The 115,343-nt window shown below is 72.3% G+C and carries 87 protein-coding genes, 5 tRNA genes and 2 pseudogenes (1 of these 94 only partly in view); 49 read left to right on the top strand and 45 right to left on the bottom strand.

From position 1 onward, the window contains the following. Both JT723_RS04410 and JT723_RS04405 read left to right on the top strand, forming a co-directional pair. Positions 1–1,275 carry an MFS transporter gene (locus JT723_RS04410; RefSeq protein ID WP_205043032.1) on the top strand — a complete coding sequence of 425 codons (1,275 nt, stop codon included), beginning with the start codon at positions 1–3 and terminating at the stop codon, positions 1,273–1,275. An 84-nt stretch (positions 1,276–1,359) separates the two neighbouring features. Beyond that, on the top strand, positions 1,360–1,563 hold the full coding sequence (locus tag JT723_RS04405) for a DUF4177 domain-containing protein (RefSeq protein WP_205043031.1): 204 nt from the start codon (positions 1,360–1,362) through the stop codon (positions 1,561–1,563). Between the two features lie 61 nt (positions 1,564–1,624). Here JT723_RS04405 and JT723_RS04400 read toward each other — a convergent pair whose 3' ends face one another. Further along, entirely contained in the window at positions 1,625–3,085 is a 1,461-nt protein-coding gene (locus JT723_RS04400; protein WP_240165042.1) for an MFS transporter, read from the bottom strand. Between the two features lie 191 nt (positions 3,086–3,276). Here JT723_RS04400 and JT723_RS04395 point away from each other — a divergent pair, with 191 nt between their 5' ends. The 4 genes from JT723_RS04395 (at position 3,277) to purM (ending at position 8,233) form a co-directional block, all read left to right on the top strand. Next, positions 3,277–4,290, top strand: a complete 1,014-nt coding sequence (locus JT723_RS04395; protein WP_307794015.1) for a sigma-70 family RNA polymerase sigma factor — start codon at positions 3,277–3,279, stop codon at positions 4,288–4,290. A gap of 79 nt (positions 4,291–4,369) precedes the next feature. Next, entirely contained in the window at positions 4,370–5,179 is an 810-nt protein-coding gene (locus tag JT723_RS04390) for a maleylpyruvate isomerase family mycothiol-dependent enzyme (protein WP_205043029.1), read from the top strand. A 424-nt stretch (positions 5,180–5,603) separates the two neighbouring features. Next, complete coding sequence (purF, locus tag JT723_RS04385; RefSeq protein ID WP_205043028.1) at positions 5,604–7,121, top strand: amidophosphoribosyltransferase; 1,518 nt, start codon at positions 5,604–5,606, stop codon at positions 7,119–7,121. Between the two features lie 35 nt (positions 7,122–7,156). Continuing rightward, positions 7,157–8,233: a phosphoribosylformylglycinamidine cyclo-ligase gene (purM, locus tag JT723_RS04380; protein WP_205043027.1), complete on the top strand. Its 1,077-nt coding sequence runs from the start codon at positions 7,157–7,159 to the stop codon at positions 8,231–8,233. A 132-nt stretch (positions 8,234–8,365) separates the two neighbouring features. Here purM and JT723_RS04375 read toward each other — a convergent pair whose 3' ends face one another. Continuing rightward, positions 8,366–8,635 (bottom strand): DUF3073 domain-containing protein, encoded by a 270-nt coding sequence (locus JT723_RS04375; RefSeq protein WP_205043026.1) that lies wholly within the window; start codon positions 8,633–8,635, stop codon positions 8,366–8,368. Positions 8,636–8,891: 256 nt separating this feature from the next. Next, a complete protein-coding gene (locus JT723_RS04370) occupies positions 8,892–10,010 on the bottom strand; it encodes a Leu/Phe/Val dehydrogenase (RefSeq protein ID WP_205043025.1) in 1,119 nt (372 codons plus the stop codon). A gap of 172 nt (positions 10,011–10,182) precedes the next feature. Between JT723_RS04370 and JT723_RS04365 the strand changes: the two genes are divergently transcribed. Together JT723_RS04365 and bldC are read left to right on the top strand one after the other, a co-directional pair. Then, entirely contained in the window at positions 10,183–11,031 is an 849-nt protein-coding gene (locus tag JT723_RS04365; RefSeq protein WP_205043024.1) for a DUF8083 family protein, read from the top strand. Positions 11,032–11,449: 418 nt separating this feature from the next. After that, complete coding sequence (bldC, locus tag JT723_RS04360) at positions 11,450–11,656, top strand: developmental transcriptional regulator BldC (protein WP_003949541.1); 207 nt, start codon at positions 11,450–11,452, stop codon at positions 11,654–11,656. A gap of 752 nt (positions 11,657–12,408) precedes the next feature. Here the strand turns inward: bldC and JT723_RS04355 are convergent. The 4 genes from JT723_RS04355 to JT723_RS04340 all read right to left on the bottom strand — a co-directional run bounded on the left by JT723_RS04355 (position 12,409) and on the right by JT723_RS04340 (position 16,823). Then, positions 12,409–12,483: transfer RNA gene (locus JT723_RS04355), tRNA-Asp, on the bottom strand. A gap of 58 nt (positions 12,484–12,541) precedes the next feature. Next, complete coding sequence (hrpA, locus tag JT723_RS04350) at positions 12,542–16,534, bottom strand: ATP-dependent RNA helicase HrpA (protein ID WP_205043023.1); 3,993 nt, start codon at positions 16,532–16,534, stop codon at positions 12,542–12,544. 136 nt (positions 16,535–16,670) lie between these two features. After that, positions 16,671–16,744: transfer RNA gene (locus JT723_RS04345), tRNA-Phe, on the bottom strand. 4 nt (positions 16,745–16,748) lie between these two features. Then, positions 16,749–16,823, bottom strand: a tRNA-Asp gene (locus tag JT723_RS04340). Positions 16,824–17,053: 230 nt separating this feature from the next. On the opposite strand from JT723_RS04340, the gene JT723_RS04335 reads away from it, so the two are divergent. Then, positions 17,054–17,563: a hypothetical protein gene (locus tag JT723_RS04335; RefSeq protein ID WP_205043022.1), complete on the top strand. Its 510-nt coding sequence runs from the start codon at positions 17,054–17,056 to the stop codon at positions 17,561–17,563. A 22-nt stretch (positions 17,564–17,585) separates the two neighbouring features. Here the strand turns inward: JT723_RS04335 and JT723_RS04330 are convergent, their stop codons facing one another. The 4 genes from JT723_RS04330 to JT723_RS36060 form a co-directional block, all read right to left on the bottom strand. Beyond that, a complete protein-coding gene (locus JT723_RS04330) occupies positions 17,586–18,452 on the bottom strand; it encodes an LLM class flavin-dependent oxidoreductase (RefSeq protein ID WP_205043021.1) in 867 nt (288 codons plus the stop codon). Between the two features lie 39 nt (positions 18,453–18,491). Further along, positions 18,492–18,863, bottom strand: a complete 372-nt coding sequence (locus tag JT723_RS04325) for a cupin domain-containing protein (RefSeq protein ID WP_205043020.1) — start codon at positions 18,861–18,863, stop codon at positions 18,492–18,494. 283 nt (positions 18,864–19,146) lie between these two features. Continuing rightward, entirely contained in the window at positions 19,147–20,028 is an 882-nt protein-coding gene (locus JT723_RS04320) for a YwqG family protein (RefSeq protein ID WP_205043019.1), read from the bottom strand. A gap of 111 nt (positions 20,029–20,139) precedes the next feature. Next, positions 20,140–21,792 carry a penicillin-binding transpeptidase domain-containing protein gene (locus JT723_RS36060; RefSeq protein ID WP_205043018.1) on the bottom strand — a complete coding sequence of 551 codons (1,653 nt, stop codon included), beginning with the start codon at positions 21,790–21,792 and terminating at the stop codon, positions 20,140–20,142. 189 nt (positions 21,793–21,981) lie between these two features. On the opposite strand from JT723_RS36060, the gene JT723_RS04310 reads away from it, so the two are divergent. Beyond that, positions 21,982–25,893 carry an nSTAND1 domain-containing NTPase gene (locus JT723_RS04310; RefSeq protein WP_240165040.1) on the top strand — a complete coding sequence of 1,304 codons (3,912 nt, stop codon included), beginning with the start codon at positions 21,982–21,984 and terminating at the stop codon, positions 25,891–25,893. A 58-nt stretch (positions 25,894–25,951) separates the two neighbouring features. Here JT723_RS04310 and JT723_RS04305 read toward each other — a convergent pair whose 3' ends face one another. The 6 genes from JT723_RS04305 to JT723_RS04280 all read right to left on the bottom strand — a co-directional run bounded on the left by JT723_RS04305 (position 25,952) and on the right by JT723_RS04280 (position 34,870). Beyond that, positions 25,952–27,961 (bottom strand): beta-galactosidase, encoded by a 2,010-nt coding sequence (locus tag JT723_RS04305; protein ID WP_205043017.1) that lies wholly within the window; start codon positions 27,959–27,961, stop codon positions 25,952–25,954. Beyond that, positions 27,958–29,997 carry a glycoside hydrolase family 31 protein gene (locus JT723_RS04300; protein ID WP_205043016.1) on the bottom strand — a complete coding sequence of 680 codons (2,040 nt, stop codon included), beginning with the start codon at positions 29,995–29,997 and terminating at the stop codon, positions 27,958–27,960. The genes JT723_RS04305 and JT723_RS04300 overlap by 4 nt, the downstream gene beginning before the upstream one ends. Positions 29,998–30,060: 63 nt before the next feature. After that, positions 30,061–31,071: a LacI family DNA-binding transcriptional regulator gene (locus JT723_RS04295; protein ID WP_205043015.1), complete on the bottom strand. Its 1,011-nt coding sequence runs from the start codon at positions 31,069–31,071 to the stop codon at positions 30,061–30,063. Positions 31,072–31,170: 99 nt separating this feature from the next. Continuing rightward, complete coding sequence (locus JT723_RS04290) at positions 31,171–32,121, bottom strand: carbohydrate ABC transporter permease (RefSeq protein ID WP_205043014.1); 951 nt, start codon at positions 32,119–32,121, stop codon at positions 31,171–31,173. Further along, positions 32,118–33,140 (bottom strand): ABC transporter permease, encoded by a 1,023-nt coding sequence (locus JT723_RS04285; protein ID WP_205043013.1) that lies wholly within the window; start codon positions 33,138–33,140, stop codon positions 32,118–32,120. The genes JT723_RS04290 and JT723_RS04285 overlap by 4 nt, the downstream gene beginning before the upstream one ends. A 32-nt stretch (positions 33,141–33,172) precedes the next feature. Continuing rightward, positions 33,173–34,870 carry an ABC transporter substrate-binding protein gene (locus tag JT723_RS04280; RefSeq protein WP_205043012.1) on the bottom strand — a complete coding sequence of 566 codons (1,698 nt, stop codon included), beginning with the start codon at positions 34,868–34,870 and terminating at the stop codon, positions 33,173–33,175. A 474-nt stretch (positions 34,871–35,344) separates the two neighbouring features. Between JT723_RS04280 and JT723_RS04275 the strand changes: the two genes are divergently transcribed. After that, on the top strand, positions 35,345–38,347 hold the full coding sequence (locus JT723_RS04275; protein WP_251513057.1) for a glycoside hydrolase family 3 protein: 3,003 nt from the start codon (positions 35,345–35,347) through the stop codon (positions 38,345–38,347). A 362-nt stretch (positions 38,348–38,709) separates the two neighbouring features. Here the strand turns inward: JT723_RS04275 and JT723_RS04270 are convergent, their stop codons facing one another. From JT723_RS04270 to JT723_RS04260, 3 genes are all read right to left on the bottom strand, one after another. Then, a complete protein-coding gene (locus tag JT723_RS04270) occupies positions 38,710–41,007 on the bottom strand; it encodes a glycosyl hydrolase family 95 catalytic domain-containing protein (RefSeq protein WP_240165102.1) in 2,298 nt (765 codons plus the stop codon). Between the two features lie 84 nt (positions 41,008–41,091). Beyond that, positions 41,092–42,834, bottom strand: coding sequence for a TIGR03767 family metallophosphoesterase (locus tag JT723_RS04265; RefSeq protein WP_205043010.1), 1,743 nt, complete (start codon positions 42,832–42,834; stop codon positions 41,092–41,094). A 152-nt stretch (positions 42,835–42,986) separates the two neighbouring features. Next, positions 42,987–44,273: a COG1470 family protein gene (locus JT723_RS04260; protein WP_205043009.1), complete on the bottom strand. Its 1,287-nt coding sequence runs from the start codon at positions 44,271–44,273 to the stop codon at positions 42,987–42,989. Between the two features lie 193 nt (positions 44,274–44,466). On the opposite strand from JT723_RS04260, the gene JT723_RS04255 reads away from it, so the two are divergent. From JT723_RS04255 to JT723_RS04170, 18 genes are all read left to right on the top strand, one after another. Then, positions 44,467–45,123, top strand: coding sequence for a helix-turn-helix transcriptional regulator (locus JT723_RS04255; protein WP_205043008.1), 657 nt, complete (start codon positions 44,467–44,469; stop codon positions 45,121–45,123). A gap of 430 nt (positions 45,124–45,553) precedes the next feature. Continuing rightward, complete coding sequence (locus JT723_RS36055) at positions 45,554–49,192, top strand: NEW3 domain-containing protein (protein ID WP_205043007.1); 3,639 nt, start codon at positions 45,554–45,556, stop codon at positions 49,190–49,192. Continuing rightward, positions 49,189–49,827, top strand: coding sequence for a Pvc16 family protein (locus JT723_RS04245; RefSeq protein ID WP_205043006.1), 639 nt, complete (start codon positions 49,189–49,191; stop codon positions 49,825–49,827). Before JT723_RS36055 ends, JT723_RS04245 begins: the two co-directional genes overlap by 4 nt. Positions 49,828–49,904: 77 nt before the next feature. Further along, positions 49,905–51,959, top strand: coding sequence for an AAA family ATPase (locus JT723_RS04240; protein ID WP_205043255.1), 2,055 nt, complete (start codon positions 49,905–49,907; stop codon positions 51,957–51,959). 477 nt (positions 51,960–52,436) lie between these two features. Then, on the top strand, positions 52,437–53,045 hold the full coding sequence (locus JT723_RS04235) for an eCIS core domain-containing protein (protein ID WP_205043005.1): 609 nt from the start codon (positions 52,437–52,439) through the stop codon (positions 53,043–53,045). Positions 53,046–53,362: 317 nt separating this feature from the next. Continuing rightward, complete coding sequence (locus tag JT723_RS04230; protein WP_205043004.1) at positions 53,363–54,937, top strand: phage tail sheath family protein; 1,575 nt, start codon at positions 53,363–53,365, stop codon at positions 54,935–54,937. 35 nt (positions 54,938–54,972) lie between these two features. After that, a complete protein-coding gene (locus tag JT723_RS04225; RefSeq protein ID WP_205043003.1) occupies positions 54,973–55,416 on the top strand; it encodes a phage tail protein in 444 nt (147 codons plus the stop codon). A gap of 7 nt (positions 55,417–55,423) precedes the next feature. Beyond that, positions 55,424–55,900 (top strand): hypothetical protein, encoded by a 477-nt coding sequence (locus JT723_RS04220; protein ID WP_205043002.1) that lies wholly within the window; start codon positions 55,424–55,426, stop codon positions 55,898–55,900. Then, positions 55,897–56,052, top strand: coding sequence for a DUF6760 family protein (locus JT723_RS04215; protein WP_205043001.1), 156 nt, complete (start codon positions 55,897–55,899; stop codon positions 56,050–56,052). The genes JT723_RS04220 and JT723_RS04215 overlap by 4 nt, the downstream gene beginning before the upstream one ends. 1,803 nt (positions 56,053–57,855) lie before the next feature. Next, a complete protein-coding gene (locus tag JT723_RS04210) occupies positions 57,856–59,085 on the top strand; it encodes a hypothetical protein (RefSeq protein WP_205043000.1) in 1,230 nt (409 codons plus the stop codon). A 55-nt stretch (positions 59,086–59,140) separates the two neighbouring features. Next, positions 59,141–59,581 carry a phage tail protein gene (locus JT723_RS04205; protein WP_205042999.1) on the top strand — a complete coding sequence of 147 codons (441 nt, stop codon included), beginning with the start codon at positions 59,141–59,143 and terminating at the stop codon, positions 59,579–59,581. A 64-nt stretch (positions 59,582–59,645) separates the two neighbouring features. Continuing rightward, complete coding sequence (locus JT723_RS04200) at positions 59,646–60,410, top strand: CIS tube protein (RefSeq protein WP_205042998.1); 765 nt, start codon at positions 59,646–59,648, stop codon at positions 60,408–60,410. Positions 60,411–60,464: 54 nt separating this feature from the next. Beyond that, positions 60,465–62,342: a VgrG-related protein gene (locus JT723_RS04195; RefSeq protein WP_205042997.1), complete on the top strand. Its 1,878-nt coding sequence runs from the start codon at positions 60,465–60,467 to the stop codon at positions 62,340–62,342. 16 nt (positions 62,343–62,358) lie between these two features. Next, the gene (locus JT723_RS04190; protein WP_205042996.1) at positions 62,359–62,640 is read left to right on the top strand and encodes a PAAR domain-containing protein; all 282 of its coding nucleotides are present in this window, start codon (positions 62,359–62,361) and stop codon (positions 62,638–62,640) included. Between the two features lie 7 nt (positions 62,641–62,647). Further along, positions 62,648–63,097, top strand: a complete 450-nt coding sequence (locus JT723_RS04185; RefSeq protein ID WP_205042995.1) for a GPW/gp25 family protein — start codon at positions 62,648–62,650, stop codon at positions 63,095–63,097. Continuing rightward, positions 63,097–65,064 (top strand): putative baseplate assembly protein, encoded by a 1,968-nt coding sequence (locus tag JT723_RS04180; protein ID WP_205042994.1) that lies wholly within the window; start codon positions 63,097–63,099, stop codon positions 65,062–65,064. The genes JT723_RS04185 and JT723_RS04180 overlap by 1 nt, the downstream gene beginning before the upstream one ends. Next, the gene (locus tag JT723_RS04175) at positions 65,061–65,603 is read left to right on the top strand and encodes a phage tail protein (protein WP_205042993.1); all 543 of its coding nucleotides are present in this window, start codon (positions 65,061–65,063) and stop codon (positions 65,601–65,603) included. The genes JT723_RS04180 and JT723_RS04175 overlap by 4 nt, the downstream gene beginning before the upstream one ends. A gap of 119 nt (positions 65,604–65,722) precedes the next feature. Next, positions 65,723–66,751, top strand: coding sequence for an NADase-type glycan-binding domain-containing protein (locus JT723_RS04170; protein WP_205042992.1), 1,029 nt, complete (start codon positions 65,723–65,725; stop codon positions 66,749–66,751). A 407-nt stretch (positions 66,752–67,158) separates the two neighbouring features. On the opposite strand, the gene JT723_RS04165 is transcribed toward JT723_RS04170, so the two are convergent. Next, a complete protein-coding gene (locus JT723_RS04165; protein WP_205042991.1) occupies positions 67,159–68,931 on the bottom strand; it encodes an AfsR/SARP family transcriptional regulator in 1,773 nt (590 codons plus the stop codon). A 266-nt stretch (positions 68,932–69,197) separates the two neighbouring features. On the opposite strand from JT723_RS04165, the gene JT723_RS04160 reads away from it, so the two are divergent. Continuing rightward, positions 69,198–70,034 (top strand): SAM-dependent methyltransferase, encoded by an 837-nt coding sequence (locus JT723_RS04160; protein ID WP_205042990.1) that lies wholly within the window; start codon positions 69,198–69,200, stop codon positions 70,032–70,034. Positions 70,035–70,080: 46 nt separating this feature from the next. Here JT723_RS04160 and JT723_RS04155 read toward each other — a convergent pair whose 3' ends face one another. From JT723_RS04155 to JT723_RS04135, 5 genes are all read right to left on the bottom strand, one after another. Further along, positions 70,081–70,326 (bottom strand): hypothetical protein, encoded by a 246-nt coding sequence (locus tag JT723_RS04155; protein WP_205042989.1) that lies wholly within the window; start codon positions 70,324–70,326, stop codon positions 70,081–70,083. Beyond that, the gene (locus JT723_RS04150; protein WP_205042988.1) at positions 70,323–71,066 is read right to left on the bottom strand and encodes a COG4280 domain-containing protein; all 744 of its coding nucleotides are present in this window, start codon (positions 71,064–71,066) and stop codon (positions 70,323–70,325) included. The genes JT723_RS04155 and JT723_RS04150 overlap by 4 nt, the downstream gene beginning before the upstream one ends. A 103-nt stretch (positions 71,067–71,169) precedes the next feature. Then, the gene (locus JT723_RS04145; protein ID WP_205042987.1) at positions 71,170–71,679 is read right to left on the bottom strand and encodes an SRPBCC domain-containing protein; all 510 of its coding nucleotides are present in this window, start codon (positions 71,677–71,679) and stop codon (positions 71,170–71,172) included. Further along, the gene (locus JT723_RS04140) at positions 71,676–72,002 is read right to left on the bottom strand and encodes an ArsR/SmtB family transcription factor (protein ID WP_205042986.1); all 327 of its coding nucleotides are present in this window, start codon (positions 72,000–72,002) and stop codon (positions 71,676–71,678) included. Before JT723_RS04140 ends, JT723_RS04145 begins: the two co-directional genes overlap by 4 nt. Positions 72,003–72,512: 510 nt before the next feature. After that, a complete protein-coding gene (locus JT723_RS04135) occupies positions 72,513–75,692 on the bottom strand; it encodes an AfsR/SARP family transcriptional regulator (RefSeq protein WP_251513056.1) in 3,180 nt (1,059 codons plus the stop codon). A 235-nt stretch (positions 75,693–75,927) separates the two neighbouring features. On the opposite strand from JT723_RS04135, the gene JT723_RS04130 reads away from it, so the two are divergent. After that, complete coding sequence (locus JT723_RS04130; protein ID WP_240165039.1) at positions 75,928–78,174, top strand: tetratricopeptide repeat protein; 2,247 nt, start codon at positions 75,928–75,930, stop codon at positions 78,172–78,174. A 468-nt stretch (positions 78,175–78,642) separates the two neighbouring features. Here the strand turns inward: JT723_RS04130 and JT723_RS04125 are convergent, their stop codons facing one another. The 5 genes from JT723_RS04125 to JT723_RS04105 form a co-directional block, all read right to left on the bottom strand. Beyond that, on the bottom strand, positions 78,643–79,794 hold the full coding sequence (locus JT723_RS04125; protein ID WP_251513054.1) for a hypothetical protein: 1,152 nt from the start codon (positions 79,792–79,794) through the stop codon (positions 78,643–78,645). Between the two features lie 219 nt (positions 79,795–80,013). Further along, a complete protein-coding gene (locus JT723_RS04120; protein WP_205042985.1) occupies positions 80,014–80,514 on the bottom strand; it encodes a hypothetical protein in 501 nt (166 codons plus the stop codon). Further along, a complete protein-coding gene (locus JT723_RS04115; RefSeq protein WP_205042984.1) occupies positions 80,498–80,989 on the bottom strand; it encodes an RNA polymerase sigma factor in 492 nt (163 codons plus the stop codon). Before JT723_RS04115 ends, JT723_RS04120 begins: the two co-directional genes overlap by 17 nt. 121 nt (positions 80,990–81,110) lie before the next feature. Beyond that, positions 81,111–81,749 (bottom strand): class F sortase, encoded by a 639-nt coding sequence (locus JT723_RS04110; RefSeq protein WP_205042983.1) that lies wholly within the window; start codon positions 81,747–81,749, stop codon positions 81,111–81,113. Beyond that, entirely contained in the window at positions 81,746–82,084 is a 339-nt protein-coding gene (locus tag JT723_RS04105) for a Tat pathway signal sequence domain protein (RefSeq protein ID WP_205042982.1), read from the bottom strand. Before JT723_RS04105 ends, JT723_RS04110 begins: the two co-directional genes overlap by 4 nt. 782 nt (positions 82,085–82,866) lie before the next feature. Between JT723_RS04105 and JT723_RS04100 the strand changes: the two genes are divergently transcribed. The 3 genes from JT723_RS04100 (at position 82,867) to JT723_RS04090 (ending at position 86,436) form a co-directional block, all read left to right on the top strand. Continuing rightward, positions 82,867–84,315, top strand: coding sequence for an endo-1,4-beta-xylanase (locus JT723_RS04100; protein WP_307863863.1), 1,449 nt, complete (start codon positions 82,867–82,869; stop codon positions 84,313–84,315). A 159-nt stretch (positions 84,316–84,474) separates the two neighbouring features. Beyond that, on the top strand, positions 84,475–84,981 hold the full coding sequence (locus tag JT723_RS04095; protein ID WP_205042981.1) for a hypothetical protein: 507 nt from the start codon (positions 84,475–84,477) through the stop codon (positions 84,979–84,981). Between the two features lie 285 nt (positions 84,982–85,266). Next, positions 85,267–86,436: a ScyD/ScyE family protein gene (locus JT723_RS04090; RefSeq protein WP_205042980.1), complete on the top strand. Its 1,170-nt coding sequence runs from the start codon at positions 85,267–85,269 to the stop codon at positions 86,434–86,436. Positions 86,437–86,523: 87 nt separating this feature from the next. Here the strand turns inward: JT723_RS04090 and JT723_RS04085 are convergent. Continuing rightward, positions 86,524–86,599, bottom strand: a tRNA-Glu gene (locus JT723_RS04085). 198 nt (positions 86,600–86,797) lie between these two features. Between JT723_RS04085 and JT723_RS04080 the strand changes: the two genes are divergently transcribed. The 6 genes from JT723_RS04080 to JT723_RS04055 all read left to right on the top strand — a co-directional run bounded on the left by JT723_RS04080 (position 86,798) and on the right by JT723_RS04055 (position 94,589). Then, positions 86,798–87,148 (top strand): metallopeptidase family protein, encoded by a 351-nt coding sequence (locus tag JT723_RS04080; protein WP_205042979.1) that lies wholly within the window; start codon positions 86,798–86,800, stop codon positions 87,146–87,148. Positions 87,149–87,292: 144 nt separating this feature from the next. Beyond that, entirely contained in the window at positions 87,293–87,817 is a 525-nt protein-coding gene (locus JT723_RS04075) for a hypothetical protein (RefSeq protein WP_205042978.1), read from the top strand. 242 nt (positions 87,818–88,059) lie between these two features. Beyond that, positions 88,060–90,087 (top strand): DEAD/DEAH box helicase, encoded by a 2,028-nt coding sequence (locus JT723_RS04070; protein ID WP_205042977.1) that lies wholly within the window; start codon positions 88,060–88,062, stop codon positions 90,085–90,087. Between the two features lie 311 nt (positions 90,088–90,398). Next, positions 90,399–93,527, top strand: coding sequence for an FG-GAP repeat domain-containing protein (locus JT723_RS04065; protein ID WP_205042976.1), 3,129 nt, complete (start codon positions 90,399–90,401; stop codon positions 93,525–93,527). A gap of 84 nt (positions 93,528–93,611) precedes the next feature. Then, positions 93,612–93,684: transfer RNA gene (locus JT723_RS04060), tRNA-Lys, on the top strand. 251 nt (positions 93,685–93,935) lie between these two features. Continuing rightward, entirely contained in the window at positions 93,936–94,589 is a 654-nt protein-coding gene (locus JT723_RS04055; protein ID WP_205042975.1) for a hypothetical protein, read from the top strand. Positions 94,590–94,694: 105 nt separating this feature from the next. Here the strand turns inward: JT723_RS04055 and JT723_RS04050 are convergent, their stop codons facing one another. Together JT723_RS04050 and JT723_RS04045 are read right to left on the bottom strand one after the other, a co-directional pair. Beyond that, positions 94,695–96,239, bottom strand: coding sequence for a site-specific integrase (locus JT723_RS04050; protein ID WP_205042974.1), 1,545 nt, complete (start codon positions 96,237–96,239; stop codon positions 94,695–94,697). Between the two features lie 139 nt (positions 96,240–96,378). Beyond that, positions 96,379–96,744 (bottom strand): annotated as a pseudogene (locus JT723_RS04045) (helix-turn-helix domain-containing protein); the annotation flags it as partial. Positions 96,745–96,838: 94 nt separating this feature from the next. Between JT723_RS04045 and JT723_RS04040 the strand changes: the two are divergent. Then, complete coding sequence (locus tag JT723_RS04040; protein WP_205042972.1) at positions 96,839–97,072, top strand: hypothetical protein; 234 nt, start codon at positions 96,839–96,841, stop codon at positions 97,070–97,072. Positions 97,073–97,300: 228 nt separating this feature from the next. Next, positions 97,301–98,785: a DUF3631 domain-containing protein gene (locus JT723_RS04035; RefSeq protein WP_372441219.1), complete on the top strand. Its 1,485-nt coding sequence runs from the start codon at positions 97,301–97,303 to the stop codon at positions 98,783–98,785. A 400-nt stretch (positions 98,786–99,185) separates the two neighbouring features. On the opposite strand, the gene JT723_RS04030 is transcribed toward JT723_RS04035, so the two are convergent. From JT723_RS04030 to JT723_RS04015, 4 genes are all read right to left on the bottom strand, one after another. Next, positions 99,186–99,989: a phosphotransferase family protein gene (locus tag JT723_RS04030; protein ID WP_240165094.1), complete on the bottom strand. Its 804-nt coding sequence runs from the start codon at positions 99,987–99,989 to the stop codon at positions 99,186–99,188. Positions 99,990–100,083: 94 nt separating this feature from the next. Further along, entirely contained in the window at positions 100,084–100,296 is a 213-nt protein-coding gene (locus tag JT723_RS04025; protein ID WP_205042970.1) for a hypothetical protein, read from the bottom strand. Then, positions 100,293–101,435, bottom strand: a complete 1,143-nt coding sequence (locus JT723_RS04020; RefSeq protein ID WP_251513052.1) for a radical SAM protein — start codon at positions 101,433–101,435, stop codon at positions 100,293–100,295. The genes JT723_RS04025 and JT723_RS04020 overlap by 4 nt, the downstream gene beginning before the upstream one ends. Positions 101,436–101,461: 26 nt before the next feature. Next, on the bottom strand, positions 101,462–102,313 hold the full coding sequence (locus tag JT723_RS04015; protein WP_205042968.1) for an ATP-binding protein: 852 nt from the start codon (positions 102,311–102,313) through the stop codon (positions 101,462–101,464). A 240-nt stretch (positions 102,314–102,553) separates the two neighbouring features. On the opposite strand from JT723_RS04015, the gene JT723_RS04010 reads away from it, so the two are divergent. From JT723_RS04010 to JT723_RS04000, 3 genes are all read left to right on the top strand, one after another. Continuing rightward, positions 102,554–103,822, top strand: a complete 1,269-nt coding sequence (locus JT723_RS04010) for an NsdA family TPR-like regulatory protein (RefSeq protein ID WP_251513050.1) — start codon at positions 102,554–102,556, stop codon at positions 103,820–103,822. Beyond that, positions 103,819–104,331, top strand: a complete 513-nt coding sequence (locus JT723_RS04005) for an NUDIX domain-containing protein (protein ID WP_205042967.1) — start codon at positions 103,819–103,821, stop codon at positions 104,329–104,331. Before JT723_RS04010 ends, JT723_RS04005 begins: the two co-directional genes overlap by 4 nt. 224 nt (positions 104,332–104,555) lie before the next feature. Beyond that, positions 104,556–106,475 (top strand): ATP-dependent nuclease, encoded by a 1,920-nt coding sequence (locus tag JT723_RS04000; RefSeq protein ID WP_205042966.1) that lies wholly within the window; start codon positions 104,556–104,558, stop codon positions 106,473–106,475. Positions 106,476–107,069: 594 nt separating this feature from the next. Here JT723_RS04000 and JT723_RS03995 read toward each other — a convergent pair. Together JT723_RS03995 and JT723_RS34835 are read right to left on the bottom strand one after the other, a co-directional pair. Further along, entirely contained in the window at positions 107,070–107,633 is a 564-nt protein-coding gene (locus JT723_RS03995; protein ID WP_240165038.1) for a hypothetical protein, read from the bottom strand. A gap of 199 nt (positions 107,634–107,832) precedes the next feature. Further along, positions 107,833–108,060 (bottom strand): hypothetical protein, encoded by a 228-nt coding sequence (locus JT723_RS34835; protein WP_251513049.1) that lies wholly within the window; start codon positions 108,058–108,060, stop codon positions 107,833–107,835. A 634-nt stretch (positions 108,061–108,694) separates the two neighbouring features. Here JT723_RS34835 and JT723_RS03985 point away from each other — a divergent pair. From JT723_RS03985 to JT723_RS03975, 3 genes and pseudogenes are all read left to right on the top strand, one after another. Further along, positions 108,695–109,186 (top strand): allene oxide cyclase barrel-like domain-containing protein, encoded by a 492-nt coding sequence (locus tag JT723_RS03985; RefSeq protein ID WP_205042964.1) that lies wholly within the window; start codon positions 108,695–108,697, stop codon positions 109,184–109,186. A gap of 417 nt (positions 109,187–109,603) precedes the next feature. Further along, positions 109,604–111,193 (top strand): hypothetical protein, encoded by a 1,590-nt coding sequence (locus JT723_RS03980; RefSeq protein ID WP_205042963.1) that lies wholly within the window; start codon positions 109,604–109,606, stop codon positions 111,191–111,193. Between the two features lie 99 nt (positions 111,194–111,292). Next, a pseudogene (locus JT723_RS03975) lies at positions 111,293–111,493 on the top strand (transposase); the annotation flags it as partial. Here JT723_RS03975 and JT723_RS03970 read toward each other — a convergent pair. The 5 genes from JT723_RS03970 to JT723_RS03950 form a co-directional block, all read right to left on the bottom strand. Then, complete coding sequence (locus JT723_RS03970; RefSeq protein WP_205042962.1) at positions 111,484–111,861, bottom strand: hypothetical protein; 378 nt, start codon at positions 111,859–111,861, stop codon at positions 111,484–111,486. The pseudogene JT723_RS03975 and the gene JT723_RS03970 overlap by 10 nt on opposite strands. Positions 111,862–111,955: 94 nt before the next feature. Next, entirely contained in the window at positions 111,956–112,270 is a 315-nt protein-coding gene (locus tag JT723_RS03965; RefSeq protein WP_205042961.1) for a MazG-like family protein, read from the bottom strand. A 157-nt stretch (positions 112,271–112,427) separates the two neighbouring features. Further along, positions 112,428–112,721 carry a DUF1330 domain-containing protein gene (locus JT723_RS03960; protein WP_205042960.1) on the bottom strand — a complete coding sequence of 98 codons (294 nt, stop codon included), beginning with the start codon at positions 112,719–112,721 and terminating at the stop codon, positions 112,428–112,430. A gap of 191 nt (positions 112,722–112,912) precedes the next feature. After that, positions 112,913–113,416 carry a class I SAM-dependent methyltransferase gene (locus JT723_RS03955; protein WP_205042959.1) on the bottom strand — a complete coding sequence of 168 codons (504 nt, stop codon included), beginning with the start codon at positions 113,414–113,416 and terminating at the stop codon, positions 112,913–112,915. 471 nt (positions 113,417–113,887) lie between these two features. Continuing rightward, on the bottom strand, positions 113,888–115,153 hold the full coding sequence (locus tag JT723_RS03950) for a helix-turn-helix domain-containing protein (RefSeq protein WP_205042958.1): 1,266 nt from the start codon (positions 115,151–115,153) through the stop codon (positions 113,888–113,890). A 186-nt stretch (positions 115,154–115,339) separates the two neighbouring features. On the opposite strand from JT723_RS03950, the gene JT723_RS03945 reads away from it, so the two are divergent. Beyond that, on the top strand, positions 115,340–115,343 hold the beginning of the coding sequence (locus JT723_RS03945) for a glycine-rich domain-containing protein (RefSeq protein ID WP_307794001.1). The gene runs 461 nt beyond the window's last position; the window shows 4 of its 465 coding nt (coding positions 1–4); its start codon is at positions 115,340–115,342; its stop codon lies beyond the right edge, outside the window.

Genomic DNA, 115,343 nt, shown 5'->3' with positions numbered 1-115,343 from the left:
ATGGGCACCACGAGACAACCACCGCACCGCCGACGGGACTTCCTGCTGCTGTGGGGCGGGCAGACGGTCAGCGAGATCGGTTCGCAGATTTCCGTGCTGGCGCTGCCGCTGGTCGCGGTCGTCGTGCTGCACGCGAGCGCCTTCCAGGTGGGGCTGCTGTCCGCGGCGGGCACCAGTGCGTACCTGCTGGTGGCGCTGCCCGCGGGGGCGGTCGTGGACCGGGTGGCCAAGCGGCGGCTGATGATCGGCTGCAACCTGGGGCTGCTGGCCGTCGTCGGCTCGGTGCCCGCCGCGCACGCGGCCGGGGTGCTGACCCTCGGGCAGCTCTACGGTGTCGCGCTCGCCTCCGGTGTGCTGTCGGTGTTCTTCTCGGTCGCCTACCAGAGCTATCTGCCCGCGCTGCTGGAGCGCGAGCAGCTGATGGACGGCAACGGCAAGCTCGCCGCCTCGCAGTCCGCCGCCCAGATCGCAGGACCCGGCGCGGGCGCCGGGCTGGTCTCGCTGGTGGGCGCCGCGGCGGCGGTGACCGCTGACGCGCTGTCCTTCGCGGTGTCCGCGCTGTCGCTCGCCGCGATACGCGCCAGGGAGCCGGAAAAGGCCGAGGCCGCGGCACGGCCCACGCTGCGGGCGCAGATCGGCGCGGGCCTGAACCATGTGCTGCGCGACCCGATCCTGCGCAATGCGGTCGCGTTCAACGGCACCGCCAACTTCTTCGTGATCATGGTCGAGACGCTCGGCCCGGTCTTCCTGATCCGCAGCCTCGACCTGCGTCCCGGCCTGGTCGGGCTGCTGCTGGCGCTGGGCGCGGCCGGCGGGGTCGCGGGCGGGGTGGCGGCGGCACCGCTGGCCCGGCGGGTGGGCTCGGCCCGGATCAGCTGGGTCGCGATGACGGTGCTGTCGCTGCCCGGGCTGCTGATCCCGCTGGCCGGGCGCGGCTGGGCGGTGCTGCTCTTCGGCGCCGGCTGGATCTCCTGGACCTTCGCCTCCACCGTGACCGGCATCTCGCTGACCAGCTACCGCCAGGCCACCTGCCCGCCGGAACTGCTGGGCCGGGTCAGCGCCGCCGCCCGCTGGATCACCTGGGGCACTCTTCCGCTGGGCGGCCTGGCCGGCGGGGCGCTCGCCGCCGCGCTCGGGGTGCGGGCGACGCTGTGGATCGCGGTGGCGGGCGGCTGCTGCGCCGGCCTGTGGCTGCTGTTCTCGCCGCTGCGGCGGATGCGCGACATCCCGCTGGGCCGCCTTTCGGGACCGCTGCCGGCCGCCGGGGCGGCCTGAGCCCGGGAGGGGAGGGGCCTGACGGCGTACGGCCGTTCGTGGTTGGCTGTGCCGACCGCAACCGATCGATGCGAGGACCAGAACATGTACGAGTACAAGGTCGTCTCCTTCCGCGAGTCCCTGATCGGCGACGCGCTCGACGGGGACAAGCTGGAGAAGACCCTCAACAAGCACGCCGCCGACGGCTGGGCGCTGAAGTCCATCACCGCCGCCGACGTGAAGGGCCGCATAGGCCCCGGCGCCGTCGAGGGCCTCCTCCTCACCTTCGAGCGCCCCCGCCAGGGCTGATCCCCGCCAGGGCCGACCGCCCGGCCGCGGCTCGTCCGGCCGCGGCCCGTCGGCCCGCGGCTCACCTGCCCGCGGCGGCGGCCACCTTGCGTACGGTCCGGGCCAGCGACAGGCCGCCGACGGCGCCGACCGCCGACAGCGCCGCCATCCACTCCGCCGTCGTGGCGATGGCATGGCCCGAAGGACGGGACTGCGCCAGCGAGAGGAAGACGGTGCCGAAGGCGGCCACGCCGACGACCTGGCCCAGCTGCATCGTGGTCGTGAGCAGCCCGCTGGCGTCCGGCGCCTCCGCGGGCCGCACCCCGACCAGGGCCAGCGCCAGCAGCGGGCTGAGCGACAGCCCGGTGCCCGCCCCGCACACGACCAGGCCCGCCCACAGCAGCGGGCCGGTCTGCGTACCGCCGTGCAGGCCCGCGGCCACGGCGAGGTAGCCGGCCGCGCACAGCACCAGGCCCGCGGCCGGCAGCAGCGCGTGGGTGCGGGCCGGCAGCGAGCGCCAGAAGAAGCCGACCAGGCCGAAGACCGCCGCCATCGGTACGAAGGCGAGCCCGGCGCGCAGCGCGCTGTCGCCCAGGCCCGACTGCAGGTGCAGCGCGAAGGTGAACAGGAAGCCGCCGTAGGCGATCTGCATGCAGGTCAGGGTGCCGATGCCGGCCGCCATCCCGGGGGCGCGCAGCACGCTGAGCTTCAGCAGCGGATCGCCGCCGCGGGCCGCGGCCCGCCGCTCGACGGCGTAGAAGACCGCGGCGAGCACCAGGCCCGCGGCGATGCAGGCGTAGGTCCAGGCGGGCCAGCCGGTCTCGTGGCCCAGCACCAGCGGCAGCACCACCAGGAAGACCGCGGGTATCGCGACAGCCAGCCCCGTGACGTCCAGCCGCCGGCTGGCACGCGGCTCGTCGGCGGGGACCAGGCGGGGGACCAGCGCCACGAGCAGGGCGCCGAGCGGCACGTTGACCAGGAAGACCGGCCGCCAGGCGGCGTCGAGCAGGTCCGCGTCGACCAGGACGCCGCCCAGGACCAGTCCGGCGACCGCGCCGACCGACAGGACGGCGCCGTAGGCGGACAGCGCCTTGGCGCGGGCGGGGCCGGTGAAGCGCATCTGGATCACGCTGATGATCTGCGGCGCCATCACGGCCGCCCCCGCGCCCTGCACGAGCCGCGCGGCGACCAGGGTCCCGGTGTCCGGGGCGAGCCCGCACAGCAGCGAGGTGAGGGTGAAGACGCAGGCGCCGAGCAGGTACATGCGGCGCCGCCCGTAGAGGTCGCCGAGCCGGGCGCCGGTGATCAGCAGCATCGCGTACGCGACGGTGTAGCCGCCGACGACCATCTGCAGCGAGGCGCCCGAGGCGTGCAGGTCGGCGCCGATGGTGGGCATCGCCACATTGACGATGGTGACGTCGAGCAGGCCCATGAACTGCCCGAGCAGCAGCACGGACAGCATCAGCCACGGCCGCCGCACCTCCTGCGGGGGCGCCGCCGCGGGGCTGCCCGCGGTGCGCGCGGTGAGGTCGGGACCGGCCATGTCGCTCTCCTTCCGTACGAACGGGTGTGTCTCGTCGCCCGGTACCGATACGGCCGACCCGCCGATCTCATCGGCGGCGGGCGGGGCCGCCACCGATGAGATCGGGGTGCCGCGCGGGTCTACACCCGGCGAGGGCGCAGCTGCGCCCCGCACCCCGGACACGCACCCGAACCCGGACCCGGCAGGGAGGAGTGGCCTTGGACGGCGCGCGGAGCGAGGAGAGCGCAGAGGCGGAGTTCGCCCGGCTCACCGGTCCCCACCGGCGCGAGCTGCACGCGTACTGCTACCGGATGCTCGGCTCGGTCCACGACGCCGAGGACCTGGTGCAGGAGACGCTGCTGCGCGCCTGGCGCGGCTACGGCCGCTTCGAGGGCCGCTCCTCGCTGCGCACCTGGCTCTACCGCATCGCCACCAACGCCTGCCTGCGGGCGCTGGAGAACCGCGACCGCCGCCCGCTGCCCGCCGGGCTCGGCGACCCCGTCGAAGACCCGCAGGCGCCGGTGGCCGCGGCGGCGCCCGAGGTGCCGTGGCTCGACCCCTTCCCGGACGCGCCGGGGGAGGCCGCCGACCCCGGGGCGATCGTGGCGTCCAGGGCCGGGATGCGGCTCGCGCTGATCGCGGCGCTGCAGTACCTGCCGGCCCGACAGCGGGCCGCGCTGATCCTGCGGGACGTGCTGGAGTGGCCGGGGCCGCAGGCCGCCGAGATGCTCGGGGTGTCGCTGCCCGCGGTCAACAGCCTGCTGCAGCGGGCGCGTACGCAGCTGCGCCAGGCCGCGCCCGCGGAGGACGACCTGGCCGAGCCCACCGACCCGGACATGCGCGCCCTGCTGGACCGCTACGCCGCCGCCTTCCAGAACGCGGACGTCGGCGCGCTGACCCGGCTGCTCACCGAGGACGCGGTCTACGAGATGCCGCCGATCCCGACGTGGTTCGCCGGGCGGGCCGCGGTCGCCGTCTTCGCCGCGTCCCGGGCGCCCGCGGACCCGGCGGACCTGCGGCTGGTCCCCACGTCCGCCAACGGGCAGCCGGCGCTCGCCACCTACCGGCGCGGCCCCGACGGCCGCCACCACCCTCACTCGGTGCAGGTCCTCACGCTCGCGGGACCGCTGGTCTCCCGCGTGACCGCTTTCCAGGACCCGGCGCTCTTCCCGGTGTTCGGCCTGCCCGCAGTGCCGCCTGCCGTGCCGCCCGCCGTTCCGCACTGACTGCACTGACCGCACTGACCGCACTGACCGCGCACGCCGCAGACCCGGCGTTGTCACAGGCAGCGGTTACGCTGCCGGTATGCCGCCTGCCAGCCGCCGCCGTGCGCGCAGTTACGACCCCGACCGGACGTGGGACGCGCTGGTCGCGCAGGCCGGGCGGGTGCGGGACGCGGTGCGCGGGCTGGACGCGCAGGAGTTCGCGCTGCCGTCCGGGCTGCCCGGCTGGGACGTGACGCTGCTGGTCGCGCACATCGTGCGGCAGGTGGACGTCCTCGGGCTGCTGCTGGCCGAACCGGAGCCGCTGCCCGGGGGGCGGCTGACCGGCCTGGACGCCTGGACGCAGGAGACCGGCCCGATCGCCGCCCGGCTGGACGGGTCGACGCGTGAGGCGGCAGCCGCGATGGCGGGCGGCCCGGTCGCCGCGGTCGAGGCGGCGGTCGACGGGCTCGCGGGCCTGCGGGCCGAGGCGCTGCGGCCCGGCAGGCTGCTCCCCGAGCCCTTCGGCGGGATGCGCGCCCTGGACTTCACGGTGACCCGGCTGGTGGAGCTGGTCGTGCACAGCGACGACCTGGCCAGGGCGACGGGCCGTGACGTGCCGCTGGAGCGCCAGGCGTTGGCGGCGGCGGTGCGGGTGCTGGCCGACGGGCTCGCCGCGAAGGCGCCGGGCAATGCGGTGGAGGTGCGGGTGCCGCCCTTCGCCGCGGTGCAGTGCGTCGAGGGGCCGCGGCACACCCGCGGCACGCCGCCGAACGTCGTGGAGACCGACCCGGTCACCTGGCTGCGGCTGGCCACCGGCCGCACCGGCTGGCCCGAGGCGCTGGAGTCGGCGGCGGTGGCCGCCAGCGGTGAGCGCGCGGACCTCTCGCCGTACCTCCCGGTCATGCGCTGAGCCATGGGCGGAGCCGCACCGGGTCATCCGATATGTCCGGACAAATACCCCGTCGATCTTGGCGTAATTACGCCGGTAATCGCATTCGGTATATGCCGCCCTGTCGGCCGCTCCTAGAATTTCCACAACGGGGACGGACGGGAATGCCGAATTCCGGTCACGGGACCCGTTCGGAAACACGCCCGCCGGAACCCCCGTACCGGCGGGCGTTTCCGTGTTCGGGCGGTCGCCGGGCGCGCGGCGACCCTATGATGCGGGTCGCGAGCGCCGCCGGCCGGACGCCAACCCCCTTACCGGCCGGCTCGCACCTTCCTTGGGGGGCACGTCACACCCCCGTGCCCCCCAAGGCGCTACGCGCATAGAAGTGCTGATCGCGTACGTCCCCCGTTCGGACGACGGGCGAACCTGCCCTAGACTCGGAGACGTGCCTCGTGGTGACGGACGACTCAGCCACGACCTGCTCCCCGGCGAGAAGGGCCCCCAGGACGCGTGTGGCGTCTTCGGTGTCTGGGCCCCCGGCGAAGAGGTCGCCAAACTCACCTATTTCGGGCTGTACGCCCTGCAGCACCGCGGACAGGAGTCCGCGGGAATCGCAGTGAGCAACGGCTCCCAGATCCTGGTCTTCAAGGACATGGGCCTGGTCTCCCAGGTCTTCGACGAGACCTCGCTCGGCTCGCTGACCGGCCACATCGCCGTCGGCCACGCCCGCTACTCGACCACCGGCGCCTCGGTGTGGGAGAACGCGCAGCCCACCTTCCGGGCCACCGCCCATGGCTCCATCGCCCTCGGCCACAACGGCAACCTGGTCAACACCGCCGAGCTGGCCGAACTGGTCGCCGACCTGCCGCAGACCCCCGGGCGTACCAACCGGGTCGCGGCGACCAACGACACCGACCTCATCACCGCGCTGCTCGCCGGGCAGACCGCCGACGACGGCACCCCGCTGTCGGTCGAGCAGGCCGCACACCAAGTGCTGCCGAAGATCAAGGGCGCTTTCAGCCTCGTCTACATGGACGAGCACACCCTGTACGCGGCCCGCGACCCGCAGGGCATCCGCCCGCTGGTGCTGGGCCGCCTGGAGCGCGGCTGGGTCGTCGCCTCGGAGAGCGCGGCGCTGGACATCTGCGGCGCCAGCTTCGTACGGGAGATCGAGCCCGGCGAGCTGGTCGCGATCGACGAACAGGGCCTGCGCACCTCCCGCTTCGCCGAGGCCCGCCCCAAGGGCTGCGTCTTCGAGTACGTCTACCTCGCCAGGCCCGACACCGACATCGCGGGCCGCAACGTCTACCTGTCCCGGGTCGAGATGGGCCGCAGGCTGGCCAGGGAGGCGCCCGTCGAGGCCGACCTGGTCATACCGACGCCGGAGTCGGGCACCCCGGCCGCCGTCGGATACGCCGAGGAGAGCGGCATCCCGTACGGCTCGGGCCTGGTCAAGAACAGCTACGTCGGCCGGACCTTCATCCAGCCCTCGCAGACCATCAGACAGCTCGGCATCCGGCTCAAGCTCAACCCGCTCAAGGAAGTCATCCGCGGCAAGCGGCTGGTCGTGGTGGACGACTCGATCGTCCGCGGCAACACCCAGCGCGCCCTGGTGCGGATGCTGCGCGAGGCCGGCGCCGCCGAGGTGCACGTGCGGATCTCCTCGCCACCGGTGAAGTGGCCGTGCTTCTTCGGCATCGACTTCGCCACCCGCGCCGAGCTGATCGCCAACGGCATGTCGGTCGAGGAGATCGGCACCTCGCTGGGCGCCGACTCGCTCGCGTACATCTCGATCGACGCCATGGTCGAGGCGACCACCATCGCCAAGCCCAACCTGTGCCGCGCCTGCTTCGACGGCGAGTACCCCATGGACCTGCCCGACCCCGAGCTGCTCGGCAAGCAGCTGCTCGAAGTCGAGCTGGCCGGCGGCGCGGACGCCGCCGACGCCCTGCGCAGGCCGTGACCTCCGCCCTGCCACCCGACACGAAAGTGCCAGCAATGCCTGAGACAACCGGAGCGACCGGTGCCAGCTACGCCGCCGCGGGCGTCGACATCGAGGCCGGCGACCGTGCCGTCACGCTGATGAAGGAGTGGGTGCGCAAGGCCACCCGCCCCGAGGTCGTCGGCGGCATCGGCGGCTTCGCGGGCCTCTTCGACGCCTCCGCGCTGAAGCGCTACGAGCGCCCGCTGCTCGCCTCCGCGACCGACGGCGTCGGCACCAAGGTGGACATCGCCCGCCGCATGGGCGTCTACGACACGATCGGGCACGACCTGGTCGGCATGGTCGTGGACGACCTGGTGGTGTGCGGGGCCGAGCCGCTGTTCATGACCGACTACATCTGCGTCGGCAAGGTCCACCCCGAGCGGGTCGCCGCCATCGTCAAGGGCATCGCCGAGGGCTGCGTACTGGCCGGCTGCGCCCTGGTCGGCGGCGAGACCGCCGAGCACCCCGGGCTGCTGGGCGCCGACGAGTTCGACGTCGCGGGCGCCGGCACCGGAGTGGTCGAGGCGGACCGCCTGCTGGGCGCCGACCGTATCCGCAACGGTGACGCGGTGATCGCCATCGAGTCCTCCGGGCTTCACTCGAACGGGTACAGCCTGGTGCGGCACGTGCTCTTCGACCGGGCCGGCTGGGAGCTGGAGCGGCAGGTTCCCGAGCTGGGCAGGACGCTCGGCGAGGAGCTGCTGGAACCGACCAGGATCTACTCGCTGGACTGCCTTGCGCTGACCCGCACCGCCGAGGTGCACGCCTTCTCGCACATCACCGGCGGGGGCCTGGCCAACAACCTGGCCCGGGTCATCCCCGACGGGCTGCGGGCCACCGTCGAGCGGTCGACCTGGACCCCCGCCCCGATCTTCGGCCTGGTCGGCGCCGCGGGACAGGTGGAGCGCGCCGAGCTGGAGAAGACGCTGAACATGGGCGTCGGCATGATCGCCGTGGTGCCGCAGCAGTCGGTCGACGTCGGGCTTGGAACCCTGGCCGACCGGGGCGCCGAGGCGTGGGTCGCCGGGGAGATCACGGCACGCGAAAGCGGCGCAGCCGCCGTGGAGCTGGTCGGTGACTACGCGGGCTGACCCGGTGGCCGGGGTGCCGGTGGCCGGATTCGTACGCTCACCCGGTGGCACGGGGGCCGCCGGGGCACGACGAAACCCGGTCCGGGGCTGGTCGCCCCCGGCCGGGTCAGCGTGTGCGGTCTCTTCGCTGCGTCAAGCGCGACGGCGCTGCGACGAGGGCGAGGAGTCGGACGACTGGTCGTCCTCGTCTTCGTCGTCGTCGTTGTACAGATCCGCGTACTGAGCGTACGGGTCGTCGTCGTCCAACTCGTCGTCATCGTCCTCGACAGGCTCCGGATTAACCGGCCTCGACGGCGATGCGCCCAGCTCGTCGGCCAGACGTGAGAGATCCGTGCCGCCGCTGTTGTACTTCAGCTGGCGGGCGACCTTCGTCTGCTTGGCCTTGGCCCGGCCGCGCCCCATGGCTCGACCCCCTTAACGGCGGGGCTCATGGCCCCGAGTCTTGACACGCGTTCATGATGCGGAGCGGTCTCTCCGGAGAGAGACCGGTCCGTAGGGCCTCAACGGTACCTGCTTCCGACGCCGCACGGTACGTCGCCCGCACGACGCGCGTCGGATCAGGGGCCGTTCACGACCCTGTCCTGCCTGGTCAGGCCCGATTTTACCTTCTTCTAGCGCGAACTTGCTATCGGGCCGTGCGTTCGGTCACGTGCGTCACTCAAGGACGCAGCCATTCCGCCGCAGGAGTGCGTTCGGCCATCCGGTGCTCGGCGAGCCGGTCGGCGGCGACCGCGGGCGGCACCCCGTCGGCCTTCGCCCGGTCGAAAATGGCCAGGGTCGTGTCGTAGATCTTCGTCGCCTTGGCCTTGGCCCGGTCGAAATCGAAACCGTGCAGTTCGTCCGCGACCTGGATCACACCGCCCGCGTTCACCACGTAGTCGGGCGCGTACAGGATGCCGCGGTCGGCCAGGTCCTTCTCCACGCCGGGGTGCGCCAGCTGGTTGTTGGCGGCGCCGCACACCACGGTCGCGGTCAGCGCCGCCACCGTCGGGTCGTCCAGGGCGTGGCCCAGGGCGCAGGGCGCGTACACGTCGAGGGGGGTGCGGACCAGCACCTCGGCGTCGCCGACCGCGCCGACCTGCGGGTGCCGCGCGATGATCGCGTCCACCGCGTCGGCCCGCACGTCGGTGACCACGACCTCGGCGCCGTCGTCGACCAGGTGCTGCACCAGGTGCTTGCCGACCTTGCCGACGCCGGCGATGCCGACCCGGCGGCCGCGCAGCGACGGCTCGCCCCACTGGACGCGGGCGGCGGCGCGCATGCCCTGGAAGACACCGAACGCGGTGAGCACCGAGGAGTCGCCCGCGCCGCCGTTCTCCGGCGAGCGGCCGGTGGTCCACCGGTTCTCGCGGGCGACGACGTCCATGTCCGAGACGTACGTGCCGACGTCGCACGCGGTGACGTAGCGGCCGCCGAGCGAGGCGACGAAGCGCCCGTAGGCGAGCAGCAGCTGCTCGGTCTTGTCGGTGTCCGGGTCGCCGATGATCACGGCCTTGCCGCCGCCGTGGTCGAGCCCGGCGAGGGCGTTCTTGTACGACATGCCGCGGGCGAGGTTGAGCGCGTCCTCGACGGCCTCGTCGTCCGAGGCGTAAGGGAAGAAGCGGGTGCCGCCGAGTGCGGCGCCCAGCGCGGTGGAGTGGAGCGCGATGACGGCCTTGAGGCCTGACGCGCGGTCCTGGCAGAGAACGACCTGCTCGTGTCCGCCCTGCTCCGATCGGAACAGCTTGGCGACGACACTCTCGGTCTGTCGTACGTCGGTCACGGTGGTGACTCCCATAGTCCAGTGTGCCCAGTGCTTTCGGGTTGTCGCGCCCCCCGTGCGGGTGGCGGAGGGGTTGATGGCCACAGCGTAGGCCCTGCGGGACCGGGCGGGTGGCCGGGATCACGTCCGGGCGGTGCGGGCGCGTGGGACGATCGGGGTGACGGCACGGTGGCGCGAGGGAGCGGGTGTGGGCGGTTCACCGGTAGTGGTCCCGTACGCGGCGTATTTGCGGGTCTACGAGCCGCTGGCGGCCTTTCCCGAGCCCGAACGCAGCCACTGGTACCGCTATGCCGCGGCAGGCCACGGGCGGACCGCACAGGACGAGCTGCGGCAGTCGCTCGCGGGCCTCGTCCCGGTGCCGCCGATCGCCGTCCCGGTGCATGAGAGCGCCGACGCCTTCGTCGCCGTGGTCGGCGGGGTGACCCATGTCTGCCCCTGGCGCACCCGGCTGCGCGGCTGGCTCGCACTGGAGCGGGTCGGCGGCCGGCTCCCCGAGCCGGTGCTCGACGCGATGCTGCCGCCGGTGGTCCGCCGGCAGGCCGCCGCCGACCACGAGGCCTGGCGCGAGCGCAACCCCGACGCGCGGCCCTGGATCCGCACCGCCACCTGGCATGTCCCGGTGCGCTGGTTCGTGCTGGTCGGCGACGACGAGCGGGAGTACGAGCCGGCGGGCGCGGGCGAGTCCAAGGAGCCGCTGCTGCGCTACCGCACGCCCATGGTGCAGGCCAGGCGCCGGGTGGCGCGCGGCCTGCGGGTGCTCAAGGACTCCCTGGACGACGGCGGCCCGCTGGTCGACGGGCTCATCGACGTCGGGCGCTGGCTGGAGGAGTTCCACCCGCGCTCGCTGGTCGAACTGGACTACGGCGGCCTGGTCCATGTGATGGGACCCGAGCGGCTGGCCGAGGACCGCTCGGCCGCCGACGTCGCCGAGGGCCTGGCGGCGCTGCGGGCCGGCGACTCGGCGGCGGCGGGAGTGGCGTACGAACGCCTGACCGAGCGCTGGCGGGCGGTACGGGAACGCCAGTTCTCCAGCTGAGCCGGCGCCCTCCGGTGCGGACGATTTTGGATGTATGGCCCAAGGGTGACGGAGAGCACGTACCCGGAGTCTTGCCTGCATCACCATGTGTCATGCCAAAATGGGACAACGGGGTCCGCCTCGGTGCGCCTCGAAGGTGGGGATGTTGCAGATGATCGTACTGTGACTGATCGTCACGCTCGGGTGACTGTCCGTTATGACACGGTCCATCGTCTTCCGTCGAGCTTGAACACCTGAGAGGGCAAATCCATCGGTTTGGCCGACGCGGCTGGACGGATGGTGTAGTTGTAGTGCCGAGGACAAGCCGTTCGTCCTATTACCGACTCGGCCCGCGTCTGCCATTTCGGGCAACGTGGGTCAAGGTGCAGAATTTAGAGGAAAGAACCGCGTTGGTTCGGTTCTCTCAAGGAGGCCGCTCATGACCGCTCGCACCCCTGATGCCGAGCCGTTGCTAACCCCTGCCGAGGTCGCGACCATGTTCCGCGTCGACCCCAAGACGGTCACGCGCTGGGCCAAGGCAGGCAAGCTCACGTCCATCCGCACGCTGGGCGGGCACCGCCGCTACCGCGAAGCGGAGGTCCGTGCGCTGCTCGCGGGTATTCCGCAGCAGCGCAGCGAGGCCTGACAGCCCTTCTGGGCGCCGCCCCCCTTGTCGGCGCCCGGCCGCACGGCGCACCTGCCCCCATCAGGGACGGCCCGCGGCCTGTGCTCCACCGGCACCACCCGATCCACCCGCAGTACCCCGTACCACCACGCACCGCCCGTACCACCCGGATCCCGCCGGATCCGCCCGTAACACCACGGCAGCATCGCAGCGCCACAGGATCGCATCGGACTCCGCCGGGTCCGATGCGGTCCTTTTTCGTGCCTTGGGTGTACGTCCCGGACGGGGTGCCATTGCACATATTAAATCGACAGCCCTCCGGAGGGCGTTGGGTTCCGCGATTGCGAATCGACTTTACGTGACTCCCGTCACATGCGCGGCTCTTGTGGATCTTGCGGGCGGTGCGGTAGTGAACTCCCGCGCCTGGAGGGGGAGGACGGCCGCACCGGATGTGCGCCGGCGCACACGAAAAGACCCGGCCCGCGAGAGCGGTACCGGGTCGTGAGGGTGCGGTGCGGGGTCGTGCTGAAGTTGTGCGGTCCTGACGGGATTTGCTGTGGCCTTTTTGCGGCTGGCGCCGCGGGCGCGGCTTCGGTGGGTGGCCGGGCATGGCGGCGGCCCGCGTCCGCTGGGGCGCGGGCCGTTCATGTTGTGCGGTCCTGACGGGATTTGCTGTGGCCTTTTTGCGGCTGGCGCCGCGGGCGCGGCCTCGGTGGGTGGCGGGGCATGGCGGCGGCCCGCGTCCGGTGGGGGCGCGGGCCGTTCATGTTGTGCGGTCCTGACGGGATTTGAACCCGCGGCCTCCACCTTGACAGGGTGGCGAGCACTCCAAACTGCTCCACAGGACCTTGCTGCGAGACAGACTGTACAGCAGGTCAGGGGGTGCGGTCGAACTCGATCGCGACCTCAGGACCAGGCCTCGTCCAGGGCCTTGAAGACGCGCTTGTCCGAGACCGGGAAGGCCGTGCCCAGGGCGTGCGCGAAGTAGCTGACGCGCAGCTCCTCGATCATCCAGCGGATGTCGCGCACCGCGGCGGGGACGGGCCGGCCCGCGGGCTGGGCGGCCAGCAGCTCGGCGTACTCCGCCTGGATCTCGCGGACCTTCTCCATGCGCGTGGCGTCCCGCTGCGCGCCGGTGGGCATCTGCTGGAGGCGGCGGTCGGCGGCCACCAGGTAGCGCATCAGGTCGGGCAGCCGTTTCAGGCCCGTCTCCGTCACGAAACCGGGGTGCACGAGGCCCGCCAGCTGCTCCCTGACGTCCTGGAGGTTGGCCACCAGCACCAGGCTCCTGGTGTCCTTCAGGCGGCGCTCACAGGAGTGCCAGGCGGCCAGCACCTGCTGGACCTGCTTGATGCTGCGGCCGGTCAGCTCCACCAGGTCGGCCCGCACCGCGTCGAAGAGCTTGCGGTAGGCCTCCTCGTCCCAGGCGGGGCCGCCGTGCTCGGCGATCAGCCGGTCGGCCGCCGCGGTGGCGCAGTCCTCGAACAGCGCCTGCACGCTGCCGTGCGGATTGCGCGACAGCGCCAGCTTCTGCTGGTTGGACAGCTGGTCGGCGGCGAACTTCGCCGGGTTGACCGGCACGTTCAGCAGCACCAGCCGGCGTGTCCCGCGCCACATGGCCGCGGCCTGCTCCGGCTCGGTGTCGAACAGCCGCACCGCGACCGAATCGCCCTCGTCGACCAGCGCCGGGTACGCCTTGACCGGCTGCCCGGCCCTCCTGGTCTCGAAGGTGCGCGGCAGCGTGCCGATCGTCCAGTCCTTGAGCCCGGTGCGCTGCTCGACGCTCGCCAGCGCAGGGTCGGAGGCGCGCTCGAAGGCCTTGGTGATGGCCTCCCGCGTCTTCGGCTTGAGCCGCAGTTTCAGCGCGTCCAGGTCCTTGTCCTCGGCGACGGTACGCCGCCGCTCGTCGGTCACCCGGAAGGTGACCTTGAGGTGGTCGGGGACCTTGGCCAGGTCGAAGTCCTCCGCGCTGACCGGCACCCCGACCATCCGCTGCAACTCCCGCGCCAGCACGCCGGGCAGGGGGTCGGGTCCCGCGACCGCCCGCTCCAGGAAGGCCTTGGCGTAGTTCGGCGCGGGCACGTAGTGCCGCCTGATGGGTTTGGGCAGCGAGCGGATCAGCTCGGTGACGACCTGCTCGCGCAGGCCCGGGATCTGCCAGTCGAAGCCGTCGGGCACCGCCTGGTTGAGCACCTGCAGCGGTACGTGGACGGTCACGCCGTCGGCGTCCGCGCCCGGCTCGAACTGGTAGGTGACGCGGAACTTCAGCGCGCCCTGCCGCCAGGAGTCGGGGTAGTCGGCCTTGGTGACGGCCTCGGCGCCCTCGTTGATCAGCATGGAGTGCTCGAAGTTGAGCAGCTCCGGCTCCTCGCGGCGCCTGTGCTTCCACCACGAGTCGAAGTGCGCGCCGGACACCACGTGCTCGGGCAGCTTGCGGTCGTAGAAGTCGAAGAGGGTCTCGTCGTCGACCAGGATGTCGCGCCGCCTGGCGCGGTGCTCCAGCTCCTCGACCTCGCCGAGCAGCTTGCGGTTGTCGTGGAAGAACTGGTGGTGGGTGCGCCAGTCGCCCTCGACCAGGGCGTTGCGGATGAACAGCTCTCGCGACACCTCGGGGTCGATCCGCCCGTAGTTGACCTTGCGCTGGGCGACCAGCGGGACGCCGTAGAGGGTCACCTTCTCGTACGCCATCACCGCCGCCTGGTCCTTCTCCCAGTGCGGCTCGCTGTAGCTGCGCTTGACCAGGTGCTGGGCCAGCGGCTCGACCCACTCCGGTTCGATCTTCGCGTTGACCCGCGCCCACAGCCGGGAGGTCTCCACCAGCTCGGCCGACATGATCCACCGCGGCGGCTTCTTGAACAGCGCGGAGCCCGGGAAGACCGCGAACTTCGCGCTGCGGGCGCCCAGGTACTCGTTCTTGTCGGTGTCTTTGAGCCCCAGGTGCGACAACAGCCCGGCGAGCAGCGACTGGTGCACGCGTACCGGGTCGGCCGCGTCGTCGTCCGACCTCGGCTCGGTCACCGTGATGCCCAGCGACTTCGCGACCGAGCGCAGCTGGCTGTAGATGTCCTGCCACTCGCGGATGCGCAGGTAGTTCAGGAACTCCGAGCGGCACATCCGGCGGAAGGCCGAGGACGACAGCTCCTTCTGCCTGCCCCTGACGTACGTCCACAGGTGCAGGAAGGCCAGGAAGTCGCTGCTCTCGTCACGGAAGCGGGCGTGGCTCTGGTCGGCCTGCTGCTGCTTGTCCGAGGGCCGCTCGCGCGGGTCCTGGATGGACAGCGCCGCCGCGATCACCATCACCTCGCGCACACAGCCGTTGCGCTCCGCCTCCAGCACCATGCGGGCCAGCCGCGGGTCCACCGGGAGCTGCGCGAGCTTGCGCCCGGTCTGCGTGAGCCGCTTGCGCGGGTCCTGTGAAGAAGAGGGGCGTCCATCGGACTCGTTCAAGGGTGGTGGTGGGCGACGGGCGGGGGAGTCGAGCGCGCCCAGCTCTTCGAGGAGTTGGACGCCGTCCTTGATGTTGCGGCTGTCCGGCGGGTCGATGAAGGGGAAGCGCGCGATGTCGCCGAGACCGGCCGCGGTCATCTGCAGGATCACCGACGCCAGGTTCGTACGCAGGATCTCCGCGTCCGTGAACTCCGGCCGGGACAGGAAGTCGTCCTCGTCGTAGAGCCGGATGCAGATGCCGTCCGACGTACGCCCGCAGCGCCCCTTGCGCTGGTTCGCGCTGGCCTGGCTGACCGGTTCGATCGGCAGCCGCTGCACCTTGGTGCGGTGGCTGTACCGGGAGATCCGCGCCGTGCCGGGGTCGATCACGTAGCGGATGCCGGGGACGGTCAGCGAGGTCTCCGCCACGTTCGTGGCCAGCACGATGCGCCGGCCGGCGTGCTGCTGGAAGACCCGGTGCTGCTCGGCCGACGACAGGCGCGCGTACAGCGGCAGCACCTCGGTGTGCCGGAGGTTCTTCTTCACCAGTGCGTCCGCGGTGTCGCGGATCTCCCGCTCACCGGACAGGAAGACCAGGATGTCGCCGGGGCCTTCCGCCTGCAGTTCGTCCACCGCGTCGCAGATCGCCGTGACCTGGTCCCGGTCCGTGTCGTCGCCGCCCTCCTCCAGCAGCGGCCGGTAGCGCACCTCCACCGGATACGTCCGCCCGCTGACCTCCACGATCGGGGCGTCGCCGAAGTGCCGCGAGAAGCGCTCCGGGTCGATCGTCGCCGAGGTGATGATCACCTTCAGGTCCGGGCGGCGCGGCAGCAGCTGGGCCAGGTAGCCGAGGATGAAGTCGATGTTCAGGCTGCGCTCGTGCGCCTCGTCGATGATGATCGTGTCGTACGCGCGCAGCTCGCGGTCCGTCTGGATCTCCGCCAGCATGATGCCGTCGGTCATCAGCTTGACCAGGGTGGAGTCCCCGACCTGGTCGGTGAAGCGCACCTTCCAGCCGACCGCCTCGCCCAGCGGCGAACGCAGCTCCTCCGCGACGCGCTCGGCGACCGTGCGGGCCGCGATGCGGCGCGGCTGCGTGTGCCCGATCAGGCCGCGGACCCCGCGGCCCAGCTCCAGGCAGATCTTCGGGATCTGCGTCGTCTTGCCCGAGCCGGTCTCGCCCGCGACGATCACCACCTGGTGGTCGCGCACCGCCGCCAGGATGTCGTCCTTCTTCTGGCTGACCGGCAGCGCCTCGGGATATGTGATCTGCGGCACGGCGGCCCTGCGGGCCGCTATACGCTGCTCACCGCGCTCGATCTCGGCGTCGATCTCCGCGAGCACCGCCGCCTTGGCCTCCGGCTTGCGGATGCGCCGGGCGCCGTCGAGCCGCCGGCCGAGCCGCTGCTCGTCGCGCAGGGTCAGGCCGGCCAGGCGTTTGGCCATGTCACCGGTGGTCGGGTAAGTAGACATACGCGACCCATGCTCGCACCTGCGCGCCAGGAGGTGCGACCCCATTTCCCCGCGGCGCCACCCGTGCGCCCCCGCACTCCGGCGGCCAAACGGAGCAGGCCCCGTCCCTCGGGGGGACGGGGCCTACTCCGTGCGGTGGCTGGGGCCGGGGTCGAACCGGCGACCTACCGCTTTTCAGGCGGTCGCTCGTACCAACTGAGCTACCCAGCCGCAGCGGTCCTGACGGGATTTGAACCCGCGGCCTCCACCTTGACAGGGTGGCGAGCACTCCAAACTGCTCCACAGGACCTTGCTGTACTGCGTGTACTGCTTCGTGCGGGACAAGTCTGACACATCACGTGCCATGCTCCTGCACTGGTTTTCCGCGACGCTCCCGGTGACTTGCCCTCCGTGACCGGTTGAGCACTGCCTGACAGGCCGTTGTCGCTGGATCAGCGTATCAGACCCCGGGACCCCTCCCGGGCGGCCATCGTTACAACGGTGAGTCCAGGACGACCCCCCCGCAGGAGGAGCTGAGCGATGGATACCCGCAGGTTGCGTATCGGTACGGCGGCCGCCGCCGCCCTGCTGGCCGGGGCGGCGGCCTGCGGCCACGACTCGGGCGGCACCGCCCGGCAGGGCGCACCGACGCCCCCGCCGACGACGTCCGCGCCGACGACCGCGCGGCCCGCGCCGACGACACCGCCCGCGACCGAGCCCGCGGCCCCGGCGACCACCCCGCCCGTACCGACCCGTACGGCGACCACCGCGCCGCCCGCCCGGTCGGACACCGCCGCCTGCTTCGACGGGACGTGCGAGATCAGCGTGGCGGAACCGCTGACGATCCGGGTCGACAGCCACCGCTTCGGCTTCTCGTCCTTCCGGATCACCGAGGTCGGCGCCGGCGGGGTCACCGTCGAGGCGCGGACCGGCGGGACGTACCTCCAGTCGGGGGTCAGCCCGGGCGGCACGGCCGGTCTGAACGACCTCCAGGTGCGGGTGAAGTCGGTCCGCGGCGGCGTCGCCGACCTGGTGCTGTCGGTGCGCTGACCACCAGGACCGGCGCGGACGCTCAGGCGGACCGCAGGGCCTCCAGGATGCTGCCGAGCTGTCCTGCGGGCTCCGGGCCGAAGAGCCGCAGCACGACGGTGGTCGCGCCCGCCGCGGCCAGGTCGCGTACCTGGCCCGCGGCCTGCGCGGCCGTACCGGACACGGTGAAGACGTCCTCGGGGGCGCGGCCCAGCCAGGCCGCCTGGCCCTCGACCATGGGCCGCAGCGTCTGCTCGGCGTCGTCGCCGAGGGCGCCGAACGCGTACACCGTCAGGGTGTGGCCGGCGCCGGCGCCGCCCTTGCGGACGAGGGCGAGGGCGCTCTCCAGGTCGCGCGGCCCGTTGCCCTCGGCGAGCAGCGTTCCGTCGGCGACCCGGCCCGACAGTTCGAGGGAGCGGGGCCGGACCACGCCCGCGACCACGGGCGGCGGTTCGGTCGCCGGGTGCACCAACTGCACGCCGTCCATGCGTACTTCGCGCCCGTCCACGGTGACCTTCTGGCCCCGCAGCAGGGCGCGCACCGCGACGATGCTCTCCTCGAGCAGCGCCAGCGGGGACGCGGGCGCCACGCCGACGCCCGCCATCCACTCGCCCACACCGTGGCCGATGCCGGCCACCAGACGGCCGGGGAAGACCCGCGCCAGGGTGGCCAGTTCCATCGCCAGCAGGGCGGGGCTGCGCAGCGGCGCCGGGGCGATCCCGATGCCGACCCGCAGCCGCTGCGTCGCCCCGAGCGCCACGGCCGCCGCCGAGACCCCGCCGTTCCAGCCGAGATCCTCGACGACCCACAGGTCGTCGGCCCCGAGCCGCTCGACCTCCCGCGCGAAGGCCGGCAGCCCCTCGGGAGCCCAGTCGCGGTCGTACATCACGCCGATCCGTACATTCGTCATGCCCGGAACCTATGTCCGGCCCCGAGCACCCGGCAACGCTCAGTCCAGCGCCTCAGCGGCCCTGGTCAGCGGCCCGCCCGCAGAGCCGGTGTTGAGCGTCCCGGTCGGCTCGACAAGCAGGATCGCCGTCTCCTCGTCCGCCACCGGGCAGTGCTCGACCCCGCGCGGCACCACGTACAGCTCCCCGGGACCGACGACGACGTCGCCGTCCCGCAGCCGGATGGTCAGCCGCCCGCTGACGACCAGGAACAGCTCGTCGGTGTCGTCGTGCGTGTGCCAGACGAACTCGCCCTTGACCTTGGCGAGTTTGACCTCGTAGTCGTTCAGCGCTGCGACCGTCTTCTGTGACCACAGCTCACTGAACTGCGCCAGCTTCTCCGCGACGTTCACCACGGCAGCGGTATCGGACATGGCTCTCTCCTCCTCGACGCCTCCGGAAGGAGCCCTCCCCCTCCCGCCTCGACTCTGCCCGCGCCGGCGCCCGGGGTCTTGTACGTTCCTGCCCTGGCCCCTGGTCCTAGGCCGGGTTTTGGAAGTCCCGCCTGCCCCGCGACGCCTGGCACGCACGCTCGCTGCGTTGTCGGAGTCGTCCGGGTAGGCCCACTACGAGGACGACCCTCCGCCTTGCGATCGCACGCACCGGACGCCGCGGGGCCCGCCCTGTGGGCGGACGGCGCTACTTCCAAAACACGGCCTAGCCCGGGAAGAAGGCCGGCGGGTGGGCGGACGGGGCGGCGGTGCAGACGAAGAGGCCGCCGTGGGAGTCGCCGCGGCCGACGGACATGGCGGTCGGGCGGGACGCACGGTCGTGGGCGTCGGTGCCGGGTGCCAGGCCCTGCTCCTCGGGCGGGGCGAAGGCGGACAGGCCGTAGCCGCGGGTGTCGGACGGCAGGTACTCGTAGCTGTCGACCTGCAGCAGGAGGGCGTAAGGGGAGCCGCAGGAGGGGCAGTCCAGGTCGGCGGGCCGGGTGGCGGCCATCCAGTCCATGCAGCCGCCCGCCTTGCAGCCGGGGTGGGCGGACATCAGGTCGTAGAGGTCCTCCGCACCGGCCGCGGCGAGTCGGTTGCGCAGCGGCTCGGGCAGGGCGTCCTCCGGCGGGAGGTCGGGGAGCTGCTCGGGGTGCACGACGCAGGGGCGGGGGACGACGCCCTCCGGGTCGTCCTGCCATTCCGCCCAGCCGTCCGGCTGTTCTGCCGCCTCCTCGGTGACGTCGGCGGTGCGCCGCCACACGACGCGCCCGGCCGGACCCCAGCCCGCCGGGTGCGGCTGGTCGTGGTGGACCGGGCACCACAGGACCTGGAGCAGGTCGGTGCCCTCGGGGAAGGGCAGCCCGGGCGCCTCTGCGGCGTGCAGTTGGGCGACGGACACCAGGTCGTACGGGTCCTCGCCGGGGTGCCTGTCGCAGGTCGGCCAGGGTTCGGCGGCCGGCCACAGCAGCGGGCCGCCCAGGTGGGAGTCCCGGCTGCCGGGGGTACCGGGGCGCGGGTTGAGCAGTACGGTCGTCGTGGCGTGGGGGGCGATCTCCGGTACACGGGCCAGGAGTTCGCGCAGGGCTTCGGTGGCGGCGGAGTTCACGCGGCCGATGCTCCCAGGGCGGCCCCTGCCCCTGGGGGCCGCCCCTCCGCGGCGTCGGCCGCCGTTGCTGGCGTCAGCCGCCGTTCCTGAGGTCGGCCCGCGGCGCTGACGTCAGCCCGCGGCCAGCACCGCCGCCACGATCGGCCCCGCGGAGGTGTTGCCGTGCCCGGCGTCGTGGACGACGGCCGCCGCGGCGACGCGGCCCGCGTAGGCGGTGAACCAGCCGTTGGTGGTGTCCTGGCCCGCCAGCTCGGCGGAGCCGGTCTTCGCGCCCGAGTCGGGGCCGAAGCGGCCCATGACCCCGTGGGCGGTACCGGTGGTGATCGCGTCGCGCATCATCTGCCGCAGGCCCTGGCTGACCCGGGAGGACAGGCCGGGCGCCGTCGCGACGGGCCCCGCGACCAGGCTCCGGTCGACCAGCAGCGGCTGGTGGAAGTCGCCGCTCGCGGCGGTCGCGGCGACCGAGGCCATGACGAGCGGGCTCATCCGCAGCTCGCCCTGGCCGATCATCTCCGAGGTCAGCTCGTCGGGCGCGCTGCTGGAGGGCATGGTGGGCCGGCCGTCGAGGGTCGGGGTGCCGACCGACCACTCCTGGGTCAGGCCGAACCTGGCCGCTGCGGTCTTCAGCCCGTGCGCGCCGAGCCGGCCCGCCTGCCGGATGAAACCGGTGTTGCAGGACATGGCGAAGTCCCAGGCGAGGGTGGCGTCCGCGCGGTGCAGGGTGGGTGAGTCGTTGTGGTACATCCGGCCGTTCGCGTAGTTGTCGTCGGCCTTGCAGGGCGCGGTCGAGGACGGCGTCATGCCGGAGTCGAGCAGCGCGGCGGCCGTGACGATCTTGAACGTGGAGCCCGGCGCCGAGTCCTCCATCAGCGCCCAGTCGACGCCCTCGGCCGGGCTGTAGGCGATGGCGAGCACCGCACCGCTGCGGGTGTCGACCGCGGTGACGCCCGCCTGGTCCTTGCCCGCGACCGCCTTCTCCGCCGCGGACTGCACGGCCGAGTCCAGCGTCGTCCGCAGCCGCACACCGGCGCCCTTGCGCAGGACGTGCAGCATCGGCCCGTCGGAGCCGTCGGCCTTGTGGACCCAGGTGCCCACCGCCGGTGTGCCGCTGGGTAGTTGGTCGGCGTAGCGCTGCTTGAGGTCGGCGATGATGCGGGTCAGGGAGGGGTAGCGGTCGCCGGTCAGCTCGTTGCCCGCCCGGTCGGTGACCTCCACGTCCGCCGTGTCCTGCGTGCCGGTGAGCAGGACGTCGCCGTCGCCCAGCTCGGGGTTGAGGACGGCGGAGGACCAGGCGACCGCCGGGTCGCCTGTGGAGTCGCGGGTCACGGTGAGCGAGGAGGCGTACGTCCAGGTGGAGTTCTGGCCGCCGTAGGACAGGTGGGCGGTGACGGTGAAGCGTTCACCGCCGGGTGTCGCGGCGCCCGGGACGGCCTTGACCGAGTCGACGTGGGCGCCCGAGGCGTATGCCGTCAGTGCGGTGGACGCCGTATAGGGCGCGTCCGTCAGGGCCGCGGCGCCCGTGGTGTCGCCCGCGGACCACGCGGCCAGGAACTCCTGCGCGGTGCGGGCGATCTCCTTCGCCGACAGCGGCGCCGCGCTGGCCGGCGGGGCGTCCGACGCCTGGGTGCGGACGGCGGGCGTACGCAGGCCGTCCCCGGCGTTCAGGCCGGTGTAGATGTTGTACGCGCCGAAGCCGGCGACCCCCACCATCGCGGTGAACACCGCACCGACGATGCCGATCTTGACGCTTCTCGTGACGGGCACGCCCGACTCCCCCCTCATGTGCTGACCACGCCACCCCACCAGGGCGGCCATTGAATGGCGTCCCCGTCCCGTCGGGCGGATCAATCCCCGGACCAGGGCGGCCGGTCACTTGCCGGTCGCGTGCACCGCCCGTAGCGTGCGCATGTGGCCGCCGGGGGGCGGGATACGGCGGATACGGGTGGGGAGCACATGGCGGGACGTCCGGAGGGCCGGCTCGACCCGGCGAACGGGCCGGTGCAGCAACTGGCGTACGAGCTGCGCAAACTGCGGGTGGACGCGGGCAGCCCCACCTACCGGGAGATGGCCGCGGCAACCGGCTGCGGGGCCAGCACCCTGTCGCAGGCCGCGGGCGGCACCCGGCTGCCGTCGTTGCCGACGCTGCGCGCGTACGTCACCGCGTGCGGCGGCGACGCCGAGGTCGTCGAGCAGTGGGAGCAGCGCTGGCGCGAGGCCGCCACCGGGGAGACGGCCGCGCCGCCGCCCGACGCTGACACCCCCGTGCCCTACCGGGGCCTGCGGCGCTTCGAGGCGCAGGACAGCGAACTGTACTTCGGGCGCGAGGACCTGGTCGCGCGGCTGGTCGAGACGCTGGGCAGGCAGCGGCTGGTGGCGGTCGTCGGCGCGTCCGGCAGCGGCAAGTCCTCGCTGCTGCGCGCGGGGCTGGTCCCGGCGCTGCGCTCGGGGCAGGGGGCGCGGCCCGCCGCCGTGCGCATCCTGACACCGGGGCCGCACCCGGCCGCGCAGATCGCCGCCCGGGCGGCGCTGGTGCCGCCAGCGGAGGAGCAGGACGGCGACGCGGTCGTCATCGTCGACCAGTTCGAGGAGGTCTTCACCCTCGGCGCCGGCAGTGCGGAACGCGCCGCCTTCCTCGACCTGCTGCTGACCGCGGCCAGGCCCGGCGGGCGGCTGCGCGTCGTCATCGCGGTGCGGGCCGACTTCTTCGGCCGCTGCGCCGAGCACCCGGGCCTGGCCGAGGCGCTGCGGGACGCCACGCTGCTGGTCGCGCCGATGGGTCCCGCGGCGCTGCGGGAGGTCATCGTCAAGCCGGCCGCGGCGGCCGGGCTGATCGTGGAGCGCTCCTTGACCGCGCGGATCGTCCGCGAGGCGGAGAAGGAGCCGGGCAGCCTCCCGCTGGTCTCGCACGCCCTGCTGGAGACCTGGCGGCGCCGCCGCGGCCGGGCGCTCACCGAGGAGATGTACGAGGCGGCGGGCGGCATCCACGGGGCCATCGCCGCCACCGCCGAGTCCCTCTACGCCCGCCTGTCCCCCTCGCAGGCCGCGACCGCCCGGCACATCCTGCTGCGCCTGGTCACCCCGGGCGACGGCGCCCAGGACACCCGCCGCCCCACGTCCCGCGCGGAGCTCGCCGCGTCGGCGCCGCCCGCGGAAGGGGAGGAGGACGGGCGCACCGACGATGACGGGCGCACCGGCGTGGACCGGCGCACCGACGTCGACACCGTCCTGGAGATGCTGCTCCAGGCGCGGCTGGTGACCGCCGACGGGGAGGTCGTCGACCTCGCGCACGAGGCGGTGATCTCCGCCTGGCCGCGGCTGCGCGGCTGGGTGGAGGAGGGGCGGGAACGGCTCCGCCTGGTGCGGCACCTGACGGAGGCCGCACAGGCCTGGGAGGCGCTGGAGCGCGACCCGGGGGCGCTGTACCGGGGGAGCCGGCTGGCGGCGGCGGGCGACGCCTTCGGGGCGGAGGGCCGGGAAGGGCAGGCAGGACGGGAGGGCCGGGAGGGGCTCACCGCGCTGGAGACGGCCTTCCTGGACGCCAGCACCGCGGCGCGGGCGTACGAGGTCAGGATGGCCGCGCGGGCCACCCGCCGGCTGCGGGCGCTCACCCTGACACTGTCGTTCCTGCTCGTGCTCGCGGTCACCGCGGGGACGGTCGCCTGGCGGCAGAGCCGGGTCAGCGACGCGGCCAGGCGGGCCGCGGTCGCCGTCCAGCAGGTCACGCTGTCACGCCAACTGGCCGCCCAGTCCGCCTCGGTGATGAGCACCGACACGGAACTGGGCATGCTGCTGGCCGTACAGGCCTACCGGGTGAGCCCCACACCCGAGGCGACCGACGCGCTCTACCGGGCCGCCGCGGTGCCGATGGTGGGCCGGGTGGCGGGCGCGCAGGCTCCGGTGGTCAACCTGGTGTTCAGCCATGACGGCAGCCGCCTGGCGTGGACGACGGACGACGGGTCCGTGACGGCCGCCGACGTCGCCACGGGCAGGGCCAGGACCGTCCTGCCCGTGGGCACGGAGCCGGCAGGCCCGGGCGGCCGGAAGTCGCTCGCACTGGCCTTCAGCGCCGACGACCGCTCCCTGGTGAGCGGTTCGAACACCGCCCACGTGCGGACGACCGACCTGGCGAGCGGCAGGACCCGTACCGTGGTCGGCGGCTACGACGGCGACGCGTACAACCCCTATCCGACGTACGGCTCCCAACTCTCCGCCGACGGCCGCACGATGGTCACCTACGCCGCCGACGACCGCGAGGGCCTCGTCACGTGGAACACGGCGACCGGCCGGTCGCACCTCACCGCCGAGGGCTGGCGGGACCTGGAAGGCCTCAGCCCCGACGGGCGGGTGGTGGCCGCGTGGGGCACCCAGGGCGTCGGCCTGTGGGACACGGCGACCGGCCGCCGGCTCACGACCTTCGCGCACTCCGCGGGTCCCGCGGTCTTCAGCAGGGACGGCCACACCGTGGCGCTGAGCGGCGAGACCGGCGGTGTCGCCGTGTGGCACTGGACGGCGGGGCACACCCCGACGACGGTCTTCTCCGCCCCCGACACCGCCGCGACCGTCACCACCTTCGGCACGACCGCGCTGAGCCCGGACGGCGGGCTGCTCGCGGCCGGGTCGACGGACGGGGCCGTCCACCTGTGGAACACCGCAACAGGCCGCAGCCAGACCCTGCTGAACGACCTCGCGGGGGCGATCACTTCGCTGGCCTTCAGCGCGGACGGCCACACGCTGGCGGCCGGTATGGCGGACGGGACGGTCCGGCTGTTCGACACGACCGGCACCGCCCCCGTGGTCCTGGCGTCGGCCCAGCAGGGCCACGCGCCGGGGGAGCGTGAGCGGGACTACGACGTGGCCTTCGCCGAGCAGGGCCGCGTGCTGGCGGCCGGCTCCTCCGACGGCACCGTCCACCTGTGGAAGCCCGACCCGTGGCGCCGCGCGGGCGCCCTGGGCACGCCGGACGCCAAACGCCCGGTGCAGGAGGTGCGCTCCGCCGTGCAGGGGGCGGGCGTGCTGGGCCTGTCGGGCGACGGCACGCTGCGGCTGTGGGACGCGGGCACCGGCAAGGGCAGGGTGCTCGACCGCAAGGTGGGCTCGGCGGCGCTCAGCGCGGACGGCCGCACGGTGGCGGCCAACCTCGTCGACGGCTACCTCCTGAACGGCGGCTGGAACAGCGTGGTGCACGTGTGGGGCACCGCGGGCGGGCAGGCCGCCGACCCCGTGGAGTGGAAGACCGCGCTCAACACCTCCTACCAGTTCATGGCGTTGAGCCCCGACGGGCGCTCCATGGCCGTGCGCGGCGACAAGTACGGGGTGAACCTGCTGTCCACGGCGACCGGCAGGGTCCTGCGCAGCTTCCCGATGCCGGTGAAGGCCTCGGACGGCCCGCTGGCCGGCCACCCGCGGTATCCCACCGTGGCGTTCAGCTCGGACGGCGGGCTGCTCGCCGCGGGCGGCAACGACGGGACGACCTGGCTGTGGGACACGGCCTCCGGCGCCCAGAAGGCGGCGCTGACCGCCAGTACGTCACCGGCCACGGCGGTCGCCTTCAGCGCCGACACCCGCACCCTGGCCGTCGCGGCCACCGACGGCACGCTGCGGCTGTGGGACGTGGAGACCCGGCAGGTCCGGGTCACCCTCAACACCGGCCCCTCCGCCATCACCAGCGTGGCCTTCAGCCCGGACGGTACGAAGCTGGCCGCGGCCGCAGGTGACGGCACGCTGCTGGCGTGGAAGGTGGCCCTGCCGCGCCCCGAGGCGGCGGTCACCGCGATCTGCGGCCTGGTGCACCGCGCGCCGACCGAGCAGGAGACCGCACGCTACCTGCCGCAGCAGCACCTTCCCGCGCCCTGCCCGCAGCGCTGACCCGCCCCCGCCCCCTCCCGCAGCGCTGACCCGCCCCTACCCCCTTCCACAGCCCTGCTCACTCCTGGCGCAGGACCGCGGCGCCGCCCGGCGGCAGGGTCAGCCCGGCAGCGGGCACCGGGCGGCCGGTCAGCAGGTCGTGGCCCGCGGCCTCCACGGTCGCCGGGGAGTCGGTGTGGTTGAGCAGGAAGAGCCAGCTCACCGGGCCTTCCGGGGCGTGCCGCCGGACGGCCTCCACGCCCGTGGGGAGCGGGAGTTCGGGACCGACGCCCGCGGCGGCCGAGACGCGGGCGACCAGCGCGTCGTAGCCGGCGTCGTCCAGGCGGGTGGAGGCGTACCAGGCGGTGCCGGCTCCGTAGGCGTGCCGGGTCAGGGCGGGCCGGTCGGCGAGCATGCCGCCGGTGTAGGCGGCGACGGCCTCGGCCCGCCCGGTCAGGCGCAGCGACTCGCTCCACGCGGTGGACGTCGAACCGTCGGACAGCCGCAGGGCCGCGTCGGCGGCGAGCGGGCGGAACTCCTCGACCCGCACCCCGAGGGCGGTGCGCAGCGCCTGAGCGGGGTAACCGCCGAGCCGGGCCTGGTGGTTGGTGTCGACCACCCCGGCGAAGTGCTGGACCAGCAGGGTGCCGCCCGCGTGGACCCAGTCGCGCAGCGACTCGGCGGCCGCATCGGAGAGTACCGGCAGGGCGGGGGCGATCAGCAGCCGGTAGCGGGACAGTCCGGGGTCCCCGGGGTGTGCGAAGTCCGCGGTGATCCCGGCGTCCCACAACGCCCGGTGCGCGCGCCGCAGTTCGCTGTGGTAGTCCAACGACGCCGAGGGCAGGCCCTGCCCGTCCAGCGCCCACCAGCAGTCGGAGTCGTGCAGGACCGCGGCCTGCGCGGTGACGAGCGAGCCGGCGACCTCGCCGAGCCGGGCCACCGCCGCGCCGGTGTCGGCGACCTCGCGGAAGATCCGCGAGTCGGGTCCCGCGTGCGGGACCATCGCCGAGTGCCAGATCTCGGCTCCCGCCTTGGACTGCCGCCACTGGAAGAACATGGCGCCGTCCGAGCCGTGGGCGATGTGGGCCAGCGAGTGGCGCAGGATGTCGCCCGGCTCCTTGGGCAGTGTGCGGTCGGCGGTGTACACGGTGTTGGCGCCCTGCTCGACCAGCAGCCAGGGCTTGCCGCCGCCGAAGGAGCGTGCCCGGTCGGCGCCGAAGGCGATGTCGGCGGCGGCGCCCGTACCGGGGGCGTCCGGGTAGTGGTCGATGCCGACGACGTCGACCTCGCGGCCGAAGGACCACAGGTCGAGGATCTGGTAGCCGGGCACCATCAGGTTGGTGGTCACGGGCCGGTCGGCCGCGGTGTGCGCGCGGATCGCGTCGCGCTGCTCGCGGTAGGCGGCCAGCGCCTCGTCCGACCAGAAGCGGCGGAAGTCCAGCGCGAGCGCGGGGTTGCGGTGCCACTGGGTGGCGCGCGGCGGCAGGATCTCCTCCCACGTGCCGTAGCGCTGGCTCCAGAAGGCCGTGCCCCAGGCCTCGTTGAGGGCGTCCAGGGTGCCGTGGCGTCCGCGCAGCCAGCGGCGGAAGGCGTCCGCGGTGTGGTCGCACCAGCACACGGTCGCGTACTCGTTGTGGACGTGCCACATCGCCACCGCCGGGTGGTCGCCGTAGCGCTGCGCCAGCGCCGTCGCGACACGCAGCGCGGCCTGCCGGTAGGCGGGGGCGGCCAGGCAGTACGTGTCGCGGCTGCCGTGGGTGAGCCGCACACCGGTGTCGGTGACGGGCATCGCGTCGGGGTGCGCGAGGGTGAACCACGGGGGCGGTGACGCGGTCGGGGTGGCCAGGTCCACGGCGACGCCGGCGGCGTGCAGCCGGTCCAGGTGCGCGTCCAGCCACCCGAAGTCGTAGCGGCCCTCCTCGGGTTCGAGCAGCGCCCAGGAGAAGACGCCGACGGTGGCGAGGTTGACGTGCGCCCAGCGCATCAGCAGGCCGTCCTCCTTCCAGACGGCCTCGTCCCACTGCTCGGGGTTGTAGTCGCCGCCGAAGGCGAGCCGCCCGCCGAGCCTGCGGGTCAGGCCCTCGGTCATGACGCCTCCGCGATGGGCAGTTGCGCGCCGTCCCGCAGGAAGAGCGGGATGCGCTCCAGCGGCGCCGCGACCGTGGCGGTGGTGCCGCCCTCGTAGGCCTGGCCCGTCCACGCGTCGGACCAGCGGGCACCGGCGGGCAGGTAGACCTCGCGCTCGCGCGCACCGGCCTCGACCACCGGGGCGACCAGCAGGTCGGGGCCGCACAGGAAGGAGTCGGCCGCCGCCCAACTCGCCTCGTCCGCGGGAAAGTCCACGAACAGCGGGCGCATGGGCGGCAGCCCGCGGTCGGCGGCGGTGCGCATCTGCTCCATCAGGTACGGGCGCAGCCGCTCGCGCAGCAGCAGGTAACCGCGCAGGATCCCGTACGCCTCCTCCCCGTACGACCACACCTCGTTGGGCAGCCCGGTCATCGCGGGTTCCAGCACCTGCCCGGGGCCGCGGAAGCCGTGCAGGCGGAAGAGCGGGCAGAAGGCGCCGTACTGGAACCAGCGGACCAGCAGCTCGCGGTAGTCCGGGTCGTCGGGGTGGCCGCCGTGGAAGCCGCCGATGTCGGTGGTCCACCAGGGGATGCCCGACATCATCACGTTGAGGCCCGCGGCTATCTGGGTGCGCAGGGACTCGAAGGTGGTGGCGATGTCACCGGACCACAGGGCGGCGCCGTAGCGCTGGGCGCCCGCCCAGGAGGAGCGGTTGAGGGTGACGACCTCGCTCTCGCCCGCCGCGTGCAGGCCGTCCCACACCATGCGGGCGTTCTCCCGCGGGTAGAGGTTGCCGACTTCGAGGCCGGGGCCTGCGTGGTAGCGCAGGTTCGCGGGGTGGCCGGGCTTCAGCTCCGGCTCGCACGCGTCGAGCCAGAAGACCTTCACGCCGTGCGCCAGGTAGTTGTCCCGCAGCCGGTCCCACACGTACGCGCGCGCCTCGGGGCTGGTCGCGTCGTAGAAGGCGACCTGCGCCGAGTAGGCGCCGAGGCCCTTGTCGGGCCAGTCGGCGTGCGCCAGCGGGCCGTACTCGGTGCCGATCAGCAGGCCCCGGTCGCCCATCACGTGGAAGTTCTCGCTGGCCGGGCTGACCGACGGCCATACCGAGACCATCAACCGCACACCCATCGCGGTGAGTTCGTCGACCATGGCTTGCGGGTCGGGCCACTCGGCGGGGTCGAAGCGCCAGTCGCCCAGGTGCGTCCAGTGGAAGAAGTCGCAGACGATGACGTCGAGCGGCAGGCCCCGCCGCTTGTACTCGCGGGCCACTTCCAGGAGTTCGTCCTGCGTGCGGTAGCGCAGCTTGCACTGCCAGAAGCCGGCCGCCCACTCGGGCAGCACGGGCGAGTGGCCGGTGGCGTCGGCGTAGCGGCCCAGGACGTCGGCGGGCTGGCCCGCGGTGACCCAGTAGTCGATCTGCCGGGCGCTGTCGGCGACCCAGCGGGTGCCGGTCGCGGCCAGCTCGACCCTGCCGATCGCCGGGGAGTTCCACAGCAGGCCGTAGCCGCGGCTGGAGACCAGGTAGGGGATGGTGACCTCGCCGTTGCGCTGCACCAGTTCGACGACGGCGCCCTTCTGGTCCAGCATGCCGTGGGTGTGCTGGCCCAGGCCGAAGAGCCGCTCGCCGTCGTAGGCGCGGAAGCGCTGCTCCAGCCGGTGGTAGCCGTTGCCGGTCGCGGTGTGCAGGCGCGGCCCCGGCCACCAGAAGTGGTGCGGCTCCTCGGCCAGCAGCTCGCTGCCGTCCGCGGTGCGCAGGAAGGTCAACTGCCCTCCCGCGGCGGGCAGGTCGGGGGTCAGCCGTCCCTCGGTGCCGGCGTCGATCCGTACCGTGAGCGCGCCGTTGACGAGGGTCGCGGAATGCTCGCCGAGCGTCACCACGGGGGCCGAGGGCAGCTCGGGGGCCTCGGGCAGCAGTGCGCCGGGCAGGCCGTCGAGCAGGTCGCCGCCCGCGACGGCGCGGACGCGTACGGCGTCGGGACCCCACGCCTCGACGCGCAGGGTCTCGCCCCTGGCCCGCCACTCCAGGGCGTGGCCGAGGTCGCGGAAGAAGGTGGGCATGCGGAAGCTCCCTGGGGGTGAGGGTGGTGTGGCGCGGAGGAGTTGAGGGAGTGCGGGCCGGTGTCAGCGGACGGGTGCGGGGCCGCTGCTCTCCCGCGGGGTGAGTACCGGGGTGAGCAGGCTGACCTCGGCGGTGGGCCGGTCGTCCAACCGGTTCATCACCAGCTCGACGGCCTGCCGGCCCAGTTCGTGGGCGGGTCCTGTCACCGCGGTCAGCCGTGGCGAGTACTGCTCGGCCAGCGGTTCGGGGCACAGCGCGACGACCGAGGCGTCCTCGGGCACCACCCGGCCGCTGGTGCGCAGCAGGCTCAGCAGCGGACCGATCGCGCCCTCGTTCTGGACCACGAAGCCGGTGGTGTCCGGGCGGTCGGCCAGGATGCGGGACAGAGCGCCCGCGGTGCTCTCGTAACTGCCCTCGCAGGGGCGGTGCAGCACCCGCAGGCCGCGCTGCGCCGCCCGCTCGCGGAAGCCGCTCAGCGTGCGCTCGGCATAGCCCGCGTGCCGCTGGTAGACGCCGGGCGCGTAGCCGATGAAGGCGATGTCCTGGTGCCCGAGGTCGGCCAGGTGCTCGGCGCACAGCGCGCCCGCACCGGCGAAGTCGTGGTCCACGCAGGCCAGTCCGCGGGTGTCGGCCGGCAGGCCGATCAGCGCCGCGTGCGTACCGGTCTCGCGCAGCACCGGGATGCGCGCGTCGTCCAGCTCGACGTCCATCAGGATCACCCCGTCGGCAAGACCGCTCGCGGCGACCCGGCGCAGCCCCTCGGGACCCTCGTCGTTGGTGATCAGCAGCACGTCGTAGCCGTGCGAACGGGCCGCGACCGTCACGGAGATGGCGATCTCCATCATGACCGGCACATAGACGTCCGTCCTGAGCGGGACGACCAGCGCGATGATGTGCGACCGCTTCCCCGCCAGGGCGCGGGCGCCGGCGTTGGGGTGGTAGCCCAGTTCGCTGATCGCCCGCTCGACCCGCTCCCGGGTCGGGGACGAGATCGAGCGCTTGCCACTGAGGACGTAGCTCACAGTGCTCGCGGAGACGCCCGCGTGCTTGGCCACCTCAGCCAGTGTCACCATGCTGGTGAACCCTTCGTGTCGTGCCGCTGGTCTGGTTCGTGGGGCCGGTCCCGTCACGCAGCGGGGGATGGGCGTGCGGGACCGGCCCTGTCTGTGGGTTCAGCCCTTGATCGCCCCGGTAAGCATGCCCTTCGCGAAGTGCTTCTGCATGAACGGGAAGACGACCGCGATCGGCAGCAGCGTCAGCACGACGACCGCCATCTGCAGGGACAGCGGGGCCGTCTGCGAGTGGCCCGACACCCCGAATCCCGAGTTCACCTGTCCCGGCATGTTCATACCCAGATTGACGTATTCGTACAGCACGTACTGCAGCGGCCACTTCTGGCTGTCGGTCGGCAGGTAGAGCATCACGTTGAAGAAGGTGTTCCAGTAGCCGACCGCGTAGAAGAGCGTGATGACCGCGGTGACCGCCCGCGAGGTGGGCAGCACCACCGACCAGAGGATGCGCCACTCGTTCGCGCCGTCCATCCGTGCCGCGTCGATGAGTTCGGCCGCGGTCGAGGAGTAGAAGCTGCGCAGCACCAGGATGTTGAAGACGCTCACCGCGCTGGGCAGGATCAGCGACCAGTACTTGCCGTAGCCGCCCAGCTCGCTGACCACCAGGAAGGTCGGGATCAGGCCGCCGTTGACGAACATCGTGACGACCAGCACCAGCAGCAGGAAGCGGTGGCCCAGCGACCGGGAGCGCGACAGCCCGTACGCGCACAGCACCGACACCACCATCGAGATCGCCGTGCCGACCGCGGTGATCGCGAACGTCACCACCAGCGCCCGCCGTACGGGGCCGTCGCTGAGCATCGTGGTGTAGGCGTCCAGGGTGATCCCGTCGGGGACGATGACCAGCCCGCCGGCCCTGTTGATCGCCCCCGGGGTGGAGATGCTGGTCAGCACCACGCAGTAGACCGGGAAGACGATCAGCAGCACCACGGTGCCCAGCGTGAGGCCCTTGGCGGACTGGCCGACCGCGGACGGCGGTTCCTCCCACGCGGGCCGGTTGGGGTTGCGCGGGCGGCTGCGCCCGCGGGCGGAAGGTGCGGTGAGTGCGGTCATTTCCGGTACAGTCCGTCCTCGCCGAAGCGGTGGGCCAGCTTGTTGGCACCCCAGATCAGCAGCAGCGAGATCACGCTCTTGAAGATGCCCGCGGCAGCGCCGTAGCTGTAGTTCTGGGTGCCGATGCCGTAGTAGAAGGAGAAGGTGTCGAGCACGTCGGCCGCGTCGTGGCCGACGGCGTAGCGCTGGATCAGCAGCTGCTCGAAGCCCACCGACAGCGCATTGCCGAGCCGCAGCACGAGCATCAGCACGATGACGCTGCGCATGCCGGGCAGCGTGATGTGCCACATCCGCCGCCAGCGGCCCGCACCGTCGGACGCGGCGGCCTCGTAGAGGTTCTGGTCGATCGCCGAGAGCGCCGCGAGGAAGACGATGATCCCCCAGCCGGCGTCCTTCCACACCACCTGCGAGGTCACCAGCAGCGAGAAGGTGTGCGGGTTGGTCATGAAGTCCCAGGTGCCCGCGTCGTGCTGGCGCAGGAACTGGTTGAGCAGGCCCGCGCCGCCGATCATCTGCTGGAAGAGCGTGACGACCAGCACCCACGAGTAGAAGTGCGGCAGGAAGGTGATGGCCTGGATGACGGACCTGATACGGGAGTTGAGCACCGAGTTCAGCAGCAGGGCCAGCAGGATCGGGATCGGGAAGAACAGCACCAGCTGTACCGCGCTGATGTAGAGGGTGTTCTCCATCGCGTGCCAGAACAGCGGGTCCCCGAACAGCTGGCGGAAGTTGGCCAGGCCCGCCCACTCGCTGTTGCCGATGCCGTCCAGCGGGTCGTAGTACTGGAAAGCGGTGATGGTGCCGACCATCGGCAGGTAGTTGAAGACCAGCAGGAGCGCCACCGCGGGCAGCGTCATCAAGATCAGCGACTTGTCGCGGCGCAGCCGGATGCGCCAGGTGAGTTTCCCGGCCTTCCCCCTGCCCGTCGCCTCCGCCCCGCCCTCGGCCCCCGCATGCCGTTGCTGTTGCGGGCTGCGGCCCTGCTCGTCCTCGCCCTGTTCGGCGACGGTCGACGCCATCGTTCCTCCCTCGGTGATGCGTCGGGCCTGGACTACTGGCCGGTGCCGAGCTTGTCCATGACGGCGGTCTGGTACCAGGCGACCAGCGCATCGCCGCCGCCGCTGCCCTTCCAGGTGCTCAGCGCGTCCTGGAAGGCCGAGACCGGCTTGATGCCGTGGTAGACGTCCTTGATGGTGTCCTCGACGGCCTGCCCGGCGTCCGCGGTGGCGTAGCGGTTCGGCACGGTGATGTTCATGTTCCAGAACACCGGCTTGTAGGCGTACTTGGCCGCCTCCGAGTTCCAGGCGCAGCGGTCCTTGGTGACCTGCGGGAAGCCTGGGTTGGAGATGACGTTGACCGGCGTGGCGAGGAAGGGGTACGTCTGCGCCTGCACGTTGGCGATACCCGACTTGGTGGCCGCGGGGCCGTCGGCGCCCATGGTGTAGTCGACGCCCTCGACACCGAAGTTGACCATGGCGTACTCGACGGTGCCGTACGGGGCCGCCAGGTAGTTGGCGATCCGCAGGCACTCCTCGATCTGCGCCGGCTTGAGGTTGGCGTTGAGGTAGCTGAACTCGCCCGCGGAAGCGCTGAGGAACAGCCGCGGCGGCTTGCTGCCGTCGGCGGAGAACGGCTTGAAGGACGCTCTGCGGTAGTTCTTGTTCGCCGCGACACCGGCCAGCGCGTCGCCCGCGTTCCAGGCGCCCTGGCCGTCGGCGGTGATCAGCACCTTGCCTGCGTAGAAGCGGGTCTTGGCGTCGTTGTTGTTGCCGGCCAGCGCGTCGGGGTGCACGTAACCGGACTTGGCTACCTTGTAGCACCAGTTGAGCGCCTCGATGAACTCCGGCTGCTCGTACTTGTGGACCAGCTTGCCGCCGGTGACGGTGAACTTCTGCGAGAAGTCGAACATCTGGAAGATGTACGGCCACAGGTCGTCGAAGGCCCACACACCGCCCTTGGCGTCGGTCAGTTCCTTGCCCAGGTTCAGCAGGTCGTCGCAGGACTTCACGTCGTCGGGGTTGATGCCCTTGGACTCGAAGACGTCACCGCGGTAGAAGTACTGGCCCGGCAGCCCGAACCCGGTCGCGAAGCTCGGTATGCCGTACAGCTTGTCCTGCCACAGGCACGACGACCACGCACCGGTCGGCAGAGCGGCAAGGTTGGGGTACTTCTTGACCTTGTCGCCCGCCAGGTAGGGCGTCAGGTCGGCCAGCTGGGTCCCGCACAGCTCGCCGACCTTGAAGTTCGAGTTCCACCAGCCCGGCAGCTGCACCCAGTCGGGGAGCTTGCGGGCCGCGGTCAGCGTCGGGATGGTGTTGTTGTACGTGACGCCGTTGGCCGGCTTCATCGTCAGCGTCGCGCCCAGCGCCTTGTTCATGGCCTGGTAGAAGGAGTTGTTCGCGGCCGGGATGGTGCCCCACAGCGGGGTCAGCGTCGTGTAGTGGCCGCCCGCGCCCGGCACCTCGGGCACCGACTTCACCGGCGTCGCCGGGTACTTCAGGAAGCCCGGGTCGGTGAGCGCACTGCCGGCGCCCTGCGTCGAGGGGATGTCGGCCTGCACCGCGGTGCTCGGCACGTACGCCGGCAGCGCCGCGGCGGCGCCCTTCTTGCTGTTCGTGCCGCCCTTGCGCCGGGTCTCGCTGTTGCCGCCGCCACCGCCGCACGCCGCGATCAGCGGGGACATGGCCGCGGCGCCGGCGACGGCGACCGCGCCGTTCACAAAGGATCTGCGGTTCAACTCGATGCTCATGATGGGGCGGCCCTTCGCCTGAGAGGTTCCGTGACGAGCGTCGTGCAGGTGGGTGCAGGTGAGTGCAGGTGGGTGCAGGTGGGAGAAGTCCTGGGCGTCGCAGCGACGGATGCCGCGCACCGATGCCGTCCGCAGGGGTGCCGCACGCATGAGTCGAAGCGCTTCGACGTTGCGGCGAGAGTAACCACGGCCTATCAGTTCGACAAGTGGTTGCGCAAAAAGATTTCGGAGACGGCCCCGACCGCGGCTTTTCCGGCGTTCGACCTGGCCAGTACGGGTGCCGGGGGCGGTGCCGGGGTCGGTGGGGAGGTTCTCGCCGGTCGAACGACCTGACGCGGTGGCATGGTTGACACGGCCACGATCGACATGTCAGCGTCGAAGCGTTTCACCACCGGTGCCTACGCCTGCTGTCGGACCGGACACGTCAGCGCCGAACGCCGGCCCAACGCCGCACTCTGCAAGGGGTTTCCCGCTGTGAGTACCGTCTCCGTGCCCGCCGAGCTGCCCGCCGAGCCACCCGAGGACCGGCTGCCCTTCCGCGACCCGGCCCGCCCGCTGGGCGAGCGCATCGACGACCTGCTGTCCCGGCTCACCCCCGACGAGCGCATCGCGATGCTGCACCAGTACGGTCCCGCGATCCCCCGGCTCGGCATCGAACCCTTCCGCACCGGCACCGAGGCGCTGCACGGCGTCGCCTGGCTCGGCCCCGCCACCACCTTCCCGCAGGCCGTCGGCCTCGGCGCGACCTGGGACGACGAGCTGATCCGGGCGGTCGGCACCGCCACCGCCACCGAGGTGCGGGCCTTCCACCACCACCGCGAACCGGCCACCGGCAGCGGGCGGCACAGCCTCCAGACCTGGGCGCCCGTCGTCAACCTGCTGCGTGACCCGCGCTGGGGCCGCAACGAGGAGGGCTACTCCGAGGACGCCCTGCTGTCCGCCCGGCTCGGCGACGCCTTCTGCCGGGGCATGGCCGGCGACGACCCGGAGCAGCTGCGGACCGCCCCCATCCTCAAGCACTTCCTCGCCTACAACAACGAGGACGACCGCACCACCACCTCGTCCGGCGTACGCCCGCGCGTGCTGCACGAATACGACCTCGCCGCCTTCAGGCCCGCCGTCGCCGGCGGGTCGGCCACCGGCGTGATGGCCGCCTACAACCTGGTCAACGGCCGCCCTTGCCACGTCAGTCCACTGCTGGAGAGCGAGCTGCGGCGGTGGGCACGGCCCACCGGGCACGAACTCTTCGTCGTCAGCGACGCCGAGGCGCCCTCCAACCTCGTCGACACCGAGCACTACTTCGACGACCACGCCACCGCGCACGCCGCCGCCCTCAAGGCCGGCATCGACTCCTTCACCGACCACGGCGAGGACACGCAGACGACCTTCGGCCGCTTCACCGAGGCCGTCGAACGGCGGCTCATCACCGCCGCCGACGTCGACAGGGCGGTACGACGGCAGCTGTCGATCCGCTTCAGGCTCGGCGAGTTCGACCCCGGGCAGGGGCCGTACGCCGGCGTCGGCTGGGACGTGGTCGACTCGCCGGAACACCGGGCGCTGGCACTGCGGGCGGCGACGGAGTCGATCGTGCTGCTGAAGAACTCGGCGGTCGGTGACAGGGCTTCGGGGGCTGCCGGCGGTGCCTCCGGTGGTGCCTCCGGTGGCTCCTCCGACGGCACCGGAAACGCTGCCGGGCTGCTGCCGCTGGCCGTCGGAGGGCGGCGGGTCGCCGTCGTCGGGCCGCTCGCCGACAGCCTCTCCGAGGACTGGTACAGCGGCACCATGCCCTACCGGATCACCGCCGCCGACGGGCTGCGTACGGCCGTCGGTGCGCGCGGCGGCTCGACCGTCGTGGTCGAGGGCGTCGACCGCATCACGCTGCGCGCCGCCTCCACCGGGGGGCTGCTCACCGCGGCGGGGGAGGACGCCTGCCTCGTCGTCACCGACACCCAAGCCGGCGACGACGCCGCACAGTTCGACCTCTTCGACTGGGACCTCGGCGTCCTCACCCTGCGCAACGCCCGCACCGGCCGGTACGCCGGGCTCGTCGACGCCGACCAGTCGCTCGCCGCCGACCGCGTACAGCCCGCGGGCTGGGACGTGCACGAGACCTTCCGGCTCGAACCGCTCGGCGACGGCACCGAGGCCCTCCGCTCGGTGTACAGCGGGCGGTACGCGGTCGTGGACGCGGACAGCGGCGCCGTCGCCGTCACCGCCGAACGGGCCGCGGACGCCGAGCACTTCACGCGTACCGTCGTCAGGGACGGGGTCGCCGAAGCCGTCGCGGCGGCCACGGACGCCGACGCCGTCGTCCTCGTCCTCGGCAACGACCCGCTCATCAACGGCCGCGAGACCCAGGACCGGGCAGGCATCGCCCTAGCGCCCGCACAGGAGCGGCTGCTGCGCGACGTCGTCGCCGCCCGCCCCGAGACGGTGCTCGTCGTCATGAGCAGCTACCCCTACGCCGTCGACTGGGCCGACGCCCACGTGCCCGCCGTGCTGTGGACCTCGCACGGCGGCCAGGAGACCGGCAGGGCGCTCGCCGCCGTACTCCTCGGCGAAGCCGACGCGACCGGGCGGCTGCCGCAGACGTGGTACCGCGGCGACGACGAACTGCCCGGGCGGCTCGACTACGACATCATCAAGGCCGGCTGGACCTACCAGTACCACCGGGCCGCGCCGCTCTACGCCTTCGGACACGGCCTGTCCTACACCGACTTCACCCTCACCGGCCTCGCCCTCGACCGCACCCGCATCGCACAGGACGGCGAGCTGACGGCGTCGGTGACCGTCACCAACTCCGGGGCGCGCGACGGGGTCGAGACGGTGCAGCTGTACGTACGGGCGGTGGACGCGGCTTCCTACCAGGCGCCGCGCCTCACACTCGCCGGCTACCGCAAGGTGCGGCTCGCGGCGGGCGCGTCCGCCCGCGTCTCCTTCCCGCTCGCCGCGGGCGAGGCGCTGGCCCACTGGTCGGTGGCCGAAGGCGACTTCGCCGTCGAGGCCGGGAAGTACCAGGTGCTGGTGGGGCGTTCGGCCGCCGACCTCCCGCTGGGCGCGGACCTCACGGTGGACGGTGCGGCTCCCGAGCCGCGGCGAGTCGTCGGGCGGCGCGTCCGCGCGGTCGACTTCGACGACTACGAGGGGGTCACGCTGGTCGACTTCACGCCGACGGCGGGGGAGGCGGTGGCCGTGGGCGACGGGGGTGCCCACGGCACACTGCTGTACCGGGCCGTCGCGCTCGACGGGGCGCGGGCCTTCTCGGCGGAGGTCTCCCGGGAGGGGGCGGGGGCCGCGCGCATCGAAGTGCGGGCGGGATCGATGCTGCTGGCCTCGATCCCGGTTCCTTCCACCGGCGACCCGTACGCCTGGACCACGGTCACCACCCCCGTCCCCCCGCCCCCGCCGGGCACCCCCGACCTCCACATCACCCTCCACGGCGCCCACCGCCTCCACACCTTCACCTTCCTCCCCTGAACATCCGCTGCCCGCTGGCCGTCTCCGACGCAAAGGGGCAGTTCGGTGCGTGCCGGACCACCGGCGGGTGGTGGGCCGGCCGCACCCGCGCGGCGCCGGCCGCAGATCGGATGCAGCCCCGCCCCCCTGGAAAACGGTCACCCTCGCGGGCGGAGGGTGCCCCTGGCAGCGTCCGCCTCTGCGGCAGGGGGCAAGCCATCAGGGGCGCGGAGAACTGCGCGCCAAGCCCCCACCGGGGCGCGGGTCGTCTCCGGCCGAAAGGGGCTGTTCGGCCCCCCCAGGCGAAGCCCTGGGGGAGGGTTGCTCGCGCGGTTCCGCGCGCCCCCAGAAACGCTCACCCTCGCGGTTTGAGGGTGGCCCCGTCACGGGGTGAGGTCGTAGGGGCGGCCGGGGGGAAGGCGGAGGGTGCGGGGGGTGGACGTCGGGGATGTGACGCGGACTGTCGTGGGGCGCTCCGCGCGGAGACGCGCGGAGCGCAGCGTGGAGGACGACCACGTGAGGTGCTCGACGGTCACACCGCCCCGGGCGCGCAGCCCGCCGGCCGAGCCGGCCGGCCAGGCCGGGGGGAGCGCGGGCAGGAGGTCGAGGGTGTCGCCGTGGGATTGGACGAGCATCTCGGCGATGCCAGCCGTCGCCCCGAAGTTGCCGTCGATCTGGAAGGGCGGGTGCGCGCACAGCAGCGAGGGGTAGACGCCGCCGCCCCCGGCAGTGGCGGGGCGGAGCATCACGCCGAGCAGGCGGTGCGCGGCGGCCCCGTCGCGCAGCCGCGCCCACAGCCCGATCTTCCACGCCGTGGACCAGCCGGTCCCTTCGTCGCCGCGCAGCTCAAGGCTGCGTTTGGCGGCGGCCCGCAGCCGCGGGTCGGTGAGGGCGGCGCCGGGGTAGAGGCCGACGAGATGGGACAGGTGCCGGTGGTGCGGCTCGGTCTCGGGCCGCTCGATGTGCCATTCGAGGAGTTCTCCGCGGCTGCCGATCCCGAGCGGCCGCAGCCGCGGCAGTGCGGCGGCGATGTCGGCGAGCAGCCGGGGGTCCGCCACCGCGCCGGCCGCGTCCGCGGATTCGGTGAGGAAGCCGAAGAGTTCCCGGACCAGCGTGAGGTCCATGGCCGTGGACAGGTCCACGGAGGCGGGTCCTTCCGCGGTCGAGAAGCGGTTCTCGGGCGATGTGGCGGGCCCGGTGACGAGGTGGCCTTCGGCGTCCTCGGTGAGGATGCCGAGCAGGAAGCGCGCGGCCCCGGCCGCGACGGGCCAGGCCCGTTCGCGCAGGAAGTCCGCGTCGCGCCCGTAGCGCCAGTGCTCGGCCAGGTGCAGGGACAGCCACGCCCCGGCGAGGGGCCAGTGCGACCACATGGGGTCGTCGTTGCCGTCGCCGACGGGCCAGGTGGCGCGCCACAGGTCGGTGTTGTGGTGGCAGGTCCACCCGCCGCTGCCGTAGAGGTCGCGCGCGACGGACCGCCCGGCGTCGGCGAGTTCGGCGACGAGGTCGAGCAGCGGCTGGTGGCATTCGGGCAGCGCGGTGCTCTCGGCGGGCCAGTAGTTCATCTGGGTGTTGATGTTGACGGTGTAGTCGCAGTGCCAGGGCGGGGTGACGGAGTCGTTCCACAGGCCCTGGAGGTGGGCGGCCTGGGTGCCGGGGCGTGAGCAGGCGAGCAGCAGGTAGCGGCCGAAGTCGAAGAGCAGCGGGGCGAGTTGCTCGTCGCGCTGCTCTTCGCAGACCGCGGAGGCGTGCAGCCGTATGTCGAGCGGGCGGCGGTCGGCCGCGGGCGGCCCGTCGAGGCGCAGCCGCACCCGGTCCATGAGCGCGGTGTGCTCGGCGGTGTGCGCCGCGAGCAGATCGGCCCAACTCCGCGTCCAGGCGGCCTGGATGGAGGCCGCGGCCTGCGCCAGGCACTGTTCGGGGTCGCTGCCAGGTGCGCGGCCGTATCCCGCGTAGCCGGTGCGTACGTCGACGAGCAGGGTGCACGCCGTTACCCCGCGGAGCAGCAACCGGCTCCCGTCCAGGGTGACGTCGCCGTCGGCGGCGCGGACGCGGAGGAGCGCGGCGGCGGCCATGGCGCCGTCGCCGTGCTGGACGACGGGCCTGCGGTCGGCGTCGTCGCCGACGTGGGAGGGCGCGGTGAGCAGAAGCGCGAGCCCGTCGGCGCCGAAGGAGCGTATTTGGTGCCGCAGTTGGGGCGTACGCCAGCACAGCTCCGCGTCGAGCCCGCCGGGCCGTTCGGCGTGCAGGGCGATCAGCAGCAGCCCGGTCGCGGTGTCGGCGACGGCCTCCTGCCGCAGGCCGCCCGCGGACTGGCGGGCGACGCCGGCGCGCAGGTCCAGTTCGCGGACCAGCCCGCCGCCGGGCTCCGCGGTGCGCAGCACGAGGTCGCCGACGGGCTGGAAGGCCTCGGCTCCGCGCCCCTGCGCGGACGTGAGCAGGTCGCCCGCTGCCACGTGCCGTCCGGCCCGCAGGTGTGCGCGTACGCCGTCGAGCAGGACGGCGGGCACGGCGGGGGGTGCGGAGGTCGGCGGCCCGGACCAGAAGGTGTCCTCGTTGAGGGAGAAGCGCTGCTCGTGCGGCGGCCCCCAGACCATCGCGCCGAGGCGCCCGTTGCCGAGGGGCATGCCGTCGGACCAGCGGTGGGCGGGCCGGTCGTACCAGAAGGGGGAGGTAGGCAGCATCGTCACGAACACACACCTGTCCACGCCAGCTCCCCAGCCGTGGGCGACCTTACCGCCCACGGCCGGGGTGCGTACCGGGTGGGGTCAGCTGCCGGGGCGGGTCAGCAGCAGTTCGGTGTTGTGGTCGGGCGAGCCGCCGAGCTTGGCGGCGGGGGTGGCGTACGGGTCGTTGTAGGACAACTCCCGGTAGAGGGCGGCCAGTCCGCGCTCGGAGGTGTCGGCCGGGTCGGTGGCGTAGGGGGCGGAGGACTCGATGAGGGTGGTGAACAGCGACAGGGTGCCGTCGGCGTTGTCGGCCACCTCGATGATCCGCGCGTGCTGCGGGAAGTCCACGTGGGAGGCGGTGTTGATCTCCCAGAAGGAGCGCTCGGCGACGGCGTGCGCGTGCGGGGTGATCCGGTTGGCGTGGGTGTGGCCGTTCACCCAGGCCAGCACGTTGGGGTAGCGCTGCAGCAGGGACACCAGTTCGCCGCCGGTGTGCCGGGCCTCGAACAGGTGGTAGGGGTCGGGGAGCGTGTTGCCCATGGTGGTGCTGGTGTGGTGGCTGAAGATCAGCACGTACTGGTCCTGGGAACCGCGGCGTACGACGTTGCCAGCGGTGTCGTACCAGTGGGTGCTGTACGTCTGCAGCACCGACTCCAGCCACTTCAGCTGCGCCGTGCCGATCGAACCGTCGGCCCAGCCCGCCCGGTTGGTGGTGTCCAGGCTGATGCCGAGGACGCCTTCGGCGACCGGGAAGGTGTAGTAGAGCTTGCCGCTGGAGGCCGCGGCCTGCGTGAAGCCGTGCCCGTACGGACCGGCGCCGGTGTAGGACGGGTTGAGGTGCGCGGCGGCGAACTGCTCGGGCGTGAAGGGGGCGCGGCGCGGGTCGGGCGTGACGTGGCGGACCGGGCCGCCGCCGGTCAGCAGCTTGCCGAGCAGCAGCACCGCGGTGGCGGGGTCGTGCTGGATGGCGTCCGCGAGCTGCGCGGCGGTCGCCGAGTCGACGCCCTCGATCTTGCTGTCGCCGGTGTAGAGGGAGTTCAGCAGGCCGAGGTCGGGCAGGGTGCCCTCGATGCTGTCGTCGTGGTTGCCGACGGTGGTGTACCAGGGGGTGCGCAGGCCGGTCGCGGTGAAGGGGCGGACCGCCGCCGACAGGAAGCCGGGGACCTGCGGGAAGCCCGCGGCTTTGTAGCTGTCCTGGAAGGGCGACTCGGGGTTCCAGTAGTCGGCGGAGCCGGAGTTCTGCACACCCTCGTAGCGGGTCAGGTCGCCGGTGGACGGGGTGATCGCGCCGCCGCTCATCACCGAGAGGTACCAGTCGAGTTCGACCAGCTCGTGGTTGTCGGTGTTGTCGCCGGTCGCCATCACCAGCGAGAAGGGGGCGCCCGTGTAGGGGCCGCCGGGAAGGGAGTTGACCCGCTCCACCAGCGAGGCGGCGCCGCGTACGGTCAGCGCCTCGTGCGGGCGGTGGGCGGAGTCGATGTAGCGGGCCAGGTATTCGAAGCGCACCGGCGACTCGGTGTCGGCCAGGTGCAGGTCGGTGAACTGCACGAACGACGCGAGCGCGGTGCGCCGGTCGTCGCGCCCCGCGGCGCCCGCGGCCAGCTCGGTGCGCACCACCAGCGGCCATCCCGGTCCCGCCTGCAGCCGCACGTACGGCCCGGGTCCCGTCGGGGTGGCGACCTGTTCGAGGGTGGTACCCGCCACCCGCACGGCACGGGCCGCCGTGGTGGCCAGCGCCCGGTCGCGGGCCGCGGCCGAGGCGTACGGGCTGTCGGCGAGGGTCAGTCCCGCGGCGACTGCGGCGGCTCCTGCGACGAACTGCCGCCTGCTGTAAGAGGGCATGCCGAGTTCTCCTGACGCGGTCGGTCGTCCTACCGGCTGGTAATGAGACGTGCGTCAGCATCATGGCACCCGCTGGACGTGACGTGAACACGACGTAACGCCCCGCCATCACCCAGCCCTACGCCCGCCGCCACCCGGCGGTCGGACCCGCGCTACTCCAGGGTGCCGCTGATCAGGGCCGCCGCCGCGCACTGGGTGGGGGCCGGGCCGCCGCCTGCGGGGGTGCCGGGCTGGTGGCAGGAGACGGTGATCGTCACCTTCTGGCCCTCGGTGGCCAGGATCGCCGACGCCCAGTGGAAGTCCTGCTCGCGGAAGTTCTCCAGCGCGGGGGCCAGCAGCGTCTTGCCGCCGACCGCGATCGTCACCGTGCCCGAGTCGCCCTGCGGGTTCTCCAGCACCAGGTCGGTCAGCCGCAGTGTCTTGCCCGGCGGCACCGGGTAGGTACCGGTGCCCGAACCGCCGCCCGCTGCACCGGCGGTGAGGCGGGTGGAGAACAACTCGGCGTTCGCCGGGGCCTCAGGACCCTGCCCGGGGGCCAGCGGCGACGGCGTCGCACCCACCGACTTGGCGGCCTGCTCGGCACCCTTCGCCGCGTTCTTGGCGTCGTCCGCCTTCTGGTTGGCGCTCGCCGCCTGCGTCGCGGCCGTCGCCACCGGGTCCTTCACCGCCTCCTTGGCGGCACTGCGCACCGCCGGGCGCAGCAGCCCGTACCAGATCCCCAGCAGGATCCCGGCGAGCGCCACCACCGCGACCACCGCCCGCAGCAGCGCGCTGCTGAGCACCGGCTGCTGCACATACGTGCCGTCCAGCACCACCGGCTCCACGACCGCCTGCTGCGAGGCAGGCGTCACCGTCAGCTGGAAGGCGTGCGGCACCGCGACCCCGCGCCACAGCCGGCGCTTCGCCCGTACCGGAACCTGCACGAACGCCGCCCGCCCCGGGGCGACTTCCGTCGCCGCCGACGGCAGTTTGAAGTCCAGCGCCTGCGAGCGGTCCGCGCCCTTGAAGCCCACCGCCACCGGGTGGTTGCCCCGGTTGTCCACGGCGACCCGGAAACGCGCCCGGCCGCGCGCCTGCGTCATCTGCGGTGTCAGCTCCGCGGTGACCTCGGCGTAGGGCAGCACCTGCAGCGTGCCCTCGGGCACCGTCGCCGTCTCCGGCCGCTCCTGCGGCAGCACCCTTACGGCCAGCGGCATGTCACCCGGCGGTACGGTGGTGTCCCGCGGCGGGCTCGCCACCAGCGTCACCTGGCCCGTGGTATTCGGGTACAGCGACAGCCCGGCCGGCTCGACCACCGTCCACGCGGCCGGCGCGCCCAGCACCTCGAAGGTGTACGCCTCGACGATGGTGCCGCTGTTGCGCACCTCCAGGACGACCCTGGCCTGCTCGCCCGGAAGCACCGGGACGGCGGCCGCGTCCAGATGAGCGGATGTGGTCATGGCAGGACGGTAGAGACAGCGCCGACCGCTGACCGGCACCGGAGGGACACCCTCGGGGGCAGGCTGCGCTGCCCGTTGAGTCCATGTGAAGTGCCTGCTGACTGCCCCGGTGTTCACTGGTGCGCGAACCGGGGCGCGAAGGGGCTCCCCGGTTGCCCGGCTTGACCGGCCGTGGGGGCAAGGGGGACGACACATGCAATTCCAGGGGGGAAGCGGTGCGGTACGGATACCCGTACGCCTGACCGCACAGGACCCGATCACCCAGGCGGGGCTGGCCGGCCAGCTCAGAACCCGCCACGAACTGCGGCTCCTCGCCGACGGGGAGTCCGACGAAGGGCTCGACGGCGTCGTCGCCGTCTTCGCCGCGGACCGGGTCGCGGAGGGCGAACTCCAGGTCCTGCGGCGGCTGCAGCGCGGCGGCGAGGGCCGAACCGTGCTGGTCGCCACGGAGTTGGACGACAGCGGGCTCGTCGCCGCCGTCGAATGCGGCGTCGTCGGCGTCGTGCGCCGAGCCGACGCGTCGGCGCAGCGGCTCGCCGACACGATCACCGCGGTGGCGCGCGGGGAAGGCAGTGTGCCCGCGGACCTCCTCGGGCGGCTCCTCGACCAGGTCGGGCGCCTCCAGCGCCAGGTTCTCGACCCGCGCGGGCTCGCCTTCACCGGGCTGTCGCCCCGTGAGATCGACGTCCTGCGGCTCGTCGCCGACGGCAAGGACACGGCGGAGATCGCCAGGACGCTGGCCTTTTCGGAGCGGACGGTGAAGAACATCCTTCACGACGTGACGACGAGGCTGCAGCTGCGCAACCGGTCCCATGCGGTGGCTTATGCGATGCGCATGGGTTTCATCTAGGGCCGTGTTTTGGAAGTAGCGCCGTCCGCCCACAGGGCGGGCCCCGCGGCGTCTGGTGCGTGCGATCGCAAGGCGGAGGGTCGTCCTCGTAGTGGGCCTACTCGGACGACTCCGACAACGCAGCGAGCGTGCGTGCCAGGCGTCGCGGGGCAGGCGGGACTTCCAAAACACGGCCTAGCCGCACCATCTGCCGCGCACAGGCCGCCACCGGACCACCGGACGGTGGTGGGCTTGTCGCGCAGGGAACTGCGCGCCCAGCCCCCGTCGGGGGAGAGAAGCCACGTCACGGCAAGTGGCAAGCACCCGCGTGTCACCCGGTTGCCCGGAAGGGCAGGAGGTCGTACCCCGAGGGGTGCCCCGGGTCGGGGTGGTGAGGGGGCGGGGGGAGGGCGAGGGTAAGGGGACCGTTGGGGGAAAGGGTGGCGCGGTGGTGGGACGAGCAACAGCGCCGCGGCTGGCGGCACTTCTGCCAGTCGCCGGGCTGATCGCCGCGACGACGCTCGCAGCGCTCGGCGGATCGCGCACGGCCTCGGCCGACCCGGCCCCGGCCCCGGGCCAGCCGGACCCCGGCCGGCTGGCGTACGTGGCGTACGGCGAACACCGCTCGCTCCAGGTGGCCGGCCCGAACAGGGACCTGAGCCCGTACCTCCCGCAGGGCCTGGCGGGCAACGACTGCGAGGCCTCGGCGCGCGGCGCCGACGCCGTGTGGGTGAGCGACCGCGGCGGCGACGGCGAGGGCATCTACCTGCGAACGGGCACCGGCCCGGTCGCCACCGTGCTGCTGCGCCCCGGCTGGCGCCTGGTGGAGCCGGAGTTGTCGCCGGACGGGCAGTGGGTGGCGTTCGGCTCGTACGAGGACCGCTTCGGCGTCAACGACCTGTGCAAGGGCGAGGACATCGACGAGGAGGGGATCTCCTTGTGGGTGGTGCGCACCGACGGCAGCGGGCTCAAGGAGGTCGCCCCGCACGGCGGTTCGCCGTCGTGGTCGCCCGACGGCAGTCATCTGGCGTACGTCGACGGCGGGGTGGCGTACACGGCCCCCGCCGACGGGAGCGGCAGCGACCACCCGAACCGCATCTCGCCGCCCGAGGACGGCGACGTCTTCACCCCGGCGTGGTCGCCGGACGGCGGCCGTATCGCGTACGTCACGGTGGACCCCACCGACCACCAGCAGCGGCTGGCGGTCGCGCCCGCGGCGGGCGGCGGTGGGGACACGGTGCTCGCGCAGGGCGCCTGGCAGGGCGCGGACCGGGATGTCGCCTGGTCGCCCGACGGCAAGAAGCTGGCCTTCCTGTCCGGTTACGCCTACCTCGTCGACCCGGCGGGCGGCTGCGGCAGCAGCTGCGAGAGCAACCGGCTGCTGCCGGACAGCGTGGACAAGGGCGAGACGTTCGAGGACCTGACCTGGTACACGGCGGCGGGCAGCCAACCGGCCGTGCTGCTCAGCCGGTTGGACCAGGAGACGATCGCGATCGAGGGCGTGCGCGCGCACGCCCCGGTCGACCGGCTGCTGCTGCGGCCCACGATCGGCGCGGAGTACGACGTGGACGAGCCCGCGTACTCGCCCGACGGGCACCAGATGGTCTTCACCGCCACGCGGGCCGCGGCAGGCCAGAGCACCCGGGACGAGTCGTACCTGATGCTCGGCCCGGCCGACCGGCTGAACGACGCGGTCGTGGTGAACACCGGGTTCGACCCGGTGAGCCGGTACGGCAGGGCGGCCTGGTCGCCGGACGGCACGAAGCTCGCGGTCGCGCACGAAGCAGCCCTGCCGGACGGCGGGATCGCACCGTCGGCGATATCCGTCTTCGACGTGTCCGGCGGCGCCGCGGCGGCCCGGCTGCTCTACACGGTGCCGTGGCCGCCCGACATGGGTCCCGGCTACGAGTGCACGACCGACGACCGCGACCCCGCGTGGTCGCCCGACGGCGGCAGGATCGCCTTCTCCCGCTACCACCACTGCTCGTCGATCCTCAACATCGCCCCTGCGGAGCCGGGGAGTCCAACGGCTCGTACGACGTCGGCCGCGGTCGCGCCGATGTTCGCGATCGACCGGGAGACCCGGCACATCTGGACGGTCGCGTCCGACCGCGGGAACTATCTGTTCGACCTGACGGCCGCCGCCTGCGGCTCCGAGTGCAGCGTGCAGGACGTGCGCCCCGCCTACCGGCCCGACGGCAGCGGTGTGGCCTTCACCCGGCGCGGCGACGCCAACCCGCCCACCTCGTCGTCCCCTTCGCCCTCACCGTCGGGCGGCGGTGTCGTCGTCAAGCGGCAGCCGCTCGCGACGGCGGCACCGGTCACACCGAAGGCCGCGGCCCTCGGATACCCCGACAGCATGGTCCTGATGGTCCGCACCGACGGCGCCGGCTGCCACGGCCTGGTGCCCGCGACGGCCGGCTGCCCGCTTTCGCCGTCCCGTCCCGACCCCGACGCGGACTTCTACAACGCCGACGATGCGGCCTGGTCACCGACCGGCGACCGGCTGGCCGTCGACGCGGCCGTCGGGCAGGGCGACGGCTACGGCGTGCGGATCGCCGTGGTCGACCCGGCCACCGGAACCGGCGAGGTGCTGCCGAGCCAGCTCTACAACGACCAGTTCCGGCCCAGCTGGCAGGCCAGCGCCGACCTGGGGGTGACCGTCGCCGGGCCGACCGCGCCGCTGGTCACCGGTGAGACGACCGACATCACGCTGCACGTCACGAACAACGGCATCGCCCATGAGCCCGCCGCCACCGCCGACTTCACCCTGCCCGCGGGGCTGACCGCGGTCGGCGACCCGGTGCCGACGCAGGGCACCTGCAGCGCGCTGCACTGCGACCTGGAGGAGATCGCCGTCGGCGAGACCGTCGACGTCAAGGTGACGGTACGGGCCACCACCGCCGGCACCCACACCGTCACCGGGGCCGCGGCCGGTAGCCTGCTCGACCGCTTCCCGCAGGACAACTCGGCCTCCGTGGACATCGTCGCGGCCGACCCGCTGAAGTCCGACCCGGCGGTCACCGTGAGCGTCACCCCGCCGAGCGTGCTCACCGGCGACCCCGCCACCGTCGTCTACACCGTCACCAACCACGGCGACGGCCCGGCCACCGGCGTCGAACTGACCCTGTCGCTGCCGCCCGGCGTGACCGTCACCAGCGCCAACCCCGGCTGCCCGGACCCGACATGCGCCCTCGGCGACCTGGCACCCGGCGCGAGCGCCACCGTCACCCGGGTCGTCACCTCGGCAACACCCCTCAGCGGCAACGCCGTCGGCACCGTCAGCTCCACGTCGCCCGACGCGGACCCCGGCGACAACACCGCGACCGCGCCGCTGACCGTACGCGAACGGGTCGTGGTGACGGAGCCGCCCACCACCCCGCCCACGACCCCGCCGACGGCACCGCCGACCAGTGCACCGCCCCGCAGGCCCGCCGACCCCGCGGTCAGCCTGGCCCTGGCGCCGCCGACCGCGTACACCGGCGGCACCGGCACCACCGCCCGTGTCACCGTCCGCAACCTCGGCAAGGGCCGGGCCACCGGGCTGACCCTGGCGCTGACCGTGCCGCCGGGAGTGATCCCCGACGCGCCCTCCACGTGCGCGACGGCGGCCGGCTGCCCCGTCGCGGACCTCGACCCGGGCGCCGCCACCACCGTGACCGTCGCGCTCGCCACCCCCGGCGCCCTCACCGGCACCGTGACCGCCAACCTCAGCACCACGGGCAGCGACACCGACACCCGCAACGACACCGCGTCCGCCGCGCTCACCGTGCGGGCACCGGCGGTCGTCCTGAGCCCCGCCGTCGGCCCGCCCGGCGCCGTCACGCAGGCACTCGGCCACGACTTCCCGCCGGGCGCGCTGCTGCAACTGCGGTGGAGCCAGGGCGTCACCGTCGCCGCCGCACCCGTACGGGTCCGCGCCGACGGCACCTTCACCGCGCCCGTCCTGGTGCTGGTCCAGGACACCCTGGGGCTGCGCCAGTTGCTGGTCACCGACCGGGCCGCGGTGCCGCGCTTCGGCGAGGTACGGGCCGACTACCTCGTCGTACCGGGTGTGCTGCAGCCGTCCGGCTACAAGTGGCGCCGATGATCCACGAGGTGGACGACTCCCTGCGCGACCTGGTCAGAGCCGAACTGGGCAGCCCCGACATCGAGGTCGTCTTCGACGCGCCCACCCGCGACTGGGCCGCCCGGCGCAACGCCCCCACCGTCAACCTCTACCTCTACGACATCCGCGAGGACCTGCGGCGCCGCTCCCGGGGCCGGCACAACGTCTACGACGAGCACGGCACCGTCGTCTCCCGCACCCTGCCGCCCCGCTACTTCAAGCTCTCCTACCTCATCAGCGCCTGGACGCAGCGCCCCGAGGACGAACACCGGCTGCTGTCCTCCCTGCTGAGCTGCTTCCTGCGGCACGAGGCCCTCCCGGGCGACGGCCTCGGCCCCGAACTGTCCGCCACCGGGCTGCCGGTGCCCGTCACCGTCGCCCTCCCGCCCCCCGAGGACCGTGCCTTCGCCGACGTGTGGACCGCGCTCGGCGGCGAGTTGAAGCCCTCGCTCGACCTCGTCGTCAGCGCGCCCGTCACCGCGGCACCCGTCTACGACGCGGGCCCGCCCGTCTCCGAGGACGGCCTGGACCTGCGCATCGGCGACGACCCCGCACCCCCGGCGGCCCGCCCCGAGCCCGGCAGCACCGCCGGTTCCGTGCGACGGCGCAAGCGGTGACCGAGGCGGTGACCGCCGCGGACAGCCCGGCCGGCGGCGAACTCCCCGGCGACGGCGACCCGGGACTGCACTACCTCATGGCCCGGCTCGCCCGCGTCGAGGAACGCGTCCGCAGAGCCGTACAGGCCCGCAGGGCCGGCGACCCCGAACCCGACGACCCCTTCCGCGGCATCTACCTCACCGACGACGCCGTCCAGCGGCTGCTGGACGACCCCGCAGCCGTACCGGAACCCGACGCGATCGACCCGGACCGGGACGCGGAACTGACCGCCCTCGCCCACCCCGCCCTGCGACTGCCCGCACTGGAACGGGACTTCGGGCTGCAACCGCTCGACACCGAACTCCTCCTGGTGTGCCTCGCACCCGACCTCGACCGCCGCTACGAGCAGTTCTACGGCTACCTCAACGACGACGTCACCCGCCGCCGCCCCACCGTCGGCCTCGCACTCGGCCTGTGCGGCATCCCCCCGGCCTCCGCCGGCGCCCGCGCCCGGCTCTCCCCCGCCGCACCCCTCACCGCCCGCGGCCTCCTCGTCGTCGAGGACCCGGAACGCCCGCTGCTCAGCCGGGCCTTGCGCGTACCCGACCGGGTCAGCGCACACCTCCTCGGCGACGACACCCCCGACCCAGGGCTGCTCGACCTGCTCACCCCGCTGCACCCCGCCACCGCACCACCCGCCCACGACGACGCGGCACGGCACCTCGCCGCCGTCATCCGGCGCGGCATCGGCCCCGTCTACCTGCGCGAAACCCCCGGCGGCGCCGCCCGATCGCTCGGCGCGCAAGCCCTGGCCGCCGCAGGACTCACCGCCCACGCCCTCGACCTCACCCGGCTCGCCGCCCGCACCGACCCCGCGGACGCCGTCGCCGCCGCAGGACGCGAAGCCGCACTCACCGGGGCCGGGCTGGTCGCCGCACCCGTCGAGGCCCTCGCAGAACACCCTGCGCTGCTGCGCGAGTTGGCCGCCCTGCCCGTCCCCGTCGTCCTCGCAGGACGCGCCTCCTGGGACCCCGCATGGGCCGACCGCGTACCACTGCTCGCCGAAGCCGCCCGCATCGGAGCCGACCAGCGGTCCGCCCTGTGGCGCACCGCACTCGCCGCCACCGCCCCCGAAGGCGCCACCGGGCTCGACACCGTACGGCAGGACGCCGCCGCCGTCTTCCTGCTCTCCCCGGAACAGGTCGAACGCGCCGCCCGCACCGCCCACCAGCAAGCCCTGCTCTCCGGCGGCCCCCTCACCGACGCCCACCTCCTGCACGGCGCCCGCGCCCAGAACACCTCGGGCCTCGAACGCCTCGCCCGCCGCATCGAACCCGCCGTCGGCTGGGACGACCTCGTCCTCCCCCCGGCCGTCCTCGCCCGCCTCCACGAACTCGCCGCCCGCGCCAGGCACCGCGACCGTGTCCTCGGCGACTGGAACATGCGGCCGGGCGGCGGCCGAGGCCGCGGCGTCATGGCCCTCTTCGCCGGCGACTCCGGCACCGGCAAGACCATGTCCGCGGAAGTCATCGCCGGCGCGCTCGGACTCGACCTCTACACCGTCGACCTCGCCACCGTGGTCGACAAATACGTCGGCGAGACCGAGAAGAACCTCGAACGCATCTTCACCGAAGCCGCCGGCGTCAACGCCGTCCTCCTCTTCGACGAAGCCGACGCCGTCTTCGGGAAGCGGTCGGAGGTCAAGGACGCGCACGACCGGTACGCGAACGTCGAATCCGCGTATCTGTTGCAGCGGATGGAGTCCTTCGACGGCCTCGCCGTCCTCGCCACCAACCTCCGCGCCAACCTCGACGAGGCCTTCACCAGGCGGCTCGACCTCGTCGTGGACTTCCCGCTGCCAGAAGCGGAGCAGCGGATCGCGCTGTGGGACCGGTGCCTGGGCCGCGCGGTTCCGCGCGGTCCCGATCTCGACCTCGGCTTCTGCGGGCGGGCGTTCGAGCTCGCCGGCGGCGACATACGCTCTGCCGCGGTGACCGCGGCTTACCTTGCCGCCGAGGGTGGGGGCGGCATCGGGATGCCGCAACTCGTTGCGGCCGTGGCCCGTGAATACCGCAAACTCGGGCGCTTGTGCCTCCCGAACGAGTTCGGCCCGTACATGTCCTTCGCCCTCCCCCCGGGCGGGGGGACGTAGGCGCCTTCCGGCCGGCCGGGGGGGTGGTGCCACTTGCGGTGGCCCGCGCGCCTCTCCGCCGGTGGGTGGCTTGTCTCGCAGTTTCCCCGAGCCCCTTCAGGCCCTGCCCCTTGCGGTGGGCGGTCGCCTTTCCCCCGGCGGGGGTTGGCCGCGCAGTTCCGCCTCCCCAGAGCTTCGCCTGGGGTACCCCCAGCGCCTCCTGAGGGGTGCCCTCTGTTGCAGAGGCGGGTGCTGTCGGGCGGCGCCGTCTGCCGCCGAGGGCGAGCGTTTTCAGGGGCGCGGGGAACTGCGCGCCCAGCCCGGACGGCGCTGAGGTCGACCGCGCACCGCAAGGGGGGAAATTCGGGGGTCTTCCCCGGAGGGGGTGGTTGCCCTAAAGGGAGGGGAGGGGTGCCCCCGGTGGGGTGGGCGGGGGTGGGGGCGGGGTGGGAACGTGGGAGGACGCGGGGCGTCGTCGCGTTGGCGGGAGGCGGGGATATGCGCGGGCACGAGCACGAGCAGGGTGCCGACGGCGAGCCGTCGGCTCTACGGCAGGCGGAAAGGGGCGCGGCCCCGGACGCGTTGCTGGCGAAGGCGGCCGCAAGCGGCCGCGCGGACGTGCTGGGCTCAGCCGGCTGGCTGCGCCTGCAGCGCACGCTGGGCAACGGCGCGGTGGCCGCGATGGCCGAGGAGGAGTCCCCGGTGCACGCGGTGGTCGGCGGGGGCGGGAGCCCCCTGGAGCCCGAGGTCCGCGGCGACATGGAAGCGCGCCTGGGCGCGGACTTCGGCGATGTGCGGGTCCATACGGACGCGGCGGCCCACGAGTCGGCGCAGGCGGTGAACGCCCACGCGTACACGGTGGGTTCGCATGTCGTCTTCCAGCGGGACGCGTACGACCCCGGCTCCCACCAGGGCCGTACGACGCTGGCGCACGAGCTGACGCATGTGGTGCAGCAGCGCAGCGGCCCCGTGGAGGGGACGGAGGCGGGCGGCGGGGTGCGGGTGAGCGACCCGTCGGACCGTTTCGAGCAGGAGGCGGCGGCGACGGCGGCACGGGTGGTGCAGCGCGAGGAGGAGCCGGTCGAGGAAGAGGCCCCGGCGGAATGACCGGGGTGGGCCGCCCGGCCCCGCCCAGGAAGGCCGCGGAGCAGCCGGCCGTACGCGCGCGCAGCGCGACTCCCAGGACAGCACGAGGCGTTGGAGCCCTCCAGCGCCTCCAGACGCAGGCGGGGAACGCGGCGGTGGCCCGTATGGTCACCGCACAGCGGCTGGAGGCCGGCTGACCCGGTGCGCGACCAGCGGCGGGGCAACTGCCCGAAGGGGCAGCAGGGCATTCCCCCGGGGCCGTCCTGGCGGCCGTGCCCCCCGCGGGAGGCGGGCGGCACGCTTGGGCGGGCCAGCGCTGTCCCAGGGGAGGACCGAGGATGCCGTCGTACAAGTCGCCGGGCGTCTATGTCGAAGAGGTCGAGGCCGGGTCGCGGCCCATCGAGGGGGTCGGCACGGCGGTGGCCGCCTTCGTCGGCCTGGCCGCCAGGGGGCCGTACAACCGCCCCGTCCTGGTCACCAACTGGAGCCAGTACACGCGCACTTTCGGCGACTTCGTGGACGGCGCCTACCTGGCGCACTCCGTCTACGGCTACTTCCTCAACGGCGGCGGCACCTGCTACGTCGTGCGTATCGGCGAGCCCGCGCACGAAAGCGGTGACGCCGCGCCCGCCAGGTCGGGCAAGTCCCGCGGCAAGCAGGCGCCTTCGCTGCCCGCGGGGCCGCGGGTGGCGCTGGGCGGCTTCCAGGTGGCGGCGGCCGAGGGCAGCGGCGAGGGTCTGAGCGTCGAGGTCGCGGACGCGGGCGGCGAGGGCGCGGCCGAGGAGGCCTTCACCCTGCTCGTGAAGCGCGACGGCGAGGTCGAGGAGTCCTTCGACGTCTCGGCCAAGCGCAGCCAGCGCACCTACGTGGTCTCCGTCGTCCGCGACAAGTCGCGTCTGGTCGTGGTCGATGAGCCGAGCGGTACGGCCGCGGTGGCCCGCCCCGACAACCAGACCCTGGCCCTGCCGCCCGCCGAGTCCGGCCCGGCGGCGCTGCCCGCCGCGATCACCCCGGCCGAGTACGTAGGCGACGCCTCCGACCGCACCGGCTTCGCGGGCCTCGAAGCGGTCGACGAGGTCACGATGCTCGCGGTGCCCGACCTGATGAGCGCCTACGAGCAGGGCGCGCTGGACGCCGAGGGCGTCAAGGCGGTGCAGCTGGCGATGATCGCGCACTGCGAACTCATGGGCAACCGGGTGGCGATCATCGACCCGCCGCCCGCGCTGAGCCCGCAGGAGGTCAAGGACTGGCGGATGACCGGCGCGGGCTACGACTCCAAGTACGCGGCGCTGTACTACCCGTGGGTGAAGGTGGCCGACCCGTCCACGGGCCGTGCCCGCTTCGTCCCGCCGAGCGGCGCGATGGCCGGGGTGTGGGCGCGCAACGACGACACCCGCGGTGTGCACAAGGCACCGGCCAACGAAGTGGTGCGCGGCGCCGTGGAGTTGGCGGTCCAGCTGACCAAGGGCGAGAACGACCTGCTCAACCCGATCGGCGTGAACTGCATCAGGGCCTTCCCCGGCCGCGGCATCCGGGTGTGGGGCGCGCGCACGCTCTCCAGCGACGACGCGTGGCGCTACCTGAACGTGCGGCGGCTGTTCAACTACCTGGAGGAGTCGATCCTGCTCGGCACCCAGTGGGTGGTCTTCGAGCCGAACGACGACGCGCTGTGGGCGCGTATCCGCCGCACCATCTCGGCCTTCCTGGTCAACGAGTGGCGCAAGGGCGCCCTGTTCGGCCTCACCCCGGACGAGGCCTTCTACGTCAAGTGCGACCGGGAGACCAACCCGGCCCAGGGCATCGACGCCGGTGAGGTGGTGTGCGAGGTGGGGATCGCGCCGGTCAAGCCGGCCGAGTTCGTGATCTTCCGGCTCGCGCAGTTCTCCGGCGGGACCAGTCTCGTCAACGAGTGACGCAACCCTTTCCCACAGAAGGCAGGTAGTCGTTCATGGCACTCCCCGACCTCGACACCTCGGTAGGGCACTCCTTCGGCCTGGAGTTCGACGGCGTCGTGATCAAGCAGATCACCGAGGTGACCGGCCTGAAGATGGAGCAGGACGTCATCGAGCTGAAGCAGAACACCAGCGACGGCAAGTACGTCATCAAGAAGCTGCCGGGCCGCCCCAAGGCGGGCGAGGTCACCCTGACCCGCGGCCTCACCGCCGACCAGAGCTTCGAGAAGTGGATCAAGGACTCGCGGTTCGGCAAGATGGGCGACTCCCGCAAGGGCGGCGCGATCATCGTCTTCGACTACGAGGGCAACGCGATCAAGCGCTACACGCTGGTGAACGCGTGGCCCAAGAGCCTGGAGATCGGCTCGCTCAAGGCGGGCGACACCAGTGTGCTCACGGAGAAGGTCGTACTGACCTACGAGTCGATGGACGTTGCGTGAGGCACTGATGCGGCGCCAGATCATCGCGCAGCCGGAGGCCGCGGCACCGGCTCCGTCGCCGGCTGCGGAGCCGGAGGTGTCCGCGCGCGCGGACGCGGGCGGCGAAGCCGAGGTCATGCGGACCGAGTTCGGCTTCCGGCTGCCCCGCGGATACGTCGACGAGTCCGGGCAGGTCCACCGCGACGGCGTGATGCGGCTGTCCACCGCACGCGACGAACTCGTCCCGCTGCGGGACGACCGCGTGCGCGAGAACCCCGCGTACCTGTCGGTGGTGCTGCTCGGCCGGGTCGTGGTGCGGCTCGGCACCCTGCGCGAGGTCCACGCGGGCGTCATCGAGGACATGTTCGCCTCCGACCTGGCCTTCCTCCAGGACTTCTACCGCCGCATCAACGCCGAGGGCCACACCCGGGCCGAGGTGACCTGCCCCGCCTGCGCCACCGCCTTCGCGGTCGACCTGGCGGGTGAGCGCCTGGGGGAATCGTGACGTACGCGGCCGACCGGCTCTACGAGGACGTCGCGTACGTCGCCTACCACTTCCACTGGCCGCTCGACACGATCCTCGACCTCGAACACGCCGAACGCCGCCGCTACGTCGCCCAGATCGCCCGCCTCAACCAGCTGGCCGGGGGGCGGTGAGCGGTGTTCGGACGCCGGGGGAAGGGGCGCCGTGGCGGCACGGCACCGCCGTCGCCGCCCGCACCTGCCGCTGCCGCGGCGGCCGTGTCCGGTGGGCCTGTCGCGTCTGGTGCGGTGCCCGCTCCGGCGGTCGCGCCCGCGCCCCCGCGGGGGGAGTGGCGCCAACTCGCCGCGCAGCGGCTGACCTTCGGGGCTCCCTCGCTGGTCTCGACCCCCGACGCCTTCGCGGCGGGCCTCGGCGCGTGGCAGAACCCTTCCCTGGGAGGGGAGTTGGGCCACGCGGTGACCCCGACGGCCCCCTCGGGGCTCATCTCGGACGTGGCCGAGGTGGTGCAGGTGGACGAGTTGGCCGCGCCTGGTGCTGCGTCGGAGCTTCCACCGGGGGCGCCGGGTGCGCCGGGCGCCGGGCTGCCAGTACAGCGGACGCAGGCGGCGGGCGACGCCGGGTCGGTGGGTCAGGGGTCCGTGGCGGCGGGCGATGCCGGGTCCGTGGGCCAGCCGTCCCTGGCGGGTGATCTGCCGGTGGTCGTGCCCAACGCTTGGCCGGTGGCTCAGCGGTCGGTGGCTGCGGGTGACCTGCCGGTGGGCGTGCCGGACGACGGGTCGGTGCTTCAGCGGTCCGTGGCCGCGGGTGACCTGCCCGGGGTGACGCCTGACGCACGGGCGGTACGCGATCGGCCCGGGGTCGCCGGACCCGATGCCGGGTCGGCCTTCCAGCCGCTGGTCGGGGGAGGCGGCGAGGGCGGCGTGGCGGCGCCCGGCGTCGCCGCATCGTCGTACGCGATGCCTGTCCGGCCTGCCCCGCCGCAACCGCGGCTCACCGCTTCCCGGTCGGTCGACCTCGACCTGCCGGTACGGCCGCTGGCGCCGGTACCGCTGTCATTCGCGGTGCCGCCATCCGAGGTGTTCGCGCCTGCCGCGCCCTCCGCGTCCTCGCGTCCTGAGGGGGCCTCGCTCTCTGAGCCGGCGGCGGCCTCCGCGGCGCTCACGCCCCCGGCTTCGGCAACGGCGCCGGTCCAGCGGACCGTACCCCTGGTGGGGCAGGCGCTTGCGTCCCCGCCCGAGGCCACGACAGAGCCCGCGCCTGCCCCCGGGCTCCCCGCGCCCGCCCGGCCGCTCGGGCTGGGGGCGCCCCTACCGGCAGTGCCGCCGGTGGTCCAGCGCCAACGGGTCGAGGGCGGGCGCCCTCGACCCGGGTACGTCGGCGAGCCCCTGTCCGCCCTGCCCCCGTCGGCCGCGCCCGCGCCCGGCTGGGATGGCGGCTTCTCCGCCGGGCCGGGCGGCTCGTCCGAGCGGTCGGCGGGTGACGCGGTGCCACTGGTCCAGCGCGAGCCTGCACTGGACGGGCCGCTGCCGGGACGTGGTTCCGACATCTCGGGGCCGCCTCGGGCCGGGGCCGAGCAGCTGCCGGTCCAGCGGCACGCGGCTGACCCACCCGGGCACAGCACCCCGGTCGCGCCCCTCGCGGGCGACGCCGTGCCGCTGGTCCAGCGTGCGTCGGCGGTGGACGGGCCGCTGGACGCGCCAGGTCCCGGCGTCCCGGGGCTGCCCCTGGAAGGGGTGGTCCCGCCCGGTCCGCTCCAGCGCTCTGCCGAGCCCGGTGGGCCGGTGGCTCGGCCGGTGCAACGCCAGACGTCGGCGCCGGGCCTTGCCGGGCCGGGCGGCCCGGACTCGACGCCGCCCGTGAGCGTCCCCGACGCTCCGGTTGCGCCGCTGGTGGGTGATGCGGTGCCGCTGGTCCAGCGGGAGATGCCGCAGGGGCCTGGCCTCGATGCCCTGGTTGCGCCCTCAGGAGGGGATGCGGTGCCTCCCGGGCCGGGCGGCCCGGACTCGACGCCCGCCGTAAGCCTCCCCGACGCTTCGGTCGCGCCGCTGGTGGGTGACGCATTGCCGCTGGTGCAGCGGCAGGTGGCGGGGGCGCCTGGCCCCGGTGCCGCGGGGGCGCCCCCGGCAGGGGACGCGCTGCCGGTCGTACAGCGGCAGCCGGCTGCCGATCCGCCCGGGCGCGGCGCCGGGGCCGTGCAGCGGCTGGACGAGGGCGTACCCGTACGCATACCCGCCGTGCGCCAGGAGCTGTCCGCCGTGGCCGGGGCGGCCCGGGACGTGCAGCGGGTCGCGCTGGTCGGTGACCGGGGGCTCGGACTGCGGGCGGCGGCCACTCCGCAGGAGCCGGAGACGCAGTCTGCGGCGACGGCGGTCGTACCCGTTGTGTGGACGCGGCCCGCACAGCCGTCGGTGCAGCGGCTCGCAGAGCACGGAACACCGCCGCAGCCGGGGACCTCGGCCGCTTCGCACGCGGCGGGGACAGCCGTGCCGGGACTCGGCGATCCGGGTACGCGGCGACCGTCCGCGGCCGGACTCCCGGTACAGCGCCTCGGGTTCCCCGGCGCGGGCCGGGCGCTGTCGGCGCCGGACGACGGCAACGCGAGTGCGCAGTCGCGCGGGTCCGCGTCCCCGTACCCGGCGGGGTCGCCGACGTCCGGACTCGGCGCCGCGGGCGCGCAGGGACCGTATGCGGCCGGACTCCCCGTGCAGCGTCTCGGCGCGAGCGCGCAGCTGGGGGTGTCCGCGTCGCCGCACCGGGCGGGGCCGCCGATGGACGGGCCCGGCGCCCCGGGGGGCGAGCCCGGGCCGTACGCAGCAGGGTTGCCGGTCCAGCGGCTCGAACTGCCCGGCGCGGGGCGGCGGTCGGGAACGGCGGTGGCCGCCCGGGACGCCGGCGACCTCGCCGTCGGCGCCGGGATCGGCACCCGGGAGCCCGACGGCTCGATCGTCTTCGCACCGCCCGCGACCGTCCAGCGCGAGCCCGACGCACCGGCACCGGCGCCCGCCCCGGGGGGTGAGCCCGGGCCCGCGGCGCAGCCGGCAGCGTCACCGGGGGCGCCGCCGGCCGCCGCACCACCGCCCGCCGCGGCAGGCGAGAGCACTGACGAGCTGGTGCGCCGCCTCCTCGCCCCGCTCACGCGGCTGTTGAGAGCCGAGTTGCGGCTCGACCGCGAACGCGCGGGCATGCGCCTCGACTCACGCCACTGAGCCGCCGAAACCGCCGACCGCCGACCATCGCCCCGTACCGGAAGAGGAGCAGCCCATGGCCTCCCCCGCAGCCGCCGCCGACCCGGCGGTCAGCGTCTGCTTCGTCGTCGAGATCGACGACTTCGACCTGGGCGCGTTCAACAGCTGTGAGGGCCTGGGGTGCGAGGTCGTGCTGGAGCAGCGCGAGGAGGGCGGCAACAACGGCTACGTGTGGCAACTGCCGTCCCGTATCAAGTTCTCGAACATCAAGCTCACTCGGCCGATCACCAAGGACACCGAGAAGGTGACCAGGTGGATCGCCAGCATGGTGGCGGGGGTGACCCGCAAGACCGGGCACATCAGCGCGATGACGGTGGACGGGACGGTCGTCGCCCGCTGGAGCCTGATGGACGTCGTGCCGGTGCGCTGGCAGGGGCCGTCGCTGAGCGTGGACACCCCGAAGGTGGCCACCGAGACCCTGGAGATCGCCCACCACGGCTTCCTCGCCGCCGACTGACCCGTTCCCGTAGCCCCGTCAACCCCGCAACCCACGCCACCGCACCCGCGAAGGAGTCCGCCCGATGCCGCCACCGTCCTCACCTGTCGCCTTCTCGGCCGCCGCCCCGCCCGCTGCGGGTTCGGCCGCAGGGGCGCGGCCCAAGCTGGAGCGGGCGTACCTGGAGCTGCGCCAGCCGCCGCCCGACGGCGGCACCGGGACGCCGGGGCCGCAACTGGGCCGGGTGGACTTCCAGTTCAACCCCAAGGAACTGACGCTCGCGAAGTCGGCGAAGTGGGAGCGCAAGACCGCCCGCGGGGCGAGCCGGGCGGGTCCCGCCGAGTACACGGGTCCCGAACCCTCCAAGCTCACCCTGGAGATGTTCTTCGACGCGACCGACGCGCAGAGCGACAAGGTCGTCAAGACCGTCGAGCAGCTCTTCTCCTGCTGCGTGCCGACCGACCAGACGCAGGACAAGAAGAAGGGCACCCCGCCCTTCGTGATCTTCCACTGGGGCGGGCTGACCGGCTTCGTCGGCTACATCAGCCAAGTGCAGGCCAAATACACGCTGTTCACCGCGGGCGGGCTGCCGATCAGGGCGGTGTGCCAGGTGACCATCGAGGAGCTGGCGTCCCAACTGCCGGGCCAGAACCCGACGTCGGGCGCGCTCACCGCACGCCGGGTGCACCGGCTGGTGGACGGCGACACCCTGCCGATGCTGGCCTTCCGCGAGTACGGCGACCCGGCCGCGTGGCGGGACATCGCCGAGGCGAACGGCATCGACGACCCGATGCGCCTGACGCCGGGCCGCTCCCTGCTGCTGCCCGGCGCCGACGAGATCACCACCTGAGACCCACTGCAAGACCGAGAACGCGTACGAGAACGAGAACGAGGAGGGACGACGATGGCGGGGGAGACCTTCGCGAACGTGCTCACGGTGGAGGCGGCCGGGCAGCCGCTGCCGCCGGACATCGCGGCACTGCTGGTCTCCGGGTTCGTGGACGACAGCGTGCAGCTGCCCGACCTGTTCGTGCTGCGCTTCCGCGACCCCAACCACCAGGTGCTCGCCAGGACCGGGCTGACCATCGGCTCGCCGCTGAAGATCTACGCGACCGCGGGCGACGACCCGCAGCGCGAGCTGCTGGTCTCCGGCGAGGTCACCGCACTCGAAGTGGACCTGGACGCCACCGGCACATTCACGGTGGTGCGCGGCCTCGACCACTCGCACCGCTTCCTGCGCGGCCGCAGGGTCGCCGGATACCGGCAGATGACGGCGTCCGACGTGGCCGTACAGGTCGCGCACCGGGCGGGGCTGCCGGTCGGCACGGTCGACGCGACGAGCACCGTCTACGAGCACCTGGCGCAACCCGGTGTCAGCGACTGGGAGTTCCTGCACCGGCTGGCCGACCTGGCGGGCGCCGAGGTGTCGGTGGCCGACGGCACCTTCTGCTTCCGCGACCCGGCAAGGGCGGCGAAGGCGCCGAGCACGGCGACGCGGCCGGAAGCGAGCCCGTACGTCCTGGAGTTCGGGCGGAACCTGCTGCGCTGCCAGGTCGCGGTGACCGCGGCCGACCAGGTCGCGCAGGTCGAGGTGCGCGGCTGGGACGTCACGGCGAAGGCCGCGGTCGTGTCGCGGACGTCCGCGGGCTCAAGTGACCGGCTGGCGCTGGGCATCAGCCCCGGGCAGGCGGCGCAGCCGTTCGGCGATGCGGTCTTCCTGGCCACCGACACCGCGTACGGCACGCAGGCCGCGGCCGACCAGGCCGCGCAGTCGCTGGCCGGCGACCTGGCGGGCTCGCTCGCGGAGTTGGACGCGGTCGCGATGGGCATCCCGAAGCTGCGCGCGGGCACCGCGGTGACGCTGGCCAACGTCGGGCCGCCCTTCGAGGGGAAATACACGATCAGTTCGAGCCGGCACGTCTTCGACCCCGACGTCGGCTATCAGACGTGGGTCACGGTCAGCGGGCGCTCCAACCGCTCGCTGTACGGGCTGGCCTCCGGCGGCGGGCGCGACGGCGGCGGCTCCGGTGGTCCGGGTGCCGCCGACCGGGTCGGCGGGCTGGTCAACGCCACGGTGACCGACACCCGCGACCCGGAGGACCGCGGGAGGGTCCGGCTGGCCTTCCCGTGGCTGTCGGACGACTACGTCAGCGACTGGGCGCGCACGGCGGGGCTCGGCGGCAAGGGCGGCGGCGGCGTCTTCATCCCCGAGGTCGGCGACGAGGTGCTGGTCGGCTTCGAACAGGGCCGGGTGGACCAGCCGTACGTGCTCGGCAGCCTCTACAACGGCGTCGACCGGCCCTCCCCGCACGACGTCCCGCTCGTCGACTCCACCACCGGCGCGGTCAACCGCCGCAGCCTGGTGGACCGTTCGGGCGACCGGCTGGAGCTGCTCGACGCGGCGGGCGGCGGCCCGCAGGGCGTACGGCTGTCCACAGGCGACGGCAAGGTCACCCTGCACCTGGACCGTACGGCCACCAAGGTCGTGCTGAACAGCGACGGTTCCGTGGAGGTCGAGGCCAAGCAGAAGGTCACGGTGAAGGCCGAGCAGGGCGTCAGCGTCGACGCGGGCAGCGGGAAGCTGGAGTTGACCGGCGACTCGGTCAAGGTCTCGGCCCGCAGCGGTGTCCAGGTCGACGGCGGATCGGGCGCGCTGCAGCTGCAGACGCAGGGGCAGGTCGCCGTCAAGGGCGTCAGCGTGGGCGTCGAGGGCAGTGCCAGCACCGAGATCAAGGGCGGTGCGACCTGCTCGATCAGCGCGGCCCTCGTGAAGATCAACTAAGGAGCGGTGGGAGACGATGCCCCCAGCAGCGAGAGTCAGCGACCCGACCGGGCACCCCGGTGTGCTCGCGCCGCCCGGTGTACCGACCGTGCTGATCGGCGGCATGCCCGCGGCCGTGGTCGGCACCACGCACATCTGCTCCTTCCCGCCGCCCGCCGTGCACCCGCCCAACGCCGTGGCGCCGCCCGGGTGTCCGACGGTGCTGATCGGCGGCATGCCCGCCGCCCGGATGGGCGACATCACCGTGTGCGGCGCCCCGATCCTGGCGGGCGCCCCGACCGTGCTGATCGGCGGGTGAGGCGGCGGTGGGAGCGGAGTTCATCGGCGCGGGCTGGGCGTTCCCCGCGCGCACCGACCAGACCGGCGCGGTCGCACTGGTCACCGGGCGGCGCGAGATCGAGGAGAGCATCCGGCTCATCCTGGCCACCGCACCCGGCGAGCGCCCCATGCGCCCGCTGTTCGGCTGCGCCATCCACGACTACGTCTTCGCGCCCGCCGACGCCGCCACCGCGGGCCAACTCGCCTACGAGGTGCGGATGTCGCTGGAGCGCTGGGAGCCGCGCATCGAACTCGCCGAGGTCGCGGTGAGCTTCGACACCGGCGACCTCGGCAAGCTCTACATCGACATCCGCTACTCGGTGCGCGGCACCAACGACCCGCGCAACCTTGTCTTCCCCTTCTACGTGATCCCCTCCCACGAGGACCAGGACGCGGACGCCGGCGGCGGCCCGTACCAGGAACGCGGTGAGCACTGATGGCACTTCCGCAGCCGAACCTGGACGACCGGCGCTTCCAGGACCTTGTGGACGAAGCCAAGCGGATGGTCCAGCAGCGCAACCCCGCCTGGACCGACCACAACGTCTCCGACCCGGGCGTCACCCTCATCGAGGCCTTCGCGCACATGGTCGACCAGCTCATCTACCGGCTCAACCGGGTGCCGGACAAGCACCATGTGGCGCTGCTCGAACTCATCGGGCTGCGGCTCTTCCCGCCGGTCGCGGCCCGCACCGACATCACCTTCCGGCTGTCGGCGCCGCAGACCACGGTGGTGCCGGTGCGCGAGGGCACCGAGGTGTCGACCGGGCGCACCGCGACCGAGGAGGCGGTGGTCTTCTCCACCACCCGCGAACTGCTCATCGTTCCGTGCCAGTTGGACGCACTCGCGGTACGCGCAGGCGGCGCCGCCGGGGGCAAGGACGGGCCGGCCGTGGACCGTACCGCGGAACTCGCCGGCGGGCGCGGTGTGCCGTGCTTCTCCGAGGTGCCGCAGCCCGGCGACAGCCTGCTGTTCGGGCTGTCGGCCGCCGTGCCGTCCTGCCTGGTCGCGCTGCGGCTGCACTTCCCCGTCAAGGGTCACGGCGTGGACCCCGACCACCCGCCGCTGGTGTGGGAGGCGCGTACCGCCGAGGGCTGGACGCCCTGCGAGGTCGAGTCCGACGGCACCGGCGGCTTCAACCGCCCCGGCGACATCCTCGTCCACGTGCCCGACACCCACATCGAGGCCGCGGAAGGCGGCCGCAGGGCCGGGTGGCTGCGGGTCGGCGTCCTGCCGCCCGACGGTGTGCGGCGCCCCTACTCCGGCACACCGCAACTGCAGGCCGCGACCGCCTTCACCATCGGCGGCACCGCACCGGCCGCCCACGCGGAGAGCGCCGCAGCCGAGGTCGTCGGGCGCTCCGAGGGAGTGCCGGGGCAGACCTTCACCGTCACCCGCGCACCCGTCGTCACCGGCGGCGAACCCTTCACCGTCGAGACGTCGGAGCCGCAGGGCGTCACCACATGGGCCGAGATCGAGCACTTCGGCGGATCAGGCCCCGACGACCGGCACTTCCGGCTCGACCGCAGCACCGGCGAGGTCGCCTTCGGCCCCGCCGTCCGGCAGAGCGACGGCACCCTGCGGCAGTACGGCGCCGTGCCGGCGCAAGGCGCCGTCGTACGGGTCCTGCCCTACCTCACCGGCGGCGGCAGGCGCGGCAACGTCGCCCCCGGCGCCCTCAAGGTGCTGCGCAGCTCCATCCCCTACCTCGGCCCGCCCGCCAACCGCCGTGCCGCAACCGGCGGCGTCGACGGCGAGGACGTCGCCAACGCCAGGCTGCGCGGGGCACTCGCCCTGCGCACCCGGCAACGGGCCGTCACCGCGGAGGACTTCGAATACCTCGCCGGGCAGGCCGCCCCGGAGATCGCCCGGGTGCGCTGCGTCGCCGCCGAGTCGGGACCGGAAGCCGGCGCCGTCCGGGTGCTGCTGGTGCCCTGGGCCGAGGACGACGGAGCCGGGCGGCTGGCCTTCGAACAGCTCGCGTGCTCAGAGGAGCTGGTGCAGCGAGTGCGCGACCGGCTCGACCGGCAGCGCGTCATCGGTACCCGGCTGGTCGTCGAACCGCCCTTCTACCAGGGCGTCACCGTCGTCACCACGCTGCGCTCCACCGCCGCGACCGCACCCGCCCTCGTCCAGCAGGCCGCCGCCACCGCCCTCTACCGACACCTCAACCCGCTCACCGGCGCCGCCGACGGCACCGGCTGGCCCTTCGGCCGCGCCGTCCAGGCCGGCGAGGTCTTCGCCGTCCTCCAGCAGGTCCCCGGCGTCGAACTCGTCGAGAGCGTACGGCTCTTCCCCGCCGACCCCGCCACCGGCAGGCGCGGCGACCCCGTCGACCGCATCGACCTGCCGGCGGGCGCCCTCGCCTTCTCCTACGACCACCAGGTACGGGTGAACCCCTCATGACCGCTGCGGGGCGGCGGTTGCTGCCGGGCCTGGCCACCCGGCACCCCCTCGGGCGCCAACTCCCGGCCGTCTACGCGGCCGACGCCGTCGTCCAGGGCATCACCCAGGGCCTGGACGATGTCCTCGCGCCCGTGCTGTGCACGCTGGACAACCTCCCCGCCTACCTCGACCCGGCCCTCGCCCCCGCCGACTTCGTCGCCCTGCTCGCCGCATGGGTCGGCGCCGACGCGGAGGCGGACGCGGGCCGCGACGCCGTCGCCGGGGCCGCCGGCAGCCACGCCGTCCGCGGCACCTGCGCCGGGCTCGCCGAACAGATCCGGCTCGCCTTCGGGGTCACCGCGGAAGTGGACGACGGCGTCAGCGCGCTGGCGTCCACCACCGCGCTCACCCCGCTCCCGCAGGACACCGCGCCCCACCTGGCCGTACGGGTACGCACCGGCGACCCCGACGCCCTCGACGCCCGGGCGCTCACCGCCCTCGTCGCCCGCAACCGCCCGGCCCACGTGCCCTTCACCGTGGAAGTCCTCGGACCCCGCTGACCGGCCGCCCGAAAGGGCACCCGCCGTGGCCCGGGGGCTGCCCCGGCGTGACTGGCAGCGCGGCCCGGGCGGTCGCGACGATGGGCGCGGCATGCGCGGGTGGGGGAAGGGGCGTACCAGTGGTCGAATGCACGGCGTGCGGGCAGCGCTGCGAGCGCGGCGAGCAGTTCTGCGGGTCCTGCGGGGCGTACCTCGACTGGTCGGCCGAGGCCACGCCCCCGGCGCCTGCCGCGGCCCCGGTGGCGCCGCCCCCGGTTGCCGCCCCGGTCACGGCCGAGGCCGCGCCCGCGCCCGCCCCCGCACCTTCGCCGGAGCCGGTCGCCGCGCCCGTACAACCGCAGGCAGGACCCGCCGCCCCGCCCCCGCCGCGTACCGTCCCCCGGCCGCCCGACGAGCCGCCGCCCGCACCCGGCGAACTCGTCTGCGGCCAGTGCGGTGCGGGCAACGTCCCCACCCGGCGCTTCTGCCGCCGCTGCGGTACGTCACTCGCCGACGCGCCCGCCGCCCCCCAGCTGTCCTGGTGGCGCCGCCTCACCACCCGCACCCCCCGCCCCGCCCCCGCCGCGGGCACCCGCCCCGCCCCCAGCAGGTGGCGCCGCCTGCGCCGCCCCCGGCTGCTCGTCCCCACCGTCGTGGTGGTGCTCGGGCTCGCCGCGTTCGGCTTGCGCGGGCAGATCGGGGGGGCCACGGACAAGGTCCGCGACCGGGTCGCGAAGGGGTCCCAGATCCACGCGGTCAGCGTCACCGCGTCCAGTGCCGCCCCCGGGCACGCGGCCGGGCTCGCCGTCGACGGCACCACCGACCGCTACTGGGCGCCGGCCCCCGGCGGCGCGGCCGCCGGGCAATACCTCGACGCGCGCTTCGACCAGCCCTTCCGGCTGCTCGACGTCGTGATCCATCCCGGGGCCTCACCGGTCGAGGAGCAGTTCCTCAAGCAGGCCCGGCCCGAGTCCGTGGTCGTCACGACCACGGACTCCGCGGGTAGATCCGCCCCCCACGTCATCCACCTCGCCGACACCCCCGGCCCCCAGACCTTCCACCTGGCGGTGAGCAACGTGACCCGCATCCGCGTCACCCTCCAGTCCGCCTACGCCCCCTCCCCGACCCGCCACGTGGCGATAGCCGAGCTCGAGTTCTTCAAGCGCTAACCCTCCCCGAGGGTCCCCTTCCCCCCCGACCTCAGCCCCTGACCGGTCTCTCAGCCCCCCGAGCCCCCGGGCGATTGCCACGTGCCGTGGCGTTGCCCGCGACCAGCCACGACGGCGCCGCAGGTAGGCAATGCACCGCGTGGGGCGGGGCCTGGCGGGGCGCGGGGAACTGCGCGCCCGGCCCGGGCGGGCCGGAGGAAAGCAACGCCACAGCAAGTGGCACCCACCTCAGGAGGCGCTGGGGGTACCCCCAGGCGGAGCTCTGGGGGCGGAACGGCGCGACCGGCCCATCGCCGGGGGAAGGCGATCGCCCACCGCAAGGGGCAAGGGCTAGGCCGTGTTTTGGACGTGCCAGGCGTCGCGGGGCAGGCGGGACTTCCAAAACACGGCCTAGGGGGTGGCGGGGGTCAGACCTCGGTCAGGCCGCGGGGTGGGACGTCCAAGGCCGCGAGGACTCGGGCGTGCCGCATCGATGCCTGATGCGCTGCCGCCGGATCGCCGGCGGCGCGATGCGCCGTGACCAGGAGGCGCCAGACCGCGTCCTGGAAGGGGTCGACGGCCAGGCCGGCCCTGGCCGCGGCGGCGGCCGCCGCGGGCCGCCCGCGGTCGAGTTCGACCTCGGCGAGGGTGTGCGCCGCCCGCACCGCCTGCGAGCGGTAGTGCTCGCGCAGTGGCACGACCCACTCGGCGGGCCCGTCCTCGGGCAGTAACTCCCCGGTGTAGAGCCGCAGTGCGAGCCCGAGCGACTCGGCGGCCTGCTCGGCGCCCCCGGCGCCGTGCGCGGCGGCCCGCAGGCCCGTGGTGACGGCGGCTTCGAAGCGCTGCACGTCGCAACTGCCCCCGGGCGGCAGCGCGATCATGTAGGCCTCGCCCGAGCGGATGAGGAGCCGGGTGCGCCCCCGGTCGGCGCCGGGTTCGAGGAAGGTGCGCAGGGCGGACAGGGCAACCTGGAGGCCGCGGGAGGCGGTGCGTTCCGGGCTCTCGGGCCACAGCGCGGCCATGAGCCGTTCCCGGTGGACGGGTTGCCCGGCGTGCACGGCGAGCAGCCGGGCGAGCGCCCGTACCCGCGGCCGGGTGACGCTCCAGTCCAGCTCCTGTTCCCCGAAGGCCGCTTCGAAGCGCCGGAAGCACCGCAGGTGCAGTGCGGGCGGCGGCCCGCTGTCGGGCGGGAGCAGGGTCGGCCCCGGGGCGACGGCGGGTACGGGCGCGGCCCGCCGCCGTACGTGTTCGCGCAGCAGCGGCACGCAGTCGTAGCGCCCGTCGGCGCGGCGGCGTACGAGCCCGTACGCGGTGTCGAGTTCGTCGAGCACACCGCTGCCGTCGTCGTGCAGCCAACGCCCGGGCGAGGCGCGGCAGATGCGTTCGAAGTCGCGGGCGAGCGCGGCGGGGAGGACGCCGAGGACTTCCCGGTCGAGGTAGCCGCGTACGGCGGCGACCGCGAGCGTGCTGTCGGCGAGTGCGGCGACGCTGCGCCCGGTGCGGCGCGGCGACTGGGCGCACAGCCGCAGCGCGACGGGCCACCCTTCGGTGAGCCGGACGAGCGCTTCCGCCCGCCCGGCCTCGCCGCCGGCGGCGCGTTCTGAGCCGTCGGGCGCGGAGGCGCGCAGCACCTCCTGGATCTCGGCGGCGTCCAGGGCGAGTTCACGCGGGGTGAGGACGACTGCGCCGGACAGTTCGTGCCGGGCGAGGTTGATGGCGGGGCGGCGCCGCCCGGCGAGGACGATGCGCAGGTTGGCGGGTGCGAGGAGGGCCATCTCCTCCAACGCGGCTTCCACGGGGCTGCCGTGGATGAGGTGCGCGTCGTCCACGATGAGCAGTACCGGGTTGGGCCGCTGCTCGATCGCGGCGAGCACGGATTCGACGGTGGCGGGCTCGGCGCTCTCCCACGGGCCGACCTCGGGGCCGAGGCCCGGCCCGGTGCCGAGGAGTTGGCGGGTGACGCGGTTGAGGAGGGACGCGGGTTCGTGGGCGCCCCGGTGCGGGCGCCAGGTGAGAACCTGGCCGGTGAAGGCGGCGGCGTGCTGGGAGAGCAGTATCGACTTGCCGTATCCGGCCGGGGCCACGAGGAGGGCCAGCGGCGCGGCTTGTACTCCCGCGAGGTGTGCGACGACTCGGCCCCGCACCTCGGGGGGCGGGGCCGGTAACGAGCCGGGGCTCGACGCTGGTCTTCGGTGAGTCACGCGTGCGCTCCTTCCCGCGCCCGGGCCAGGGCGGAGAGGATGTGAAGAATCAGTGTTCACTGTAGGCAGCCGCGCGGTCACCCGCCAGCCGAATCCCCAGGTATGCCCCGCTTGTTCGTCCCCCTGTCACGGTATGCGGACCTTCGGCCCCGGCCGTCGCGGCGCCGCTCGTACGGCTGTACGCAAACGGCCCCTCGCGGCGCCCCCGACGCGCGTACCGTGAGGCTGTTCTGACGCGGTGGCAGAACCGACGAAGGGATGCGCGGATGTCCGACGAACTGATCCGGCCGTACGAGCAGCGGGACGGCGAACCGCCGGTGATCGACACGAGCATCGCCCATTCCGCCCGGGTCTACGACTACGTCCTGGGAGGCAAGGACAACTACCCCGTGGACCGCGAGGCGGCCGAGCAGATGCTCAACGGCTGGCCGCAGCTGCGCACGTCGATGCAGGAGAACCGCAAGTTCATGCACCGGGCGGCCCGTTACGCCGCCGAGCAGGGCCTCGACCAGTTCATCGACATCGGCACCGGCATCCCGACGTCGCCGAACCTGCACGAGATCGTGCAGGCGGTGACGCCTTCGGCCCGGGTGGTCTACGTCGACAAGGACCCGATCGTCTTCGCGCACGCCGCCGCCCGTCTGACCGGCACCCCCGAGGGCCGGATCTCCTACCTGCTGGCGGACATGGGCGACCCGGACGCCATCCTGGGCTCCCCCGAGGTGACCGGCACCCTCGACCTGTCCCGCCCGGTCGGTCTTTCGGTCATCGCGGTGCTGCAGTTCGTGCTGGACGCGAAGGCGGCGTACGACCTGGTGCGCAGCTACCTGGACCGGCTCGCCCCGGGCAGCATGCTGACGATCACGACGGTCACCTCGGAGACGTCCCCGGTGCGCGCGGGCACGGTGACCGCCGAGTACACCAAGCGCGGCCTGCCGGTGCGCGACAGCACCCTCGCCGACGTCGAACCCTTCTTCGAGGGGCTGGAGTTGGTGGATCCCGGGGTCACCCTGATCCACCGCTGGCGCCCCGAGCCCGGCACCGAGGGCCTGGTGGACGACTCGGAAGTGGCCATGTACGCGGGCGTGGCCCGCAAGCCCTGACGCCGTACGTCCTCCCCGCCGCCGGAGCGGGGAGGACACCGCGCGCTCAGCGCCGGACGGCGCGGTGCAGCGACAGGGCGAGCAGCACGACCACCGCGGCCGGCGGCAGCCACCAGGCGTCGACGCCCCCGGCCACCAGTGCGGCGGTCGTGCCGAGCGCGAGGACCACACCGAGGGCGATCCGCCAGTCGTCGCCGACGACGAAGTCGTACCAGAAGGCGCCGAAGCCCCGCAGCCGCCGCATCAGCCCCGCGCCGGTACCCGCATCCGTATCCGCACCGCGCCGCTTCACGCCGCCGCCCCCGCCGTACCGCCGCGCCGCAGCAGGGCCGCGTAGCCCGACGCCAGTGCCGCGACGGCCGGGACGATGACCAGCAGCGCCACGTCACCGCCGGGCCAGTCCGCGCCCGTGCCCTCGGTCGACCAGAACAGGCCGAAGGCGGTCAGCATCGTGCCGACGGCGAACTTCATGGTGTTCTCCGGCACCTTCGCCAGCGGCGCGCGCACCGCGAAGCCGACGCCCGCGACCACCGCGACCGCCGCGACCGCGCCCAGCACCGCGACCGGCACGTCACCCTGGTTGGTGCCGAACGTGACGACGATGAAGGCGACTTCGAGGCCTTCGAGGAAGACCCCCTTGAAGGACAGCGTGAAGGCGTACCAGTCGTGTACGACCCCGCGCCCGCCGTGGCCTGCGGCCTCGGCGGCCGCGACCTGCCGGGCGTAACGGGCCTCCTCGTCGTGCAGCGCCTTGTGCCCCGAGGCCCGCAGCACCGCCTTGCGCAGCCACTGCAGCCCGAAGACCAGCAGCAGCCCGCCGACCGCCAGCCGCAGCCCCCCCAGCGGGATCAGCCCGATGGCCGGCCCCAGCGCCCCGACGGTCGCGGCGAGCGCCACCAGCGCGGCGCCCGTGCCCTGCAGCGCCGACCCCCAGCGGCGGCTGGTCCCCGCGGCCAGCACGATGGTCAGCGCCTCGACGGCCTCCACCGCGCAGGCCACGAACACCGTCGCGAACAGCACCCACGCACTCACCCGCGCCCGGCTCCGTCCCGGCACCGCTGCCGGCGCCACCGTCTACAGCCCTGTAGGACTTCCGCCGCCGAGTCTGCCACGGGCCGCCCGCGGGCGGGAACGCTCAATGCCCGGCGGGCGGGCCTTCCTGCGGCCCGAGGGCCGGTTCGAAGGCCGCGGTGTAGCGGGCGAAGTGCTCCTGCCAGGCGTCACCGGCCGTCGCGTCCCCGGTCAGCCGGGCCAGGCAGACCTGCCAGCCGGCCGCATTGCGGGCGGCGAAGGGCGAGTCCAGCTCGTCGGTGAGCACCAGCCGCGTACGCCCGTCGGGCTCGGGCGTCAGCGTGAAGCGCAACGTTTCCTCGCCCCAGGTGTACGCCAGCACGTGCGGCTCGTCGACCTCCAGCACGACCCCGGTCAGGGTCGGCCCGCCGGCGAACGGGAAGCTGATCGCGGCCCCCGGCTTCCACGAGTCCGCGATGACCCCGCAGGGGAACCACGCCTTCAGCTCCTCGGGGTCGGTGATCGCCCGCCACACCGCTTCCGGCGGCCGCGCCAGCACCCTCTCCAGCCGCACGACCGGCCGGCGCCCCTGCGTACTGACGGTCGCCTCGCCGCCGTTGGTGGCCTCGTTCATGACGGTCCTTCCTCCAAGTGGCGTTCGAGCCGGTCAAGGCTCGCCTCCCAGAGCCTCCGGTACGGCGCCAGCCACGCGTCGAGCGCGGCCAGCGGCTCCGCCCGTATCCGGTACAGCCGCCGCTGCGCGTCGACCCTGACGCTCACCAGCCCCGCGTCCCGCAGGGCGCGCAACTGCTTGGAGACGGCCGGCTGGCTCATCCCCAGCTCCTCGACCAGCTCCCCGACCGCCCGCTCACCGTCCTTGAGCAGGTCGAGTATCCGCCGCCTGCTCGGCTCGGCGAGCACCGCGATGAGGTCGTCTGCTGCCGCCGGAGTGCTCATGCCCACCAATATGCCTCTCCGGCTATATGTCCGTCAAGGTATATGACCTGCCGGTCGGACGGGTGGGCGGCTCCTCGACGAAGAAGGCCTGGCCGGCCGGGTGGTCCATAATGATGCATTTTGCGGGCATTGCTGCGTGCGACCCGACGCTCGCCAGGACCCAGTCGCTGAGGGTCTGGATCGCCTGCGGGGTGGCGGCAGAGCTTGTGGCATATGCCATTTGACTATCTGACGGCATGTGCGAGATGGTTGCGCCCGAGGGAGGCGCGGGCTCCGCCGCAGAGGCCGTTGCCGGGTGGGCGAGGGTCAGTGAGGCGATGCATATCGCGGCTGCGACGACAGCCTTGATGCACTTGTCCGCAATGTTCATGAGTGCCTAATTTGCGCGCGACTGATAAGATCACGAGCTTAAGCGTGTGATCGCTGTCGAGCCAAATCGTCGTGCCTGCTTGCCACGCTGCGATAAGCTGGCGAATCCGTTCTGCTGCCGGGTTCCTGGCAGCTGCGGAGTCAGTCCGCCGACCCGTCCCTGAGTTCCGCCAGGCGGCGCCGGATTGCCGCGGCCTCACGGTGACCCTGGGACTGTGCCGCCTCCCATGCATGCCGCAGAAGGGCATATGCCGTGCGCGGCGCACCCGACGCGAGATGGACTTCCACCAGAAGCATCTGCGCTTCCACGACTTCGTCCAGGTCGCGAATTCTGGTGGCGGTCGCCACGGCGGCGGACAGGTACTCGGCGGCGGCGTCGAGACGACCCGCGGCGAACTCGACTCCGCCCAGGCCCCGCAGGGCCTCCGCGACCTGGTGGGCGGCGCCGATGTCCTGCGCGACCTGGAGGGCTTCGGAGTAGCGGGTGATCGCCTCCGCGTGCCCGCCCCGCTTGCCGAGCGCCCGGCCCATGCTGATGAGGGTGTCCGCCTGGCTCTTGCGGTCGGCGAGGGACTGGAATACCTCCAGCGCGGCCCGGCACAATTCGAGAGACGTTTCCGTCTCCCCGAGTTCGGTCAGGACGTCGGCGAGGCTGCTCTGTGCGATGGCCTGCTCCTGGCGGTGTCCCGAATTCCCCAGCAATGTGGCCGCTTCTGCGAAAGCGTCGCGCGCGTCGGTGAGCCTTCCGGTCCGCCACAGCCAGTCACCGATGTTCACCAGAGCCCCCGCGGCCCGCCTTTCGTCGGCGGTCGCGGTGAATCCGGCGCGGGCTTCCTGAAAATGCGCCTGGGATCTTTCGTTGTCGCCGAGATAGAGCAAAGACACCCCGATGTTGTTGTGGAGCCTGGCCAGGCTCCAGATGTCGCCCGTGCTCTCTTTCAGGGTGAATGCCTGCTGGAAGTGGTCGAGTGCGGCGGCGTGCTCGCCGCGGTGCCATTGGAGGGCGCCGACCGTGCGGAGGGCCTCCGCCTCGGCGGAGGGGTCGCCCGTCGTGCGGGCGAGGTCGAGTGCGCGGCGGCCCGCGTCGGCCGCGCCTTCGTACTGCCCGGTGTTGGCCAGCGCGTCGGACAGGTCGAGCAGGGCGCCGCAGAGGTCCGGGTGCGGGCCGTGTTCTGTCCAGCGGGCGACGGCCCGTTGCAGCACGTCCACGGTGTGCTGCCAGTAGCACTCGGCGTTGAGGAAGCCCGCGACGTTGAAGGCGAGTCGGGCGGCGAGGTCGGGGTGGCCTTGGGCCACGGCGAAGCGTTCGACGGCGAGGATGTTCTCGCGCTCGCTCGTCAGCCAGGCTTCGGCGGCCTGCGCGTCGGCCCAAGTGGGAATGCCCGCAGGGTAGTTGGCGGGGCCATCAAGATCACGCAGCCGCCGCGGGAAGGCGATGCGGTCGGCGCGGTCGACGGCCTGGACGTAGAAAGTGATCAGGCGCAGGGCGATCTGGTCGCGGAGATCGTCGCCGTCCTCGGTGGCGGTCAGGTGGCGGGCGAATTCGTGCAGGAGGTCATGGAAAATCACCCGGTCGGGAGCCGGCTCGCGCAAAAGATGGTTGGCCAGCAGGTTTTCGACAATACGTTCCGCCGCGTCGGGTGCGACGTCCAGAACGGCCGCGGCGACCGGGACGGTGATGTCGGGACCCGGGTGGAGGCTGAGTCTGCGGAATGCCTGACGCTGTGTTTTGGTGAGGGTGCGATAGGTGAGTTCGAAGATACGGGTGAGGTCACGGTCGTCGGTGTCGTGGATTTCGCTGAGGCGCCCGGGCCGGGCCAGGCGGTCCTGGAGGGTGGCGAGCGTCCACAGGCCGTGGGCCTGGAAGCGGCTGGCGATCAACTCCAGGGCCAGCGGGAGCCGGTCGAGCAGGTCGACGACGCGGCCGACCGCCGTGAGGTCCCTGGTGCGCTCCTCGCCGGCGAACCGGCGGAAGAGCGCGATCGCGTCCGGCTGCGGCAGCACGTCGAGTCGGACGTGGCGGGCGGTCGGCAGCCCGGTGATGTGGCGGCGGCTGGTGAGCAGCACCAGGGACGACGTGTCGTGGGGGAGCAGCGGGCGCACCTGGTTGGCGTCCACGACGTCGTCCAGGACGATGACGGCACGGCGCCGGGCCAGCATCGAGCGCCATAATTCGGCCAATTCGTCCAGCTCGACGGGGATGCCGTCGGACGGGGTGCCGAGCGCGCGCAGCAGGGCGGTCAGGGCTTCGGCGGGGCTCAGCGGCTCCTGGAGGGCCGAGTGGGCGCGAAGGTCCAGGTAGAGCTGGGAGTCGGGGTAGCGCTCGGCGAGTTGGGCGGCGGTGTGGATCGCCACGGCGGTCTTGCCGACGCCGCCCATGCCGCTGACGGACTCCAGGGCGATGACCGGGCCGTTCGCTGCGGTGGCGAAGGAGTCGGTGAGGCGGCGCAGTTCTTCGTGGCGGCCGATCAGCGGCGGCTGGCTGGGCAGATTCCGCGGGGCGCGCTCCCTCGCGGGCTCGGGGCGGGCGATCCGGGTGGCCCGCACCGGGGTTGCCGGCCGCTGCGGGGCGGGGGGAGCGGCGGCGGTGCGTACGAGGTCGGCCACCTGCACGTGGTTGAGCACGCCGAGGTGGATACGTTGCAGCGCCGGCCCCGGGCGCGCGCCGTACTCGGCCATCAGCACCCGCCGCGCCTTCTCGTACACCCGCAGCGCCTCGGTGTAGCGGCCGCAGCCGTAGTAGGCGAGCGTGAGGTGGCCGAGCAGGGTCTCGTCGTCGGGGTGTTGGGCGGTCAACGCGGTGAGTTCCGCGACGAGTTCGCGGAAGCGGCCGAGGCGCAGGTCGACGGCGGTGCGTGCGACGGTGGCCGCGAGGCGGCGCTCGGCGAGCGTCCTGCGGGCGGTCTCCGCCCACAGGCCGGGGATGGCACTGAGGGCCTCGCCCTCCCACAACTTCTCGGCCTGCCGGAAGAGTTCGGCCGCGTGGCCGTCCTCGGCGGTGGCGGCTGCGACGCCGACCAGGCGCTGGTAGCGGTGCCAGTCGACGGCGTCGGGGTCGGCTTCGAGGGTGTAGGTGTGGGCGCGGCTGGTGATCTGCGGGGCGTGCGGTGTGGTGCCGGCCCTGCGCAGCCGGCCGCGCAGCCGGGAGATGTAGGTGTGCGCGTTCTCCCGTGCGTGCGGGGGCGGGTCGCCGTCCCACAGCCGGGCCAGCAGCGCGTGCAGGGCGACGGGTCGCCCCACGTCGAGTGCGAGGGCGGCGAGGACCGCCCGCTCCTTCAGCGAGCCGAGTTCCAGGCGCTCGCCGTCCACCCGTAACGACACGGGCCCCAGTAACCGGATTTCCACCAGCGCTCCCCTCCCCGCTGGCCCCGTACCTGATGATGAGCATGACATGTGCATGTGCTCGGTCACCAGGGAGGGGGAACGGCCTGGCCGGATTACGGCCGTCACGGCGCGGATGTGCGCTTGGCACGCATGAAGATGACTCCGGCATATGCGCATAGCGATCGGTGTCCGGTCGGTGTGTGCGGTGCCCGGGATGGACAAGGGGGCGCAGATGGACGGTTCACCGCACGGCGGACACCGCAACAGCATCGCGGGAGACGCGCAGCTGACCGGGGTCACCATCCAGGCCAGGGACGTGCAAGGCGGCGTCCACATCCACGCCCCGGCCAGACCGGTGCCCCGGCAACTCCCGCCCGTCCCCGGCCACTTCATCAACCGGACGGCCGATCTGGCGGCCCTCGACCACCTGCTGGCACGGCACGGCGGCCCGGCCGCCGCGCTGCCGCTCATCGTGGTCAACGGCCCGGCCGGCATCGGCAAGACCACCCTGGTCTCCTACTGGCTCGGCGCCCGCACGGCCGACTTCCCCGGCGGTGTGCTCTACGCCGACCTGCGCGGCCACACCGACGAGGGGCCGGCCCTCGCGGGCGAGGTCCTGGGCCGCTTCCTGCGCTCGCTCGGCGCGTCCTCGGTGCCGGCCGACCTCGCGGAGCAGACGGCGGAGTGGCGTTCGCGGTCGGCCGGCCTGAAGGTCGCCGTCGTCCTCGACAACGCCTTCACCGCAGCGCAGATACGCCCCCTGCTGCCGGCCGGCCCCGGCAGCCTGGCCGTGGTCACCAGCCGCCGCCGGCTGAGCGGACTGGGCCTGGACGGCGCCCTCTTCCACCGCCTCCAGGGCTTCGACGCGGCCGACGGCGTCGAGTTGCTCGCGCTCGGCATCGGTGCGGACCGGGTCTCCGGCGAACTCGCCGACGCCCACCGGGTGGTGGACCTGTGCGCGGGCCTGCCGCTCGCGGTGTGCCTGGCCTCCGCCCGCCTCGCCTCCCGGCCAGGGCAGCCCGTCGCCGCGCTCGCCGAGGCTCTGGCCCCCGACGCCGACGGGCTGGCGGCACTCGACATCGAAGGGGAGGTCACCGTGAACAAGGCCCTGGACGCGTCCTACGCCGTCCTCGACGCCGACTCGGCCCTGCTCTACCGGCGGCTCGGCCAACTCCCGCTGCCTGCCGCCTTCGACACCCTCGCCGCGGCGGCCGCCTGCGCCAAGCCGCTGCGCTGGACGGCACAGCGCATCGACGCCCTCGTGGAGGCCAACCTGGTCGAGGCCACCGGCCCGGGCACGTACCGCTTCCACGACCTGGTCCGCTTACACGCGCAGGCCCTGGGGGCCGCCGACAGCAGCGACGGCGGCCCCGAGGCGACCCTGCGGCGGCTCTGCGACTGGCTCCTGCACACCGCGACCGCAGCGGAGGAGCGCCTGACGCCGACCCACCGGGTGCTGCCCCGCGACTACCGCTACCCGCCGGGCCTGCCCGTGCCGTTCACCGACGACACCGCAGCCCTGCAGTGGCTGGACGCCCACCACCTCGACCTCATGGCCGCCATGAAGTCGGCCGCCGACCGCGGCTGGCACACCCTCGCCTGGCAACTTGCCGACGCCATGTGGCCGTTCTTCCTCCGTTTGCGCCACTACGACCTGTGGCTGGAGGCCCACGACATCGGGCTCGCCGCCGCCCGCAATGACGCGAACCCGCGCGCTGAGCGGCAGATGCTCACGTCCGGTGCCAACGGGCTCAACGTGGTGGGGCGTTACGACGCGGCCATCGCCCGGTACGCGCTGGCGCTTGAGGCCGCCCGTGCCGCGGGCGACAGCAGGGGCGAAGGCCAGGCGCTGCTCGGTATCGGCCGCAGCCACCGGGAGGCGGGCAGGCCCGCGGTCGCGGCACCGTATCTGCGCCGGGCCATCACGGTGTGGGAGGCCTGCGGTTACCCGCGCGGCGCGGCGCTGGCCCGTACCGTCCTGGGCGAGACGGCCCTCGCGGCGGGCCGCCCTGAGCAGGCCGCGGGCTACTTCTCGCAGGCGCAGCAGACGCTCGCCGCAGTCGACGACCCCCACGACGCCGCCCGCGCCCTCGCCTTCCTCGGCCGGGCACTCGTGCTCGGCGGCCACCACGAGGGCGGCACCTCCCGGCTGCGGGAGGCGCTCGCCGTCTTCACCGCCTCGGGGGCGACGTACTGGCAGGGCCGCGCCCTGGAGATGCTCGGCGACAGCGCCCGCGAACACGGTGACCACCGCGGTGCGGCGGACCTGCTGACGCGGGCGCTGGCCTGCTACGAGATCACCAGCCCTGCGGATGCCCGCCGGGTGCGGGAGCGGGTCGGCGCAGGGGAGTCGGGGTCGGGATCGGAATCGGCGTCGGACTCGGATGCTGGCTCGGGCACGGATGCTGGCTCGGGCACGGATGCGGGCTCGGACTCGGGCTCGTACGAAGGGGCGGACGCGGCGCCGGACGCGCCCTGACGGCCAGGTCCGCCCCCGCCAGCAGGTCCGGCGGGACGCCCGCCACCAGGCAGGCGTGCAGGCAGGACGGGACCAGCGGGTGGTGGTCCGCGCCCCGGGCGGCGGTGAAGGCGGCCGGGTGGCGGGCACAGGCCACCGCCCAGCCGCCGCCCGCCAGCGCCACCGCGGTGAGTGCGGCCCCCGGGTGCCCGGCCCGGAGGGCTTCCAGCGCCCGCCACGCCTGGCCCGCGGGCCGGGGTACGTTCGCCGTCACCACGTCGGCGCAGGCGGCCAACCGCCGGTCCGTGCACGTATCGGCGTCCACGGCGACATGCTCGTCGAGTACGTGCGCGGCCGGCGCCGTCCCGGCGGCCCGGTGCGGGGCGGCCGTCAGGGCGAGGGCGCGCAGGCCCCAGCGCAAGGTGACGTCCACGCCCGCCGGCCCGCCGGCGTGGCAGGCGGTGCGGCGCGTGACGACGACGAAGCCGTTCACGCCGACTCCCGCTGCGTGCCCCACACCAGTTCCTCCCACCCGGGAGGCTCCGGCAGCAGCCTGGTCACCGCCGGGTGCGCGGGGCTGCCCAGGCCCATCACCCGGTACATCAGCGCGCGCATCTTCCGTGCGAAGAGCCCGGGTTCCGACGTGATGCGCGCGGCCACCGCCGCACGCTCGCGCCGCCGTTCGCCGTCCCGGTGCTCTGCGGCGGCGTACTCCAGCTGGTCGAGCAGCGGGTGCCCGGGCGACAGCGCGGGAACGGCGAGGGCGAGCGCCGCGGCCGGCGACGCCGGGTTGACCTCCTGCGCCGGCGGCCCGGCCAGCAGAAGCGCCGCCTCCGTCAACGTCGCGTACACGGACGACGACCCGTGGTCACCGATCACCACGTCGGCGGCGACCAGCATGCTCCGCCAGTCCGCGTCGGGCGGCACGAGCGCGATGCCCGCCTGCCGGCAGCGCGCCAACCACGAACGGACCTGCCACGCCCCGTGCCCCGAGTACACGTTCGGGTGCATGAGGACGGCCACCCGGTGCGTGTCGCGCGGCAGTTCACCCATCAGCCGGGGCAGCAGCGCGTCGAAACGGCTGAAGGACGACCACGGCCCCCACGTCGAGGCCGCGACCACCAGCGTCTGGCCCTCCGCCAGCCCCAGCGCGCGCCGGAAGGCCGGGCGCAGCGGGAGACTCGCGGTGATCCGGTCGTGCACCGGGTCCCCGACCACCTCCGCGCAGGCCACCGCCTCGGGGCAGCTGCGCCGCAGCTCGCGCAGCTCGTCCCGGTGCGGCAGCACGACGGCCGCGGGCAGCCGACCCGCGGGCATCAGATCGAGCCGCCGCAACCCGGCGACCCCCGGGTGCTCGGTGCCGACCACCCGCTTCAGATACGCCGCCCCGTGCGGCACCGTGACCAGCGGCGCCCGCAACCTTTCGACGCCCAACCGCCCCGCGGCCAGCGCGAGGTCGAACTCCATCCGTACGGCCTCGTCCCACGGCACCACGGCGCACCCCAGCCGCGCCAGCAGCGCGGGCACCTCGTCCCCGAACACGTGCGGAGGCGCGGTGAAGACCACCTGCACCCGGAAGTCCCCTTCCAGCAGCGCCAGTACGTCCAGCAGCCGCTGCACGTACGTGACGGTGTGCGCCACCACAAGCACTTTCCTGCAACCGACAACCGTCAGATACTGGCGCTGCTGCACGCCCGGCACCTGCCCGATCGCTCGTAAGGCTGACACGGCATCCCCCAGGTTCCTCGCTCCGGGCAACCAACCTGGCGCCCAGCGTCGGGATGCCCGACAGCCGGGACGGAACCCTGTCCGTACCCTTGCGAAAACCTTGCAGCGCCTGCTGCTGACTGCCGAAGTCCCTCACCGCCTCGGGTCCATCATGCGGGGTGCCGGCGCTCCTCCCGTGCGCGGAGGGGCGGTCGTCGTGGGGGTGGGTGTCGTCCGCGGCGGGGCCGCGGCGGTCGGTACGGCGGTGGTCGGGGCGCCGGGCGTGGCCGTGGGGCGGGTCGTGGAACGGGCCGTGGCGTCCTTCGTGGGCCGGGTCGTGGCGGGTGCGGGCGTCGGCAGCGACGACGTGGGTCCGGTCGAGGGCCTGCCGGCGGGGGGCGGGGCGAGCGGGGTCACCGGCGCGGCGGGTGAGCCGGGCTCTGCCAGGTACAGCGGCAGCGCGACGAGGGCGGCGACGACGCCGGACAGGCCGACGCCGACGGCGACGCGGAGCATTCTGCGCCGGGCCGCACCGCGGCGGAGCTGCTCGTAGCGGCCGGGTGTCAGGGCGAGGTAGTCGGGGTCGGGCCGCAGCAGAACGGTCAGGGGGTCATCGGGGTCGAAGTCGTGACCGTCGTCAGGCCGGGTGATCAAGGCTTCTCCTCAGATGGGCGCGGAGCAGTTCCCTGGCCGCGTGGAGGTCGGCCATCACGGTCCCTTCCCTGCGGCCGGTGAGCAGGGATATCTCCCGGATCGGGAGGTCAGCGTAGTAGTGCAGCAGGATGGGCACCCGCAGGCGTTCAGGCAGCGACTGCACGAGCATGCGCAGGGACGGGTCAGCCTGTTCCGCCGGCTGCCGGACGGCGGCTTCCGTGGTGGCGCGGTGGACGGCCCGGCGTTCGCGTTCCAGCTTGCGCCAGTGGTCCCGGACGAGATTGGTCACGGTGACGTAGAGGAATCCGCGCGGCTCCGCCACGGCCGTCCAGCGCGCCCAGAGCCGCATGAACGCCTCGGAGGCGATCTCGTGGGCCGTCTCGTCATCGTCGACCAGGCGGCGGCACCAGCCGGCGAGGCGTGGGTAGAAGGCGATGTACAGCTCGGACGCTGCCGTCTCGCGGGACCGGTTCAACGCTCTCCATGTCGTGGTGGCACTGGTCGAGCAGGTGCGTGCCTCGTGCGTCGTGCGGAGGGGATCCCGGGCCGCCGGCGTACGGCAGGGGCAGGCGGCCAGGGATCCCCGGGGGTGCGGGTCAGGAACTCGTCGAGGTCAGTGCGGCGAAGACGATCACGTTGTCGAGGTAGCCGCTGCCCTTGCGCGGGCCGCCGCAGGTGATCAGCCGCAGTTCGGGACGGTCCACGTCGCCGTATACCGCGTCCGTCGGGAAGTCCGACTTGGCGACGGTGCGTACGGCGGTGACGGTGAACTCCGGGACCGCGCCGTCCTCCAGGCGCGCGGTGATCCGGTCGCCCTGGCGCAGCCGCGCGAGGTCGCGGAAGACCCCGTCCCCGTAACGGCCGACCGTGACGTGGGCGAGGATCACCGACGGGCCGGTCTGGCCCGGCGTCGGCGAGTTCCGGTACCAGCCGGCACGGTCGTGCGCCGTGATCGGCGGGACCTCGACGGTGCCGTCCGCGGCCAACCCCAGCTGCATGACCGGGGTGTCGACCCCGATCGCCGGGATCTGCAGCCGGACCGGCACCGAACGCTCCAGTGCCTGCACCGTCTTCGCCGCCTTCGCCGTCTTCGCCGCAGGGCGAGCCGACGGTGACGCGCTCCGGGGGCGTACGGTCGCGGCATTGCCTGCCTGGTGGCCGCCGCAGCCGGCGAGCAGCGCAGCCGCCGCGGCTGTCGCAGCCGTGGCGAACGCCCGCCTGGACAGCGAGGTCACGCCCCGGCCGCCCGCCTCCGCCGCACGACGAGCACCGCGCCGCCGCCGATCGCCAGGACCAGCGCGGCACTCCCGCCGATCAGGCCGCCGTCGGTGCCGGAGTGCGACGCCACCGGCGCCACACCGGTGTCGGCGGCGCCCCTCGGCACGGCGACGACCTGGCCCGGCTTCGCCGGCCGGGCGGTTGCGGGCGTCGGCGCCGGAGCCGCGGTCGATGTGCGCGGTGCCGTGGTCGTCGTGGGAGTGGGGGACGCCCCGTCGGCCAGTGCGGGCACGGCGCTCGCCAGCACGGCGGTGCACGCGAGTGCCAAGGCGCTCAGGGTGGTTCGGCGCATGGAATCGCCCTCTTTCGTCGGTCCGACCGCGCTCTCACGCGTCGGGCTGCGTTACGGATCGACTGGAAGACGGAGCAGCGGCGGAGCAGATTGCAAAGACCTGGCAAAGCCACCGGAGTCCGGACCGGACTCGCGCTCGCCCCCATCACGACATCCCACCTGTGAGGTATCCGAACGAACCCGGTCGACCACCGGCGGCACGCCGGGCGGCACCCATCAGCCATGGCCACCCCACCAGTCTCCTGAGCCCCTCCCGGTGTCCGCCGGTATGGACTGCGCCCCGGTTCTCTCTATACATTCATCCCATGTCGCTGGGTCGTGATTCGCGGCCAGAGCCCACCGAAGGGGTGCCCCACGCCCCGAACCGCGGTGCGTCCCAGCCGACGGTCGGTCTCGAACGGCCGCGCACTCTCTGTCACCTTGGTCCCCCCACGTATTCGAGGAACAGAACAATGCAGCCTTCATCCATTGCGCCCGGAAGCTCGCAGGGACCAGGCGTCCAGCCAGGGCCTACCGCTGACCCGAGGGCCACTGCGTAGGGGAAGGCGGCGTCCTGCGGGGACCCCGTAGGGCCGCCGCGCGAAGCCTGCCCCCTGCCTCGTGCCCCCTGCCGTCCGCCTCGCGCGCCCTCGTCCGCCACCGGCACCCGTGTGACACCCCGTCAGGCACCGCCGTGCCCGCCCCCATGGGCGCGGACCCGTGCCCGAACACTTTCCGCAACGAAGACATGGAGGTCCGTCATGACATCGGGCATACGCATGCTCCGAACACCGCACCGCCGCTTGGGTGCTCTCACTGCCACGGTGGCCGCGGTCGCCGCGACGGCCCTGGCCGTCGTGTCGGCCACGCCCGCCCAGGCCGCTTCCCCGCTGCGGTCACTGGCCGAGGGGAAGGGCAAGTACTTCGGCACCGCGCTGACCGACGGCGACCTGAACGTCAGCGGCGAGATGGCCATCGCGAACACGCAGTTCGACATGGTGACCCCCGGCAACGAGATGAAGTGGGACACCACCGAGCGGTCCAACGGCTCGTACAACTTCGGCCCCGGCGACCAGATCGTCAACTGGGCGCAGGGGCACAGCGCCCGCGTGCGCGGCCACAACCTGGTCTGGCACTCCCAACTGCCCAGCTGGGTCAGCAGCCTGCCGCTGAACCAGGTCAAGGGCGTGATGGAGTCCCACATCACCACCGAGGTCAACCACTACAAGGGCAAGATCTACGCCTGGGACGTCATCAACGAGCCGTTCAACGAGAACGGCACCCTGCGCCAGGACGTGTTCTACCAGGCGATGGGCTCCGACTACCTGGCCGACGCGATCCGCACCGCCCACGCTGCGGACCCGGACGCCAAGCTGTACATCAACGACTACAACATCGAGGGCGAGAACGCCAAGAGCGACGCCCTCTACAGCGTGGCGCAGACCATGGTCGCCCAGGGCGTACCCCTGGGCGGCATCGGTCTGGAGGCGCACTTCATCGACGGCCAGGTCCCCTCGTCGATGCTGGCCAACATGCAGCGCTTCGCCAACCTCGGCCTGGACGTGGCGATCACCGAACTGGACGACCGCATCCAGCTGCCGACCAGCAGCTCCACCCTCCAGCAGCAGGCCAACGACTACGGCACCGTGGTCAACGACTGCCTGGCGGTCTCGCGCTGCGTGGGCGTGAGCCAGTGGGGCGTGGACGACGGCCACTCCTGGATCCCCGGCACCTTCCCCGGCTACGGCGCGGCCACCATGTACGACAGCAACTACCAGCCCAAGCCCGCGTACAACGCCGTGGTCAACGCCCTGAGCGCCGGCGGCAGCACCACCGGCGGAACGACCACCGGCGGAACGACCACCACGGGCGGGACGACGACCACCGGCGGGACCACCACCACGGGCGGGACGACCGGTAGCACGACCGGCGGCACCGGCGGCAGTTGCCACGTGACCTACACCAAGAACGAGTGGACCGGCGGATTCACCGCCGACGTCGTCGTCGCCAACACCGGCACCACACCCGTCAACGGCTGGACGCTCGGCTTCTCCTTCCCCGGCGACCAGAAGGTCACCAACGCCTGGAACGCCACCGTCACCCAGTCCGGCACCACCGTGAAGGCCGCCAACGTCGACTACGACTCCACCATCGCCCCAGGAGGCACAGTCGACTTCGGCTTCCAGGGCACCTGGGCGTCCGACGACACCTCGCCCAGCTCCTTCACCCTCAACGGAGCCGCATGCAGCTGACCCGCTGAGGCACGCACGACGTGGGGCCTGCCCGCCCGGCCGCGGCGGGCAGGCCCCACGTGGCCGGAAAGCAGTACCGCTGGTGAACATCCTGTAGACGCATAGTTATACGGCGGATACCGTAAACATCCCCCACAAACACGAACCGGAGGTACGTCGATGAGCAAAGCGATCAGCCGACGTCTCGCCAGTACGGTGTCCGCGGTCGCCGCGTTATCCGGCGCGATGCTGGTCACCCCGACACAGGCGCACGCAGCCTGGGGTAGCCAGCTCCCCTTCACGGAAGTGGCCAACGTGTCCGGCGGCGGCAGCAACTACCAGGTCGGCAGCATCCACGGCTGGGTGCAGTTCGACTCCGGCGGCCAGGACGCGCGCTACTCCCTGGACGTCTGCCGGCAGAGCGCCTACGTCGTCTACGTGACGGTCGCTTACAACGCGACGCAGAACTGGTCCACCGGCGCCTGGAGCCAGACCGTCGTCAGCAGCGGCACGCCCCCCTGGCAGAGCGCGACGTCACCGTGCTGGAACTCCGAGGCCACCCTCACCGGCACCATCCACGCGGCGGACCTCGCCAACTTCCACGTCCAGCTCACCGGCGGCACCTTCGTCAACGGCCAGAGCCTCGTCACCGACGACGACGACTACCTCCTCACCAACCCGTACTGATCCGCCTCCGGTACGGACCCGTTCCCGACCCGTTCCCGACCCGTTCCCGACCCGTACGATCCGGAGCCCGGCCCCGGCGCCACGCGCGCCCGGGGCCGGGCTCGATGCCGCCCCGCCCCGGTGCTTCCACCAAGACCCGGCGGAAACCCCCTCCAGGGCGTGCGCCAAGCCGACGCCCATTCGGCGCCAAGGGCGATGGGCAATATTTCCGCTCTCGCGGGCGTCCGCAGCGGCAGGGGAAGCGCGTGCGCGGAAGCCCATCGACCGGGAGGAGACAAGGCGCATATGCGACGTCTTTCAGTGCGGCGGATGCTGTCGGCTGCCGCCGTGGCGGCAGCGCTCGCCGGCCTGAGTGCCGGTCCGACAGGACCGGTGGCCGAAGCCACCGGTGGCCACCCGGCCACCCACCACCCGGTCGAACTCACCAGCGACGCACCCGTCACCGTCGTCGCCGGCGGGCTCAACGGACCCCGCAGCCTCGCCTGGGGACGCCACGGCCACCTCATGGTCTCGGAGGCGGGCACCATCCCGGCCACGTGCGACGGCACGGACCCGGCCACCAAGGTCTGTTACGGCGCGACCGCGTCGATCGCGGACGTCTCCTCCGGCGTGCCGGTGCGGATCCGCACCGGCCTTCCCTCGCTCTACTTCAGCGAGGGAATGATAGGTCCCAACGGCCTGACCTATGCCGACGGCACCCTCTACGCGCTGGAGACGGCGTCGCCGCAGTCGGTACCGGCCGGCCTGCCCGCGGACCTGGCCGCGACGCTCACCAGGCAGTACGGAGCGCTGCTGAAGATCACCGGCGGGTCCGTCTCCGTGGTCGCCAACCCCGGTGACACCGACTACCGGTGGATGATGTCGCACACCGACCAGACGACGTCCGTGCCCTTCGCCGACTCCTACTCGGTCACGCCCAAGCCGGGCGGCGGCTTCTACACGGTGGACGCGGCCGCGAACACGCTGGACTCGGTCGACCAGCACGGTCACGTCACCGTGCTCACCACCTTCCCGCGCACCCCGTTCGGCACGGACGCCGTGCCGACCTGCGTGGCCGTCGACCCCGACGGCGCCGTCTACGTCGGCCAGTTCACCGGGTTCGGCAACTCGGCCACCGCGGCCAACGTGTACCGGTACTCCCCGAAGACCGGCGCGCTGACGGTGTGGCAGAGCGGGTTCAGCACCATCAGCGGCTGCGGCTTCGGCGCCAACGGCGACTTCTACGTCACCGAACTGGACACCACCGGCTTCCCGTCGTCGCTTCCCCCCGACGGTGTGGTCGTCCAGATCGGCAGGGACGGCGAGCGCACCGTGCTGGGAGCGGGCAAGCTGTACGCCCCCGCGGGCTTCCTGGCCGGACCCGACGGCTCTGTCTACGTCGCCAACAAGACGACGCTGGGGCCGAGCGGCACCACCGACAACGAGACCGCGGGCGAGATCGTCAGGATCGGCTGAGGGGGAGTGCGCCCTGTCCGGCGGCGGGCCTTGCCGACGACCTGCCCGGGGCTCGGCCCGGAGGCCCGTCGGACGCACAGATACCGGTGGTGCCCCCAACGGGATTCGAACCCGTGCTACCGCCTTGAAAGGGCGGCGTCCTGGGCCACTAGACGATGAGGGCTAATCGGCCAGCCGTCAGCGCCTTGCGACGCAGTTCGGGGACGTGAGGAGCATAGAGGATCCGCGGGGGCTAAACCAAACACGTTTGGCCAAGCGGGCTTGGCCAAGTCCGCTTGGGCGGGCCCACCCCGCTCGACCGGGCGGGATCGGGGCGGGCAGGTCCGGTGTGCGCGGAGGCGGGGACCGGGACAATGGGGGTGTGCTGGAGATGAGCCGCGAGGCCTTCGAGGAGCTGGTCGGGGAAGCGCTCGACCGGATCCCGCCCGAGCTGACCCGCCTGATGGACAACGTGGCCGTCTTCGTCGAGGACGAGCCGCCCGCGGGGGAGCCGGACCTGCTGGGGCTGTACGAGGGGACGCCGCTGACCGAGCGCGGCGAGTGGTATGCCGGGGTGCTCCCGGACCGGATCACCGTCTACCGCGGGCCGACGCTGCGGATGTGCGACACCCGGGAGGACGTCGTCGCCGAGACGGAGATCACCGTCGTCCACGAGATCGCCCACCACTTCGGCATCGACGACGAGCGGCTGCACGCGCTCGGCTACGGCTGAGCGCCCCGGGGCGGAGGGGGCCGTACGGGCGCGGGCGCGTGTCCTGGCGGGGTGCGGGCCGTTGGACAGGGCGAGAGACCGCCCGGCGGCGTACGCCCGCAGTGTGCGCCGCGCTCCGTCACGAGCCCCCGAGGTCCGCGTCCGATGCCCTCAGCCCTGCCCCCTTCCCCGTCCCCCGGCGCCGCGGGAGACGCGCCAGGCCCGCAGCCGCGGCGGCGTGCGGGGGTGCGGGCCGCGGTGCTGGTCGCGCTGGTGGCGGCCGGGGTCGCGTCCTGCGTCAGCGCGGGCAGTGAGACGGGTCACACCGGCCGCCCCGCCCCGGCCGGCGGGGGCGTCGCCGTGACGGACGAGGGCGGCCGCGCAGCCCCCGGCCCCGGGCGCCCCGGCAGCGGCAAGGACGGGATGTCGCCGCCGCCCGCCGCCCCCGGCGGCACCGCCTCGCCCGGCCCGTCCGGGTCCACGGCCCCCGGCCGCCCCCGCAGCAGCGGCGCCGTAACGACCGCGGCCGGCGACACCTCCGTGCCGCAGCCCACCGCGGGCACCCCGCCGACCGCGGAGCCCACGACCACGGCCCCGCCGACCGCCGACCCGACGACGGCGCCCCCGGACGACCCGTCGTCGGCGCCGCCCACAGGGCCGGGCGACGGCCAGCCGCCGACGGGGCCGTAGGGCGTATGGTGGACGGCGTACCACCGGCAGTCAGCCCGCCCCCACCGGGGGATTCGCTAAAGCGGCCGCTGATGCGTATGCTGGTAGATCGTTTGATCCCCTGATCCCACTTGCCTGGCGCCTGATCCGTTGCGCGCCGCGTGGCGCGTTCCTTTTCTCCTGTGGCTGACCGCATCGAGGCGGTTGTAAGCAACCTGTGGAGCTGGCGCGTGCCGTAAGTCTCCGAGAGGTTTAGCTTCCGCATGTCCATTGACAGTGCCGACCGTTCCGCCATGCCCGAGAACGCCGCCGACGCCGCCACCGAGACCGTCGTGAAAAACGACGGCCAGACCGCCGCCGAGCCCACCGTCACCTTCGCCGACCTCGGCCTGCCCGAGGCCATCGTCCGCAAGCTGACGCAGAACGGCGTGGTCACCCCCTTCCCGATCCAGGCCGCGACCATCCCGGACGCCCTGTCCGGCCGCGACATCCTGGGCCGCGGCCGCACCGGCTCCGGCAAGACGCTGTCCTTCGGCCTGCCGCTGCTGACCCAGCTGTCCGGCGGCCACACCGACAAGCGCCGCCCGCGCGGTGTCATCCTCACCCCGACCCGCGAGCTGGCCATGCAGGTCGCCGACGCGCTCCAGCCGTACGGTGACGTCCTCGGCCTGAAGATGAAGGTCGTCTGCGGCGGCACGTCCATGCAGAACCAGATCTACGCACTCGAACGCGGCGTCGACATCCTGGTCGCCACCCCCGGCCGGCTGCGCGACCTGATCAACCGGGGCGCCGCCGTCCTGGACCAGGTGCAGATCGCGGTCCTGGACGAGGCCGACCAGATGTCCGACATGGGCTTCCTGCCCGAGGTCACCGAGATCCTCGACCTCGTCCCGGCCGGCGGCCAGCGGCTGCTGTTCTCCGCCACGCTGGAGAACGAGATCGACAGCCTCGTCAAGCGCTACCTGGTCAGCCCGGTCACCCACGAGGTCGACGCCGCCCAGGGCGCGGTCACCACGATGAGCCACCACGTGCTCGTGGTGAAGCCCAAGGACAAGGCGCCGGTCACCGCCGCCATCGCCGCCCGCAAGGGCCGCACCATCATCTTCGTCCGCACCCAGATGGGCGCCGACCGCGTCGCCGAGCAGCTCATCGAGTCCGGCGTGCGCGCCGACGCGCTGCACGGCGGCATGACCCAGGGCGCCCGCACCCGCACCCTGGAGGACTTCAAGGCCGGCCAGGTCAACGTCCTGGTCGCCACCGACGTCGCCGCCCGCGGCATCCACGTCGACGGCATCGACCTGGTCCTCAACGTCGACCCGGCCGGCGACCACAAGGACTACCTGCACCGCAGCGGCCGCACCGCCCGCGCCGGCAAGTCCGGCACGGTCGTCTCGCTGGCCCTGCCGCACCAGCGCAAGCAGATCTTCCGGTTGATGGAGGACGCGGGCGTGGACGCCTCGCGCCACATCATCGGCGGCGCCGGCGTCTTCGACGAGGACGTCGCCCAGATCACCGGCGCCCGCTCCCTCACCGACGTCCAGGCCGACGCGGTCCAGAACGCCGCCGCCCAGGCCGAGCGCGAGGTCGCCGACCTCACCCGGCAGCTGGAGCGCGTCCAGCGCCGCGCCACCGAGCTGCGCGAGGAGGCCGACCGCCTCACCGCCCGCTCGGCCCGCGAGCGCGGCGAGGACCCGGACGAGGCGATCGCCGCCAAGGCGGCGGAGGCCGCGGCCGCAGCCGCCGCCGTGGTGTCCGTGCCGGAGCCGCGCGAGGAGTCCTCCTACCAGCGCCGCGACGACCGCGGGAACTTCGACCGCCGCGACTCGCGTCCGTCGTACGGCAACCGCTCGGACCGGGACGACCGCCGCGACTCCAGGGACTCCCGCGACTCCCGTCCCTACGGGGGCCGTTCGGACTCGCGTCCCTCCTACGACCGCCGCGACTCGCGTCCGTCGTACGGGAACCGGTCCGACTCCCGTCCCTCGTACGGCAACCGGGACCGTGACGACCGCCGCCCGTCCTCGTCCTCGTACGGGGGCCGTTCGGACTCGCGTCCCTCCTACGACCGCCGCGACTCGCGTCCGTCGTACGGGAACCGCTCCGACTCCCGTCCCTCGTACGGCAACCGCTCGGACCGCGACGACCGCCGCCCGTCCTCCTACGACCGCCGCGACTCCCGCCCCTCCTACGGCAACCGCGACGACCGCGACAGCCGCCCGTCGTACACCCGCGACAGCAACGGCCCGTCGTCGTACAACGACCGCAAGCCGCGCTGGAAGCGCAACGGCTGACCGCCGCACCTCTGTCGAAACGGGTCCCCCGCCTGCGAGTTCGCAGACGGCGGGACCCGTTCCGCTGTCCGCCCCGCTGCTGCTAGAGTGCGGCGACTCGCAGGAGGCGGACGGCCGTGAGGCCGGAGACCGCCGGGGGGTTGTCGGGGCCGGGGGGCTCACACACATCGCGTCGCCTGGCGGCGTTCTTCGACGCTGCCCGCGTCCCGCCGCGCTCCACTCCTGCGCCTGTCCCGTGCATGCGCCGGCCCGTCCTGCGCACGCCCTGTGCAAGCCCGGTGCTCTCCCGCACCGGCAACGGAGGCATTTTCGTGGCACGTTCGGCGTCCCGCGCCCTGCGCAAGGGCTCTGCGACCAGGGGCGGACTGGCGCTGGCACTGACCTGCGCGCTCGCCGCCCCCTTCCTCGGCCCTGCGGTCCCGGCGAGCGCCGAGACCGCTCCCGCGGCCTACGACGTGGTGGTGCCGCCCAGCGCCGCGCCGCAACTCCTGTACGAGCGGGTGGGATTCGCCGGAACCACCGGCTACGAGCGGATCACCCCCGGCAGCCCCGCCAGCTGGATCGCCTACGACGGCGGTGCGTCCAGGGAGAGCGCCGTGGCCCCCCAGTTCGGGATACGCGGCCCAGACGGCACGGAGTGGCTCGCCACCCGCGAGAACGACACCACGATGCGGCTGGTGGATGCCGCCTCCGGGGCGTCCGTCGCCGTCACCCTGCCAGGCGGCGGCTACCATCCCGTGGCAGCCACGGGGACACCCGACGGGTGGACGATGCTGGCGGTCATCGTCACGGGCAGCAAGGCGGCCGGCTACGTGTACACGTACCGCCTGCTCGCCGTGCACGGCACCACCGTCGTCTCCGACACCCCGGTGACCGGCATTCCGCAGGGCCTCACGACCGGCTGGACGCAGACGGCGGAATCCGGCGGGCGGATGCTCGTCGTCCACGACGCTCCGGACGGCCGGCGGGACCTCATCCTGCTCGACCCGCTCACCGGCGTGGCCGACACCGTCCAGGGCTTCGTCCCGAACGGCCGCAGGTACCAGCTCATCACGACCCCCGACGCGATCGGCTGGTACGAGGAGGGCACCCTCCACCTGATGTCGCCGGCCGACCCGCGTACCGAGACCCGGACGGTCACCCTGCCGGCAGAACTCCACGCCGACAGCACCGACTCCTACCAGATCGCGCTGACCGGCATGTCGGTGCTCGCCTTGTCCGCCTACGGCTCGGGCTGGAACGACGGCCGGAGCGCCCCTCTCTACTCCGTCCCGCTGGCCGGCGGGCCGGCCACCGAACTCCTCCCGGACGCAGGCGATCTGCGCGCGTCCCACGACGGCGGCGCCACCGTACACGGCGGTCCGGACGGCGGGAGCTGGGCCGCCTACCGCGTCCCGCCGGGCGGTGGGGCGCCCACCGAGCTCTTCCCGCTCAGGAAGTTGACCCAGGTACGGTACGGACTCTCCCTCACCCAGGGCGTGTTGGGCTTCATGGAGGGCACCCCGGACTCCACCGGCCGGCTCACCACGGCCCGCCGCTACCAGGACGAGGGCGTCGGCGCTGTCCCGCAGCCGGCCGGTGCACCGCACGCAGGCGTGCCGATCCAGGATCCGCCCAGCACCTGCGACGCCCAGAACCACTGCACGACAGGCGCCGTGGTCGGGTCACTGAACAGCGGGGCGGCCTATGTGCGCCCTGGCGCGGACGGCAAGGACGTCGTCTACGCGGACGACTACGCGCAGTTCGGCGGCATCCGGCTGGACTCCACCGGCGGCCACGTCGTGGACGCGTCCGAGAACTTCGTCGTGTACGACAGCGGTTCGAACGGCAAGCAGTACGTGCTGTCGCCCGCATTCGCGTCCGTGGTCCTCACCCGCCCGATCGCCCCGGCCGCCCTGTGGGGCGACACGCTGTGGACCGCGTCCGCGACCAAGGGCCGCGTCGACCAGACCGACCTGCGCAGCCGCTCCACCGCCGGCCCCGTCGCACGGGCCTCGGTCACCACGGACGCGCCCTGCGCGATCAAGGAGGTGCAGGCGCTGGCCACATGGCTGTACTGGTCGTGCGGCCCGAACGGCCCGGCCGGCGTCTACGACCGTGCGGCCGGCAAGTCGGTCGCCGTGCCCGCAGGACCCGCGCTGCTCGGCGACGGGTTCGTCCTGCGGCACCCCGGCGGCGAACTCCAGGTCACCGACAGCAGGACCGGTGCGACCCGTACGGTGGCCCAACTGCCCGCAGAACCCGAGCTGGCCGGTGGTGACCGCCGCGTCACCTGGACCGTGGACAAATTCCGCGGCCAGATCGCGTACGTCGCGCCCGACGCCGCCATCCACCTGATCCCGTCCGGGACCGTGCCGTCCGCACTGTCCGGGCAGGACCAGTTCGACGTGCCGACCTCCTTCGAGGCCCGCATGATGCAGGACTGGGAGATCTCGCTGATGCTGTCCGGGCCGGTCGCGTCCTGGAAGCTCCAATTCCGCCCGGCGGCGGGCGGCGCACCGGTCAGCACGACCACCGGCGGGGCCGAGCGCTCCGAGATCGCGACGGGCTGGTCGGGCAGGGACAGCGCAGGCCATTACCTGCCCGTCGGCCGGTACGCCTGGACGCTGACCGCCCCACCGGCCAGCGGCATCGGGCCGGCCCTGGTACGTACCGGGACGGTCGACGTGCACCACGGGCTCGCCCTACCGCACGACTACAGCGACGACGGCATCGGCGACCTGCTCGGCATGACCCCCACCGGCCGCCTCGACGTACGGCCCGGCAACGGCAGCGGCACGGTGCTCCCCGCCCCCCTCGGCCTGCAGAGCAGCAGGTGGCCCACCGGGTCCCGCTACGTGGCCATCGGCGACCTCGCCGGCACCGGCTCCAACGACCTGCTGGTCCGGTCCCCTGCGGGCGTTCTGACCCGCTACAACGGCACCACCAACTTCCCGAACATCGCGACGTTCGGGCCGCACATCACCATCGGGGCCGGCTGGAACATCTACAACGCCCTGACCTCCCCCGGCGACCTCACCGGCGACGGCCGCCCCGACCTGGTGGCCCGCGACGCCGCGGGCGTCCTGTGGCGCTACGACGGCACCGCCACCGGCACCCTCGCCTCCCGGGTGCGCATCTGCGCCGGCTGGCAGGGCTACAACATGCTCATCGGCGACCCCGCGGGCGGCCTGCTGGCCCGGGACACCGCGGGCGTGCTCTGGCGCTACAGCCCCGACGGCAAGGGCGGCCTCCTCAACCGCGTCCGCCTCGGCGGCGGCTGGCAGGGCTACACCTCCCTCACCGCCCCCGGCGACCTCACCCGCGACGGCCGCCCCGACCTCCTGGCCCGCGACCCCGCCGGCGTCCTGTGGCGCTACAACGGCGACGGCAAGGGCAGCTACCTCACCCCCCGCGTCCGCCTCGGCGCCGGCTGGCAGATGTACACCACCCTCCTCTGACCCGAGCCCTGCTCCCGGGCCTCCCGCCCCGACACCCCACAACCCTGCTGAGCCCCTCCACCGACCCGGTTATGCTGTCGGTGCGGGCCGTTAGCTCAATTGGCAGAGCAGTGGACTTTTAATCCATTGGTTGTGGGTTCGAGTCCCACACGGCCTACGGGGTCGGGTGTCGTTGTACGCCTCTGACCTGCGGGTATGGTGCCCCGGTCGCCTTCGGGCGGCCGGGGCACCGCCATGCCGGGGGCCGTGCGTGAGCGATGCGTGAGCGGCGGGGCGGCTGACGGAGCAACTCGCGACCTCCGATGGTGGTTCCCGCGCTTGTCAGGGGCGGGTTGCTGCTGCCGGTCCGTTGTCAGAGGGCCGCCTTATGGTGCTTGGCAGCGGGGTGAGGTGACTTGGGGGTCATTCATGGGAACGAGCTACGAGGGCGCACTCGTCGTGGCCGGAGTCGAGCCGGTGCGTACGGCGCTGGTCCGGGCCGACGTGAAGGCGATCGTCGCACCTGTCGGGGCGGAGCGCACCGCGATACTGCCGCGTGAGGGCGCGTACAACGTCGCGGATGTGGACGAGCTGGGGCGGTACCTCAGCGGCGTCTGCGGGTTCAGCGTGCTCGTCCACAGTTTGTACGACTCCGACCTGCTGAGCTTGTACGTCTACCGAGGTGGGGAGTGCCTTCACGAGTACCAGTCGGAAACGGCCTTTCTGGGAACTCCCTACGAGGACGACGGTGAGATGAAGGTTGAGTTGGGGGGCGTACTTTACGACGCTGAAGACCCTTCGCTGCCGAGTGGTCCCCGTGGCGCCGACCCCGAGGTGTTCGCACCCTTCGGCAGCGGGGACGTGGACCTCGACCGGCTCGGCGCGCTGCTCAGGGGCGAGGGCCTGGACGAGGACGAGCAGATCTTCGCCGAGAGTCGGCATTGGGCCGTCGCAGAGGCGTTGAATCTTCAACCAGCCGCGCTGACCACGGCCTACCGTCACGCCACGATGGCTGATTACCCTGGCGCCGTACTGGTCGGCCCTTCGCGGACCGAACCGTCGGCTGGCTCCGCCCTGCGGTAAGAGGCCTTTAGATGTGGCGGAGAGCGCCCCGGGGGTTGCTTCACCGGCTCCAGGACAGGGCTCCAGTCATTCGAGAGGCCGGGGCTACGCGGGGTGCGGAACCCGTCAGCGAGTGCCACCGCTGGCCCTGCTCGATCCGCCCTTTGCCGGGCGGCCGCGGGGAACGAGGGCGGCGGCCTTTTCCGCGACCTCGCGATCCAACTCCGGGAGGAGGCTCGTGTACGTGTCCGAGGTCAGGGCGATTGTCGAGTGGCGCAGGACCTCCTTCACCGTGTGGATGTCGCCGCCGCCCGCGTGGGTGAGGGTCGCGGCGACGTGGCGGAGGTCGCGGAAGGTGATCGGGGGGAGGTCGGTCGTTGCGTGGATGCGGCGGAAGGTTTCCGAGACCATCTCCGGGTGGAGCCAGGAGCCGTCCTCGCGGGTGAAGACCTTGCCGGTGTCGTTCCAGGCCGAGCCCCACGTCTTGCGGTCCTTCTTCTGGCGCTTCCGGTGGGCGCGGAGGGCGGCGATCGTCAGGCTGTCCAGGGCGATGGTGTTGGCGCTGCCGTCCGTCTTCGGCTCAGCCTCGTACGGATCCCAGCCGTCGACCACGATCTCCTTGGCCGGGGTGATGAGGCCGGCCTTGAGGTCGACGTTGCTCCAGTCCTGGCCCACGGCCTCGCCCCGACGCAGGCCGCGGAAGCCGACGAGGTGGAAGAGGGCGTACAGCCGGTCGTCCTGGGCTGCGTCGAGGAAGATGCCGAACTGCTGCGGTGTCCAGACCATGACCGGGCCGGGTGTCTCGCCGGTCTGCCGCCACCGCCGGACGCGCTCGTCCGTCCAGAGCAGAGGCTTGGGCCTGCGGCCCGAGGCGAGTTCTACGTGGGAGGCCGGGTTGAAGGTGATGAGCTGCTGCGCGATGGCGGAGTTGAGCGCGGCGCGCAGGGTCCGGCGTATCGCCTGCTGGGTGGAGGGACCGGTCAGCTTGCGGAAGGGCGGCATCTCGGCGAGCTTCGCCCGTTCCGGGGTCAGCCGCGCCCGTTCGGCTACTACGGGCCGTCCCGGCGCATTCGGCTTGCAACGGGCGATCTGTACCCGACGCGCCTCGTTCTCGGCCGCGATCACCTCGTTGGCGTCGGCGATGGCGTCGAACATCTCCACGAGGTGGCCGACGTTGAGCCGGTCGAGCCGCACGTGGCCGATGCGCGGCTTGAGGTGGACGTTGATGTGCGATGCGTAGCCGTTGAGCGTCGTCTTGCGGCGCTTCTTGGACGCGAACCAGAGGTCCAGCCACTCGCCGACCGTCGTGCCGCCGCGTAGGTCGAGCCCGGAGCGGAGGCGCCGGCGGATCTCCTCCACGTCGGGGAGCGGCGCCTTCTCCTCGACAATGCGTTCCAGCAGGGCCGCGACTCGCTCGACGCTGTCCTGGTCGTCGGTGTCGGCGAGGCCGAGGAGGGTGCGGACGTGGTCCAGGTCCGCCTGGGCCGCCTTGAGGCTGTCGTACCCGGCGCGGCTGAAGGAGCGGCGGGTGCCGTCCTCGCGGGGCGGGAGTTCCTGGCGCACGGAGTAGGAGCCGTGCTTGCGGTTCGCGAGCTTGGGGCAGTTGCTGCCGAGCGGTCGGCCGGTTTCGGTGTCACGGCAGTAGAAGCGGCGGTGCGTCGAGCCCTTCATGGTGCTTCCCCCAGCAGGTTCAGAGACCGTCTGCCGGGGCGTCCTTCCAGACGATGTTGCCCTCGGCATCCATTGACCAGGTCCGTCGCGGTGCGGCTCTGCGCTCGCGCAGTTGGGGGCTGGGGCCGTCGTAGTCGTACGACTCGCCGGTGAACCACTGGAGTGCCGTGAAGGTGTCGGTCGGTTCCTCGTCGGGGAGGGCCTGCACGCGGTCCACGACGCCGACGGGATAGATCAGGCAGATCGGCGCCACGTGCAGAGCCTTGGCGAGCACCATGACCTCGACCAGGGGCAGTTGGGCACGGCGGCCGGATTCCATGTTGGCGATGACGTTGCGCGGGATGGCGTACCCGAGATCGGCGCAGGCGCGGGCCAGGTCCTCGCCGCTCATGCCCAGCTCCTTGCGGCGCCGACGGACCTCGGCAGCCACCGTCGCCGTGACCTGGTCTGCCCACTCGGGGGCGTTGTCTTCATTCCGCCCAGCATCAGCACCGCGTTGTGTCATGACGACACAATAGCTTGTTGCACCCTCCTGACCTGGGCTTGGAGACGGATGCGAGACCGCGTTCGCCGAGAGCTGTATGTGTGAGGAGGCAGGTATGCGTGAGAGCCGCACGACCCGGCCGGTGGTCAAGGGGATGGCCAAGGACGAGCTGCTGGCGCTGCCGACGGCGGTGGACCTGGAGACGGCGAACCGGGCACTGGGGCTGGGGCGGAGCAAGGGCTACGAGTTGGCCAAGCGAGGCCAGTACCCGTGCCGCGTCTTGCGGTTGGGCAGTTCATATCGCGTGGTGACGGCCGAGCTGCAGGCCCTGCTCGGGCTCGCTGCATGACGTCCGTGGTTCTCGTCCGCGCGCGCGTTGGGCGCCGTCAAAGATCCCGTGGACTGCGGCAGGCGTTCGTCGTACTGTCCGTGGTCGCTCGCGCGGCGCCAATCGCCGAGAACGAACGAGCCCCCGACGCGCCAACGCCGGAGGCTCACAACTCCCCTGTACGCCAGAAACGTTCAACCCAGGTGGGGCGGGCCAGCCAGCCTGCACCCACCGGTCGAGGAGCTACGCATGCAGCCTATGACAGCTGCTGTCCGGGACGCACCCCCTGCGGTGGCCTGGCCGCCGGTCACCGTACCCGGTCAGCCGGACCGTACAACGCGGCAGCCGCTCGCGGAACTGACCGCTGAGCCGAAGCCGTCCGCCGCCCGGTCGGCTGCGGTGACCGGGCCTCCTCCGGTCACTGACCGGCTGACCGGAACGCCCGGTCGCCTGACCGCGGTCACTGACCGAGAGCCGGTCACCGCGGTCGGTCAGCCGACCGGGCCGGTCGGTCCGCCAGCGGGCGACGCGCTCTCGGAAGGCGCTGACCTGCTGACCGAGCTGCGGTCAGCGGTTGCCCGGTACGTGGTCATGCCGAGCGGCGAGGCCCTGGACGCGGTCACCTTGTGGGTCGCGGCCACTCATCTGCAACCGGCGTGGCAGCACGCGCCGCGCCTGGCGGTGGTCGGCCCCGCGAAGCGATGTGGGAAATCGCGGCTGCTGGACGTGCTGCACGACACCGTCCACGACCCCTTCATCACGGTCAACTCGACCCCGGCGGCGATCTTCCGGTCGATCACGGAGCAGCCGCCGACGCTGCTGGTGGACGAGGCCGACACGATATTCGGCAGCGTGAAGGTCGCGGAGAAGAACGAGGAGATGCGCGGACTCCTCAACTCCGGGCACCAGCGAAACCGTCCCACCACCCGGGTCGTCGGCCCGGAGCACAAGCCGACCAAATTCCGCACCTTCGCCATGGCGGCGCTGGCCGGGATAGGCGACTTGCCGGACACGATCATGGATCGGGCGGTGGTGATCCGGATGCGGAGGCGCGCACCAGGGGAGAAGGTGCTGCCCTTCCGCTCCCGCCGAGACACTCCGCAGTTGCACAATTTGCGGGACCGATTGGCGGGATGGCTGGTGCCGCTGACCGACAGGGCGGCGTCGATGGAGCCGGTGATGCCGGTCGAGGACCGAGCGGCGGACACCTGGGAGCCGCTGGTGGCGGTCGCCGACCTCGCTGGAGGCAGTTGGCCGCAGCGCGCCCGGCAGGCGTGCCGCGTGCTGACGGCGCAAGAGGAAGGCAACGATCAGGAGGCCGCGCTCGCGATCCGCATACTGGCCGACATTCGCGCGGTGTTCGCCGCGTGCGGCGACCCGGCGCTGCTGTCGACCGAGCAGCTTCTCGCCGCGCTGCACGCCGACAGCGAGGCCCCCTGGCGCGAGCACGGCTCCCACGGCCTGACCGCTCGGGGCCTGCAACTGCTGCTGAAGGACTTCGGCATCGGTGCCGCCAACCGCCGCTTCCCCGACCGCAGCCAGCGCCGAGGCTTCGCCCGCCACCAGTTCGCCGACGCCTGGGCTCGCTACTGCCCCGGCTGGAGACGGCCCCAGGCGGCGAGCGCTGACCCGCATCCACCCGCCCCACCCGTCCCCGTGCAGGTCAGCACGGGGACGGGTGGTTGTCCCGCAACGGGTCGACCCGCATCAGGATTCCACCCGTACCTGGCCTGACCTGGAACGCAACGGGTGGGACAGGTCCCCGTGATCTCGGCCGACGTCGCAGTCCACGGCAGTGAAAGACGCCGGACCAGGCGAGTGGTAAACGAGGCCGGGCGGCGGCGAGCAAGTTGTGGGGTAAGCAGCGCTTACCCCGGAGGAGCAAGTTGTGGGGTAAGGACTCCTTGCCCCCAGCGGAGCAAGTTGTCGCGCGCGACGGTCCTACGGCCCGTCTTGCGCATGTGCCTCACCGGGGGACGGGGACTCGAGTACCGAGCGAGGGCGCCCGGGGCCTGGGGAGACGACGCGGCCTCTGCCTGTCCGCGTGTCAGCCGCGGACCGCGGGCACAAGGGATCCGTCCAGCGTGATGCCGATGCTCTCCCGGGACGTGACTCTGGTCAGCGTCGCCCGGGGCTAAAAGCTCGTGTCGAGGGCGCGTGCCAGGTCGGTCGCTTGCTCCGCCATCGCCCGCTTCCACAGTGCTTTGTCCTGCTCGGCGATCTCCCTCCACAGGGACGCCGTCGCCGCACCGAACGCCGCGAGGGCTTCGGGCGCTGCGTCGCGCCAGGACGGGAAGCGGTTGGCGAATTCGATCGCGGCCTCGGCCGGGTGGCCGGCGCCCATGAGGCGCAGCGCGAGGGCGCCGGGGTCGATCCATGCGGCGCCGCGTGTCGGCCAGGCCCAGTCGATGAGCCGTGCCCGGCCTTCGGCGATCAGGACGTTGTCCGGGGCGAAGTCCGTGTGCAGTAGCGCGTCACCGTCGAAGTGCTGCAACGTGCCCGGCGGCGTGTACTCCGCCCACCGGTCCACGGCCTGCTTGATCTCGACATCCGCCGGTGCGGCGATCCCTTGCAGTTCGGTGAGAGCCGCTTCCACGAGTGGCAGGTCCGGAGAGCCGGGCGCGTAATCCGCGTGGCGGCCCTCGACCACCTCGTAGCCCAGGAGGCTCCAGCCGTCGAGCTCCAGGTGCCAGAACAGGCGCGGGCAGGAGGCAGGCAGGTGCGGGGCCACCGCGGCCTCACGGTGCTGGGCTCTCACCTGGGGGTGGTCGGTCGGGATGCCCTTGACGAAGACGGGGCCGCTGTCCGTGTCGAGGACGGAGGCGATGCCTGAGTTCATGCCGCCGGGCGTGGTGACCGCCTGGTGCACGGCGCCGGTCTTGTCGGCGATGGCCTGGCGGACCTCGGCGGGTAGCTGGTCGAAGGGGATGCGGGACATGGACAAGACGCGCGGTTCCTTGGCTGCTGGGGGAATGGGGGTGCCGCCCCGGCCAGACTACGACCGGGGCGGCACTGGGCACGCCCACTCGGGGTTAGTACGGCTGGTCGTCGCCTGCCGAGCAAGAGCACTCGGCTCCCTCGGCGGCTTCGTCCAGGTCGGCGACGATCTGGAACTCGTCGTCCCCGATCGGAGCGACGGTCAGCGGTACCGGCAGGATGCCGGCCCCCTCGGCGGGCGGGCGCGAGCCGATGATGACCGGCACGGGCTGACGCGGCGGAGCCAGGGCAGCGGTTGGTGGTGTCATGATCCGTAACCTCCGTGTTGGCAGTAGAGATCTCTGCGGTCCCCCGCCTCCTGGTAGAGCTTGGCCAGCGGGCGACACGTACGGCACGTGCCCGCGATCGTGCAGCCCGAGCAGCCACCGGTGCGGAGCTGTAGGGACTCGGCGATTGCGCCGAGCCGGGGGAGGGCTTCGACGCCCTCGGTGATGAGGTTCACGCTCGGGTCGCGGCCGACCTTGCAGATCGACGCGATGCCGTGCGGGTCGACATGGAAGAAGGTGTGGCCGGCGTTGCAGCCGGTGAAGACGCTCCGGGGCCGCAGATGGTCGTACGCCTGGGTCGCCAGCGGGTTCGCCTCGCCGTCGATCGTGGGCGACATGCTCGTGTACACCTGGCGCGGGAAGCCATATGCCTCGGCCAGCCGGACCATGGCATCGACCTCGTGGGCGTTGTCGTCCGAGACGATCACGTTGAGCCGGACCGGCAGCCTGTCCTCGCGGGCGGCGTCCAAGCCCTCCACGAACCGGCCGAAGGCCCCGCGGTTCCGCGTGACCGCGTCGTACGTCTCGGCCGTCGCCCCGTACAGGCTCACGGTCAGGCGATACGGGCGGAGCCGGGCGAACAGCTCCCGGATCGGCCGCTTCCGCAGCGAGCTGCCGTTCGACGAGACCTGGACCATCATGCCGAGCTGGTGGGCGTGCTCGTACGCCGCGCCGAACTCGCGGTCGATCAGCGCTTCCCCGCCGGTGATCTGCAACCACAGGACCCCGGCGTCCCGCATCACACGGAGGAGCTGCTGCTTGCCGTCCCAGTCCAGGCCGGCGAAGCGCTTCTCCCCGAGGTAGCAGAACTCGCAGTCGTAGTCGCAGCCGAGGTTGATCTCCCACGACGCTTTGGCGTAGCCGTACCGGGACCGCTCCCGGACGATAAGAACTCCACGGAGTCCGGTCTGCGGAAGCTCCGTGCCCCAAGCTCGCGCGGCGGCGTCGGAAAGCCAGGCCGGGGTCTTCTGATCGTTGGCGGTAGCGTCCCGCAGCTCTTCGTAGCGGACTTCGGGGATGCGCACGCCCGCGGCGTGACCGGGCTGGACGAGCAGGTACTGGCCGAGGAACGGGCTGGCGACGAGGCGTGGTGCCTGGCTGACGAGCGGGCGTGCGGTCACGACGACCTCCATGAGTAGGCGGATGGTTAAGCGGGATGGGCGGCCCAGTCCTCGCGGGCGGCGATGAGCGCGGGGCGTACCTTCTCGTCGAGAAAGTCGGCGTGGGTGCGGAGCTTCGCGGCGACCTCGGCTACTCGCTGCGGGTCCAGGCCGAGGATCCAGCGCCCGACGCAGACCTGGAGGTTGACGACCGGCACACGCAGGCCGGGGTCGGGGTCGTAGGGATTGCAGTCGATGCTGCCCTCGAAGACCGCGTCCTCCTCGACTCCTTCCCAGACGTCCGGGGCGGTGAGGGGCAGCATCGGGCCTTCGAAGAAGTTCCGGTGGTTGATGCCGGCCAGCCGTTCCGGCAGCTGGTCCAGGGGCACATGGGCCTCGGTCGGATCGTCCTCGGCCCAGGCCGGGAGGTAGCCGGACGTCGCCGATCCGCTGTCGGTGGTGATCGTCCACTTCCCCGGAGTGCTCCAGGGAGGGGGCGTCCCGTCGGACGGCCCGAGTTCGAACCAGACGGTCTTCCCGGCCGGGTCGGGGGCGCTTCCCCAAGCGGTGGCCAGGGACTCGACCAGGACCAGGCCGCGCCCGCCCTCCGCCTCCAGCGCCCCGTGGCACCGCTGAGGGCGGGCAGGACTCACGTCGGTGACCTCGACCCGGACCCGCACGCCGGTCCAGCGCACGACCACCGCGCAGGAGGAATCGGTGTGCCGGACGGCATTCGTGATCAGCTCAGTGGACAGCAACTCCAGGTCGCCCAGGGTGTCGTCCGGCAGAGTTACGTCCCAGCCGCGCACCAACGCGAGGATCTTGCGCCGGGCTTCGGGCACCGCCTCGGATTCGGCTTCGACGCGGAATCCGTACGGGCTCGTGCGTCGGTCGGTCATCATCCGCGGCCCTTCACGTGAAGTCGGCCGCGATGACGCGGAAGTACGGTGCTGGGCATGTTGCTTGACCTTTCGGGAGCGCAGCGGAGGGATTGGCGACGCCCCGTTGCGTCACTTGGAGCAACGGAGCACCCTCAGTAGACGACTGCGGATCGCACGCAAGAGACTCCAGCGTGTGACTCCAACTTGGAGTCAGCGGGCGGCCCGGGCCGTAGCCTCGGAACAGCTATACGGAAGAGGGTGCTCGTGACCGGAAGGGAGCGGGAGCCGCAGGAGATCGTCGCGGGACTCCTCGCCGACCAGCGCCTGCTCGCGGCCTGCGCGGAGCGCGACATGGGCACGCTATTCCGGCTGCTCAACCACCGTGGCGTCAGCACCCGCCGCATCGCGGCAGCCGTCGACATCACCCAAGGGCGGCTCTACGACTACATGAACGGCAAGAGCCGGGTCGAGAAGCTCGCGATCTTCGAGCAGATCGCCGACGCCTTCCACATCCCCGGCCATCTCCTCGGCCTGGCGAAACGCCCGTGGGAGCCCGCCGCGCCGCCGCCACCTCCCGCACTTGGCGAGCCGCTCCCGGACGGCGACGACATGGCTGCCATGGACGCCTTCCGAACCGCAGACCGCCAGGCCGGTGGCGGACGCCTCTACAACGCCGTCGTCCGACACCTGCGTGACAACATCGGACCCCGGCTTGTCGACGCGGACGGCACCCCGCACGTCTTCGCCATCGCCGCGGTGCTCACCGAGATGGCGGGCTGGATGGCCCACGACTCAGGCCAGGATGGCGTGGCTGGACGCCACTTCACCCGCGCGCTTCCACTGGCCCGCGCCTCGGGCGACACCCCGCTCGCGGCCAGCATCGCCGCGAGCACCAGCCACCTCGCCCTGCAGACCGGCGATCCCGCCGCAGCCGTGCACTGGGCGCGGACCGGTCTCGATCTGGCGGAGGCCGGCCCCGTCGTCCCCACGCTGATTGCCCGCCTGTACACCATGTCCGCCCGAGCCCTGGCCGCAGCCGGTCAGCCCACTCCGGCGCTACGAGCCCTCGGCCGAGCCGAGGAAACTCTCGGAGGGGCGGCCGAAGCGGAACGCCCGTGGCTGAGCCCGTTCGACGCAGCGGCCCTGGCCCTCGAATCCGCCCTCGTCCTGCGCGACCTCCAACACCACGACCAGGCGCGCGCACGGGCCGAACACGCCATCCGCCTGCGCGAGTCGAGCCGTGCCCGATCGCTGGCCTTGAGCCGGATCACCCTCGTTTGCCTTCACCTGAGCTGCGATGAGCTGGACGCTGCGGTCACGGTAGGCCACGACGTGCTCGCAGCGGACCCCAACCTCGGCTCGATCCGCGTCCTTCGCCAACTCGATGACCTTCGCGCACTGCTCGCGCCCCACCGCAGCCATCCCCCAGTCCGCGCGCTGCTGACGCGATTTGACGAGACGCGACGGGCGAGAATGCTCTTACTCGCCGACATCGTTCCCCCGCCCAGCAAAGGCACCACCCCATGAGGCCCACCCCCGCCGACCCCGAAGCCTGGAACGCCTACCTCGCCGAAGGCAACGCCACCCAGGCCCGCAAACGCGTCTCCGCCGACGTCCTCCTCCGCGATGAGCAAGGCCGCGTCCTCCTGGTGAAGCCCACGTACAAGCCTGGTTGGGACCTCCCCGGCGGCATGGCCGAAGCGAACGAAGCCCCCGACGACGCGGCCCGCCGCGAACTGAAGGAGGAACTGGGCCTGGACGTCACCCTCCACGGCCTCCTGGTCGTCGACTGGGTCCCTGCACACGGCCCCTGGGACGACCAGCTCGCCTTCATCTTCGACGGGGGCATGCTCACTGGAGAACAAGCTGCTGCTCTGCGACCGCATGACAGTGAACTCGCCGAAGCGCGACTTGTTCCGACCGAGGAGGCAATCGGCGCACTTCGAGAACGCCTACGCGACCGCTTCCGTGCTGCAATCGCCACCTGCATGGCGTCTGCGCCCCGGTATCTGCACGACGGCGGCACCATCGTGTAGCTGTCTGCCGAGCGGATGACGGTCTGCAACGCCTTTCGGTGGGGCCATTTTGCACCGGACCGTGCTTCCAGAATACCCTATAGCACAGCTACGTTCAGTTTGCAGAGATTTCATAATCCTTCGCGCGGCGCTGCGGATAGCGGTTAGCATCGCAACCCCGGTCAGTCGGCTCTTCTGACTCGTGGAATACCTTTGCGTTGCTGGCCCTCGGAACAGTGAGAAGCATGAAGATCAAGCGCGTCCGCATCGAGAACTTCCGCTGCCTGTGCAAGGTAGATATTGAGATGGAAGACGTCACGTCCTTCTTGGGGCCTACGGGTGCCGGTAAGTCCACAGTTCTGCGTGCGCTTGATTGGTTCTTCAACGGCGAGAAGTCCGTCGCCTTGAGTGATGAGGACTTGCACTCTGCTCGTGGAAGTCGACGTATCAGCGTTGAAGTTGAATTCGATGGGCTGACAAGTCGTGACCGAGAGACGCTCGGGAATTATGCGTCGCCCGAGACCGACAGCATGATCGTCTGGCGCACATGGGAGGAGGGCGAGGATAAGATCACGGGTAAAGGACTCGCCTTCCCGCCCTTCGAGGCCGTCCGTCAGGAGGGTTCGGCGATGGACAAGCGCAGGGCCTACAGCAAGCTCCGAGATGAGCAGCCTGGCCTCGGACTGCCAGCGGCCGGCTCCGTTGCTGCTGTTGAAGAATCCATGCGGGCGTGGGAGTTGGACAACCGAAGTCAGCTGACGGAGACAGAGATTGAAGGGACGCATTTTTTCGGCTTCGCCGGCCAGAGTAAGTTGGCCGAGCTCATCGACTTCGTTTTTGTCTCCGCTGACCTACGCGCTTATGAAGAGGCCGACGATAGCAAGTCCTCGGCGCTCGGACGGATTCTCGATCACGCGGTGGACCGGAGTGAAGCCGCCAACGAGATCAGATCGGCTGAAGAAGGTATCGCTCAAGAGCGGGAAGAGATCCACAAGAAGGTTTACGGGGAGGTGCTGGACGGTATCTCGACGGCACTTTCGCGGGAAGTCTCGCTGCTTACATTCGGACGGTCTGTGCGCGTACTTCCTCTTGTGCAGGTCCCGAAGCCCGTGCGAACCGTCTTCCGAGTTCGCGTTCAAGATGGGGCGGCTGAGACCTCTGTCTATCGTCAAGGGCATGGATTCCAGCGAGCTCTGATCATTGCGGCCCTGAAGTACCTGGCTGAGCGGCGGCATCCGGAGGCTGGTACGCGGACATTGTGCCTTGCAGTCGAAGAGCCTGAGTTGTTCCAGCATCCGGCCCAGGCGCGAACTTTCGCCGAGGTTCTCAGGGGCCTGGTGACGTCCTCGGAGGGTCTCGCCCAGGTCATGTACGCGACCCATAGTCCGGTCTTCATTGACCATCGCCACTATCGGGAAGTACGTCGCCTGAGTCGTGACTTCACTGACGGGCACCCGACAACGACGGTGAATCAAGTATCCGATCTGGAGTTGTGTGAGGCTCTGGAGCCCTATGGTGTACAAGCCGACTCGGTACGGAGGCAAACAGGTCTCAGATGCGTGAGCACCCTGGCTGAGGGATTCTTCGCTGATGTCGCTGTGCTGGTAGAGGGGGACACTGACGCTGCGGTGATCCTCGGCTGTGCTGAGCGGCAGAACGTCAACCTTGGTGCGCAGGGGATTCACATCGTCAGCGCCGGAAGCAAAAGCAAATTGATGCTTTGCCACGCAATTCTGCATGCGTTGAACGTACGTTGCTACACGGTTTTCGATGGCGACGCCGGGATGGGCGAGCGGAAACGGGAAGGCTTGCAGGCGCACCTTGAGGGCCAGGAGTGGGCCGACGCGCTGCGCAAGATTGATGAGGCTGTACGAAGGAACATGCTGGACAACACCAACTTGCTAGGCTATCTCGGCGGCACGCCAACAGGCGAGCCGGCCGATGAGTCCGCACGTACGTACACCGTTTTCCATGACGACCTAGAGGGCTACTTGGGCTCTCACTGGCCGGATTGGGTGGAGCGGAAACAAGGGATGATCCGGGAAGGCGAGGGCTTCGCCGGGAAGAACGCCGCGACGTACCGCGAGGCGGCGCGCACAGCCGACTCCGAACCCCCGCTGCTTCTTCGACTGCTACTGCAGAATGTTCTGGCCCTTGCCGGGTGATTGGGGATCCAGGGTCTTTGCGGGAAGCTCGTTCAACGGATGGCGGTGCGTGCTGGCCGGTGCTCCTCCGGTTCCAATGCGTGAGCGATGCGTGAGCGGACGTGCTGGTACCGGGCGGTGCAGCGCGGACCGGGCGGCGCCCTCGGCCCGTCTGACCCTGCGGGTTTCGGATGGCACCCCATCGTCCGTCACCGCCCGGTACGCCCTGGCCAGGACTTTTAATCCATTGGTTGTGGGTTCGAGTCCCACACGGCCTACGGGGTCGGGCTCCTCAGGGAGTCGCTGACCTGCGGGTTTGGTGCCCCGGTCGCTTCCGAGCGGCCGGGGCACAGCCGTGCCGGGGCCCGTGAGTGAGCGATGCGTGATGGGTGGCTCTGCTTGACAAGGCAGCCACGCCGTCGGACGCCGCGGGTGGTTGGCCGGCTTTGCACCGTTCAGCGCGCCGCTCAGCCTGGGTAGAGCGCTTGCGGTGTCGGATCAGCCGCGCCGGTCAGTTCATTGAAACGGTCGGCTACAGACCGGAGTCGGTCCGCCAGTCCCTCGCCGAAACGGGCGTCACCTCGTCGTAGGTTGGCGCGAGATCAGCTGTCGGGGTCACTCCTCGTTCAGGAGTTCCGCGGCCGCCTTGGGATCCATCAGGGTCGACCAGGCCTGTTCGGCTGGGAGGAGGGAGCGGCTGGGGAGGGCGTATTCGGGGTACCAGTGGGTGGGCTCGCACCCCGGGACATGGCGCAGGACGACGGCAGTCAGGTCGTCGGGGACGGAGCCTGTGATGCGTACGGCTACGTAGGTCTCGTGGCCGTCGTCGGCGCGTACCAGGATGCCGAGGCGGAACGTGGCGAAGTCTGCGGCGTGCTCGTGTCCGTCGTGCAGAGATCCGCGGGTCAGATCACGGATCGCGGTGGCGAGCCGGCGTACGAGGCGTGTACCGGCTTCGAGTTGGTAGCGATCACGATCGTCCTGGTTGGGCAGGAGATGGCCCACGTAGGTCTTGCTGGTCAGGGGTTGGCGGTGGTCGGCGTTGTAGCGGGCACGTGCGGCCTGTGCGCTGGTCTCCAAGGCGGCATAGAAGTCATCTAAGGACCCGCCCTCGCGCTGACCGGCGGCTATGAGCCAGGGCAGATCCAGGTCTTGTCGGTCCAGACTGCTCCGCGCCATCTCTGGACCTTGACCTTGAAGAGAATCTCGTCGTCGATGGCGCGGATTCGCTCGCGGCCTGCCTCGTCGTCGCCGAAGAGTTCCCGGGCCTTTACGAGGAGGGGGTGGTCCAGTTCGTCGAGTGGCTTCCGCGCGAAAGGCAGCGCAAGCTCCAGGTCCTCGCGGAGCGTGCGAAGGGTGGGGCGAGCAGGCTGCACGGTCAGTCGTCCTCGCCCACGCCGCCGAGCTCCCTTATCCGCTCAGGTGACAGTCCGGTCAGGAGTGAAACGCTCGACTCGACGGATCCGTCGAGGTTGCGCATCTTCTCCCTCATGCTGGCGCGGACCTCCTCACGGCGGAGCTCCAGATATGTCCGGACTGCTGCGGCGACCAAGTCCTTCTTGGTCATCCCCAGGAAGTGGGCACCATCGGCGATCAACTCGTCCACCGCCGCATCCACTTTCAAGGGTGCGGTTGTGCGAGTTCCTCGACTCCGTGTTCCTTCTGCAATCTCCATGTGGGGCCTCCTGGTACCCGATGGTACTCCTATTCTTAGCTACGCGGATGCCTGGGTCCGCCCGCTCCCCAGCGTGGTCGTAGGTGCGTGAGCTATGCGTGAGCGGATGTGCCGGCACAGGCGGTACGTAGTGGACGGGGCGGCCAACAGCTGCCGCCTGACCTGCGGGTTTCGGATGGCGGCCCACCCTCCACCACCGCCCGGCACGCCCTGGCCAGGACTTTTGATCCATTGGTTGTGGGTTCGAGTCCCACACGGCTTACGGGGTCGGGCCTCTCTGGGGGCCGCTGACCTTCGGGTATGGTGCCCCGGTCGTCCTCGGACGGCCGGGGCAAAGGCTTGGGCACTGCGACATACTTCCCACCACGGGGCAAGCCGGTTCAGACGTCACCCGATAATACGGCAGACCCTCACGTCGGATGCCGAGCCGGGTGTGGCATCTCGCGCCTGTCCGCGAATCACTCGGGTGCCCAACCGTGTTCCGACCGAGCCTGCTCAGCGGCGTGATTTCGTGTGTATCAGTTGCGATCACTGTCACGATGCGGCGAAACAACAGGAGGACGCCATGCGCCGTCTGACTTTGGGTCTGTCACTCTGTTCGGCGGCCGTCTCCGCCGGGCTGGTGTGCTCGTCGGCGGCCACGGCTGCCCCGAGCGAAGATGCGGCGGTCCAGGAGCAGGTGCTCCGCCTGACCGCGGTGCGCAGTCAGGCGACACTGGATGCGCCGAATGGCATGGTCCAAGGGGCGCGCCTGATCTATGCCGAAGACCTGTACAACGACAAGGGCGCGAAGGCCGGCCACCTCGGCGGGGTTTGCACCGTGACATCCTCTGGCACCCAAGGAGTGCCGGAGGCTCAGTGCAACGTAACGGAGTCCCTGCCAGGCGGCGAGATCACGGCACAGGGTTTCATCTCTACCTCCGTACTCAGCGGAACTGGAATGTTCGACGACGCCATCACGGGCGGTACCGGCATCTACTCCTCGGCCTCCGGCACCATTCACGGTGTCGCCATCAGCACGACCACCACGAGGCTGACCTTCCACATCGGGCACTGATTGCCGGCCCGGAGCCGCGCAGCGGCCCGTGAGAGAGCCGGCTTGGTCGCGAATCCGGCGATGGAGGGCGGTGGTCCCTCCCTCTCGTCCATCGTGTCCGGGCCGCCTGTCCAGACGGCCGTGTGTCCGTCGAACGCGAGGCCGCCGGACGGCGATGGGGCCGAGCGGTCTGGTTTCGGCCGGGCGCACTCGAACCCCCTCAAGCAGTCGGTACCCGACTTCTGTCACTTCTGCCTGCGGTGGTGCTTGCGCGCGACGAGACAGATGGTGACTATGTGAGTACAAAGAGTGATATGGCGTGGGTCGTCGGAGAGCGCAGCCTGTCTCACCTGTTGCGCTTCCCCCGAGACGTCGAACTGGTCAGGAGGGGCGGCTGTGGGTCGTGTAACGCGGAAGCTCGGAGTGCCGCTGGCGTGCATGACGCTGCTCGGCATGGCCGCGTGTGGTCAGCACCAGGCGGTCGGCCGGGCACATACTGTCCCCGACTCGGCGGACACGGGGCTCGTTACCTCCCTGCGGAAAAGCGGGTTCCAGGTTAATCCGGGGTACACCGAGCTCTACACGCAGAAGGAGTGCAGGGACTACACCTACCCGGTGCTGAAGAATTGCCTCGCGAACAACCCCGCGGCGCCTTACGTGTCGCCCATTGTGAAGACCTGGCCGGACGAGTACGTGGACCCGGCCGCGGTCAACGCCTTCGGCAAGACGAAACCCGGCTACACCGGTTCCTTCCGCCTCGATCCGCAGGATGCGATCGTGCTCTACGGGAAGATGCCGCCGCCCGGCCGCTATATGAGCCTGCAGACCTGGGAGTTCAGCCAGAACGGGCGGTGGACGCCCGGCGACTACGACAAGTGGCAAAACACGCCCAACCGGCCCGTCCCCATGCAGTACCTCTTCGACACGATCCCGCCCGATGGCAGCCAGTCGGGGCGGACGCAGAGCGTTTCCGCTCTGGGCGACACGGTCAACAACGTCGTCATGGAGCGGCAGGCCGGCTACTCCTTCGGGAAGAACCGGTATTTCATCGTCACCCCCAGCTCCACCACCGACCATGCCGTTCGCAAGGCACTGCAGGCCCAGGGGGTCCCGGCCAAGGACATCTTCACCGAGCAGATCCCCTCCCGTGACAGTTACGGACCGATCGGCCCGCTGGGTATGGGCAGCGATGCCATCGACTTCGTCTCCGCGTTCCGATACGCGGTCCCGGACGCCGGTCAGGAGGCGGCCGCAGACGAGTGGCGCGCCCAACCACCGCTGAAAGTCCTGCGGCTGCGGGCACCCGCATCTCTCGGGCCGGTACAACGCTACGGCGCTCTGACCTTCGCGCCGCGAACGGCGAACGACGAGGGGTACCTGTCCGACGACCTGCAGAACCTCCTGCAGGCGGTGTGCGGCCGTGCCGTCGCCACAGCGCACCTGCGCTCCACGGACTGCGCGCGTCCGTCCTCGGCACTCTCCATGGTCGACCCGGTGCGGGACCTGGGGTGGAGCGGGCCGTACTGTCGTTCGATCAACATGAACTGCCTGGGCGACGAGCAGGATGCGATCTACTGGCTGGGCCGCCCCCTGCCGCTCGACTCCGGGCAGGTGTACGCGGTGGTCGACACTCTCGCCACCGAAACCGGCAACGCGACGTATGCCGCCTTGTCGGTGAACGACTCCTCGCTACTGGCAGGCGTGGCGAACATTCTGAACCCGGGCCTGAAGGGCTCCGCTGACGGCTACGGGAACGCCGTCCGCAACAGCGGCAAGTTCTTCGTCCACTACTTCACACGGGACTGCGCGGTGCTGCGCGGACTGCCCGACTGGCCGCGCAACTGCACCTCGATCACCACGCAGATGCTGCCGTCGCATGCCGACACCTCAGCGGAGGGCGACCCGGCACTGCACGGCACGTTCATGCCCTCACTGCGCGACTACATCAAACCCGGCACCGAACGAGGACCCAAGTCCTCCGAGGTGCTGCCTCCGAGAATCCTCACGTTCACCCAGACGGGGAAGTGACCGGCCCAGTGGGCGCCGGCGGCCAGCCCGGCAGCGGCTCGCCGGCTTCGTGAGCTGGGTTCGGCGTCATACCTGAGCGCGGATCAGGAGCGTACCGATGTGGTCAGGCTCGGGGGTGAACGCAAGCCGTACCCGAGTGACTTATCGGACGAGCAGTGGGCGTTGGTTGAGCCGGTGATCACCGCGTGGAAGGACCGGCACCGCTCGGTCAGTGGTCACCAGGGCGCCTACGAGATGCGGGAGATCGTGAACGCGATCCTCTACCGGGGGCGGACGGGCTGTCAGTGGGCCTACATCCCGTCGGTGAGCGCTGCTTCCACGAAGGGCAGGTCCGGTGAGCCGGGCGCGTAGTCGGCGTGGCGGCCGTCGACCACCTCGTAGCCGAGGAGGCTCCAGCCGCCGAGCGCCAGGTGCCAGTACAGGCGCGGGCAGGAGGCGGGCAGGTGCGGGGCCACCGTGGCCTCACGGCGCTGGGCTCTCACCTGGGGATGGTCGGTCGGGATGCCCTTCACGAAGATGGCACCGCTGTCCGTTTCGAGGACGGAAGCGATGCCGGAGTTCATGCCGCCAGGCGCGGTCACCGCTTGGTGCACGGCGCCGGTCTTGTCGGTGACGGCCTGGCGGACCTCGGCGGGTAGCTGCTCGAAGCGGATGCGGGACATGGACACGACGCGCGGTTCCTCGGCTGCTGAGGGAGGGGAAGGCGCCCGGCCAGGAGTGGCCGGCATGCGAAGAAAGGCGGCGAGACGGGTCCGACTCGGCTCAGGCCAGCGACCGGTCGGTGATGATGCGTACTCGCTCTTCGAACACCTTCGCTGCGTCGGGGGTGAGGGTCGCCAGCGCGACCATACTGCTGAGCATCACGTCGCAGAGTTCGTTCTGGACGTCTTCCCAGGTGTGGCTGCGGCCCTTGCGGGGGTTGGCGGAGACGGCGCCCATCGCCGCCTGTGCCACCTCGCCGACCTCCTCCTGGACTTTGAGCAGACGCAACAGCCGCGCCTGTGCCGGCGTTGCGTTGTCCTTCTCGTCCAGCCACTGCACGAGCTGGTGGATCTTCGGCCAGATCTCGTCGTTCACGGCGGTGGTGCTCCTTGCGTACGCGTGGGATCCAGATGCGTGGCGACGCTATCGGGCGCGGCGGGCGCGTAGGCTGCAATTTGCTGATCGATCACACCGGCGGGGGCCGTGTTTGTGCCGATGACGAGGACGGGCACCTGATGGCTGTGCCTGCTGGTCAGTCGATGCCTTCGATGATGCGGAAGTCGCGCTCGACGCTGTCGGAGAGGACCGCCAGGGCCTTCTGGTATGCCTCGCTCTCGTATGCCGCGACGGCCTGTTCGAAGCTGTCGAACTCGATCAGGACGACGCGTTGCGTGATTCCGGCCTCGTGGGCGACGACTCGCGCGCCACGGGACAGGACGCGTCCGCCCGCTGCCCGGACGGCCGGGCCGGCCAGCTTGTCGTAGGCGGCCAGCCTGTCGGGGTCGGACGTGGGGCGGTAGACGCTGACCCAGTAGCCCTTGGCCATGGAAGCCTCCTGTGTTCGGGTGGACGAGATTACATAAAGGATCAGCCGGCCACCGGGGTTGTGCGACGCCTTCCGTGCGATATGAGCATCACGTCCGCGGCCAACCTGGCCACCCTGCACAGTTTCGGCCCGCGACGGATCACCGATCTGGCGGTGATCGAGGGCGTCACCCAGCCCGCGATCGCGCCGGGCTATGCCTGGGCGCGGGCCAGGAGTGTGCCGATGTGGCCCGGGGTCGGGGCGTCCAGAATGCGGGCCTCGGCGGTGGCGAACCCGGCTCGGGTCAGCAGGCGCTCCCAGACGGGCGGGCGGTAGCTGTAGCGGTAGGTGAACATGGCCTTCCCGGCAAAGCCGCCCTTGTACATGCCCTGCGGACCATATGCCCCGGGGATGGCCGGGGGCTGTGAGAAGACGAAGACGCCGCCGGGGTTGAGGCGCTTCCTGACGAGCGGAAAGAGCTTTGACGGGTCGGTGAACCAGGCGGCTCCGAAAATGGAATACACCGCGTCGTAGGCCTCGGCGGTGGAGCCGAGGTAGTCCAGTACCTCGGCGCAGTGGAACTGCGCACCGGTCGCCCCCCACCGCTCGGTCGTCCTCGCGACCATGACGGGGGACAGGTCCACGCCTGTAGCCTTCACGCCGCGCTGCGCCAGGTGGGCCAGCGCACGTCCGGTGCCGCAGCCGATCTCCAGCACACACGGGCGTGTCGAGGATGAGCTGGTGGACGCCGATGTCGACGAGCTCGCCGAGCCGAGGTGTCAGGTGCGCGATGTGCGGTTGGACGGCGTTCGAGGGTGGACGGTTTCGCGGCTAGGCCGTGTTTTGGAAGTCCCGCCTGCCCCGCGGCGCCTGGCACGCACGCTCGCTGCGTTGTCGGAGTCGTCCGAGTAGGCCCACTACGAGGACGACCCTCCGCCTTGCGATCGCACGCACCAGACGCTGCGGGGCCCGCCCTGTGGGCGGACGGCGCTACTCACAAAACACGGCCTAGGGGGAGCGAGGGCCTGACGCTCCCTCGAATGCGGCCTGGCCTCCGGAGTCGCAGTAGCGAACTCCCATGCTGGCCTGGCCAAGGTGTTTGGAATGCGACCGACCCGAAGGTGAGGAACTGCCGAGTTCACCAGGTGGGCCGCCCTTGGGGGCCACGAAACCGCCCCTGGAGGCGCTCAGACCGTGGCCAGTGCACGTACACCTGGCGCGAGGGGGTGCCTTTCCTGGAGGTCGGTGACGATGCGGCGAATCGCGGGCCGGTCGCGCACCTCGGCCGGGGCGACCCGGGCAGCGGCCAGGAGTGCGGCTGCGGTCTGCTCAGGCCGACCCCACTGCCACCACGCGCGCGCCATGTCAGTGTGGAACCGGCCTCGCCGTTCCGCGGTGGGGAACTGCTGCGGAAGCAACCTGCTGCCGATGTCCAGCGCCGTCCCGGAGTCCCCAAGTGCCCAGTGCACGCTCACCGCGTAGGCGTCAACTGCAGCCGACGTCACCGGGAACGGGCGCTCCCTGGGTGCCGCGTCCGGCAGGTTGCGGGCGGCGTCCGCCGCTTCCCGGATCATCGTCAGGGCTTCCGCGCGGTCACCCGACTGCGCCGCGGTGTACGCCGTGGTGCACAGCATCTGGGCGTAGGCGGACCTCTGGGCGTCCGTCGTCAGGCCGGTGGCACCCACGGCCAGTGCGGCGTTGGTGACCAGCTTCTGGGCGGCCTGGGGCTGGCCTTGGTGTCGTAGGACGATGGCCATCTCGCGGGTGGCCGCGGCCGCGGCCAGCGCGGAGCCTGACAGGTCCGCGTAGACCGTGGCCCGGTCGGCGGCGATCCGCGCACTGTCGTATCTCTCGATCTTGATCAGGGCCTGTGCGGTGAGCCCGTAGCAAGCCGACAGGCGCCCGTAACCAAGGTCGGAGCGAGTCCGCGCAGCTTGGTGAGCGGCGCCGAGCAGACCCGGGAGCCCCTCCAGGAGGGACGTGTACCGGCCGGCGTCGAACAGAGCCCGAGCGCCGGCCACGCGGGACTGCAATGCGATCGGCTCGGCGGTGGGTGCAGGCACGGCGGCCAGCGCGTCATCAACGAGCGCGAGCAGTTGGGTCGGGGCGACCAGACCGGCGGCTGCGAGCACGGATCGGCGGCGCATGGGATCCTCCTCGTCGCGACTGGCCGCAACTGTAGTGGTCCCGAACCCGGTTAACCCCAGTGCCGCACCGAGGGCGCCGCCAGGTACACCGACCTCGCGCGCGGCTCGTTGGAGAAGCCGCAGATCCCCAGCAGGACCGTTCTCCAGCCGCGATACGGTCGATGCGGAGCAGCCGATCCGGCGCCCCAGCTCGTCCTGCCGCCAGCCGAGGCGGCGGCGCCCTATGCGGACCAGCCCTCCAGGCTGGCGCTTCGTGACGTACTCGCGGGCCTGGGAACTGCTCCAGAGCGGATCGACGTTTCGCATAGCGTCTCCACGAGGCCGAAGGGCCGTTCTACCGACGGTATCCGTAGCGGCACGCTCCGTCGATGACGTGTGCAGAATCTGCAAACCGCTTGCACAGCCCGATAGCTGGTCACTGTTCACGTCCGGCCGTTGGTCTCCTGGAGCCAGCGCCCCCACGACGGGGGCCGCCCCCGAAGGGAGCACATCGTGA

The organism is Actinacidiphila bryophytorum (assembly GCF_016916835.1).
In the GTDB taxonomy this organism is placed as follows: Bacteria; Actinomycetota; Actinomycetes; order Streptomycetales; family Streptomycetaceae; genus Actinacidiphila; species Actinacidiphila bryophytorum.
The sequence above is the reverse complement of the archived record's forward strand: the minus strand, read 5'-3'. Positions and strand labels throughout refer to the sequence as shown.

What these genes read in the sequence shown, in the direction of transcription:
- JT723_RS04240 (WP_205043255.1), top strand. Translation starts at nt 49,905, where the DNA reads ATGGCCCGGCTCGCCCGCGTCGAGGAACGCGTCCGCAGAGCCGTACAG.
- JT723_RS04405 (WP_205043031.1), top strand. Translation starts at nt 1,360, where the DNA reads ATGTACGAGTACAAGGTCGTCTCCTTCCGCGAGTCCCTGATCGGCGAC.
- JT723_RS03995 (WP_240165038.1), bottom strand. Translation starts at nt 107,633, where the DNA reads ATGGCGCGGAGCAGTCTGGACCGACAAGACCTGGATCTGCCCTGGCTC.
- JT723_RS04175 (WP_205042993.1), top strand. Translation starts at nt 65,061, where the DNA reads ATGACCGCTGCGGGGCGGCGGTTGCTGCCGGGCCTGGCCACCCGGCAC.
- JT723_RS04225 (WP_205043003.1), top strand. Translation starts at nt 54,973, where the DNA reads ATGGCACTCCCCGACCTCGACACCTCGGTAGGGCACTCCTTCGGCCTG.
- JT723_RS04095 (WP_205042981.1), top strand. Translation starts at nt 84,475, where the DNA reads ATGAGCAAAGCGATCAGCCGACGTCTCGCCAGTACGGTGTCCGCGGTC.
- JT723_RS04195 (WP_205042997.1), top strand. Translation starts at nt 60,465, where the DNA reads ATGGCGGGGGAGACCTTCGCGAACGTGCTCACGGTGGAGGCGGCCGGG.
- purM (WP_205043027.1), top strand. Translation starts at nt 7,157, where the DNA reads ATGCCTGAGACAACCGGAGCGACCGGTGCCAGCTACGCCGCCGCGGGC.
- JT723_RS04400 (WP_240165042.1), bottom strand. Translation starts at nt 3,085, where the DNA reads ATGGCCGGTCCCGACCTCACCGCGCGCACCGCGGGCAGCCCCGCGGCG.
- JT723_RS04160 (WP_205042990.1), top strand. Translation starts at nt 69,198, where the DNA reads ATGTCCGACGAACTGATCCGGCCGTACGAGCAGCGGGACGGCGAACCG.
- JT723_RS03960 (WP_205042960.1), bottom strand. Translation starts at nt 112,721, where the DNA reads ATGGCCAAGGGCTACTGGGTCAGCGTCTACCGCCCCACGTCCGACCCC.
- JT723_RS04205 (WP_205042999.1), top strand. Translation starts at nt 59,141, where the DNA reads ATGGCCTCCCCCGCAGCCGCCGCCGACCCGGCGGTCAGCGTCTGCTTC.
- JT723_RS04015 (WP_205042968.1), bottom strand. Translation starts at nt 102,313, where the DNA reads ATGACCGACCGACGCACGAGCCCGTACGGATTCCGCGTCGAAGCCGAA.
- JT723_RS04090 (WP_205042980.1), top strand. Translation starts at nt 85,267, where the DNA reads ATGCGACGTCTTTCAGTGCGGCGGATGCTGTCGGCTGCCGCCGTGGCG.
- JT723_RS04370 (WP_205043025.1), bottom strand. Translation starts at nt 10,010, where the DNA reads ATGGGAGTCACCACCGTGACCGACGTACGACAGACCGAGAGTGTCGTC.
- bldC (WP_003949541.1), top strand. Translation starts at nt 11,450, where the DNA reads ATGACCGCTCGCACCCCTGATGCCGAGCCGTTGCTAACCCCTGCCGAG.
- JT723_RS04230 (WP_205043004.1), top strand. Translation starts at nt 53,363, where the DNA reads ATGCCGTCGTACAAGTCGCCGGGCGTCTATGTCGAAGAGGTCGAGGCC.
- JT723_RS04040 (WP_205042972.1), top strand. Translation starts at nt 96,839, where the DNA reads ATGCGTGAGAGCCGCACGACCCGGCCGGTGGTCAAGGGGATGGCCAAG.
- JT723_RS04190 (WP_205042996.1), top strand. Translation starts at nt 62,359, where the DNA reads ATGCCCCCAGCAGCGAGAGTCAGCGACCCGACCGGGCACCCCGGTGTG.
- JT723_RS04070 (WP_205042977.1), top strand. Translation starts at nt 88,060, where the DNA reads ATGTCCATTGACAGTGCCGACCGTTCCGCCATGCCCGAGAACGCCGCC.
- JT723_RS03980 (WP_205042963.1), top strand. Translation starts at nt 109,604, where the DNA reads ATGACGCTGCTCGGCATGGCCGCGTGTGGTCAGCACCAGGCGGTCGGC.
- JT723_RS04220 (WP_205043002.1), top strand. Translation starts at nt 55,424, where the DNA reads ATGCGGCGCCAGATCATCGCGCAGCCGGAGGCCGCGGCACCGGCTCCG.
- JT723_RS04265 (WP_205043010.1), bottom strand. Translation starts at nt 42,834, where the DNA reads ATGCCCTCTTACAGCAGGCGGCAGTTCGTCGCAGGAGCCGCCGCAGTC.
- JT723_RS04200 (WP_205042998.1), top strand. Translation starts at nt 59,646, where the DNA reads ATGCCGCCACCGTCCTCACCTGTCGCCTTCTCGGCCGCCGCCCCGCCC.
- JT723_RS04245 (WP_205043006.1), top strand. Translation starts at nt 49,189, where the DNA reads ATGATCCACGAGGTGGACGACTCCCTGCGCGACCTGGTCAGAGCCGAA.
- JT723_RS04140 (WP_205042986.1), bottom strand. Translation starts at nt 72,002, where the DNA reads ATGAGCACTCCGGCGGCAGCAGACGACCTCATCGCGGTGCTCGCCGAG.
- JT723_RS04335 (WP_205043022.1), top strand. Translation starts at nt 17,054, where the DNA reads ATGGATACCCGCAGGTTGCGTATCGGTACGGCGGCCGCCGCCGCCCTG.
- JT723_RS04410 (WP_205043032.1), top strand. Translation starts at nt 1, where the DNA reads ATGGGCACCACGAGACAACCACCGCACCGCCGACGGGACTTCCTGCTG.
- JT723_RS03950 (WP_205042958.1), bottom strand. Translation starts at nt 115,153, where the DNA reads ATGCGAAACGTCGATCCGCTCTGGAGCAGTTCCCAGGCCCGCGAGTAC.
- JT723_RS04105 (WP_205042982.1), bottom strand. Translation starts at nt 82,084, where the DNA reads ATGCGCCGAACCACCCTGAGCGCCTTGGCACTCGCGTGCACCGCCGTG.
- JT723_RS04280 (WP_205043012.1), bottom strand. Translation starts at nt 34,870, where the DNA reads ATGAGCATCGAGTTGAACCGCAGATCCTTTGTGAACGGCGCGGTCGCC.
- JT723_RS04255 (WP_205043008.1), top strand. Translation starts at nt 44,467, where the DNA reads ATGCAATTCCAGGGGGGAAGCGGTGCGGTACGGATACCCGTACGCCTG.
- JT723_RS04310 (WP_240165040.1), top strand. Translation starts at nt 21,982, where the DNA reads ATGGCGGGACGTCCGGAGGGCCGGCTCGACCCGGCGAACGGGCCGGTG.
- JT723_RS04295 (WP_205043015.1), bottom strand. Translation starts at nt 31,071, where the DNA reads ATGGTGACACTGGCTGAGGTGGCCAAGCACGCGGGCGTCTCCGCGAGC.
- JT723_RS04300 (WP_205043016.1), bottom strand. Translation starts at nt 29,997, where the DNA reads ATGCCCACCTTCTTCCGCGACCTCGGCCACGCCCTGGAGTGGCGGGCC.
- JT723_RS04130 (WP_240165039.1), top strand. Translation starts at nt 75,928, where the DNA reads ATGGACGGTTCACCGCACGGCGGACACCGCAACAGCATCGCGGGAGAC.
- JT723_RS04050 (WP_205042974.1), bottom strand. Translation starts at nt 96,239, where the DNA reads ATGAAGGGCTCGACGCACCGCCGCTTCTACTGCCGTGACACCGAAACC.
- JT723_RS04285 (WP_205043013.1), bottom strand. Translation starts at nt 33,140, where the DNA reads ATGGCGTCGACCGTCGCCGAACAGGGCGAGGACGAGCAGGGCCGCAGC.
- JT723_RS03985 (WP_205042964.1), top strand. Translation starts at nt 108,695, where the DNA reads ATGCGCCGTCTGACTTTGGGTCTGTCACTCTGTTCGGCGGCCGTCTCC.
- JT723_RS04075 (WP_205042978.1), top strand. Translation starts at nt 87,293, where the DNA reads ATGCCCTCAGCCCTGCCCCCTTCCCCGTCCCCCGGCGCCGCGGGAGAC.
- JT723_RS04290 (WP_205043014.1), bottom strand. Translation starts at nt 32,121, where the DNA reads ATGACCGCACTCACCGCACCTTCCGCCCGCGGGCGCAGCCGCCCGCGC.
- JT723_RS04005 (WP_205042967.1), top strand. Translation starts at nt 103,819, where the DNA reads ATGAGGCCCACCCCCGCCGACCCCGAAGCCTGGAACGCCTACCTCGCC.
- JT723_RS04030 (WP_240165094.1), bottom strand. Translation starts at nt 99,989, where the DNA reads ATGTCCCGCATCCCCTTCGACCAGCTACCCGCCGAGGTCCGCCAGGCC.
- JT723_RS04000 (WP_205042966.1), top strand. Translation starts at nt 104,556, where the DNA reads ATGAAGATCAAGCGCGTCCGCATCGAGAACTTCCGCTGCCTGTGCAAG.
- JT723_RS04025 (WP_205042970.1), bottom strand. Translation starts at nt 100,296, where the DNA reads ATGACACCACCAACCGCTGCCCTGGCTCCGCCGCGTCAGCCCGTGCCG.
- JT723_RS04260 (WP_205043009.1), bottom strand. Translation starts at nt 44,273, where the DNA reads ATGACCACATCCGCTCATCTGGACGCGGCCGCCGTCCCGGTGCTTCCG.
- JT723_RS04330 (WP_205043021.1), bottom strand. Translation starts at nt 18,452, where the DNA reads ATGACGAATGTACGGATCGGCGTGATGTACGACCGCGACTGGGCTCCC.
- JT723_RS04145 (WP_205042987.1), bottom strand. Translation starts at nt 71,679, where the DNA reads ATGAACGAGGCCACCAACGGCGGCGAGGCGACCGTCAGTACGCAGGGG.
- JT723_RS04325 (WP_205043020.1), bottom strand. Translation starts at nt 18,863, where the DNA reads ATGTCCGATACCGCTGCCGTGGTGAACGTCGCGGAGAAGCTGGCGCAG.
- JT723_RS04390 (WP_205043029.1), top strand. Translation starts at nt 4,370, where the DNA reads ATGCCGCCTGCCAGCCGCCGCCGTGCGCGCAGTTACGACCCCGACCGG.
- hrpA (WP_205043023.1), bottom strand. Translation starts at nt 16,534, where the DNA reads ATGTCTACTTACCCGACCACCGGTGACATGGCCAAACGCCTGGCCGGC.
- JT723_RS04180 (WP_205042994.1), top strand. Translation starts at nt 63,097, where the DNA reads ATGGCACTTCCGCAGCCGAACCTGGACGACCGGCGCTTCCAGGACCTT.
- JT723_RS04305 (WP_205043017.1), bottom strand. Translation starts at nt 27,961, where the DNA reads ATGACCGAGGGCCTGACCCGCAGGCTCGGCGGGCGGCTCGCCTTCGGC.
- JT723_RS04375 (WP_205043026.1), bottom strand. Translation starts at nt 8,635, where the DNA reads ATGGGGCGCGGCCGGGCCAAGGCCAAGCAGACGAAGGTCGCCCGCCAG.
- JT723_RS04270 (WP_240165102.1), bottom strand. Translation starts at nt 41,007, where the DNA reads ATGCTGCCTACCTCCCCCTTCTGGTACGACCGGCCCGCCCACCGCTGG.
- JT723_RS04235 (WP_205043005.1), top strand. Translation starts at nt 52,437, where the DNA reads ATGCGCGGGCACGAGCACGAGCAGGGTGCCGACGGCGAGCCGTCGGCT.
- JT723_RS04035 (WP_372441219.1), top strand. Translation starts at nt 97,301, where the DNA reads ATGCAGCCTATGACAGCTGCTGTCCGGGACGCACCCCCTGCGGTGGCC.
- JT723_RS04055 (WP_205042975.1), top strand. Translation starts at nt 93,936, where the DNA reads ATGGGAACGAGCTACGAGGGCGCACTCGTCGTGGCCGGAGTCGAGCCG.